At 53.3% G+C, this 115343-nt stretch carries 101 protein-coding genes and 1 tRNA gene (1 of these 102 running past the window's edge); 57 read left to right on the forward strand and 45 right to left on the reverse strand.

Features of this window, described 5'->3' with window-relative positions; all coding sequences use genetic code 11:
• Both OES20_07985 and OES20_07990 read right to left on the reverse strand, forming a co-directional pair.
• A partial coding sequence (locus OES20_07985; GenBank protein MDH3634631.1) for an aromatic ring-hydroxylating dioxygenase subunit alpha occupies positions 1-193 on the reverse strand: 193 nt, incomplete at its 3' end.
• Between the two features lie 18 nt (positions 194-211).
• Entirely contained in the window at positions 212-1243 is a 1032-nt protein-coding gene (locus OES20_07990; GenBank protein ID MDH3634632.1) for a glycine betaine/L-proline ABC transporter ATP-binding protein, read from the reverse strand.
• Between the two features lie 134 nt (positions 1244-1377).
• Here OES20_07990 and OES20_07995 point away from each other — a divergent pair, with 134 nt between their 5' ends.
• The 3 genes from OES20_07995 (at position 1378) to OES20_08005 (ending at position 6065) form a co-directional block, all read left to right on the forward strand.
• The gene (locus OES20_07995; protein ID MDH3634633.1) at positions 1378-3510 is read left to right on the forward strand and encodes an ABC transporter permease subunit; all 2133 of its coding nucleotides are present in this window, start codon (positions 1378-1380) and stop codon (positions 3508-3510) included.
• A gap of 112 nt (positions 3511-3622) precedes the next feature.
• Complete coding sequence (locus tag OES20_08000; GenBank protein ID MDH3634634.1) at positions 3623-4552, forward strand: hypothetical protein; 930 nt, start codon at positions 3623-3625, stop codon at positions 4550-4552.
• A gap of 82 nt (positions 4553-4634) precedes the next feature.
• The gene (locus OES20_08005) at positions 4635-6065 is read left to right on the forward strand and encodes a sulfatase-like hydrolase/transferase (protein MDH3634635.1); all 1431 of its coding nucleotides are present in this window, start codon (positions 4635-4637) and stop codon (positions 6063-6065) included.
• A gap of 2 nt (positions 6066-6067) precedes the next feature.
• On the opposite strand, the gene OES20_08010 is transcribed toward OES20_08005, so the two are convergent.
• The 10 genes from OES20_08010 to OES20_08055 form a co-directional block, all read right to left on the reverse strand.
• On the reverse strand, positions 6068-7006 hold the full coding sequence (locus OES20_08010) for a hypothetical protein (protein ID MDH3634636.1): 939 nt from the start codon (positions 7004-7006) through the stop codon (positions 6068-6070).
• Between the two features lie 15 nt (positions 7007-7021).
• Complete coding sequence (locus OES20_08015; GenBank protein MDH3634637.1) at positions 7022-8665, reverse strand: ABC transporter ATP-binding protein; 1644 nt, start codon at positions 8663-8665, stop codon at positions 7022-7024.
• 23 nt (positions 8666-8688) lie between these two features.
• Positions 8689-9678, reverse strand: coding sequence for an ABC transporter permease (locus OES20_08020; GenBank protein MDH3634638.1), 990 nt, complete (start codon positions 9676-9678; stop codon positions 8689-8691).
• On the reverse strand, positions 9675-10658 hold the full coding sequence (locus OES20_08025; GenBank protein MDH3634639.1) for an ABC transporter permease: 984 nt from the start codon (positions 10656-10658) through the stop codon (positions 9675-9677). Before OES20_08025 ends, OES20_08020 begins: the two co-directional genes overlap by 4 nt.
• A gap of 110 nt (positions 10659-10768) precedes the next feature.
• Positions 10769-12373 carry an ABC transporter substrate-binding protein gene (locus OES20_08030; GenBank protein ID MDH3634640.1) on the reverse strand — a complete coding sequence of 535 codons (1605 nt, stop codon included), beginning with the start codon at positions 12371-12373 and terminating at the stop codon, positions 10769-10771.
• Between the two features lie 217 nt (positions 12374-12590).
• A complete protein-coding gene (locus OES20_08035; GenBank protein ID MDH3634641.1) occupies positions 12591-12974 on the reverse strand; it encodes a DUF3461 family protein in 384 nt (127 codons plus the stop codon).
• 21 nt (positions 12975-12995) lie between these two features.
• Complete coding sequence (locus OES20_08040; protein ID MDH3634642.1) at positions 12996-14891, reverse strand: ABC transporter ATP-binding protein; 1896 nt, start codon at positions 14889-14891, stop codon at positions 12996-12998.
• A 21-nt stretch (positions 14892-14912) separates the two neighbouring features.
• Complete coding sequence (locus tag OES20_08045; protein MDH3634643.1) at positions 14913-15836, reverse strand: ABC transporter permease; 924 nt, start codon at positions 15834-15836, stop codon at positions 14913-14915.
• Between the two features lie 15 nt (positions 15837-15851).
• Complete coding sequence (locus OES20_08050) at positions 15852-16802, reverse strand: ABC transporter permease (protein MDH3634644.1); 951 nt, start codon at positions 16800-16802, stop codon at positions 15852-15854.
• 92 nt (positions 16803-16894) lie between these two features.
• A complete protein-coding gene (locus OES20_08055; protein ID MDH3634645.1) occupies positions 16895-18523 on the reverse strand; it encodes an ABC transporter substrate-binding protein in 1629 nt (542 codons plus the stop codon).
• 268 nt (positions 18524-18791) lie between these two features.
• On the opposite strand from OES20_08055, the gene OES20_08060 reads away from it, so the two are divergent.
• The 3 genes from OES20_08060 to OES20_08070 are packed head-to-tail and all read left to right on the forward strand — an operon-like array spanning position 18792 to position 22696.
• Positions 18792-20081 carry an MFS transporter gene (locus tag OES20_08060; protein ID MDH3634646.1) on the forward strand — a complete coding sequence of 430 codons (1290 nt, stop codon included), beginning with the start codon at positions 18792-18794 and terminating at the stop codon, positions 20079-20081.
• Positions 20074-21417 carry an MATE family efflux transporter gene (locus OES20_08065; protein ID MDH3634647.1) on the forward strand — a complete coding sequence of 448 codons (1344 nt, stop codon included), beginning with the start codon at positions 20074-20076 and terminating at the stop codon, positions 21415-21417. Before OES20_08060 ends, OES20_08065 begins: the two co-directional genes overlap by 8 nt.
• A gap of 49 nt (positions 21418-21466) precedes the next feature.
• Entirely contained in the window at positions 21467-22696 is a 1230-nt protein-coding gene (locus tag OES20_08070) for an MFS transporter (GenBank protein ID MDH3634648.1), read from the forward strand.
• Here the strand turns inward: OES20_08070 and OES20_08075 are convergent.
• Positions 22662-23240: a phosphoribosyltransferase family protein gene (locus OES20_08075; protein ID MDH3634649.1), complete on the reverse strand. Its 579-nt coding sequence runs from the start codon at positions 23238-23240 to the stop codon at positions 22662-22664. The genes OES20_08070 and OES20_08075 overlap by 35 nt on opposite strands.
• Before the next feature lie 74 nt (positions 23241-23314).
• On the opposite strand from OES20_08075, the gene OES20_08080 reads away from it, so the two are divergent.
• Genes OES20_08080 through OES20_08095 form a run of 4 tightly spaced genes read left to right on the forward strand, consistent with a single transcriptional unit; the run spans position 23315 to position 26475 of the window.
• A complete protein-coding gene (locus tag OES20_08080; protein ID MDH3634650.1) occupies positions 23315-23899 on the forward strand; it encodes a phosphoribosyltransferase family protein in 585 nt (194 codons plus the stop codon).
• Between the two features lie 2 nt (positions 23900-23901).
• A complete protein-coding gene (locus tag OES20_08085) occupies positions 23902-25071 on the forward strand; it encodes an aminotransferase class I/II-fold pyridoxal phosphate-dependent enzyme (GenBank protein ID MDH3634651.1) in 1170 nt (389 codons plus the stop codon).
• The gene (locus tag OES20_08090) at positions 25071-25652 is read left to right on the forward strand and encodes a DNA-3-methyladenine glycosylase I (GenBank protein MDH3634652.1); all 582 of its coding nucleotides are present in this window, start codon (positions 25071-25073) and stop codon (positions 25650-25652) included. The genes OES20_08085 and OES20_08090 overlap by 1 nt, the downstream gene beginning before the upstream one ends.
• Before the next feature lies 1 nt (position 25653).
• Positions 25654-26475, forward strand: a complete 822-nt coding sequence (locus OES20_08095) for a methyltransferase (GenBank protein MDH3634653.1) — start codon at positions 25654-25656, stop codon at positions 26473-26475.
• A gap of 8 nt (positions 26476-26483) precedes the next feature.
• On the opposite strand, the gene OES20_08100 is transcribed toward OES20_08095, so the two are convergent.
• The gene (locus OES20_08100; GenBank protein MDH3634654.1) at positions 26484-27008 is read right to left on the reverse strand and encodes an OsmC family protein; all 525 of its coding nucleotides are present in this window, start codon (positions 27006-27008) and stop codon (positions 26484-26486) included.
• Between the two features lie 158 nt (positions 27009-27166).
• Here OES20_08100 and OES20_08105 point away from each other — a divergent pair, with 158 nt between their 5' ends.
• A complete protein-coding gene (locus OES20_08105) occupies positions 27167-28294 on the forward strand; it encodes a DUF4147 domain-containing protein (protein ID MDH3634655.1) in 1128 nt (375 codons plus the stop codon).
• A 74-nt stretch (positions 28295-28368) separates the two neighbouring features.
• On the opposite strand, the gene dnaJ is transcribed toward OES20_08105, so the two are convergent.
• From dnaJ to OES20_08125, 4 genes are all read right to left on the reverse strand, one after another.
• Positions 28369-29499: a molecular chaperone DnaJ gene (dnaJ, locus tag OES20_08110; GenBank protein MDH3634656.1), complete on the reverse strand. Its 1131-nt coding sequence runs from the start codon at positions 29497-29499 to the stop codon at positions 28369-28371.
• A gap of 8 nt (positions 29500-29507) precedes the next feature.
• Positions 29508-31385: a molecular chaperone DnaK gene (gene dnaK / locus OES20_08115; GenBank protein MDH3634657.1), complete on the reverse strand. Its 1878-nt coding sequence runs from the start codon at positions 31383-31385 to the stop codon at positions 29508-29510.
• 244 nt (positions 31386-31629) lie between these two features.
• Entirely contained in the window at positions 31630-33498 is a 1869-nt protein-coding gene (locus OES20_08120) for a propionyl-CoA synthetase (protein MDH3634658.1), read from the reverse strand.
• A 159-nt stretch (positions 33499-33657) separates the two neighbouring features.
• Positions 33658-34581, reverse strand: coding sequence for a LysR family transcriptional regulator (locus OES20_08125; protein MDH3634659.1), 924 nt, complete (start codon positions 34579-34581; stop codon positions 33658-33660).
• 339 nt (positions 34582-34920) lie between these two features.
• Between OES20_08125 and aceA the strand changes: the two genes are divergently transcribed.
• The gene (aceA, locus tag OES20_08130) at positions 34921-36225 is read left to right on the forward strand and encodes an isocitrate lyase (protein ID MDH3634660.1); all 1305 of its coding nucleotides are present in this window, start codon (positions 34921-34923) and stop codon (positions 36223-36225) included.
• A gap of 74 nt (positions 36226-36299) precedes the next feature.
• Entirely contained in the window at positions 36300-36785 is a 486-nt protein-coding gene (gene rraA / locus OES20_08135) for a ribonuclease E activity regulator RraA (protein ID MDH3634661.1), read from the forward strand.
• Here rraA and aceK read toward each other — a convergent pair.
• Genes aceK through OES20_08155 form a run of 4 tightly spaced genes read right to left on the reverse strand, consistent with a single transcriptional unit; the run spans position 36777 to position 43004 of the window.
• Positions 36777-38525: a bifunctional isocitrate dehydrogenase kinase/phosphatase gene (aceK, locus tag OES20_08140; protein ID MDH3634662.1), complete on the reverse strand. Its 1749-nt coding sequence runs from the start codon at positions 38523-38525 to the stop codon at positions 36777-36779. The genes rraA and aceK overlap by 9 nt on opposite strands.
• Positions 38526-38543: 18 nt before the next feature.
• A complete protein-coding gene (locus OES20_08145; protein MDH3634663.1) occupies positions 38544-39881 on the reverse strand; it encodes a sigma-54 dependent transcriptional regulator in 1338 nt (445 codons plus the stop codon).
• Positions 39878-42814, reverse strand: coding sequence for an ATP-binding protein (locus tag OES20_08150; GenBank protein MDH3634664.1), 2937 nt, complete (start codon positions 42812-42814; stop codon positions 39878-39880). Before OES20_08150 ends, OES20_08145 begins: the two co-directional genes overlap by 4 nt.
• Positions 42804-43004: a hypothetical protein gene (locus OES20_08155; GenBank protein ID MDH3634665.1), complete on the reverse strand. Its 201-nt coding sequence runs from the start codon at positions 43002-43004 to the stop codon at positions 42804-42806. The genes OES20_08150 and OES20_08155 overlap by 11 nt, the downstream gene beginning before the upstream one ends.
• A 211-nt stretch (positions 43005-43215) precedes the next feature.
• Here OES20_08155 and acs point away from each other — a divergent pair, with 211 nt between their 5' ends.
• The 3 genes from acs to lexA all read left to right on the forward strand — a co-directional run bounded on the left by acs (position 43216) and on the right by lexA (position 47404).
• On the forward strand, positions 43216-45162 hold the full coding sequence (gene acs, locus OES20_08160; GenBank protein MDH3634666.1) for an acetate--CoA ligase: 1947 nt from the start codon (positions 43216-43218) through the stop codon (positions 45160-45162).
• Positions 45163-45261: 99 nt separating this feature from the next.
• The gene (locus tag OES20_08165; protein MDH3634667.1) at positions 45262-46740 is read left to right on the forward strand and encodes a YdiU family protein; all 1479 of its coding nucleotides are present in this window, start codon (positions 45262-45264) and stop codon (positions 46738-46740) included.
• Positions 46741-46804: 64 nt separating this feature from the next.
• On the forward strand, positions 46805-47404 hold the full coding sequence (lexA, locus tag OES20_08170) for a transcriptional repressor LexA (GenBank protein ID MDH3634668.1): 600 nt from the start codon (positions 46805-46807) through the stop codon (positions 47402-47404).
• Positions 47405-47508: 104 nt separating this feature from the next.
• Here the strand turns inward: lexA and OES20_08175 are convergent, their stop codons facing one another.
• Positions 47509-48297 carry an inositol monophosphatase gene (locus tag OES20_08175; GenBank protein ID MDH3634669.1) on the reverse strand — a complete coding sequence of 263 codons (789 nt, stop codon included), beginning with the start codon at positions 48295-48297 and terminating at the stop codon, positions 47509-47511.
• A gap of 91 nt (positions 48298-48388) precedes the next feature.
• On the opposite strand from OES20_08175, the gene OES20_08180 reads away from it, so the two are divergent.
• The 12 genes from OES20_08180 (at position 48389) to OES20_08235 (ending at position 57972) form a co-directional block, all read left to right on the forward strand.
• Positions 48389-49114 (forward strand): RNA methyltransferase, encoded by a 726-nt coding sequence (locus tag OES20_08180; GenBank protein MDH3634670.1) that lies wholly within the window; start codon positions 48389-48391, stop codon positions 49112-49114.
• A gap of 99 nt (positions 49115-49213) precedes the next feature.
• Positions 49214-49675: a hypothetical protein gene (locus tag OES20_08185; protein ID MDH3634671.1), complete on the forward strand. Its 462-nt coding sequence runs from the start codon at positions 49214-49216 to the stop codon at positions 49673-49675.
• Positions 49676-49757: 82 nt separating this feature from the next.
• Positions 49758-50423: a response regulator transcription factor gene (locus OES20_08190; GenBank protein ID MDH3634672.1), complete on the forward strand. Its 666-nt coding sequence runs from the start codon at positions 49758-49760 to the stop codon at positions 50421-50423.
• A complete protein-coding gene (locus OES20_08195; GenBank protein ID MDH3634673.1) occupies positions 50423-51727 on the forward strand; it encodes a HAMP domain-containing histidine kinase in 1305 nt (434 codons plus the stop codon). Before OES20_08190 ends, OES20_08195 begins: the two co-directional genes overlap by 1 nt.
• A 53-nt stretch (positions 51728-51780) precedes the next feature.
• Entirely contained in the window at positions 51781-52239 is a 459-nt protein-coding gene (locus OES20_08200; GenBank protein ID MDH3634674.1) for an Rrf2 family transcriptional regulator, read from the forward strand.
• Positions 52240-52243: 4 nt separating this feature from the next.
• Positions 52244-53392, forward strand: a complete 1149-nt coding sequence (locus OES20_08205) for a cysteine desulfurase (GenBank protein MDH3634675.1) — start codon at positions 52244-52246, stop codon at positions 53390-53392.
• Positions 53393-53402: 10 nt separating this feature from the next.
• Positions 53403-53726, forward strand: a complete 324-nt coding sequence (iscA, locus tag OES20_08210; protein ID MDH3634676.1) for an iron-sulfur cluster assembly protein IscA — start codon at positions 53403-53405, stop codon at positions 53724-53726.
• 17 nt (positions 53727-53743) lie between these two features.
• The gene (gene hscB, locus OES20_08215) at positions 53744-54283 is read left to right on the forward strand and encodes a Fe-S protein assembly co-chaperone HscB (GenBank protein ID MDH3634677.1); all 540 of its coding nucleotides are present in this window, start codon (positions 53744-53746) and stop codon (positions 54281-54283) included.
• Positions 54283-56154, forward strand: a complete 1872-nt coding sequence (gene hscA, locus OES20_08220; GenBank protein MDH3634678.1) for a Fe-S protein assembly chaperone HscA — start codon at positions 54283-54285, stop codon at positions 56152-56154. Before hscB ends, hscA begins: the two co-directional genes overlap by 1 nt.
• Entirely contained in the window at positions 56154-56492 is a 339-nt protein-coding gene (gene fdx, locus OES20_08225) for an ISC system 2Fe-2S type ferredoxin (GenBank protein MDH3634679.1), read from the forward strand. The genes hscA and fdx overlap by 1 nt, the downstream gene beginning before the upstream one ends.
• Before the next feature lie 9 nt (positions 56493-56501).
• Positions 56502-56702, forward strand: a complete 201-nt coding sequence (gene iscX, locus OES20_08230) for a Fe-S cluster assembly protein IscX (GenBank protein MDH3634680.1) — start codon at positions 56502-56504, stop codon at positions 56700-56702.
• A gap of 391 nt (positions 56703-57093) precedes the next feature.
• The gene (locus tag OES20_08235; protein MDH3634681.1) at positions 57094-57972 is read left to right on the forward strand and encodes a crotonase/enoyl-CoA hydratase family protein; all 879 of its coding nucleotides are present in this window, start codon (positions 57094-57096) and stop codon (positions 57970-57972) included.
• Positions 57973-57976: 4 nt separating this feature from the next.
• Here OES20_08235 and OES20_08240 read toward each other — a convergent pair whose 3' ends face one another.
• Positions 57977-60544, reverse strand: a complete 2568-nt coding sequence (locus tag OES20_08240; protein MDH3634682.1) for an ATP-binding protein — start codon at positions 60542-60544, stop codon at positions 57977-57979.
• A gap of 21 nt (positions 60545-60565) precedes the next feature.
• Positions 60566-61699, reverse strand: coding sequence for a response regulator (locus tag OES20_08245; GenBank protein MDH3634683.1), 1134 nt, complete (start codon positions 61697-61699; stop codon positions 60566-60568).
• A gap of 196 nt (positions 61700-61895) precedes the next feature.
• Here OES20_08245 and OES20_08250 point away from each other — a divergent pair, with 196 nt between their 5' ends.
• Positions 61896-62357, forward strand: coding sequence for a DUF192 domain-containing protein (locus OES20_08250; GenBank protein ID MDH3634684.1), 462 nt, complete (start codon positions 61896-61898; stop codon positions 62355-62357).
• On the opposite strand, the gene OES20_08255 is transcribed toward OES20_08250, so the two are convergent.
• From OES20_08255 to OES20_08280, 6 genes are all read right to left on the reverse strand, one after another.
• A complete protein-coding gene (locus tag OES20_08255) occupies positions 62344-63522 on the reverse strand; it encodes an MFS transporter (GenBank protein MDH3634685.1) in 1179 nt (392 codons plus the stop codon). The two genes, OES20_08250 and OES20_08255, sit on opposite strands and share 14 nt — an antisense overlap.
• Entirely contained in the window at positions 63519-64409 is an 891-nt protein-coding gene (locus OES20_08260) for an AEC family transporter (GenBank protein MDH3634686.1), read from the reverse strand. The genes OES20_08255 and OES20_08260 overlap by 4 nt, the downstream gene beginning before the upstream one ends.
• A 6-nt stretch (positions 64410-64415) precedes the next feature.
• On the reverse strand, positions 64416-67079 hold the full coding sequence (locus tag OES20_08265) for a TRAP transporter large permease subunit (GenBank protein ID MDH3634687.1): 2664 nt from the start codon (positions 67077-67079) through the stop codon (positions 64416-64418).
• A gap of 2 nt (positions 67080-67081) precedes the next feature.
• The gene (locus OES20_08270) at positions 67082-68128 is read right to left on the reverse strand and encodes a TRAP transporter small permease subunit (GenBank protein ID MDH3634688.1); all 1047 of its coding nucleotides are present in this window, start codon (positions 68126-68128) and stop codon (positions 67082-67084) included.
• A gap of 72 nt (positions 68129-68200) precedes the next feature.
• The gene (locus tag OES20_08275; GenBank protein ID MDH3634689.1) at positions 68201-69292 is read right to left on the reverse strand and encodes a TRAP transporter substrate-binding protein; all 1092 of its coding nucleotides are present in this window, start codon (positions 69290-69292) and stop codon (positions 68201-68203) included.
• 118 nt (positions 69293-69410) lie between these two features.
• On the reverse strand, positions 69411-70025 hold the full coding sequence (locus OES20_08280) for an NERD domain-containing protein (GenBank protein ID MDH3634690.1): 615 nt from the start codon (positions 70023-70025) through the stop codon (positions 69411-69413).
• A 102-nt stretch (positions 70026-70127) separates the two neighbouring features.
• Here OES20_08280 and OES20_08285 point away from each other — a divergent pair, with 102 nt between their 5' ends.
• On the forward strand, positions 70128-71165 hold the full coding sequence (locus OES20_08285) for an MBL fold metallo-hydrolase (protein MDH3634691.1): 1038 nt from the start codon (positions 70128-70130) through the stop codon (positions 71163-71165).
• A 247-nt stretch (positions 71166-71412) separates the two neighbouring features.
• On the opposite strand, the gene OES20_08290 is transcribed toward OES20_08285, so the two are convergent.
• The 4 genes from OES20_08290 to OES20_08305 are packed head-to-tail and all read right to left on the reverse strand — an operon-like array spanning position 71413 to position 75745.
• A complete protein-coding gene (locus OES20_08290) occupies positions 71413-72519 on the reverse strand; it encodes a class I SAM-dependent methyltransferase (GenBank protein MDH3634692.1) in 1107 nt (368 codons plus the stop codon).
• Between the two features lie 27 nt (positions 72520-72546).
• The gene (gene lpxB / locus OES20_08295) at positions 72547-73686 is read right to left on the reverse strand and encodes a lipid-A-disaccharide synthase (GenBank protein MDH3634693.1); all 1140 of its coding nucleotides are present in this window, start codon (positions 73684-73686) and stop codon (positions 72547-72549) included.
• Positions 73686-74774, reverse strand: a complete 1089-nt coding sequence (locus OES20_08300; protein MDH3634694.1) for a DegT/DnrJ/EryC1/StrS family aminotransferase — start codon at positions 74772-74774, stop codon at positions 73686-73688. Before OES20_08300 ends, lpxB begins: the two co-directional genes overlap by 1 nt.
• Entirely contained in the window at positions 74771-75745 is a 975-nt protein-coding gene (locus OES20_08305) for a Gfo/Idh/MocA family oxidoreductase (GenBank protein ID MDH3634695.1), read from the reverse strand. The genes OES20_08300 and OES20_08305 overlap by 4 nt, the downstream gene beginning before the upstream one ends.
• 5 nt (positions 75746-75750) lie before the next feature.
• On the opposite strand from OES20_08305, the gene rnhB reads away from it, so the two are divergent.
• The 4 genes from rnhB to OES20_08325 all read left to right on the forward strand — a co-directional run bounded on the left by rnhB (position 75751) and on the right by OES20_08325 (position 82881).
• On the forward strand, positions 75751-76332 hold the full coding sequence (gene rnhB / locus OES20_08310) for a ribonuclease HII (protein ID MDH3634696.1): 582 nt from the start codon (positions 75751-75753) through the stop codon (positions 76330-76332).
• Positions 76333-79812 (forward strand): DNA polymerase III subunit alpha, encoded by a 3480-nt coding sequence (gene dnaE / locus OES20_08315; GenBank protein MDH3634697.1) that lies wholly within the window; start codon positions 76333-76335, stop codon positions 79810-79812.
• 265 nt (positions 79813-80077) lie between these two features.
• Positions 80078-81046, forward strand: a complete 969-nt coding sequence (locus tag OES20_08320; protein ID MDH3634698.1) for a TAXI family TRAP transporter solute-binding subunit — start codon at positions 80078-80080, stop codon at positions 81044-81046.
• A gap of 116 nt (positions 81047-81162) precedes the next feature.
• Entirely contained in the window at positions 81163-82881 is a 1719-nt protein-coding gene (locus tag OES20_08325; protein MDH3634699.1) for a TRAP transporter fused permease subunit, read from the forward strand.
• A 12-nt stretch (positions 82882-82893) separates the two neighbouring features.
• On the opposite strand, the gene OES20_08330 is transcribed toward OES20_08325, so the two are convergent.
• From OES20_08330 to OES20_08345, 4 genes are read right to left on the reverse strand one after another with little or no spacing between them, the layout of a single operon-like run.
• Positions 82894-83634, reverse strand: a complete 741-nt coding sequence (locus tag OES20_08330; protein ID MDH3634700.1) for an SDR family NAD(P)-dependent oxidoreductase — start codon at positions 83632-83634, stop codon at positions 82894-82896.
• Positions 83631-84293 (reverse strand): phosphoglycolate phosphatase, encoded by a 663-nt coding sequence (gph, locus tag OES20_08335; GenBank protein MDH3634701.1) that lies wholly within the window; start codon positions 84291-84293, stop codon positions 83631-83633. Before gph ends, OES20_08330 begins: the two co-directional genes overlap by 4 nt.
• Positions 84286-84996: a bifunctional 2-polyprenyl-6-hydroxyphenol methylase/3-demethylubiquinol 3-O-methyltransferase UbiG gene (gene ubiG, locus OES20_08340; GenBank protein ID MDH3634702.1), complete on the reverse strand. Its 711-nt coding sequence runs from the start codon at positions 84994-84996 to the stop codon at positions 84286-84288. The genes gph and ubiG overlap by 8 nt, the downstream gene beginning before the upstream one ends.
• A gap of 2 nt (positions 84997-84998) precedes the next feature.
• Positions 84999-86318 carry a TRZ/ATZ family hydrolase gene (locus tag OES20_08345; protein ID MDH3634703.1) on the reverse strand — a complete coding sequence of 440 codons (1320 nt, stop codon included), beginning with the start codon at positions 86316-86318 and terminating at the stop codon, positions 84999-85001.
• 283 nt (positions 86319-86601) lie between these two features.
• Here OES20_08345 and gyrA point away from each other — a divergent pair, with 283 nt between their 5' ends.
• From gyrA to cmoB, 14 genes are all read left to right on the forward strand, one after another.
• Positions 86602-89157 carry a DNA gyrase subunit A gene (gyrA, locus tag OES20_08350; protein MDH3634704.1) on the forward strand — a complete coding sequence of 852 codons (2556 nt, stop codon included), beginning with the start codon at positions 86602-86604 and terminating at the stop codon, positions 89155-89157.
• Between the two features lie 5 nt (positions 89158-89162).
• A complete protein-coding gene (gene pheA, locus OES20_08355) occupies positions 89163-90257 on the forward strand; it encodes a prephenate dehydratase (protein ID MDH3634705.1) in 1095 nt (364 codons plus the stop codon).
• Complete coding sequence (gene hisC, locus OES20_08360; GenBank protein MDH3634706.1) at positions 90257-91366, forward strand: histidinol-phosphate transaminase; 1110 nt, start codon at positions 90257-90259, stop codon at positions 91364-91366. Before pheA ends, hisC begins: the two co-directional genes overlap by 1 nt.
• Complete coding sequence (locus tag OES20_08365) at positions 91363-92226, forward strand: prephenate dehydrogenase/arogenate dehydrogenase family protein (GenBank protein ID MDH3634707.1); 864 nt, start codon at positions 91363-91365, stop codon at positions 92224-92226. Before hisC ends, OES20_08365 begins: the two co-directional genes overlap by 4 nt.
• Positions 92227-92294: 68 nt before the next feature.
• Positions 92295-93527 (forward strand): 3-phosphoshikimate 1-carboxyvinyltransferase, encoded by a 1233-nt coding sequence (aroA, locus tag OES20_08370; protein ID MDH3634708.1) that lies wholly within the window; start codon positions 92295-92297, stop codon positions 93525-93527.
• Entirely contained in the window at positions 93520-94197 is a 678-nt protein-coding gene (gene cmk / locus OES20_08375; protein MDH3634709.1) for a (d)CMP kinase, read from the forward strand. The genes aroA and cmk overlap by 8 nt, the downstream gene beginning before the upstream one ends.
• A 113-nt stretch (positions 94198-94310) precedes the next feature.
• A complete protein-coding gene (gene rpsA / locus OES20_08380) occupies positions 94311-95984 on the forward strand; it encodes a 30S ribosomal protein S1 (GenBank protein ID MDH3634710.1) in 1674 nt (557 codons plus the stop codon).
• 84 nt (positions 95985-96068) lie between these two features.
• On the forward strand, positions 96069-96347 hold the full coding sequence (locus OES20_08385) for an integration host factor subunit beta (GenBank protein ID MDH3634711.1): 279 nt from the start codon (positions 96069-96071) through the stop codon (positions 96345-96347).
• A 42-nt stretch (positions 96348-96389) separates the two neighbouring features.
• Positions 96390-97544, forward strand: coding sequence for a lipopolysaccharide assembly protein LapB (gene lapB, locus OES20_08390; GenBank protein MDH3634712.1), 1155 nt, complete (start codon positions 96390-96392; stop codon positions 97542-97544).
• Positions 97541-98242: an orotidine-5'-phosphate decarboxylase gene (gene pyrF / locus OES20_08395; protein MDH3634713.1), complete on the forward strand. Its 702-nt coding sequence runs from the start codon at positions 97541-97543 to the stop codon at positions 98240-98242. Before lapB ends, pyrF begins: the two co-directional genes overlap by 4 nt.
• Positions 98243-98312: 70 nt before the next feature.
• Positions 98313-99272, forward strand: coding sequence for an acetyl-CoA carboxylase carboxyltransferase subunit alpha (locus OES20_08400; GenBank protein MDH3634714.1), 960 nt, complete (start codon positions 98313-98315; stop codon positions 99270-99272).
• 33 nt (positions 99273-99305) lie between these two features.
• The gene (gene tilS, locus OES20_08405; protein MDH3634715.1) at positions 99306-100523 is read left to right on the forward strand and encodes a tRNA lysidine(34) synthetase TilS; all 1218 of its coding nucleotides are present in this window, start codon (positions 99306-99308) and stop codon (positions 100521-100523) included.
• On the forward strand, positions 100520-101251 hold the full coding sequence (gene cmoA / locus OES20_08410) for a carboxy-S-adenosyl-L-methionine synthase CmoA (protein ID MDH3634716.1): 732 nt from the start codon (positions 100520-100522) through the stop codon (positions 101249-101251). The genes tilS and cmoA overlap by 4 nt, the downstream gene beginning before the upstream one ends.
• A complete protein-coding gene (gene cmoB / locus OES20_08415; protein MDH3634717.1) occupies positions 101248-102204 on the forward strand; it encodes a tRNA 5-methoxyuridine(34)/uridine 5-oxyacetic acid(34) synthase CmoB in 957 nt (318 codons plus the stop codon). The genes cmoA and cmoB overlap by 4 nt, the downstream gene beginning before the upstream one ends.
• Here cmoB and OES20_08420 read toward each other — a convergent pair.
• Complete coding sequence (locus OES20_08420; protein MDH3634718.1) at positions 102201-103505, reverse strand: diguanylate cyclase; 1305 nt, start codon at positions 103503-103505, stop codon at positions 102201-102203. The genes cmoB and OES20_08420 overlap by 4 nt on opposite strands.
• Positions 103506-103690: 185 nt before the next feature.
• Here OES20_08420 and OES20_08425 point away from each other — a divergent pair, with 185 nt between their 5' ends.
• From OES20_08425 to ispD, 5 genes are read left to right on the forward strand one after another with little or no spacing between them, the layout of a single operon-like run.
• The gene (locus tag OES20_08425) at positions 103691-105322 is read left to right on the forward strand and encodes a CTP synthase (protein MDH3634719.1); all 1632 of its coding nucleotides are present in this window, start codon (positions 103691-103693) and stop codon (positions 105320-105322) included.
• On the forward strand, positions 105323-106168 hold the full coding sequence (gene kdsA / locus OES20_08430; GenBank protein ID MDH3634720.1) for a 3-deoxy-8-phosphooctulonate synthase: 846 nt from the start codon (positions 105323-105325) through the stop codon (positions 106166-106168).
• Between the two features lie 20 nt (positions 106169-106188).
• A complete protein-coding gene (gene eno, locus OES20_08435) occupies positions 106189-107469 on the forward strand; it encodes a phosphopyruvate hydratase (protein ID MDH3634721.1) in 1281 nt (426 codons plus the stop codon).
• Between the two features lie 18 nt (positions 107470-107487).
• Positions 107488-107784, forward strand: coding sequence for a cell division protein FtsB (gene ftsB, locus OES20_08440; GenBank protein ID MDH3634722.1), 297 nt, complete (start codon positions 107488-107490; stop codon positions 107782-107784).
• Positions 107774-108493: a 2-C-methyl-D-erythritol 4-phosphate cytidylyltransferase gene (gene ispD, locus OES20_08445; protein ID MDH3634723.1), complete on the forward strand. Its 720-nt coding sequence runs from the start codon at positions 107774-107776 to the stop codon at positions 108491-108493. The genes ftsB and ispD overlap by 11 nt, the downstream gene beginning before the upstream one ends.
• Here ispD and OES20_08450 read toward each other — a convergent pair.
• Together OES20_08450 and OES20_08455 are read right to left on the reverse strand one after the other, a co-directional pair.
• Positions 108461-108640, reverse strand: coding sequence for a hypothetical protein (locus OES20_08450; GenBank protein ID MDH3634724.1), 180 nt, complete (start codon positions 108638-108640; stop codon positions 108461-108463). The two genes, ispD and OES20_08450, sit on opposite strands and share 33 nt — an antisense overlap.
• A gap of 64 nt (positions 108641-108704) precedes the next feature.
• Positions 108705-109367, reverse strand: coding sequence for a Bax inhibitor-1/YccA family protein (locus OES20_08455; protein MDH3634725.1), 663 nt, complete (start codon positions 109365-109367; stop codon positions 108705-108707).
• Positions 109368-109645: 278 nt separating this feature from the next.
• On the opposite strand from OES20_08455, the gene OES20_08460 reads away from it, so the two are divergent.
• Positions 109646-109733, forward strand: a tRNA-Ser gene (locus OES20_08460).
• Positions 109734-110099: 366 nt separating this feature from the next.
• Here the strand turns inward: OES20_08460 and OES20_08465 are convergent.
• A complete protein-coding gene (locus OES20_08465; GenBank protein MDH3634726.1) occupies positions 110100-110738 on the reverse strand; it encodes a PEP-CTERM sorting domain-containing protein in 639 nt (212 codons plus the stop codon).
• 488 nt (positions 110739-111226) lie between these two features.
• On the opposite strand from OES20_08465, the gene OES20_08470 reads away from it, so the two are divergent.
• The 3 genes from OES20_08470 (at position 111227) to OES20_08480 (ending at position 114631) form a co-directional block, all read left to right on the forward strand.
• Positions 111227-112411, forward strand: coding sequence for an NnrS family protein (locus OES20_08470; protein ID MDH3634727.1), 1185 nt, complete (start codon positions 111227-111229; stop codon positions 112409-112411).
• Positions 112412-112468: 57 nt separating this feature from the next.
• On the forward strand, positions 112469-112804 hold the full coding sequence (locus OES20_08475) for a TusE/DsrC/DsvC family sulfur relay protein (protein MDH3634728.1): 336 nt from the start codon (positions 112469-112471) through the stop codon (positions 112802-112804).
• Positions 112805-113032: 228 nt separating this feature from the next.
• Positions 113033-114631 (forward strand): cation:proton antiporter, encoded by a 1599-nt coding sequence (locus OES20_08480; protein ID MDH3634729.1) that lies wholly within the window; start codon positions 113033-113035, stop codon positions 114629-114631.
• A 256-nt stretch (positions 114632-114887) separates the two neighbouring features.
• Here the strand turns inward: OES20_08480 and OES20_08485 are convergent, their stop codons facing one another.
• Together OES20_08485 and OES20_08490 are read right to left on the reverse strand one after the other, a co-directional pair.
• Entirely contained in the window at positions 114888-115307 is a 420-nt protein-coding gene (locus tag OES20_08485) for a CBS domain-containing protein (protein MDH3634730.1), read from the reverse strand.
• Positions 115308-115311: 4 nt separating this feature from the next.
• A protein-coding gene (locus OES20_08490) for a cation:proton antiporter (protein ID MDH3634731.1) crosses the window boundary here: on the reverse strand, positions 115312-115343 show its 3' portion. 1192 nt of this gene lie beyond the right edge of the window; only the last 32 of its 1224 coding nucleotides appear in the window; its start codon lies off the right edge, out of view; its stop codon occupies positions 115312-115314.

A 115343-nucleotide genomic window follows, 5' to 3' on the forward strand; every position in this document is an offset into this window, starting at 1 on the left:
AGATACTAAGCGTTATATAGTCTCCCGAATTCGGCAAGCTGCTCTGGTGAGCAACATATTGCCAGGTTCGGTAGAATATCTTTTGTTTCTCGAGTTCGAAGATTTCTGCGGAAAGATAGTACTCGGAGGGTAGGGTAAATGATGTCTCGGCATCTTGCGTTAACGGTTTATGCAGGGGAGGTAATGCCGACATTCTGCTTTAGCCCGGTGCTCAGGAACGACTGTCCATCGCTTTCAGAATCATCGCCTGGTCGATTTCACCGACGATCCTGTCTTCGTCATTAACCACCGCGAGTGGGCCTTCGGTCTGGATGATAAGGTCGATTAATGAGTCGAGCTTGGCGCCCTCGTTGACACGTTGCGCGCCATTGTTCCTGATCGCATCGGAGGCATCACGCATGATCTTGCCGACGCTCAATACCTTGTAGCGTGGCACATCCTCGGTGAATTCGCGCACATAGTCATCGACCGGGTTAGCGACGATTTCTTCAGGTGTGCCGATTTGCACCACGACGCCGTCTTTCATGATCGCGATGTGATCTCCCATTTTAATCGCTTCGAGAAAATCATGCGTGATGAAGATCATGGTCTTGCGCACTTCGGCCTGGATTTTGATGAGCTCGTCCTGCATTTCGCGACGTATCAACGGATCAAGTGCGCTGAAGGGTTCGTCAAAGATCAGGATCTCGGGATCTACTGCCATCGCACGGGCCAGCCCGACTCGTTGTTGCATCCCGCCGGAGAGTTCACGCGGGTAATGATCGGCCCAACCGTGAAGGCCGACCTTTTCCAGCACTTCCAGCGCTTTGGCTTTGCGTTCCTTTTTATCCATGCCGCGAATTTCGAGGCCGAAGGAAATATTGTCGATAACCTTGCGATGCGGGAACAGGCCGAAATGCTGGAACACCATGCTCATGCGAAAGCGGCGTAGTTCGGTGAGCTGGGTGCCGTTATAACCCATGATGTCTTCGCCGTCGATGATCATTTCCCCGGCGGTGGGTTCGATTAATCTTGAAATACAGCGCACTAAAGTCGACTTGCCGCTGCCCGACAAGCCCATGACGACGAAGGTTTCGCCTTTGTTGATTTCAAAAGAAACGTCATTAACGCCGATCACATGTCCGGTTTGCTCCTGTACCTCGGCGCGCGACAAAGATCGGTCGAGGTTCTCCAGTGTCCGTTCGGGGTAGGTTCCGAATATCTTCCAGATATTTTTACAGACGATTTGAGGTGCTTCGGACATTGTAATACTCGTTATCAGCCGATATTTCCGGCTATCTTAGCCTAACGCCGAACGAGCTGTAAACCAGCCGTACCGCTATTGCAGGTGTCGTTGATCGAGGATAAGCTAACACGAATCTGACGGGACGGGGATGTATGGGCGCGGTATTAGAAGAACGGGCACGCTCGGGCTGGTGGAGCGATATCTGGGAAGAACACCGCAGCTGGGTAGTCACTTTTGCGCTGCTTACGGTTTCTCTGGTGATCTGGAAAATTCACGGTGGCGAAACCATATTCCCGAAGAGCTGGATCGAGTCATTTCCGTTCGCCCAACAAACTGACGCCTTCAAAGACAAGTTTTTTCCTGTTATTCAACCATCGACGCGCGTGGTCGCCGCCGGTGTCGTCTGGTTTTACGAGTTGATGGTCGATTTTCTGACCTTTACCCAGTGGCAGGTAGTATTCGTTATCCTGGTGTTACCGGCATTTGCCTATGGTGGTTTGCGCCTGGGCCTGCTCGGTATCATCGCAGTCGGATCATGGTTGGTGCTGGACTTCTGGGACGAATCGATGGAAACCCTGAGCCTGATGTGTATTTCGATCCTGATAGCGATCGTCAGCGGAGTGCTGCTGGGTGTTATGGCGTCGCAAAGCGATCGTTTCGAGGCATTCATCAAACCGATTCTCGATACCATGCAGACGCTACCCGCCTTTGTCTACCTGATCCCGGCATTTTACCTGTTCGGTATCGGCGCGCCCGGCGCGATTCTCGCAACCGTAATTTACGCACTGCCGCCGGTCGTTCGCCTGACCAATCTGGGTATTCGCCAGGTCCCGGCCGGGATCGACGAAGCCGCGACATCTTTCGGTGCGACCCGGGTGCAATCGCTTATCAAGGTCAAGATTCCACTCGCGATGCCGTCAATTAAACTGGGTGTCAACCAGACCGTGATGATGGCACTGGCGCTGGTTGTACTGGCGACTTTCATCGGTTCGCCGGGGCTGGGAGATATCGTGTTCCAGGGGCTGCAACGTCTCAATGTCGGCAAGGCGCTCGAAGGGGGACTCGCGATCGTGCTGATGGCGATCATCCTCGATCGCGTGACCTACGCGATGGGACACATCGAACAAACCAGGGGCAGCCAGCACGATCATGTATTTCGGTTGTTTCCACAGGGACTGGAGAATATCAAGCCGATACTGTACATCGAATACGGCATCGACTGGATATGGCATCGAATAGCCCAGGTTGGGAATTTGGTCGCGCTGACCATTACCTCGCTGGTATGCAGGCTGGTTGCAATCTACGATTCGGATTTTGCCGGCAAGGTACGTGACATCATGCTGGCGCGCAGTTTCCTGATCGCGAGCCTGGTGTTGATCGCGGTTTTGATGCTGCTCGACGCCTACACCGACCTGTTTGGTAAATTCCCGCGCGAGTGGGAATATCGTTTCCGCACCCCGGTCAACCAGTACATGGATGAATTGATCACCAACGATCTGTTTTACGCGATTACGCAGGGAATCAAGGAAACGCTGTGGTATGGATTGATCAATCCGCTGAATAGCTTTTTGAAAGGTTTGCCCTGGTGGTACACCAGCCTGGTGTTCGTCGTGGGCGCCTACTTATTCAGCGGCCGCGGACTGGCTATCGCGACTTTGCTGGGACTGCTGTTTATCGGTGCCACCGACCTGTGGTTGTTCGGCATGATAACGCTGTCAACCGTTCTCGTCTCGGTACTGATTTGTTTTATATTTGGCGTGCCGCTGGGAATTTTATCGGCTTACAGTAAAACCACCGATACCATTCTCAAACCGATACTCGATACGATGCAAACGATGCCGGTGTTCGTCTACCTGGTACCGGTCGTCATGTTTTTCCAGGGTGGGCAGGTGTCGGCGGTGATCGCTACCGTGATCTATGCGCTACCGCCTATTGTACGCTGCACCACGCTGGGTATTCGCGAGTTGCCCGAGCAGATCGACGAGGTTTCGAATTCGTTCGGTGCCTCGACGGTACAGACCCTGGTCAAGGTCAAGATTCCAATGGCGATTCCGGCGGTTATGCTCGGTATCAACCAGGGCATCATGATGGCGCTGGCGATGGAGGTCGTTACCCCGTTGATCGGCGGCAAGGGGCTTGGCCTGGCCGTGTTCGACGGTATGAACATGGCGAGCATAGGCCTTTCGCTGCAGGCCGGTATCGGGATTGTACTGCTCGCGATTATTCTCGACCGTATGTCACAGGCCTGGACCAAAACCCAGCGCGAGGCAATGGGATTGACCTGATTAATGGCAAGAATTTAGCGACTCGACAACTGCATTGACAGTCAGTATTATCGATCCAACCCGTCCTAACTGGCGGAAAAAATTACAATATCCGAAGAGAGGAGAAGTTAAAATGTCAATAAAACTAAAAGCCGCGTTGGCGTCTGTAATACTGATGCTTGGCGTCGGTTCGATTCCTTCCGTGGAGGCAGCCAAGCGCCTTACCGTACCCGATCCGGACTGGACTGGTGGTGTAATCACCTGTCGCACCATTCAATATGTGTTGGAAAACGAGTTGGATTACAAGGTCAAGACTGTAGCCATTCCTCAAGGACCTGGCGTTTGGGAGGGGATTCGCGCAGGGGACCTGTTTTACAACTGTGAAACCTGGCCTTCCTACAATCCCACCAAGGAAAAGTACCTCAGTGAATATGGTGGTGATGGATCGGTAACTATCATTGCAGATACTGGCATCATCGGCGAGACGGCCTATTGGGTACCGCGTTACATGATCGAAGGAGATAGTGCACGCGGGATTCCCGCATCGGCTCCGGATCTAAAATCGTTCAAGAACCTGAACAAGTATAAGCACATGTTCAAGAGCCTGGAATCAGGCGACCGGGGTAACCTGATCGGCTGCCCGGTCTCCGCCTGGGCCTGTGAAGATCAAAAACGAATGGATGATCTGGGTGTTGATTTTTACGCGCAGGCGCTCGGCTCGGAAACAGCCCACTGGGCCGAAATGCTTGCCAAGTACAAGCGCGGTGAACCCTTCATAGCCTATGCCTGGGCGCCCCATTGGATACATGCGGCCCTGGACCTGGTTGAAGTGGAGCTGCCGCCGGAAGCTGCCTGGCCAGATGATATTACCTTTAAATACGCCAATCCGGATCTGATGAAAGAACATCCCGAAGCAGTTGAAGTAATCAAAAAGCATCGCCTGACCAATGCTCAGCAGGCGGGCATGATTTATGAAATCGATGTCAAGAAACGCGATGTTGACGAAGTTGTCGAAGAGTGGATGGAAGCCAACGAAGCCATCTGGCGTAAGTGGCTGCCGTAGGCTGGTTCTCAATCGAGTGCAATCAGGCTCCCGCGGGAGCCTGATTTGTTTGTGGCCTGGTTAATTTAATCCACGAAACGAAATGAGTGGCAGCAATGTAATCGTTTTTATGTCGGATGAGCATACCTGTTCGGTCATGGGTGCCTATGGGAACCAGCTCGTGCATACCCCGACACTAGATAAACTCGCTAAAGGCGGAGCGCGTTTCGACAACGCCTATACACCGTCGCCGATCTGTATCTCGGCGCGCGCCAGCTTCGCCACGGGAACCCAGGTGTTCGAGCATCGCTGCTGGTCATCGGCCGAACCCTATTACGGTCAGCAGCAAAGCTGGATGCATCGTTTGCGCGATCGAGGGCACGAGGTTGTCTCGATTGGCAAGCTACATTATCGTTCCGCGGCTGACGACGTTGGTTTCAGCGCGCAAATTTTGCCGATGTACCTGGCCAACAACGGTGCCGGTTGGCCACAGGGTTTACAACGTAAACCGATGGGAAGTTTCCCGGATTCAGTCGAAATGGCCGCGATTCTGGGGCCTGGCGAAACCAGTTATACGAAGTATGATCGCGACATCACCGCAGCCGCGGTTAACTGGCTTGAACAGCGCCGGGATTCTGATTCCAGGCCGTGGGTACTGTTCGTGTCCTTCATCTGTCCGCATTTTCCACTGTCAGCGCCACGGGAATTCTATGATCTGTACCAGGATGTAGACTTGCCGCAACCCTATGATCGCAACCCGTCTACACAATTGAAGCACCCGGTAATCGACCAGATGCGCTGCTTCTGGGATTATGCTGACCACTTTGATCGTGACAGTGAAAAAATTGGGCTTAAGAATTACTATGCGCTGTGTAGTTTTCTTGACGATAATATCGCACAGGTATTGTCCGCGCTGGACAGTTCAGGGCAGGCTGCCAACACGCAGATAATTTATACCAGCGACCATGGTGACATGACTGGCAATCATGGTATCTGGGGCAAATGCTACATGTACGAGGATTCGGTTGGCATTCCGATGACATTAAGTGGACCCGGTATCGAGTCCTCGGTAAACCCGACGCCAGTTTCGTTAACCGATCTGGCGGCAACAATCGAACATGCGGTTCATGGAGAGGTGCATGCTGCGGAAAATAGCTGGTGCAGCAGGCCCTTGCAGGGGTTTGTCAATCATCCGGAACCCGAGCGTCCGATTCTGAGTGAATATCACGATGGTGGCAGCCCCTGCGGCATTTTCATGCTGCGGCAAGGGCGCTGGAAGTACGTGTATTTTTCCGAGGGATATCCATCACTGCTATTCGATATGGAAAATGATCCCCGCGAATTGGTTAACCTCGCCGACGATGTGACACTTACCGGCAAGCTTGCCAAATTGGATCAGTTGCTATTTCAGATTCTCGACCCGGAGGAGGTTAATCGGCAAGCCTTTGCCGATCAGGAAATAATGATCGAGACACTTGGCGGTATGGATGCAATTCTGGCGTTGCCGAGTTTTAATCACACGCCGATCGGTTGAGGCTACAATCTTTTTAGCTCGCCGATTGCAATACCCTGTTCACCGGCGATCGCATAAAGCAGGTATATTTTACCATCTTCCTCAAAGATCGCTGGATCACGAAGTTGATTAACACGTTGTTTGACGGCTCCATATTCAGATGCGCGCGGTATCATGTCGGCTCCTTCCCAGGACTTTTGTGCGCGATGGATTTCACAGGTCTCACTTAATTTCCACTGTTGCCAGTCGGCTTCCATATCCAGCCTGGACAGCAGTATGCGTTCGGGGGAGTCGCCAACCCGGCTCCAGAGTACATACCAGTCATTTCCGTGTTGCAGCAATGCGTGATGGCGAATGGATTCCTGCGTCAATCGGGGACCTGTTTCAAACTCACCCAACCCGTCGCGCGAACGATAGAGTTGTCCGGGCATGGCAATCGCGTAGAACCAGTCAGCATGAAAGAAGATCCTGAAATAGGGTGAACCTATTATTTCCATTCGGGCTGCAAAATTAAGCCCGTCCCGAGACAGCGCGACCCGGCTGCGTTGTCTGCCATCCTCCAGGCGACCATGGTAGTAGAGTCGAATTTGCTCGGTCTGGTGATCAACCCAGACATCGGGCGAGGCGATGTGGGGATAGTTGCCATCGGTGCCGCGTGCCATGTAATCACGCGCTTCCTGGTGCAGTTGTGCATCAGCAGGGGTCTGGCTTGCAAACAGGCTACGTTCGATCTCGAGAGGCGCTGGCGTTATCATTTGCCAGGGACCGACGAGGTCATCGCTGGCGGCAAGCCGAATCGAGCGGCCCTCGTGGTGGGCAAAGTAGAGCAGGTATTTAGCCGGCGGATCGGGTAACCATTCGGGTGCCGCGATCAACGAGGGTCCGTTAACGTTGCCTTCGAGCTCGGGATGATCGTCGACACTGATAATCGGACCATCATGGAGGTAATCGAAGTAAAACATTACCAGGGCGTAATGTTACGCAGTGGCGGAGCCCTCGCGCGCACGCTCATCGAGCAGGCCGGTCAGCCAGTCCGGATCCATTTCCGGTACCGAGGATAACAGCAGCTTGGTGTAATCAGGGTAGGGCGGCGACAGGATTTCACTTTTCATACCCTGCTCGACGACGCGACCTTCAAGCATGACGACGATTTGGTCCGAGATCGCCTTAACCGTCGCAATGTCGTGAGTTATAAAGATATAGGTCAGATTGAGCTCTTTCTGCAGGCGCAGTAACAATTCGAGAATACCCTTTTGCACGATCTGGTCGAGTGCCGAGGTTACCTCGTCGCAAATGATGAGTTCCGGATCGGCTGCGAGTGCCCGCGCGATACAGATGCGTTGTTTCTGTCCCCCGGAAAGTTCGGCCGGCAGGCGCTCGATAAAGGTTTCGTCGAGTTCAATCATTTCGATCAGTTCAAGCAGGCGTCGGTCACGTTCCTTACCGCGCAATCCCAGGTAAAACTCGAGCGGTCTACCGATGATATCGCGTACCGTATGGCGTGGATTCATCGCGGTATCGGCCATCTGGTAGATCATCTGGATTTTCTGTAACTGGTCGACACTACGTTCCTTGAGTGTGGGCGGCAAGGCTTTGCCATTGAACAGGATCTGGCCTTTTGACGGTGGTAGTAATCCGGTGATCGCGCGCGCCGCCGTTGACTTGCCGGAACCGGACTCGCCCACGATAGCGACCGTATGTCCACGAGGCACTTCGATGGTTACATCATCGAGTACCTTGGCACTTCCAGTGTAGCTGGCATCGACGTGATCAACCTTTAGAATAACGTCTGCCGATTCTTCTTCAGGCTTTTCGATCGAACGTACCGACCACAGTGATTTCGTGTATTCTTTTTTGGGCTGGGACAGCATTGTGCGGGTATCGGAATCCTCGATCGTTTCGCCATAACGTAACACCTTGATGACGTCGGCCATTTGCGCAACCACGGCAAGGTCATGGGTGATGTAAATTGCCGCGGTATTGTATTGCTCGACAATTCTGCGCATCGAAGCCAGTACCTCAACCTGCGTGGTTACGTCTAGCGCAGTCGTCGGCTCATCAAATATTATGAGATCAGGACGAGGAGACATCGCCATCGCAGTCATGACACGCTGCAGCTGGCCACCGGATACCTGGTGCGGGTAACGATCGCCAATAGAATCTGGATTCGGTAACTGCAGATCGCGATAAAGCTGGCGGGCATCCCTTTTAGCCTCGTCCTCCGGTTTTATTCCCTTGCGCACTGTAGATTCGACGGTTTGTTCAATCAGTTGGTGGGCCGGATTGAACGACGCTGCCGCGGATTGTGCGACATAGGCAATCCGGGAACCCCGCAATGCGCGCCTCTCTTCTGCCGTGGCTTTCATCAGGTCGATATCGTCGAACATTATGCTGCCACTGGTAATGCGACAACCCGGTCGCGCAAAACCCATCGCCGCCAGTCCCAGGGTAGATTTTCCGGCACCGGATTCACCGATTAAACCCATGACTTCACCGCGCCGCAGGGTGATGTCGACGCCCTTGATGATTTCATGCCAGCGATCGTCGCTGTAGCCATCGATAACGATATCCTTCATTTCCAGCAGGATATCGCCTTTCTTTCCCCTTGATTGATCACTCATAGCTGTTTTCTCTACGTGACGGCTCAGTCCTTCAGACCACTGGATTTATGCAGGAACCAGTCGACCACGAAGTTGACTGCGACGGTCAGCAGGGCAATCGCGGCGGCCGGTAACATCGGGGTCATCGCGGCGGTTATGTCGTACTCCGCAAACTGGATCAGGCCCGCGGTTTCACGCACCATCGAACCCCAGTCGGCTGTGGGTGGTTGAATACCCACACCGAGAAAAGATAGCGCCGCGATCGTCAGGAACACGAAACAGAAGCGCAAGCCGAATTCAGCCACCAGTGGCGGCATGATATTGGGCAGGATTTCCCGGTACAGGATCCAGAACAACTTTTCGCCGCGAAGCCTGGCGGCTTCGACGTAATCCATGACCACCACGTTCAGCGACACCGCGCGCGCGATGCGGAAAACCCGGGTGGAGTCGAGAACCGCGATAATAATAATCAGGTTAAGCGTGTTAGCGCCAAACATCGACAGCAGGATCAATGCGAAAATCAGGCTCGGAATCGCCATCAGGACATCGACCGAGCGGCTCAGCAGGTTATCGAGCCAGCCATTATTATTGATTGCCGCGGTAATCCCGAGACCGCCGCCGATGATGAAGGCAAACAGTGTTGTTACAAATGCGATCCCGACCGTGTTACGTGCTCCATAAATCAGGCGGGATAGAATGTCGCGACCGAGTTGATCGGTGCCGAACATGAATTCTTCACCCCACGGGGCATACGACAAATCGAAGATTTCGGCTTCGCCATGGGGCGCCAGCAACGGCGCAAACAGCGCGAAGAATACGTAGATCGTAATTACCGACAGGCCAAACAATGCCGTGGGTGGTGCGGATTTCAGGCCTCGCCAGACGTTTTCAAGAAATGTGCGCCGCGCCTTGATCAGGCCGACTTCACCGGCGGCAGAATATCCCTGGTCGGCCAGTTCCGCGGGGGCGTGTCCCAATCCCTGGTCGGCAAGTTCGGCCTCGTTACTGGGGGTGATATCGTCGTCGGTTTTCATCGTGGGTGTAACAGCCGCGGATTGGTTATGATTGAAATAATGTCAGCGAACAGGTTGAGCAGGATGTAAGTCGCGGCGAAGATCATTGCGCAGCCCTGAACCACCGGTACGTCGCGTGTCGTCACCGCATCGACCATGAGCTGACCAACGCCGGGATAAACGAAAACCACTTCGACAACGACCACGCCAACCACGAGGTAAGCCAGGTTGAATGCGATGACCGTGACAATTGGCGCCCAGGCATTGGGTAAGGCGTGGCGCAGGATTATCTCAGATTTACTGGCGCCCTTGAGATCGGCCATTTCAATGTAGGGACTCGCCATCAGGTTGATGATCGCGGCGCGCGTCATGCGCATCATGTGCGCCACGATAACCAGGGTCAAGGTTAATGCCGGGAGAAAGGTCAGGTAAACCCGTTCCCAGAATTCTGCCTCGGCGCCAATATTGGCTAGCGATGGGAACAGCTTGGTAAATGATGACAAGAACAAAATCAGCAAATATGCCACGAAAAATTCCGGAAATGATATAGTGGTCAACGTCATCGCGTTAACCATGCGATCGTAAATTGAATTGCGGTAAAGCGCCGCGGTTATGCCGAGGAACAGGGCCAGGGGTACCGAAATTATTGCCGCCATTGAGGCAAGAAACAGCGTGTTGGCGAGCCGCGGTGCCAGTAACTCGATAACCGGGCGGGAGCGGTCGGCGCCTCCCGAAGAACCCCGGCCGGAGAACGAATTGCCCATGTCGCCAGTCAATATTCCACCCAGCCAGTCGAAATAACGTTCATGTATGGGTAGGTCAAGCCCCAGTTCCTTGCGAAATGCGGCAACGGTTTCAGGCAGTGCCGCCTGTCCGAGCACGGCTTCGCCGAAATCGCCGGGTAAAAATTCGATGGAACTGAACAGAATCAGCGACACCACAAAAAGCGTGACCAGGCCCAGGCCAAGTCGTTGCAGTATGGTGCGAATTACTGGATGCACGGTGATTCCCCTCCAACGAACCAGTCTATTCAATTCCCCGTGAATAGCGGCCAAAATCTAATTATTGTAAAAAGGTAATGGGCCGCAGCCCATTACCCTTGTCTTTACTTTTAGACGAACCACCAACGTTCGGCGTTCTTGTTGCCATCGAATTCCCAGTTACCTGCAACCTTATCGGGATGACCGATCTTCTTGCTGACCGCGTGGATATTGTTGGCAAACATCGGCACCAGGGAGCCGCCGTCGTCGTTAACAATGACCTGGCATTCGTAGTACATTGCGCGACGCTTGCTGGTATCGAGTTCGGAGCGAGCCGCTACTACCAGTTTGTTGAACTTGTCAGCCGCAGGAGTGTCTTTCCATGCGGTGTCGTTCCATTTACTTTCCGCGACATACGCTGCGGTAAACATCCAGTCCTCGGTCGGCCGACCACCCCAGTAGCAGGCGCACCAGGCTTTCTTGTTCCAGACATTGGACCAGTAGCCGTCCTTGGGTTCACGCACGACATTGACATCTATTCCAGAGGCGGCAGCTGAGTCCTTGATCAACAGAGCGGCATCAACCGCACCGGAGAAAGCAGCCTCCGAGGTGCTGAGATCGAGTTTGACGCCTTCCATACCGGCTTTCTTCAGGTGAAATTTGGCCTTGTCGGGATTGTACATGCGCTGTGGCATTTCGCTGTTGTGATATGGATTTGCAGTCGAGATCGGGTGATCGTTACCCATGGCGCCATGCCCGAGCAGTATTTTCTTCACCAGTGCCTCGCGATCGACCGACAGTTTTACTGCCATGCGTAGGTCATAGTTGTCAAACGGTGGCTGGTCGAGGCGCATCGGAAAGGTGTAATGCAGGGTGCCCGTAACTTCGAGGATCTTGAGGCTGGGGTTGCGGCCGAGCAAGTGTACGGTCTTGGGATCGACCCGGTTAATAGCGTGGACTTCCTGGTTCATCACCGCACTTTGACGCGAGGTAGTATCGATCAGTGCAATGGTTTCGACCTCGTCGAAATGGGCACGACCCGTCTTGAAGTAATTGGGATTGCGCTTGAAGGTTGCGCGCACACCCGGCTCGAAGCGATCGATGATGTAGCCGCCGGTTCCAAAACCGGCCTGCCAGTCCATTTCGCCCTTGAAATCGGGGAATATTGCGAAGTGGTAGTCGCTGAGAATAAACGGAAAATCGGCATTGCCGGCGCTGAGCTTAAAGGTGATTTCCATCGGTCCGGTTTTCTTCATATCCACCACTGGCTCTAGCAGTGACTTACCCGCTGATTTCGTATCCTCGCCACGGTGATGATTCATTGACGCAATTACGTCTTCCGGCGTTAATGATTTCCCGTTATGGAACTCGACACCCTGACGCAGCTTGATGATCCAGGTTTTAGCATCCGTGCTGGCTTCGAAGCTTTCTGCCAGTTCGGGTGCGATCTGTCCTTCGTTATCGACTTCGAACAGATGATTGGCGTAGGTGTAAACCACATTTTGCATGAAGCCGTTTTCATGGGTACCGGGATCCAGCGTATCGGTGGTTGATCCATGTGCTGTACCCTGGACAAATCTTCCGCCTTTCTTCGGCATGGCTGCGTGCACGGATTGTGATAGCAGCGTCGCAGCAAACGGTGCGGCCAGACCCAGGGCGCTCGCGCGCTTGATAAATTCGCGCCGATCGAGTTTTCCCTCTTTCGCCGCTTTTTCGAGATCTTTGATGTCCGCCATTGGTCTATTTCCTCAAGATTTAATTGTGATAATTACCAGGTAATATTTTTTGTCCTGATATGACGCCTGTTACTTGCTTATATGTAGAGCGCCGTCGTGAGGTTGTTTTAACATGAATCAGGTAACAATATCAATTTTTAACCAGCAGTTGAGCCTGCCAGAAACGGTGATATCCCCTTACCGTGCAAAGGTTTCCGGGGTTTAACGGCAATCGGGTCTAGAGCTTGTCGAGCAGCGAATTGATGTATTGCGTGCGCAACGCGATATCTTCCTCCAGGTGCTTGATTTCTTCCCTGATCATCGCCGCCAGGTCCACTCCCTTGCCCCGGGCAGTCTTCAACGCTTCGAGCTCATGCAGGGCTTCCCGAAACGCCGGCGAGCTTTCAAACAGCGTTTCGGTCTGCCGGGTACCGCTATCGACCAGCACCGATTTCTTGATCTGCGGAAACTTGTAGCGTCGACTGACCGGCAGCAACGAACCCTTCTTGCGGTCGTAGGTAACATGCAGGATATCGGTGCGTCCCACCGTGTAAATCGCAAATTTTTCGATTTCCTCAGGATGTTTAATTCCCATTTCGGTCAGTTTTGGATAGTCACTCATGTCATGTTAATCCTGTGTTGGTTATGGGACGTGGACCTGCGGATCTTCCTGGCCCAGCTTTTCGTAACCCAGCAGTATTTTCTGCGCTTCGGCTTCGGCCTCCTGCAACTGTTCGAGTGTCAGGTGGCAGGAAATCTGGTGACCTTTTTCAAGCTCCAGCGTTGGCGGCGTCTTCACTTCACAGGTACCGTCGATGGCGAGTGGACAGCGATTGTAGAATGGACAACCTTTCGCGGTAATTTCGACGCCCCGTGCTATACCCACCGCCATCTCCCGTTTCTTCATCGTGTCCTCGAGCCAGCCGATGCGCAGTTCCGGTACCGAGCTGATCAGCAGGCGCGTATACGGGTGGAACGGTGGTTCCAGCACTTCGTCGGTGGGCCCTTGTTCGACCACCCGTCCGGCATAGAGTACGACTATTTCATCGGCAAACGAGGCCACCGTGGATAGGTCGTGACTGATAAAAACAAAGGATACCCCGGTCTTGTCACGCAGCGCCGTCAGTAACTTGATGACATTGGCGCCAACGATGCTATCGAGTGCCGATGTCACTTCGTCACAGAGCATGACTTCAGGATTTGCCGCGAGTGAGCGTGCCATGTTGATACGCTGTTTCTGGCCGCCGGAGAGTTCCATCGGGTAGCGGCTTGCGAATGCTGCCGGTAATTCGACCATTTCCAGGATCTCGGCAACCTTGGCATGTTTTTCCTTGCCTTTGAGCCCATGATAGAACTCGAGTGGTCGACCGATAATATTACCGATCAGCTGTTTTGGATTGAGCGCGGTATCGGCCATCTGGAACACGAATTGAACTTTCTGCAATTCAGATAACTTGCGATCGTGCAAATCACCTTCGAGTTTTTTACCGTCGAGAATGATGTCGCCGCGGGCTGGCGGTAACATTCCGGCCATGACACGGGCCAGAGTTGATTTACCACAGCCCGACTCGCCGATGACGCCGACCACGTGGCCATTCCTGACGCTGACATTGATATCCTTCAGGATCGGAATCACGGGCTCGCCATCGACGATACCGCCATAGCCTGCGGTCATATCCTTGACCTCGATATTGTCGATATCGCGGTGGTGCTCATGCGTTAATTCGACGCCCATACCAGCCTCCGGTTTGGGTCGCACCGCTTCCATCAGGCGCTTGGTATAGGCGTGTGTCGGATGGTTAATAATTTGATCAGCAGATCCCTGTTCCATGATTTCGCCGCTGTAGAGCACGACGATGTGGTCCGCAACCTGGGCTACGACCGCCAGGTCGTGGGTAACGTAAACCGCGGCCGAGTTTTCTTCGCGAATTACTTTCTTGAAGGCTTTCAGGACTTCGATTTGCGTGGTTACATCGAGCGCCGTGGTGGGTTCGTCGAGCACCATCAGGTCGGGTTTGCCGCACAGCGCCATGGCCGCCATCAAGCGTTGCAATTGACCACCGGACACCTGGTGCGGATAACGGAATCCAATGCGGTCGGCATCGGGCAGTTCCAGTGCATGGTACAACTCGATTGCACGATCGTTAGCCTGTGCCTGGGTCAGGCGACCATGCAATACCGCCGCCTCGGTGACCTGTTCGTTGATCGTGATTGCCGGGTTGAAGGTTGCCGCCGCGCTTTGTGCGAGGTAGGCAACGTTACCGCCGCGCAATTCGCGTTGTGCCAGCGGCGGCATGGTCAAGACATCTTTGCCGAACAACTGGCATTCGCCCCCGGCAAAATGCAGCCCAGGTTTGGTATAGGCCAGCGTCGCTAACGATATTGTTGTCTTGCCCGAACCGGATTCGCCGATCAGGGCAACCACTTCACCCTTGTGGATATCGAAACTGACACCCTTGACGATCGGAACTTCCTCGCCATCATCATTGGTGGCGCTGATCCTGAGGTTTTTTACTTCGAATAGTTTTTCCCGGTTCATATTAAATTTTGCTCCATCGTGCTACACCATTTTCTTCGCGAGGCTGCCACCGGACTTGGCGGAAATGTCATCGACGATCAGGTTGATCGCGATGGTGAAGGACGCGATTGCGACCGCTGGCCAGATTGCCGCGTAGGAGCCGTAGGTCAGGCCCTGCAGGTTTTCGCGCACCATGCTGCCCCAGTCGGAAGCCGGTGGCTGCACGCCCAGCCCGAGGAAACTCAGGCTCGAAATGAACAGCACCACGAATACGAGGCGTAAGCCGAAATCAGTCGCCAATGGCATTGCCGCATTCGGTAATACTTCGGCCCTGATAATCCACCAGATACCTTCGCCGCGGGTGGCCGCGGCTTCGACATAATCCTGCACCATGATGTCCTGCCCGAGCGCACGTGCAATACGGAATACGCTGGTGGCATAAATCACCGCCGCGGTGCCGATTAGAATGGGGATCGACGAGCCGAGCGCGGCGATTACGATCAAGCCCAGCATGATCGTCGGCAACGCGAGTATCGCATCGTTCACCCGGCTGATCCCCATGTCGATCCAGCCGCCCTTGACCGCGGCGAGGATGCCGAGCGTTATCCCCATCAGGTAAGCGAGCAGGGTCGCCGCCAGCGAAATGCCGATGGTGTTGCGCGCACCGAAAAGTATGCGTGACAGGGTGTCGCGGCTGAGATAATCGGTACCCAGGTAGAAGTAACCGTACTCGCCCTGGCCGGCCGGCAGGAAGCTGTCATCGCCGTCCATGTCCATTTCATGAAAGGGTGCAATACTCGGTCCGATAACACAGATCACCAGCCAGAATACAACTACCCCGACCGAGACCCATCCAACCCATGACAGCCTGAATTTACGTTTTGGCGGCGCATCGGGTAATTCGGCAAACGAGTCCAGTTCCGCGAGAACTTCTTCTTCTTTTTTGCTAGCTGTTTGTTCAGTCATTTTTATGTCCCCCAACTATTTCGGGTTGCGCAAGCGCGGATTGGAAAGTATCGATCCGACATCGGCAATCAGGATCAACACTACGTAGGTGGCGCAGAAAATCATCGCGCAGGCCTGCACCAGCGGCAGATCGCGCGTCTGCACCCCATCGATCATTAATTTCGCGAGACCGGGATAGGCGAAGATGGTTTCGACGATGACCACGCCACTCACCAAGTAGGCCAGATTCAACGCAATGACGTTTATGATCGGTCCGATCGCATTAAAGAAAGCGTGGCGCAGGATAATGCGGCCACGCGGTACACCCTTGAGGATGGCCATTTCGATATAGGGGGAACTCATGACATTGAGAATACCGGCGCGGGTCATGCGGATCATTTGCGCGGAGACCACGATCACGAGGGTGATCAGTGGCATCGCCAGCGCCTTCATCAGCTCGAGGAAGCTTTCTTCGCCGGTCATGTAGGCAGTGGAGGGCAGCCAGTGCAATTCGACCGCGAGGACTAATACCGCTACCGTGGCGATGAAAAACTCGGGTACCGAGATCAGGCTCAGGGTGCCAAAGGTGACGATGCGGTCGAGCCAGGTACCCGGATGCATCGCGGCCCACAGGCCGAGTGCGATCGAGATAGGGATCGATATTACCGCTACCCATCCGGCCATCATCATGGTATTGCCCAGACGCCCGCCGATCAGGCTTGATATGGTTGCGCCCCCGGCCTTGGAGATGCCCAGGTCGCCGGTCATCATGTTGCCAAGCCAGGAAAAGTAACGCACGTAGCCGGGTTGATCAAGACCGAGTTGGGCGCGCAGTGCTGCCAGTGTTTCCGGCGTCGCACTTTGCCCGAGAACGATTTGTGCTACGTCCCCGGGTAATATGCTGGTGGCAATAAATACGATAATGGAAACCACGATTAAGGTAGCGAAACCGATGCCAATTCGCTGCATGACCATTCGCGTCATCATTGGATACTTCCCCCGTTATAATTCTTTTACAACGAAAAAGGCCTGTATAAATTCATTTATACAGGCCCTGTTCGTACTGTTTTGACTACTACTTACGCGAGCCAGATAAATTCAGGCCATTCGCAGGCACCTAATTGCCCCAGCGGTACCGTGGGCATTCCCATGACGTTATCAGCGATACCGTCGTTGATGTTGGAGAATGCAGGAATAACCATACCGCTACCTTCGTGGATCAGGGTTTGCATTTCACAGTACAAGTCGTGACGTTTGACCGGATCCGTTTCCGCTAGAGACAGGGCTAATAGCTCGCCCATGCGCTCATTGTTCCAGAAGGTGTCGTTCCAGGCAGCACCCGGGCCAAACTGAATCCCCATTTGCGAATTCGCGGTTGGACGCATGTTCCAGGATACTACGTTGAGCGGTTCTTTCATCCAGACTGCACCCCAATAGCCGTCGGTCGGCACTTTTTTCAGTTTCAGATCGAAGCCGATCTTGGCGCAGTTGGCCTGCGCAGTCAGGCAGGCATCTTCGATACCGCCCATCACCGGGGCCACGAAGAGTTCGGCAGAGCTATATCCGGACTTCTTGAAATGAAACTTGGCTTTATCGGGATCGTATTGGCGTTGTGGCAATTCATGGCAAAAATCCTTACCGTGCGCAATCGAAACTGGTGTGTCATTACCGAGCGTTCCCTTGCCCTTGAGAATACGTTTGACGATGCGCTCGCGATCCTGGATGTACTTCATGCCCAGGACAAAATCATCGTTGCTACCGGGTTCGGTATTCTTCAGGCAACAGATTCCCATTTGCAACGCAGCTGGAGTCGACAGCAGGGTGACGTTTTTCGCGCTTTCTACCTGGCGGAATGCATTGGGTTCAATCTGGGTGACTAACTGCATATCGCCCGAAATCAGTGCGTTGACGCGTGCCACCGGATCGGTGATCGCGGTAATTTCACAGGCATCGAGATGCGCGCCCTCACGCCAGTAATTTTTGTTGCGGACATGCACCGATTTCACACCGGGCTGGAATGATTCCATGACAAAAGGCCCGGTACCGATACCGTCGCCGGTGCTGCCATTCTGCACGATCTTGGTCTGGAACAGGCCGAGCAGGGTCGGCAGGTCGGCATTGGGTGATTCAAGGATCGCCTTGACTTCCATCGGCCCGGTTTTCTTCCATTCCTTAACCGATGCCAGCACCGCCTTGATGACCGAGGTCGAATCTTCACCCTGGTGGCGCTTCATCGTGTAGACGACATCATCGGCGGTCAGTTTTTTGCCATCGTGGAATGTAACGCCGCTACGAATCTTGAAGGTCCACTCGGTCGCATTGCCGTTCGGCTCGAACGATTCCGCCAGTTCGGGCTGCGGGCTAAGGTCATTTGCATGCTGGATCAGGCTGTTATAGGTTGCGCGACCACGGGTGTAATCGATGGTCGAGGTAAACAGCGTGGGATCGAGTTGATCGTCGGGTCCGTGCAGATTGGACGACATGCGCACCGAGCCGCCTTTTTTCGGGGTTGCTGCAATTGCTGCTTTGCCGTCGAATAACAGATGCTCGGCTGCAACCAGCGAGACGCCGGTAACCATGGCCAACTTCATTGCGTCGCGTCGGGTAACGGTACCGCTACCACCCTTCACCATTTTATCGACTAGATCCTGATCGGCCTGGGTCAAATCTCTGAAATTCAGTTCAGATTTGGGTTTATCGTCTTTCATTTTTACTCCTCGGGTTGGGTATCTCTCTTTATATTGCTGTTGTCTTAATGAACGCAACCTTAATTCAGATAGATTATGATTTTCTACCCGAGTTGAGGCGAGACTGCGAATAAGCCAGCTTTATCGAACCATAGAGTAATGGCTGTCAAAACCATTGTCAAAACCCGGAATCGTGAGTTTTATTGCAGGTTTCATTCAGTGCGTGATATCGGGTAACTATTTCGTTAGAGTAAGCGAATACCTGGCATCGGCAACGGCCGAAGAATAATTGCTCAAAACGCTCCCCACCATTGCTTCGATCCTGCTGAGTTACGGTCTGCTGTTGCTCGCCAACGGTCTGTTCGCAACCTTGCTTGGCGTGCGCACTCAGATCGAGGGTTTTTCGCCCAGTCTGGTCGGCTTTATCGTCGCTGCCTATTTTACCGGGCTGCTGCTGGGGGGACTGTTCGCCGCCAGGGTTGTGACGCGCGTCGGTCACATACGTTCGTTTGCCGTATTTGCGTCGTTGATGTCGGCCTCGGCGCTGATGCACCCGATACTCGTCGATGGCTACGCATGGATGGGATTTCGCCTCGTCGCTGGATTTTGCATGGCAGGCATGATCATGGTCACCGAAAGCTGGCTCAATGAAACCGCCACCAACAACACGCGGGGCAAGATCCTGTCGATGTACATGATTACCAATTACTTCGCAGCCGGCTGCGGTAATTTTTTGCTGACGGTTGGCGATCCTTCCGATTTCCTGCTGTTCAGCCTGGCGTCGATCATTTTTTCACTGGCGCTGGTACCGGTGTTGCTGACCCGCGCCAAGGCCCCCGTGCCGGTGCATGCTGAACGCATGCATGTCTGGGAACTTTACCGTATTGCACCGCTAGGTGTAGTGGGCGTTTTCTGCTGCGGGCTGGTGAACGCCAGTATCAACGGCCTGGGTTCGGTGTTTGCGACCAATATCGGTTTTGACCAACAGGAACTAGCTACCTTTATGGCGGTCATGATCATGAGCGGCCTGCTGTTGCAGGTGCCGATGGGGCTGCTGTCAGATCGTATCGGGCGTGGGCCGTTACTGGTCTACATTCCAATAGTCGTGGCATTGGCCGCAATCTGGCAACTGTATGCCGAGGGCTTCTTGCCGGTGCTCGTGGGGGCCGGATTTCTCGGTGCATTCGTGTTCACGCTTTATTCACTGTCGGCGGCAACGGCGAATGACATGGTGACTTCGGCCCAGCGGGTACAGGTCGCGGGCGCTTTGCTGATTACCTATGGTGCGGGTGCCGTTACCGGCCCGATCATTGCCGGACAATTCATGGGTCTGCTCGGTCCCCAGGGCCTGTTTTTTTACATCGCGCTGATTGAACTCGTGCTCTGTGCTTTCGCCATTATTACGCGGCGTCGACGGGCCGGTAGTCCCAGCAAACGCAAGCCGTTTGTCGTGGTGCCTTCGTCACAGGCGACGTCGAACCAGCTCTACGTTGCGGTGCATCGGGAGAAACCCGAACACGTCGAAGACAGTACTGATAGCGACGATGTAAAGTGGGAAAATCCCTCCCACGATGAGTAACGCGCGGGCCGCTCTCGAGGTCTCGCATCGCAAGGTCTGGCTGCTGGCCGGCCCCATTATCCTCTCCAATATTTCGGTACCCCTGGTCGGTGCAGTCGATACTGCCGTGGTTGGACATCTGCCCGAACCGACAGCAATCGGTGCAGTTGCGCTCGGCGCGCTGATTTTCAGTTTCCTGTACTGGAGTTTCGGCTTTCTGCGCATGGGTACCACGGGTTTTGTCGCCCAGGCCTTTGGCGTCGGCGACTGGAAGAGCCTCTCCGACACGTTACTCCGGGTCCTGATCCTCGCAGCCGTACTTGGTTTATTTACGGTCGCTGTCGGTTCACCGATTATCGATCTGGCGCTTGATCTGATCGACAGCAGTGCCGACGTTGAGGGGCTCGCCGCTGACTATGCACGGATCAGGATCTGGAGCGCGCCTGCTGTGCTATGTGTTTACGCGTTTACCGGAATTTTTATCGGTATGCACAACACCCGGGGCGCTTTCGTGTTGCAGCTGGTAATGAATGTCAGCAATATGCTACTCGATGTTTTATTCGTATTTGGCTTCGACTGGGGTGTTGAAGGCGTGGCCGTGGCCTCGGTCCTGGCCGAGTACCTGGCCATGCTGCTCGGCTTTTACCTGTTGCGTAGCCCGATCGGGAATGCTTTCAAGCATTACAACCGTGTGCGTTTGCTTGAACGCAGCGCTTTGCTAAGGCTTTTTACGGCGAATACCAATATTTTTATTCGCACTTTATGCCTGTTATTTGCGTTCAGTTATTTTACCGCAAAAAGCGCGAACCAGGGCGATGTCATCCTCGCCGCGAACGCGATTTTATTGCACTTGCAAACCATCATGGCCTATGGACTCGATGGTTTTGCCCATGCCGTGGAAGCAATGGCTGGCAGCGCCTATGGTGCCCGCAGGCGCGATGTTTTTCGTCGCGCGGTCATGTTAACCAGTTTCTGGGGTGCGGTTATCGCAGTACTGGCGGGACTGGTTTATTTTCTTTTAGGCGCGCCGATCATCAACCTGTTTACTAGTATCCAGACGGTTGCCGATACCGCACTGCGCTACCTGCCATGGATGATTGTGGCACCGATTTTGTCGGTATGGAGCTTTCAACTCGATGGCGTATTTATTGGTACCGGGCATACCCGCGAAATGCGCAACGCCATGATTTTCTCACTACTCACTTATCTCGCACTGTTACAGTTCGTAATTCCGCTGCTGGGTAACCATGGGCTCTACCTCGGGCTCGCATTTTTCATGGTGATCCGGGCGTTGTCGCTGTTATTCTATTTCCCCGGAATCGAAGCCGCGATCCAGACGGCCGGCGAGCCTAATTAATGCATCTTTATCATGAACGTTTCCGCGCGCGAGCCTAACCGCGATAAAAATGACAGCTGAACCCGTCCAACGGCATCGCTTCCTGCTGGGTGCCTTGTTTATGGGTCATTTGGCGAACGACTGGGTTGCGGGAACCCTGTGGCTGCTGGCGCCGGCGATCGCGGCAAGCATGAACCTCGGGCCGACCGAAGTCGGCTTGATCCTGACCATCAATGGCATTGGCGCGGGACTGGCCTATATTCCGGCCGGAGTCATTGCCGATCGTTCGACCCGTCCCGGGTTCCTGATGCTGCTCAGTTTCTGGTGGGTTGCTATTGGCTACCTGAGTGCAACCCTGGTACCGGGATTCTGGGCAATCACACTGTTACTCGCCTTTGGCGTCATGGGTGACGCTTTCTGGCATCCAATCGCAACCGGGGTTCTGGTCAAGGAGATGCCGCAACGGCGAGCGCAGGCACTCGGCATTCACGCGGTTGGTGGCAGCATCGGTGCCGAGGTGCTCGGGCCGCTTAGTACCGGTTTCCTACTCGGTTTCTTTGACTGGCAGGCCACACTGCAAATACTGGTGCTGCCAGCTGTAATTATGGGAACGCTGTTTATCCCGGTGGCAGCGCGAATTAGCCGCGACAATCCAGGAGAGGTTGCCCATATCGATTTTCGGGCGCTAGCGAAGCAGTGGTTAAAACCCGCTGGCATTGCACTGATGCTGGTTATGATTCTTTACAACATGGCGTTAATGGCGCAACTCGCGATGGCTCCACTTTATTTTCAAAGCGAACACGGTTTATCGCCATTTCACGCCGGGATGATTTTTGCGGCAATCCTGATGATTGGCTCAGTTTTCCAGCCGTTTTTTGGTAAGTACACCGATAGCCGGGGCCGTAAACCTTTGATATTAATAGCTCTGTTCGGTGCCAGTTTCTTTGCGCTGTTTGCGGGTCTGAGTAATAGCCTCTACTGGGCGATTCTCGGTTTGTTGCCGGCAGTTGTCGTTCTAACCGCGGTGCGCCCGGTGATTCTCGCGGCCGCGGTCGAATATACCGGCAAATCAGAAGCCACTACACTCGGCATCGTGTTTACCGTGCTCGATGGTGTCGGCATGTTCGGCGCGCTTTTGGCTGGACTGGTGGGCGAATTTGAACTTCGTTACGCGTTTATCATGGCTGCGCTGCTGGCCCTGGTCTCCGGCTTGATCTGCCTGTTTTTAAGTTTCAGCAAAACGGTTATCAGCGAGGATCAGCCTGCTATTTCCCCGGTAGCGAGTCCAGGTGATCTTTGATGATGGCGTAGAGTTCGGGGCGATTGGCGGCGACTTCATCAATACTGAGGCCTTCCAGCGAATGCGGGTATTTCAGCCACTGCGCGGTTTCATTGAGGTAATAATCCGGTATGCGGTCGGTCTGGTTGCGTGACGGTTTGTAGTAGGGCACCGCGACCCGGATATCATGCGGCGTGTTAAGCCGCGCCTTTTCGTGTAAGTAGGCGATCACCGCTTCGATGGTCAAACCGGTGTCGAATACATCGTCGACGATCAGCAGGCTGTCCTCGCGGCGGCAGTTCTTGACCAGATAATTCATACCGTGGATTCGGATCTCAGGCGAATGTCCGTCTATCCCGCTATAGGACGACGTGCGGATCGCAATATGGTCGGTTTCGATGCCATACCAGGCCAGCAGTTCCTGTATCGCGATTCCCATCGGCACACCACCGCGCCAGATCGCGATCATGATGCTGGGGCGAAATCCGTCCCTGATAATTTCGGCGCCGAGACGGAATGAATCCTCGAGCAATTGTTGCGCGGACAGGTACAGTTTTTCGCTCATGCTGCGTGCATTAATCCGAGTCACTTGATAGGCTTCGCAAGAATATCACAGGGCTTTGAATGGGCGCAGTTTTGATGAAAAAACGCTTTATCGGGGAACAGGAATTGCTCGAGGATTCCTATCGTCTGGCGGTACAAATTTACCAGAGCGGCTTTCGCCCTGATTTTATTGTCGGGTTGTGGCGAGGCGGTTCCACGGTCGGAATTTACGTGCAGGAATGCTTACAGTATCTCGGTGTCGAAACCGACCATATTGCTATCCGTACTTCGTACCAGGGTCGTGATGATTACTTCAGGCAGCTGGAGCAGGGCAATGAAATACGTGCGCACGGTCTGCAGTACCTGTTCGAAAATCTGGATGCCGACGATTCGCTGCTGATCGTTGACGACGTTTACAGTACCGGACGCAACACCCGTGCCGTGGTTGAGCGTCTGCAGCAGAAAGCCAAGCGCAACATGGCCAAATACGTTCGCATCGCGGCGCCTTATTATCGTGCAAGTGCCGGTAACTCCGTCGCGGCACCGGATTATTTCCTGCAACAAACCGACCACTGGCTGGTGTTACCCTATGAGCTGACCGGAAACAGTCGCTCCGAGCTCGCAGCGCACAAACCCTGGATCGTGCCTTTACTCGATGACTTGAAGCCCGGCTGGCAGTAATCATGAAATACTCCTTACTAACCGACAGGGTAAAGGGCGGCGCCGCCGACGCATGGAACCTGCACTCGATCGCCAAGCAGGCGCGTAGCCGCGGCGATGACGTCATCGTTTTAAGCGTCGGCGATCCCGATTTTGCTACCCCGAAACCGATAATCAACAGGGCGCTGCAGGCGATGCTAGAGGGTGACACGCACTACACCCAGATTAGCGGGCATGACGATCTGCGCGAATGCATTGCCGAAAATCACCAGGCCAGCAGCGGTCAGAGGGTCAGTGGCGCAAACGTAATTGTGACCTCGGGTGCGCAGAATGCACTGTTCGCAACGTCGTTGTGCCTGTTGGAGGACGGCGATGAAGCCATCGTGCTGCAGCCCATGTACGTCACCTACGAGGCGACGGTGCAGGCACCGGGTGCGAAACTGGTTCCGGTTGTGCTCGATGCCGACACCGATTTTCGCCTTAATCCCGATTTGTTACGGGGCGCGATCAGCGAGCGCACACGCGCGATATTCTACGCCTCGCCAAGCAATCCTACCGGGATTGCGTTGAATCATGAAGAAGTGCAATTGATTGCCGAACTGGCGCGTGAACAGGATCTCTGGGTTGTCGCGGACGAGGTTTATTCCAATTTCGTATTCAATGGCGATTTTCACCATATTGCCTCCGAGCCTGGCATGGCCGACCGTACTGTGACCATCGGCAGCATGTCCAAGTCTTATGCGATGTCGGGATGGCGCCTTGGCTGGGCAATTGCGCCGACTGAAATGATTGATAACATGGAAAAACTCGCGCTTTGCATGCTTTATGGCCTACCCGGATTTATAATGCAAGCTGGTCGTTACGCACTACAACATTGCACTACCGAGCGAGATTGCATGCGCGATATCTACCGCGAACGACTCAAATTCCTGTTCGACGAATTTTCAGCCATGTCGGGACTGAAGCCACACCGACCGGACGCGGGCATGTTTATGCTGGTCGATGTAAGCGGCACCGGTGTTGAGGTACCAGAGTTTTGCCAGCGCCTTTATGACACCACCGGAGTCTCGGTGCTCGATGCGACGGCTTTCGGCGCGAGTGCTGCGGGTCACGTGCGCGTTTCCTGTACTGTCAGCGACGATGAGTTGCGCGAGGCCTGCGTGCGTATCGGCGATTTTCTCGAGACGTTGTGATGGCCACAGGCGAAATCAAGCGCTGCTGGTGGTGTGGGGACGATGAACTTTACCAGCAATACCACGACCAGGAATGGGGTATGCCGGTGCACGACGATCGCGACCTGTTCGAATTCCTGTGCCTCGAGGGCGCACAGGCTGGGTTGAGCTGGATCACGATTCTACGCAAGCGTGAAAATTATCGCCGCGCTTTCGATAACTTCGACGCACACAAAATCGCGCGCTATGCGGACAAAAAAATCCAGGCACTGTTGCAGGACCCCGGCATCGTGCGCAACCGGCTCAAGGTCAACGGTTTCGTCAAGAATGCGCGCGCCTATCTCGAGCTGCTTGAGCAGGACAGTACGCTCGACGAATACCTGTGGAATTTCGTCGATGGCAGGCCGCTGCAAAACCAGCGCAAAACAATGAAGCAGGTACCGTCCACGACTGTGATATCCGATGCGATGTCTAAAGATCTGAAGAAGCGGGGCTTTACATTTGTCGGCAGCACCATATGTTATGCCTTCATGCAGGCCGCGGGACTTGTTAATGACCATGTTGTTGACTGTTTCCGTCACGATGAATTGAAACGAGGTTGATATGTCAGCACAGGCAAAAGTTGAATTCCTCTCCAAAAGAACCGAGCGTCCAATCTATTACGCCTCGAGCGCCGGTCGTAACGCGAGACATGAAATCGATCAGCCGATGAACATTGTCTCGGTCGAGGTCGCCGATGCACGTGAACGCGGCGATAACGACGAGCGCGATGAATTCGGCATGCACAGGTCGGGATTCGAACTGCTCAAGTTCCCGACGCGGGTAGAAAATTTTCTGGACCAGGGACAGGTCGCGTCGGTTTATGAAGCCGAAATTGATAGTTTTCTCAAATCGGTGACCGGCTGTTACCGAGTGCATATCTTCGATCACACGGTGCGCGCCTCCGATCCGGATTTGCGCGAACAAAAGCAGGTGCGCGAACCCGCGACGCTGGTGCACAACGACTACACGTCGAAGTCCGGATTTGTTTGTCTGCACGAAAACCTCGGCGATGATGCCGAAGCGCTTGCCGGGGACCGTTTCCAGATTGTCAACGTCTGGCGGCCGCTGACCGATCCCGTCGAGGATTACCCGCTGGCGCTGGTAGACGCCCGTAGCCTGAAGGCAGACAACCTCGTGGATACCGAGCGCCGCGCTCCCAATCATGTCGGCGAAATCCAGCTCGCGCTGCACGATCCCGATCAGCGCTGGTATTATTACTCGGCGATGCGTCCTGACGAAGTACTGTTGTTTAAAACTTTTGATTCAGTCGATGGCGGCACCCATCCCTGCAGCATCCACACCGCGATCCACTTGTTCGATGCGCCGGCCGACGCGAAACCGCGCGAAAGCGTCGAAACCCGCGCGTTCGTTTTTTACCGCTGAGGGCCTACTCAGACCAGATCGATTTTAACCGGAACTTCCCGGCTCAGGGTATGCCCGACCGGTGAGGTCCCAACGACTTTTTCATGCAGCGCCTTGATGTCTTCCTCGGATCCATCACAGTCGATATGTACCTTGACTGAGATATTGTCGTAGCCGGCATTGCCCTGCGGCGCCAGGCCGAGGAAGGTGTGTAGATCCAGATCACCTGCCAGCTCGATATTTAAATCCTTGAGCTCGATACCCATGGCGGTCGCGTTTGCCGCGTAGCCGACCGCGAGGCAATTGCCGAGTGCCGCGAGCACCTGTTCGACCGGGTTGGGCCCGGTATCGGTGCCACCGAGTGCACCGGGTTCGTCGGACACCATCGGCCCGAAGTTGCGGATCTTTGCCTCGGAGCGAAATCCGCCTTTCCAGTTAACGTTGGCATTCCACTGGGTGCCGGCAACCTCGGGTTCCTGCTGGATTTTGCCGGCGAGACCGGCGACCGCGTCAATATTGACGTCGTTAAGCGTGGTGGTGACGGATGCAGTCATGTCGTGTCCTCCCTCTGGAAGCATTTGATCGGATACATCATCATACGCGCATTGGCACGGGCTGGACAATTCTGATGTAAAGACTCAGGATTGCGACGCAACCGAAGATTTCCCGAGCGCTATCGCGGGGTAAGGACAATACATTAGTGAGTTTGACGATGACGGAAAAAGGAACGCGCCGACAAGCGATCATCGAAATCTGGCAGGCCGCAATCGATGCAGTCTCGGGTCGACAGGCGGTGCTGAATGCACTTGACGCAGATCCCGCGTTCAAGCCCGATCTGATCATGGCCGTTGGCAAGGCTGCATCCGGCATGTGCGTAGGCGCGCTCGAGCGCTTCCCTGGCTGCGATGCGCTCGTGGTGACCAAGTATGATCATGCGGATCAGTCCCTGCGCGAGCGGGCCAGCGTCGAGGTAATCGAGTCTGGACACCCGATTCCGGATCAGAATTCGCTGCTTGCGGGCCGTACCTTATTGTCTCGCATGCGCTCGATGCCCGCGGGCAGCCGGGTTTTATTGCTGGTGTCGGGTGGTGCGTCGGCGCTTGCCGAGGCTCTGCCGGAGGATATGACGCTGGCCGATTTGCAGGCAGTTACCGATGACATGATAGCCGGCGGTAAAACGATCGCCGAGATTAACAGCCGGCGCAAGCAGGCATCGCTGATCAAGGACGGTAAGCTGGTCGAAGCTTTCGGTGGCGCCGAGCTAAGGGTCTACGCCATTTCGGATGTCGAGGGGGACAGTATTTCTACTGTCGGTTCGGGAATCGGGGACTGTTATCGAGCGACAGCTGACGCACATTCGAGCATTATCGCCTCGAACCGGATTGCCCGCGAACAGGCTGCAAGCAAGGCCCATGAACTCGGGTTTAGCGTTTGCCTGAATGAGGAATCGCTCTATGGCGACGTGTTTGATCTGGCTCTCGTTATCGGCGAGCGGCTGCGTCTGGCAAACCCCGGGATCTATATATGGGGAGGTGAACCCACCGTGGTATTGCCGGATAATCCGGGCAGAGGCGGGCGTAATCAGAGCCTCGCACTGGCCGCCTCGGAATGGTTTTCAGGCAGGGATAACGTTCTGCTGCTGGTAGCCGGAACCGATGGCACCGACGGGCCGACGACAGCCGCAGGCGGCCTCGTTGACGGAAAGACCTGGCACGAGGATGCGCTTCAGTTCCTGCAAAACGCCGATGCCGGCCGTTACCTCGAGCAACACGATAGCCTGTTCGAAACCGGACCGACTAACACCAACGTGATGGATCTGGTCATTGCCATCGTCAGCTGAATGACAAGCGTTAAAATAATCATATTCATATCTGAAATAATTGCGTTAATAGAGAACGGTCAAAGCGACACTGACTATTGCCAGAAGTGTTTTTTACTTTTTTCGCCGGCTTCGCGCAACTGTCGATAAAGGTCCTTTTCGGCCTTGCTCAGCTTCTCCGGGATGTGTATCTGCAGGCGGATGTTCATATCGCCGCGCATCGGTGCTCCAAAAACCGGTAAGCCTTTACCCTTTAGTCGCAACACCTCATCCGGCTGCGAACCAGCGGGTACTTTGACCTGAACCTTTCCGTCCAGCGTCGGAACGCTGATCTTGGTACCGAGCACAGCATCGGGTATTGCAATTATTTCCCGGCGCCATAAATCGGCGCCGTGGCGTTCGAAGCGCGGGTCACGCTGGCTGTGGACGATGACGAACAGATCACCTGTAGGGCCGCCAGCGGTCGGGCTGGGTAAGCCGTGTCCGGGTATACGTAGCGCCGTGCCTTCGTCAATACCGGCTGGTATCGTCACCTTGAGATTATCATCCTGGTTGACTTCGCCGCGCCCGCCACAGGTCTTGCAGGGTTTATCGATAAAGGTCCCCTGGCCGTGGCATACCGGGCAGACCATAATCTGCTGAAAACTGATCGAGCCCTTGTCCTTGGTTTCTTGTCGGCTGGTTACCTGCTTGCCGCTGCCGTTGCAATGACTGCAGGGGCGTGGTTCACTGCCTTTCTCGGCGCCGGTGCCGTTACAATCCCGGCAAGATACCGGACGGTTGAAGTGCACCGTTTCTTCACCACCGGAATTGACTTTTTCCAACGGGATAGTAAGCCTGACCTCGAGATCACTGCCTTTGGCGGGACCCCGTGGGTGGCGATGTCGTCCAAAAAAATCCCCGAATAAACCACCACCGCCAAGATCGAAACCGAATCCCATATCGCCGAAAATGTCGCCAAAATCGATACCGGAAAACAGGTCTTCGGCGGAAAAATCGGCCACTCCCGCGAAACCACGTGAATCGTAGTTTGCGCGTTTTTTCGGGTCTGAAAGTATGGCGTAGGCCTCGGCGATTTCCTTAAAATGCGCCTCGGCATCTGGTGACTTGTTGCGATCCGGGTGGTATTTCAACGCTAGTTCGCGGAACCTGTCTTTTATCGTTTTCGCATCTGCGTCACGCGCTACGCCAAGAACCTCGTAATAGTCACGCTGTTCGCCGGCCATGAGACGATTTAACGGGTTTCTGTGTAATCGGCATCGACTACTTTGCCGCGGGGACCCGCACCGGAGGGTTTGGCTTCACCACCGGCGCCACTCATGTCGGGTGCCGCCTGGTGTGCGTAGGGGCCCGACTTGGGTGCTTCCGAACTTTGCGAATAAATCACGGTACCGGCTTCCTTGATAACTTCTTCGAGTTCCTGTGCGCGCTGGCTGGCTTGTACGGCGTCTTTTTTATCGATCGCTTCTCGTGTTTGATGCATGCCGCTTTGCAGGCGATTTTTCATTTCGTCGGTCAACTTGTCGCTGAACTCGGCCAGTATCTTTTCAGCCTGGTAGCAAATATTGTCCGCATTGTTAAGTTTGTCGACCTGTTCGCGTCGTATTTTGTCTTCGTCGGCATATTTTTCGGCTTCATCGATCTGACGTTGTTTTTCTTCATCGCTTAATCGAGTGGAGCCGGTGATGCGGATCGATTGCGATTTTCCGGTGGCCTGATCCTTGGCGGTAACATTTAAAATACCGTTGGCGTCAATATCGAAGGTGACGTCGACTTTCGGAATACCCCGGGGTGCCGGCGGTAAACCATCGAGGTTGAATTCGCCGAGGCTGGTATTGTCACGCGCCATCGGTCTTTCACCCTGGTAAATGTGGACCGTGACTGCTGTCTGCATGTCTGCCGCGGTAGTAAAGGTTTCGGTATGCTTTACCGGAATCGGCGAATTACGCGAAATCAGGGCAGTCGCGACACCGCCCAGGGTTTCTACGCCGAGGGTCAGCGGTGTGACGTCGACCAGCACGATGTCGCTAACTTCGCCGCTCAAAACACCGGCCTGTATTGCGGCTCCGCTGGCGACGCATTCCATCGGATCGACGCCCATTTCGGCTTTACGTCCAAACAGGTCTTCAAAATACTTGTGCACTACCGGCATACGTGTCGGTCCACCGACGAATACAATTCGGTCAATTTCCTGGGCGCTAACGCCGGCATCGTGCAGCGCCTGTTCGATTGGACCTCGGCACTTCTCTACGACGTCATTAACCTGCCGTTCCAACTCGGTACGGTTTAAATCCAGTTCGAGATGCTTCGGTTCTCCCGCTACGGCGGTCAGATAAGGCAGGCTGATATGGGTGGTAGTGCTGGTTGAGAGTTCTATTTTCGCGATTTCAGCGGCTTCCCTGATACGTGCCATCGCTTTTACGTCTGATCTTATATCGTTCCCGGTTTCCTGGTTAAATTTATCGGTAATGTAATTGACCAGGTTTTGATCCATGTCCGTACCGCCGAGTTGGGTATCTCCGCTGGTCGCTTTGACTTCAAATACGCCCTTACCAAACTCCATGATGGTGACATCCAGGGTGCCACCACCAAAGTCGATGACGGCGATACGCAATTCTTCACCTGCACGATCAAGTCCGTAGGCCAGCGACGCGGCGGTGGGTTCGTTGACCAGGCGCTCGACTTCGAGACCCGCGATACGGCAAGCATCCTTAGTTGCGCTGCGCTGGTTATCGTCAAAATAGGCGGGCACCGTGACGACCGCCTTGGTAACTGGCTCACCGAGAAAGGCTTCCGCGTCATCCTTGATTTTTTTCAACAGGAAGGCGGATAACTGTTCAGGAGAGAATTTTTTGTCACGTAAAGTAATTTCTTCGCGTTGCCCCATACGCCGTTTGAAAGCTGACGTCGTGCCTTCCGGGTTGGCAGCCTGCTGGCGCCGTGCCGGCTCTCCGACCAGCGTTTGTCCATCTGCTGTTATTGCCACGTAGCTGGGAAATGCTTTACCCCCGAGACTGATGCCTTCTGCGCTTGGAATGATGACTGGCCGGCCACCCCGGAGTACGGCGGCAGCTGAATTTGACGTGCCCAGATCTATACCGATGATTGCCATGACTTACCCCGTTCTTGTTATCAGCCGGATCTCAATGTCGACTGAATTAGCCAATTACCTGATAAAAATCAATTATGACATTAAATCAACTCCTCGATACTTATCAAATCTATTAAGTATCAGTAGTTGATTTACATCAAACAGGTTAACGGCTTTAGAGCCTGCGTTGGTCCCTTAGCAAGAAGATTGCAGATAATCTGCACGGAGAGGGGTGATCATGGCCAGACGGGCAGCGGATTCTGGCCTAAAGCAGCACCTTGATTTCGTCCAGTGCTGCCGGATCTTCGATGGTCGACGGAACAACATACTCGTCGCCATCCACCATCGCACGCAGGGTCTTGCGCAGTATCTTGCCAGAACGGGTTTTGGGTAAACGTCCTACGACAAGGGCTTCCTTGAAGGCGGCGACCGCTCCAATATCCTGTCGCACCAACTGCACCAGCTCCTCGACAATTTGATCGGGTTTTGCGCCCTCGGCGTTTTTCAACACGACGAACCCCATCGGCATCTGGCCCTTGAGTTCATCCCGCCGACCGATGACCGCACACTCGGCCACCATCGGGTGCTTGCCGACGACTTCTTCCATTTCACCGGTGGACAGGCGATGACCCGCGACATTGATGACGTCGTCGACGCGGCCCATGATGTAAAGGTAGCCATCCTCATCGAAGTAGCCACCGTCACCGGTGGTGAAAAAACCGGGGTAGGTTTCCAGGTAATTCGACTTGAAGCGTTCGACATCACCCCAGATCGTGGTCAGGCAGCTCGGCGGCAACGGCAGCTTGATCGCTATGAAACCCTGTTCATTGGCAGGGAGTTCGTTACCCGCTTCATCGAGTATCCTGACGTTGAATCCTGGCACCGGCATCGTCGACGAACCTGATTTGACCGGCATCGATTCGAGACCATGCAGGTTGGCGGCGATAGCCCAGCCGGTCTCGGTCTGCCACCAGTGGTCGAGCACTGGAACTTTGAAAGTCTCTGCCAGCCATTCGTAGGTTGGTGGGTCGAGTCGTTCGCCGGCGGCAAAAATGGTTTTCAGGCAAGACAGGTCGTACTGGTGCGCCAGCTTCGCCTCAGGATCTTCCTTCTTGATGGCTCGAAACGCGGTCGGCGCGGTAAACAATGCTTTTACGCCGTGCTCAGAGATAACTCGCCAGAAGGCTCCCGCATCCGGGGTCATGATTGGTTTGCCCTCGTACAGTATCGTGGTACAGCCGTGAATCAGGGGTCCATAGACAATGTAGGAATGACCGACGACCCAGCCGACATCCGACGCGGCCCAGTAAACGTCGCCGGGTTCAATATCGTAAATCGCGGTCATACTGTATTTCATGGCAACGGCATGGCCCCCGTTTTCGCGTACCACGCCCTTGGGCTTGCCGGTAGTACCCGAGGTGTAAAGTATGTATAGGGGATCGGTGCCTTTAACCGGCACACAGGCTGCCGGGTTCGCAGCGGCCAGCGCCTGTTGCCAGTCAACGTCACGCCCGGCCTGCATCGTGGCACTGGCCTCGGGACGTTGCAGCACCACGCAGGTTGCGGGTTTGTGTTGCGCCATTTCGATCGCGGTGTCGACGATAGGCTTGTATTCGATGACCCGGTTGATCTCGATACCGCAGGATGCAGTCAACAGGACTTTCGGGGTCGCGTCATCGAGGCGCACCGAGAGTTCAGGTGGTGCAAACCCTCCGAACACGACCGAGTGCACCGCGCCGAGACGCGCGCAGGCGAGCATTGATATCACCGCTTCGGGGATCATCGGCAGATAGATAACGACGCGGTCGCCTTTTTCGACGCCGTGGTTTTTAAGCATGCCCGCGCACAGGGCCACCGCGTCTCGAAGCTCGCGGTAACTGTATTTTTTTTGCTGGTGGGTTACCGGGGAATCATAGATCAATGCCGTTTGATCACCGCGACCGTTTTCAACATGGTAATCGACGGCGAGGTGACAGGTATTTAGTTCGCCGTCGGCGAACCAGCGCTGGACACCATGTTCGTCCGTGCTGAGGACCTTCTCGGCCGGTTTATACCAGTCCAGTTGGCGTGCCTTCTCTGCCCAGAATGCCTCTGGATTTTCGATTGATGCCTGGTATTCATCCCGATATGACATTAACTACCCCCTCAAGCAGGACTTAGAATAGCGCTTAGCGACGTTCGCAGCATCATATTACGCGCAGGAATTACAGACAATACGGTTTCTCGACGCCTGGAATATTTAAAAAATCACTAACCGGGACGATTGTAAAATAGTCGATCGCGGCAATATGGGTCACGAATTTGCTTCGATACCGAAGCATTCATGCATGATTTCGATAAAGCGTTTCGAAGGCGCCGACAGAAATTTTCCCTTGCGCGTAACAATACCGTAACTTCGCTTTGGAAAGTACTGGTCAACCGGAATCACGTTCATTTTATTGCGGTCCTGCTCGGTAATACAGACATCGGTGACGATGGAAATGCCCTGTCCGAGGCTGACGTAGCGCTTGATGACTTCCCATCCACCCGCCTCGAGCGTGACCCGAAAATTAACATTATGTTGTGCAAATACCATTTTCACGATATGCCAGGTACTGAGGTGGCGGGGGGGCAGAATCAGTCCGTACTCCCCGATGTCGGCCAGGGTAATCTTTTCCATTTGCGCTAGTGGATGATCGAGTGGTGTAATCACGACCGGGTTGTAGGTGACGATCGGGGCATAAACCAGGTCATCGGGCACTTCCAGCATTGAGCCGACGGCAAAATCCACCGAGTCGGTACGCAACATTTCCATACCGTTGCGGCCCGTTTCGTTGGCGAGACGTAGCTTGATTGCCGGGTACTGAAGCGAGAACTTGCCGACCGGCTCTGGCAGTACGTAAAGGATGGTCGATTCGCCGGCAGCAATATTGAGTTCGCCTGAAGTCAGGTTGCCGCAGTGCGCATCGAAGGTTTCCTTGAGGCGGTCGATACCCTGGACGTGTGGCAAACACAGTTCGTAAAGAATACTGCCTTCGGTGGTGAGGCTTAACCTGGGACCACTGCGTTCGAACAGGATGGTGTCCATCTCTTCTTCGAGCGCATGTATTTGCAGCGAAATGGTCGGTTGACTGGCAAATAGTGATTCGGCTGCCTTGGTCATACTGCCCAACTTTGCAGTCTGGCAGAATGCGCGCAGCTTCTTTAAATGATTTTGCTTGTAATAGGAATTTGACATCGACTCACTCGCGAAATCACATTATTGAGTAATTCAATGCGAATATCAAACAAGATGTATTTATTCAATCATTACCCCAGCAATCGACTTGCTTCAACCTGGTGATTTCGGTCCAGATCGAAGAGTCGCCGTAAGCGAGTGAAATGTCGTGGCTTCGCTAGTTTCTGCCCGGTTCAAAAGGCAAGATTGGTGTTATTCCGCATGAATGGTTCTATTGTGATATCCAATAGACAAAATTGAGTAAATTTACTTTTTAAATAATAAAACAAGCGTATATTTAACGGTTTACGGGTATTGAGCCTAATTTAAATCAATCTGTATTTTGAGAGATACGACGAGATGACAAGAGACGAACAAATCGCTGCTCTGGAGCAAGAGTGGCAGGAAAATCCACGTTGGAAAAATGTAACGCGCGGCTATAGCGCGGCAGACGTGGTGCGCTTACGTGGTTCCATACAACCTGAAAATACGTTGGCGCGTATGGGTTCCGAGAAACTCTGGCAGCAGGTAAACGGCGGCGCGAAGAAAGGCTATGTCAACAGTATGGGCGCGATCACCGGTGGCCAGGCAATGCAGCAGGCAAAAGCAGGGATCGAGGCGATTTACCTGTCGGGGTGGCAGGTTGCCGCTGACGGCAATACTTCAGAAACAATGTACCCGGACCAGTCGCTGTATGCCTACGATTCGGTTCCGGCGATGGTGCGTCGTATCAACAACAGCTTTCGCCGTGCCGATGAAATTCAATGGAGTCGCGGCGCTAATCCCGGGGACGCCGGCTACGTCGATTATTTCCTGCCCATCGTTGCCGATGCCGAGGCCGGGTTTGGCGGCGTACTGAATGCATTCGAGTTGATGAAAAACATGATATCCGCAGGTGCCGGCGGCGTTCACTTTGAAGATCAACTGGCCGCGGTCAAGAAATGCGGGCACATGGGTGGCAAGGTCCTGATACCCACCCAGGAAGCGGTACAAAAGCTTATTGCGGCGCGCCTGGCGGCTGATGTCATGGGGGTACCAACCGTGCTGTTGGCCCGCACCGACGCCGAGGCAGCCAACCTGCTGACTTCGGACGTTGACGATAATGACAAACCCTTTGTTACCGGTGAGCGTACCGATGAAGGTTTTTACTGTGTTAAAAATGGTCTCGAGCAGGCGATTTCGCGCGGCGTGTCCTATGCGAAATACGCCGACATGGTATGGTGTGAAACCGGGACCCCGGATCTTGGCTTCGCGCGGGAGTGGGCCGAGGCCGTGCGTGCGGTTCATCCTGGAAAACTACTCGCCTACAACTGTTCACCGTCCTTTAACTGGAAAAAAAACCTCGATGACAAAACCATTGCCGAGTTCCAGGACAAGCTGGCCGAGATGGGCTACAAGTACCAGTTCATAACGCTCGCCGGTATCCACAACATGTGGTACAACATGTTCGATCTGGCCTACGATTACGCGCGCGGCGAAGGCATGAAACACTACGTCGAAAAGGTTCAGGAACCTGAATTTGCCGCTGCCGACAAGGGCTACAGTTTTGTATCGCACCAACAGGAAGTGGGTGCCGGTTATTTTGACGATGTGACTACTACCATCCAGGGCGGAGCTTCATCGGTAACCGCGATGTCAGGTTCGACCGAGGAAGATCAGTTCTAACCGGTAAATTCACTGGACAACAAAAGCGCCCACGGTTTTACTGTGGGCGTTTTTTTTGGCAACGAGTAATCTTAATGACTTTCAAAACAGCAGATTTAAGCGACGCGTACGAGGGTAAAGTTCAAATCGTGTCTCCCGGGCTCTTGAATTTCGGGGGCAAGAAACGTTTTCACGGTGAAATCGTGACCATCCGCTCACTGGATGATAATTCGCGCGTGCGCGAACAGATTCGGACTGCCGGCGACAACAGGGTGCTGGTCATCGACAATGATGCCTCGATGCGCTGTGCGATGCTCGGTGACATGATGGCAGCCGCGCTGATAGAGAACGGCTGGAGCGGTGTCGTCATCAATGGCTGCCTTCGCGATTCGGTCGACATCAATGACATGGATATCGGCGTTAAGGCATTGTCGACCAACCCGTTGCGCAGCGTCAAGGAAGACCGGGGCGAGGTCAACGTCGAGCTCAATTTTCTCGGCGCAACCTTTCGTCCCGGAGATTATCTCTACAGCGATGAAGATGGAATTTTACTCAGCGCCACGGTCCTGGAGTTAAGCTGATTCGCGCGTAAACCGGATTTTCTGAGGGTAGGGGAATACATCCTCGTAGATTCCGGCCTCGATGTTTTTCTGCTTTTGAATCCAGAAATCGGCGTCGAGCAGATCGCGATGGTACTTTAAAAAAGCCTGACGCACGCGGTTGTCAGCAAACAGGAAAGTCACGAACTGCTCCGGGAAAACGTCATTCGCCGCGATGCTGTACCATGGCTCCGCTGCCATTTCGTCTTCCGGGTAAAGTGCCTCCGGGATGCGACGGAAATTACATTCGGTCAGGTAACAGATTTCATCGTAATCATAGAACACGATGCGGCCCTGGCCCTGGCCGGTAACGCCGAAGTTTTTCATTAGCAGGTCACCTGGAAAGATATTGGCCGCTGCTAGTTCCTTGATTGCTTCACCATAGCCTTTCATCAGTCGCACAAGGTACTGATCATCCGCCTGCTGCACGGCGATGTTCAGGGGTGTCATGCGACGCTCGATATAAATGTGCTTGATAATAATCTGGTCGCCTTCATCGGAAATACTGTTGGCGCAGGTTTCGTAGAGCTCCTCGAGCAGATCCTCGGCAAAACGTGCCCGCGGCAACGCGACATGAGAGTACTCGAGAATATCGGACATGCGTCCGACCCGATCGTGCATCTTGACCAGTCGATAGGTGTTAAGTACCTCCTGCCGGGTCGTCTTTTTCGGTGGCGGGAAGCGATCCCGGATTACCTTGAAAACGTAAGGATAGGATGGCAGCGTAAACACGGCCATGACCATGCCCTTGATTCCGGGCGCGAATATCAATTCGTCCTCTGAGTGTTTCAGATGATGCAGAAAGTCACGGTAAAAAACAGTTTTGCCCTGCTTGTGAAAACCGATCGCGGAGTAAAACGATTCCTTGCTTCGATTTGGCATCAGGCGACGCAGGAAGGTCACGATCGACGAGGGCACCGGGTGATCGACCATGAAGTAGACGTAAGAAAACTCGAACAGCCGGTTAAGTCCCTGGGTGCCGATAATGATGGCGTCGGCATAAATTGAGCCGTTTCCGCTGTGCAGCAGAGGAATCGCAAACGGAATATCCTTGTTTGAATTGATTGCCCTGCCGACAATATAGGCAGCCTTGTTGCGGTAAAACACGGTACTAATCACCTGGAACTGGAAATTCAGGTGTGCGCGCCGTGGCCGCGCAAAGGTATGCCTGATCAAGGCATGAATGATGTTGCGCAGGTCGCGATTGATATCTTCAAACGGCAGGTTGAATCCGCTGTCGAGCAGTACCTGTTTAATCGATGCCCGAAATCCGCGCTTGGCCGGGTAGTAAACGTGATACGAAGGTTTTTCCGAATCAATAAACTCGGTCGAAACAGCGCTGCGTACAAAGATATAATCGTTGCCGAAATAATCTCGATGGAACAGGGCGCAAAATACGGAATTGTAAAATGTCTCGGCCAGTTCCGGTTGCAGGTGGTTACTGATCAGCAACACGTAATCGCGCTTGACGTCAAACCAGAGCTGGCTGTCGAATGGTTCGAGATCAAACAGTTCCTGCAGGTCACGGATCGAATCCTTGACCCGGATGTCGTAATAAAGAATTCGTTCGCGCGAAGCCTTGCGTTCGGCCTCCCAGTCCGCACTCTCGAAGCGTTCTCTGGCACCCCTGGTGATTTCACTGAAAATCGTGAAATGCCGGTCAAATCCGTTCAGGATCGTGGTCGCTATTCGTATCGATAAACCGATGGAGGAATTATCCATCAAGAGGCCCGATCTGGATTATTGCTTGCGGGACGGAATCTCAAGACGCTGTCTCCTTTCCCATAGGTTTTTACGGCTAATCCCCAGCATACGCGCGAGCTCGGTTTCATTGTAACGGGCCTGGTATTTTTTTACGAAGCTGACGAAGTAATCATCCATCGACAATCGATTCTCCAGTTCGTACAGCGGCAGTCTCTGTCCGGCCTCGGTATTATTCAATGCCAGGTCGTCGGCTTCGATACTACCATTTTGTTTTAGTAATACCGCGCGTTCGATAACATTTTCAAGTTCACGCACATTCCCCGGCCATGGGTAGTTCAACAGTTGCTGGTAGGCTTCTTCGTCAAAGGTCACAGACTTTCTATGGGTGCGCTGGGCCATCCGGGTCAGAACTGTATCAGCCAGCAACTTGATGTCACTGCCACGTTCCCGCAGTGGTGGCAGATTTATTTCGAAAACGTTGAGTCGATAGTAAAGGTCTTCACGAAAGGTTTTTTCGGCAACCATTTGCGCAAGGTTCTTGTGCGTGGCGGCCAGCACGCGGACATCGACCTTTATGATCTTGTTGGAACCAATCCGTCTGATTTCGTTATCCTGCAAAACAGCCAGCAGGCGTGCCTGGGCATCCAGTGACAGTTCACCGATTTCATCGAGAAACAGGGTAGCGTGGTTTGCGACTTCGAGCAGGCCTTTTTTGGTTTGCAATGCCCCGCTAAAGGCCCCCCGTTCATGACCGAATAATTCTGATTCGATCTGGGTCTCCGCAAATGCGGCACAGTTGACGGTGACAAGTGAATGTTTTCGCCGCTCGCTTTGCGAATGTATTGCACGCGCTGCCAGTTCCTTGCCGGTGCCGGTTTCTCCGACAATCAGTACCGTGGTATTGGTTGCCGCTACCCGCTTGATTCGGTCCACAACCTCCAGCATCGGTTCACAGTGTGCAACCATGCCATCGATAGGATAATTCTTCGCCAGCTCGTTTTGCAGAATCGTGTTTTGCTGTTCGACCATTGCCTTGTCCAGAATCCGTTTCACGGTCATGATCATTTCATCATGATTGAATGGTTTGGAAATGTAGTCCACGGCGCCCTGTTTCATCGCCTCGACTGCCGATTGCACGGTGGAGTAACTGGTCATAATCAGCACCGGGGTAGGTGCCGCGCGCGATATGAGCTCGGTGCCGGGTTCGCCGGGCAGGCGCAGGTCCGAGATAATCAGGTCATAGGTGTTGATAGAGTTTTCTTCCGCTTCGGCAACCGAGGCGACACCGGTTGCATCGTGGCCCTGGCGCTGGAGCAGGCGCAGCAGGCTCTCCTGGATAATCGGTTCATCCTCGACGACCAGGATATTACTCATGCCTCTGCCGCCATCGCTGTATCAATACCCGGAAGGTAGATGTCGAATCGACAGCCAGCCATGGACCTGCTGGATACCGAAATCGAACCCCCGTGTTCCTTGACAATATTATAGGTCAGCGATAGCCCGAGGCCGGTACCTTCACCAACGGTTTTAGTGGTAAAGAAAGGTTCGAAAATTTTAGACAGGTGTTCCTCGGGAATGCCCTTGCCCTGGTCTTCGACCGATATCAGGACCTGGCTTCCGTAAACTGCTGAACCGATGGTTACGGTCTGGCCGGGTTTCGAAGCGTCGGTCGCATTGGAGAGCAGGTTAACAAATACCTGCACCAGTTTTTGCGCGAATCCCTTGACCATGAGGCCTGTTTCACATTGGTTCCGGTAATGCATTTGCTTGCCGGCCTCACTCAGCGAGACCAGGTTAATCGCTTCATGAATAACCTGGTGCAGATCGATAATTTCCGAGGGATATTCGTCGGGGGCCCCGGCACGACTGTAATTGGAAAGCGATCCGACAATGCGCGCAATGCGCTCGGTCTGGGTCAGGATCCGATCGAGATCCTGTGTCGCCCGCGGTGTATCTTCAAGTACCGAACGCAAATCCTGAGCGAGGCAGGCGATGCCGGTCACCGGGTTACCGATTTCATGCGCAACGCCCGAGGCAAGCTGACCGATTGACGCAAGACGTTCGCTATGGGCAAGTTTTTCCTCCAGCAGGTGACGTTCACTATGGTCTTCAATGAGGATAGCAATTCCACTGTTGTCTTCCCTTTCCCGGCTTACAACGGCCTTGAACAGATTAAGCACCCGTACCTGGTCTTTAACCGTAACCTTGAGCTTGCTGATTAAAAACTCGTCGCTGGATTTAAATCTCGCCAGCAGATCTCGCCACGGCTCCTCGAGTTGATCGATGGAATTGCCAATTGCGTCGCCGAGCCTGATACCGGTCAACTTGCTGAGCTCCTTGTTCCAGCTCAGAATAATTCCCGCGTTATCGATCGATACGACCCCGAGCGGCAGATCCTGCAGTACCTGGAAGTGAAAACGCCGCAAAGCATCCAGTTCGCTTGACACACCGCGCAATTCGCTGCGTGATTTCTCCTGGCTGTTTTCAACGAACTGGATGGTATCGGCGAGCGCCGACTGGGTCGCACGATCTATCTGCAGGTGCTCATTGACGATCATGCGTGACAGTACGGGACCAACCAGGCCCGAAAGATTCCGATCGATCTGGGCGCGCAGGCGGGTAAGGTCAGCCTGGTTAATCTCGCCCGGGGTCAGGCCAAGATCGGCAAGGGCGCGATCGACCTCGTTGTGCGCAATGTCATGGCCGACGATGCTGCCCAGCTGCTGTTCGAACTCCGCGATCGAGGTCGCTTTTACCGAACCTTTAGGCATCAGGAAGCTCTCGCGACTGCAGGCTTCGGCCACCTCCCGTTCATCCGCGGACTGCCGACTCATTAGCGATACGATAACAAAAGTTAGACTGTTCAACAGCAGCGACCAGAGTGCCGCATCGGTAGTGCTCATCGCGAGTTCCGGAATCGTAAAAAAGGGTGTTTCAATAATTCCGGCGCGTTCAAACAGCGGGACAAATAACGTGAATACCCAGATAGTTGCGCCGACAATCAAGCCACTGACAAAACCGGTCCTGTTGGCGCGCGGCCAGTAAAGCAACCCGATTACCCCGGGGAGGCATTGCGCCACTGCAACGAACGAGATCAGGCCTAGCCCGGCCAGCCCCGGATTATGGGTTTGCACCAGGTAGAATATGTATCCAATGGCAACGATCGACATGATGACGAAGCGACGACCCCACAACAGCCATTCGTACATGCTGGTGCCGGAGGACAGCTTGGGTGGAAAGCTTGCAGGAAGTACGAAATTATTCATGCACATGGATGCCAGTGCCAAAGTGGTCACGATGATCATCGCACTGGCCGCGGAAAGGCCGCCCATAAAGGTTAATATCGGCAAAATCGAAGACCCGCTTTCGAGTGTAATTCCGAGTACGAAAAAATCAGCCGGTATATCGAGCTGCAGTGATTGACCCGCCCAGAGAATTGGCGGAATCGACAGGTTCAACAGTAGCAGGAAAAGGGGAAATGCCCAGCTCGCGGTTTCGATATTCTTGTGCTTGATGCTCTCGACGAAAATCATGTGGAACTGGCGCGGCAACAGAAACGCGGCAGCAAAGGAGAGCAGCATTAATGTCGCCCAGGGACCCTCCTGTACCGGCGTAAACAACGCTGCATTAATTTCTGGATGCTGGTCCAGGTAGCGGTTGAGTTCGCCGAATCCGCCAAAAATTCCAAATACCGCAAATATTCCCACGCTTAGCAGCGTGACTAACTTGACCAGCGACTCAAACGCGATTGCGACCACCAGGCCCCGGTGCTTTTCTCGCAGAGAGATGTGCCGGGTACCAAACAGGATTGAAAACAGGCCGACCGTGATGCAAAACATCAACGCGATCAAATGCTGTTCGGTTTCATTGGTCATGATTTGCAGTGTGTTCGTGACCGCCTGTATCTGCAGTGACATGTAGGGCAGGGTGCCGGCCAGCACCAGCAGTGTCACCAGCACCCCGGCAAGCTGGCTGTGGTAGCGAAAAGCGAACAGGTCAGCGAGCGACGCCAAGCGATAGGTCTCGGTGATTTTCAGTATCGGCCTGAGCAGGATGGGTGAAGCGACGAAAGCCAGCGTGGTTCCCAGGTATATGGTCAGGAAGTTAAACCCCTGTTTTTCAGCAAAACCGACGCTGCCGTAAAAGCTCCAGGATGTTGCGTATACGCCGATGGAGAGTGAATAAATCAACGGGTGGCTGGCCAGGGATTCCGGAATCCAGCCACGATCGGTAGCGGTTGCGATCAGGAATAACAATCCCAGGTAGAGCACCCCGACCAGGAATAACTGCCACAGTTCAAACTGCATTTTTGCGCAGCACGCGTTGCAACCAGGCCGACAGCAGAATAATGCCAAACCAGACCAGGTAGGGCAGGTACCAGGGTAAATCGACGTCGATCCACAGCGTAAACAAGGGGGGCAGCAATACCAGCAGCGAGATCAGTACCACGATGACGGTGATCTCGGTAGGGCGCACATCGGACGATAACAGCGACAAAAAGTGTTACCCCTGGTTACTTATTATTTAGGCGAGTGTTACTTATCGTGACGCACAGGTCAATAAGTGTGGAAAATATGTCGGTAAATTGCCTATTTCAACCTGGAGGGGATATCGACCCGGGATCAGCATCTTGTCGATGGCTGATGTTTGTGTAAGCATATCTGGCGCCACCAATAAAACCAGTCAAAGCAACCGTGAGGAAGGCGCCATGTCAGAAAGCAAGCTTTACCCCGTTCCCGCCGATTTTGCCGCGCAGGCAAATATTAATGCAGCGCAATACGATGAAATGTACCAGCAATCCGTTGACGATCCCGAGGGTTTCTGGTCGGAACAGGCGGAAAACTATCTCTCGTGGTTTAAACCCTGGGACTCGGTCTGCGACTGGAGTTTCGACGAGGATGATTTGCATATCAACTGGTTTGCGGGCGCCGAACTGAATGTCTCCTACAATTGTCTCGATCGCCACCTGAACTCGCGCGCAGACCAGGTTGCCATTATCTGGGAGGCCGATGATCCAGGCGAAGACCGCAAGATCACCTACGCCGAACTGCACGAGGAAGTCTGCAAGTTTTCCAACGTGCTCAAGGCGCAAGGTGTCAAACGCGGTGACCGGGTATCGATCTACATGCCCATGGTTCCAGAGGCCGCGGTTGCGATGCTGGCTTGCACCCGCATTGGTGCGATGCATTCTGTAGTGTTCGGCGGTTTTTCACCGGACGCGTTGCGTGATCGTATCCAGGATTCGGATTGCCAGGTGGTCATAACCGCGGATCAGTCGGTACGTGGCGGTAAACGAGTTCCATTAAAAGCAAATGCCGATAAGGCCGTGAGCGAGTGCCCCAATGTTAAAAGCGTGATCGTGGTGCAGCGTGGCGGTGAGCCGGTCGAATGGACTGACGGTCGCGATGTCTGGTATCACGAGGCGATGGCACAGGCATCAACGGACTGCGAACCGGAAATGATGGATGCCGAGGATCCATTGTTTATTCTCTATACCTCGGGCTCAACCGGCAAACCCAAGGGCGTTCTGCACACCACCGGCGGTTACTTACTGCAGGCTGCAATGACCCACAAGCTCGTGTTTGACTACAAGGATGGTGAAATTTACTGGTGTACCGCTGACGTCGGCTGGGTTACCGGCCATACCTACATCGTTTACGGACCGCTCGCCAACGGCGCAACCACCCTGATGTTTGAAGGTATTCCGACCTATCCCGACATCTCCCGGTTCTGGCAGGTTTGCGACAAGCATAAGGTTTCGATTTTCTATACCGCTCCGACGGCAATCAGGGCCTTGATGGGTGCCGGCGACGAACCGGTCAAGAAGACCTCGCGCAAGTCGCTGCGCCTGCTCGGCACCGTGGGTGAGCCCATCAATCCCGAAGCCTGGCTGTGGTACTACAATGTCATTGGTGACGGTCGTTGCCCGATCGTCGATACCTGGTGGCAAACCGAAACCGGGGCGCATCTGTTGACGCCGTTACCCGGCGCGACTCCCACCAAGCCGGGATCCGCGACCATTCCGTTTTTTGGTGCTCAACCGTTAATTCTGGATGACCAGGGTAACGAAATCGAGGGTAACCCGGCCGAGGGCAACCTGGCAATGCGGGCACCGTGGCCATCGATGATGCGTTCGGTATACGGCGACCACAAGCGTTTTTATGAAACCTACTTCGCGATGTTCAAGGGTTATTACTTCACCGGCGACGGTGCGCGTCGCGACGAGGATGGATATTACTGGATTACCGGCCGGGTAGACGACGTACTCAATGTCTCCGGTCACCGGCTTGGAACCGCGGAGATCGAGTCCGCGCTGGTCAAGCACGAAAAGGTTGCCGAGTCAGCCGTGGTGGGTTATCCGCACGACATCACCGGGCAGGGCATTTACGCCTATGTCACGCTGATGGCAGGCGAGGAAGGCAGCGATGAATTGAAGCAGGAACTCGTCAACCTGGTGCGCTCCGAAATCGGACCCATCGCCAAGGTCAATATCATTCAGTGGGCACCGGGTTTACCGAAAACCCGTTCCGGCAAGATCATGCGCCGCATACTGCGCAAGGTTGCCGCGAATGAACTCGATAACCTCGGAGATACCTCGACATTGGCTGACCCGGGCGTGGTCGATAACCTGATCGATAATCGACTCAATCGGTAACAGCAACAGCTGGACTGGAATAAAAGCCCCGCTTAGTGCGGGGCTTTTTTCTGAAAAAGTTACTTATAATTCTCTTTTTAAGTGTAACTACATCAACCCGTGTCGATCCTGTCGCAGCTGAATACCGAGACCCGCCTTGGCCGCCTACCCGAACATTTTTACCGGCGTGTCAGTCCGCAGGCGCTGAACAATCCTTACCTGGTCGCTTTCAGCCCGGCAGTTGCGGAATTGCTTGATATCGATCCCGCGTTGTTCCAGCAGCAACAGCTGATTGATTTGCTGACGGGCAATACGCTCGTGCCTGACAGTGATCCGATCGCGATGCTCTACGCGGGCCACCAGTTCGGTCATTACGTGCCGCAGCTCGGTGACGGGCGCGCCCTGATGATCGGTGAAATTGCTGACGTCACCGGCAGCAACTGGGAGATACAGCTTAAGGGTTCGGGACTGACTCCGTTTTCGCGCATGGGTGATGGTCGCGCCGTGTTACGTTCGACCATTCGTGAATTTCTCTGCAGCGAGGCGATTGCCGCGCTGGGAATTCCGACCACGCGGGCGCTGTGCGTGACCGGAAGCAACGATCCGGTATACCGGGAGCGACCTGAAACCGCCGCGGTATTGACCCGCGTCGCGCCGAGTCACATGCGCTTCGGCAATTTCGAGGTCTTTTTCTATCGCCAGCAATATGCTGAACTGAAAATCCTGGCCGACCATATCATCGAGCACTTTTATCCCGATTGTGATGGCGCCGAAAATCCCTACCTCGAGTTGTTGCGCCAGGTCATCGAACGCACCGCCAGTCTCATCGCGCAGTGGCAGTTGATCGGTTTCACTCACGGTGTGCTGAATTCCGACAACATGTCGATGCTCGGCCTGACCATCGATTATGGTCCCTACGGATTTCTCGATACCTACGAATCCGGTTTTGTCTGTAATCATTCCGACGAACAGGGACGTTATGCCTACGATCAACAACCCCGCATCGGCCTGTTCAACCTGTCCTGCCTGGCACAGGCAATGCTGCCGCTGATCGACGCTGACAGCGGCGAAGCGGCGGCCGAAAAGGCCAAACAGTTACTGGCCGACTATCAACCAGCCTACCTGACTCACTTCAACCGGGGTATGGCGTCAAAGCTTGGATTGCAGGCGTTTCGCGACGGAGATGAGGAATTGTTTCACGGCCTGTTCGACGTCATGGAAGGGCAGGTTGATTTTACCAATTTTTTCCGCGCGCTCAGTGATGCCGCTGGCGATAACAACGACCACTCGTTGCGCGACCGGTTCGTCGAGCGCGAGAAATTTGATCATTGGTACCACGATTACCAGGCACGAATAAAAACCGAAACGATCGAAGCCGGATTCCGTCGGCGCCAGATGCGCGCTACCAACCCGAGGTTCATCCTGCGAAACTACCTTGCGCAGCAGGCTATCGCGCGCGCCGAGGATGGAGATTACGGTGAGGTTGAAACCCTGCATCAACTGCTGCAAAAACCTTTCGATGAACAGCATGAGCTCGCCGAATACGCGGCAGAACCCCCGGACTGGGCACGCCATATCGATCTCAGCTGTTCTTCGTGAGACTTGCAAGTTCTCATTCTTTTCTCTAAACTGGGTGAGAATAAAGTGAGAAGAGTTACCAGAAATGCTGACTTCACAGGAACAAAAGACACTCCAGTTTATCCGCAATTACCTCGCGCAATACGGCTATGCCCCAAAATTCAAGGAAATTGGAATCGCCATCGGCGTAACATCGCATGGCACCATACACCGCTACGTGCAGTCGCTGGAAGACAAGGGTTACATCAACCGGGTCAAGGGCAATTCTCGCGGCATGAGCCTTGTCGATTTGCCGCTGGTAAGTCCGCCCACGATACCCCTGGCCGGGAAAATCGCGGCCGGATCCCCGATTGAAGCGATCGAAGACCAGCAGGAACTGAACCTGGCCGAAATGTTCATGGGTCCCGAGTTATTCGCGCTGCGCGTTACCGGCGATTCGATGATTGATGCCGGTATTCTCGATGACGATTACGTGATCATAAAGAAACAACCGGTCGCCAATGACGGGGACATCGTGGTTGCTATGATCGACAAGGCGGAGGCCACGTTAAAACGTTTTAAACGCAAGAGTGAAAGGCTGGTGGCGCTAATCCCCGCGAACGTCGAGATGGAGCCGATGATATACGCGGCCGAACGCGTCAGTATCCATGGCGTGCTGGTGGGCCAGTTAAGACACTACAGGTAAAAACTATCTCATTCCAACTGGGCGTCGTAATCCATACCCGGGAGTTTGATTAAGTGTATAAACCCGTCTTACTGGATCTCAGGGTTATGCATTTGAGAGTGCGATCAAGCTTTCTGCTGTTGCTGAATTTTGCGTAGCATTTCGGCAATTATCTTCGCGTTGCCGGCAACGATCTGGCCGTTTTCGAGAAAATTACCGTCACCGCTGTAGTCGGTAACCAGGCCGCCGGCTTCGCGAACGATTAGCGCGCCGGCAGCGAGATCCCAGGCACTGAGTCCGGATTCCCAGAAGCCATCGAGGCGTCCTGCCGCCACATAGGCGAGATCGAGTGCTGCCGAGCCCGCACGCCGGATGTCGCTGGCGGAGGTAAAAAAGGCGCTAAAAAGTTTGAGGAACTCATCAAGTTGACCTGGATTTTTAAACGGGAATCCGGTTGCAAGTAAAGCCCCCTCAATTGTTTTCAGGTGAGCGACCCGGATACGGCGATTATTGAGGGTGGCGCCATCGCCGCGACTGGCGGCAAACAGTTCCTGTTTGTAAGGGTCGTAAATCACGCCATGCGCGAGGCGACCTCGATGTTCGCAGGCTATCGAGACGGCATAATGGGGAAAGCCATGCAGGTAATTGGTAGTGCCATCGAGCGGGTCGATAATCCAGCGGTACTCGTCCTTGCCTTCGATGCTTCCGGACTCTTCGGCGAGAATACCGTGAGCGGGGAAGGCCTTTAGCAATTCCTCGATTATCCGTGATTCCGCTTCGCGGTCGACTTCGCTGACGTAATCGTTAACGGCTTTTACTTCGACCTTTAAGTCGGGTAGCTTGTTGATTTTGCGAACGATAAAATCACCAGCGTGATGAGCCGCCCGAACCGCGATATTGAGCATTGGTTGCATCGATGGAGCCTGGTGATACCGGAAAAGGCGCGCAGTCTAGCAAAGGGTCCGAAAATAGACCAGAAGTAAACCCAACGGTGAGTAGCACAAAATGAAACTGCATAACATCAAGATCGTCATGGTCGGTACGACCCATCCTGGAAACATCGGTGCCGCTGCCAGGGCCATGAACAACATGTGCTTCAGTCACCTCAGCCTGGTAGATCCGCAGTGCCCGATCGGGGAGACGGCTTATGCCAGGGCCTCGGGTGCCAACGGCATACTCGACAAACGCGAAACCTGCAGCGATCTGTCCCAGGCGATTGAGGATTGTAGCCTCGTGGTTGCGGCCAGTGCTCGTCGACGCTCGCTTCCGTGGCCCGAGCTTAGCCCGGCGGAACTGGCGGTTAAGCTGGATTCAATGGCTGATTCAAACCACGCAGCGCTGGTGTTCGGACGCGAACATTCAGGCCTGACCAACGAGGAAATCCAGGTATGTAATCAGATGGTCTGCATTCCAGCGAATCCGGAATTCAGCTCACTTAATCTGGCTTCGGCGATCCAGATTCTGTGTTACGAGATCTATGCTCGCCTGGGCAATACAATGCCGCCCGCAAAAGCGCCGGATGCCCATGATTTACCGGCGCCAAATGCCGAGGTCGAAGGTTACATCCAGCATTTGGAGAAAACTTTGAAAGGCTGCGGGTATCTCGATCCTGGCCAACCGGGCATGATTATGCAGCGCCTGCGACGCCTTTATCTGCGTAGCGAACTGACCCGCAACGAGATAAATATCTTACGCGGCATGCTGACGGCAATAGAAAAACAGCAAATCTGAATGTTACAAATCGTTACAAAACGTTACCCGGCTGAAAAGCTTTGTAACAGGCGATTCCCTAGAATTTTCTCCGTCACTAATCAACTACGGAGACAATCCATGAAACTTTCTACAAAAATTATTACTGCAGTATTGCTTATCGCCGGCAGTTCGGGCGTGGTTTACGCATTCAGTAAACATGGCGACTGGGGCATGTCCCCCGAAGAAAAGGTCGAGTTCCTGACCGATCGCGTCACCAAAAAGCTGGAACTCGACCGCGGGCAACAGGAAAACTTCACCCGGCTGGCACAGATGGTGGCTCAACTGATGATGGATGCCAGGGCTACCAGGGCACAGCATGTTAGCGAAATCGAAGCGCTGCTGGAGGAACCCAGTTTTAATCAGGCAAGGGCGCTTGAACTGGTGCAGCAAAAAATACTGATGGTCAACGAAAAAGCGCCCCTCGTTATTGCTTCGCTGGCGGTATTCCTGGATTCCCTGAGCGCTGAACAAAAACAGGAGTTGCAGGGCTTTCTCGAACACCGTCACAAGCACCATCACCGGTATGGGGGCGATGAGTAATCCTGCCCCTAGATCGCGACGCGGCTGCTCGAAGAGTAGCCGCGTTGTACAATGACTGCCTGCTAGCAACCCGGGCCTGTAGATGCGTAAATTATTACTGATCGATGACGACGAAGGACTGGCTGAGCCGTTGCAAAAGTATCTTGCGAAATTCGATATGTCGTTAGATAACGAAATCCAGCCGTTAAAGGCGATCGAACGTATCAGGCAGCAACCCTATGACCTGGTGGTACTGGATGTCATGTTGCCGCAGATCGACGGATTCGAAACCTGCCGTCGCATACGCCATTTCAGCGATATTCCAATCTTGATGCTGACCGCGCGTGGCGAAGTAATGGACCGGGTTGTCGGACTGGAACTGGGGGCCGATGACTACCTGCCGAAGCCGTTTGAACCGCGTGAACTGGTGGCGAGAATTCAGAATATCTTCAAGCGCGGTAAAGCAACGGCATCCGGGACTGTTTACACGGTCGGCGAATTTCGTATCGATCTGGACAAGAAACACCTCACGCGTAATGGCGAAGCGGTGGCGATCACGGCGACCGAATTCGGTTTACTGAGCTTGCTCGCGGAGAACCAGGACCGTGTCTTGTCCCGCGATGAAATCATGCAGGTACTGCGCGGTCTTGATGCCGACATATACAGTCGTGCCATCGATGTCCTGGTGAGCCGGCTCAGGCAGAAGCTGCAGCGTCCTGAATTGATACGCACGGTGCGTGGACAGGGCTATCAACTCGTGAATCGCTAATGTGGTCCTATTTACAGGCTCGATGGCAAAGCCTGATTTTCAGGCTTTTATTTTATTTCCTGGTTTCAATGCTGGCACTTGCCGTTATTCTGGGGATCAGTTTCGCCCAGCGGATTAAGCCCCACGTGCAGAATGAAATCCTTCCCAACGTGGAGCGTTATATCGAGTACCTCATTGAGGATATTGGAAATCCGCCTGACCTGGCAACTGCTCAGCAGCTCGCCGAGCAGTTGCCATTCGAAATCCGTATCGAAGGGCAGGGGATCGACTGGAGTTCGAGCCCGGGACTGAAAGCCATTGCTGTCTATGAATTCGAGCCGGCCCCACGGCCCTACGACAACGTGTATCTGAGCCATCATCGGCGCGACCAGTTCCTGTTGATTCAAAAGCAGGACTATCGATACCTGTTTTCTGTCGACAACGGCTTTCGACGTGGGTCTGAACGACGACACTGGGTACTGTTCCTGTTGCTCGGCTCGATTCTGCTGTTCCTGTATTTTGTCATTCGACGCATGTTCAGGCCGATAGAAGCGATGTCACGACAGGTCAAAAAAATTGGCGAGGGTGACCTCGAACAGAGAATCGAAACCGGGGGAAAGGGTGAGCTCGAACTGCTGGCAGCAGGGATTAACGATATGTCGGAACAGATCAAGGCGATGCTCGAGGGTAAATCGGCCCTGTTGCTCGCCATCAGTCACGAACTGCGCTCACCCATTACCCGTATGCGTGTCAACCTCGAGCTGCTCGAACCCGACGAGGTTCAGCAAAAATTAATCGATGATCTGCGTGAAATGGAAACACTGATTGCGTCAATACTCGAATCAGAAAAGCTGAATTCCGGGCATGCTCCACTAGCACTGGAACGCTGCGATATGTCGAGCCTGATCGAAGAAGTGATAAAGGATCATCCCTGTCGGGAGCGCATTAGAACCCGTATGAATCCGATCGAGGTCAGGGTAGATCCGATGCGGATAAAGCTGTTGATCAAGAACCTGGTTGACAACGCCTGTCAACACGCAGGCGAAGACCGGGCAGATATCAATATAAACCTGTCCCTGGAGCAGGGGATGGTAAGACTGGAGGTGCAAGACCATGGCCCTGGCCTGGACCCAGGGGATATTCCAAGGCTTACCGAGGCGTTTTACCGTCCCGACAGCTCGAGGCAAAGAAATACCGGGGGTTACGGCCTGGGGCTATATCTTTGCAAGCTTATTGTCGATGCGCATGCGGGGCAGATTACGATTGAAAGCGAGCCCGGAAATGGTACCGGAGTAATAGTCATACTACCCATTGATAATAGTTGACCATTTTAGTCAGGATTGTATACTGAACGCGTTTGATACCAACTTCTTACGCCATGCGACTATCCACTAAAAGCCGATATGCGGTGACATCACTGCTCGACCTGGTTATGCATTCCGACCAGGGTCCGGTTTCGCTTGCCGACATATCGGTTCGACAGGGTATTTCCCTCTCTTACCTCGAACAACTGTTCGCCAAGATGCGCCGTAATAAACTGGTTGTCAGTACCCGCGGACCCGGTGGCGGTTACAGCTTGGGTAGTTCTCCGGACCAGGTTTGTATTGCTGATGTCATCAGTGCGGTTGACGAGGAAGTGCAGGTTGTCGACAAAGGTGTTACCGGGGGTTCGGCAAGTTACGAACCCTGTCTGACCGAACAACTGTGGGAAGAGCTCAGTGCCGAAATCGAAAATTACCTGACCAAGATCTCGCTGGCTGACATGATGCAGAATGACGAGGTGCAGGCGCTGTCTCGCGCCCACGATCTGCGACAGAAGCGACATAACCTGATCTAAAGCCATGGCCATCTACCTCGACCATAATGCAACGTCGCCTATGCATCCAGAAGTGGCCGATGCGATGATGCCTTTCCTGCGTAACCCGACTGGAAATCCGTCGAGCCTGCATAGTTTCGGGCGTATGGCGCGCTCGGCCGTCGAATCCGCGCGTGCTGAAGTAGCAAATTTACTGGGTTGCTCGAGTGATGCCGTCATTTTCACGTCCGGTGGCACCGAAGCCAACAACATGTTGCTCAAAGGTTATGTAGACCGGACCAGTGAACGTCCTGTCGTCAGCAGTGAAATAGAACACCCGAGTATCCTCGAACCCCTCAGACAGTTGCAGGCCGACGGCCAGGCAGTGGTGCTGTTAAAACCGGATTACGATGGATTGATCGATCTTGCCGCAGCTGACAAGGCGTTATCTGATGCAAATGCACAGTTACTTACGATCATATACGCTAACAATGAAACCGGGGTTATTCAGCCAGTCAAGGAATTGGCCGCGATGGTCGATCGTGATTCCTGCCTGGTACATAGCGATGCAACCCAGGCCGTCGGCAAGATTCCCATCGATATGGCACAGATCGATATCGATGCAATCAGCTTTTCCGCACATAAGCTGCGCGGACCGCAGGGCGTGGGAGCCCTGGTGGTAAATCGCAAACCGAGGAACGTGCTGATCAGCGGCGGTTACCAGGAAAACAGGTTGCGCGGTGGTACCGAAAATGTCGCCGGCATTGTCGGCCTGGGCAAGGCAGCCCAGGTTGCCAGGCTTGAAATGGCGCACAAGAAGCACCATCTTGAACAGCTGAGGGATGTTTTTGAAGCAAAGCTGGAAATCATCCCGGGTAGCGTGGTTTTTGGACAGCAGGAGCCACGGTTACCGAATACGACTTTTTTCGCGTTGCCTTACTATCACGGAGAGACTCTGCTGATGGAACTGGATCGAGCCGGTTTTGCCCTTTCCAGCGGGTCTGCCTGCCACAGTGCGGTGACTAAACCCAGTCACGTTCTGACCGCCATGGGCGTCGATGACGGCCTGGCTCTGAATGCGATCAGGGTGAGTTTCGGCATGGACAACAGCCTGCAGGATGTTGAAATGTTAGTGACTAAACTCCAGGAACTGGTAAACCAGTTGCCTGCTGTTATCCGCCAGGTAGCGGTGTAGAGAGATTTTAATGGCGATTCATATTAGCGATATAGCAGCCTCACGAGTGCAGCATTTTCTTGCTAACCGCGGCAAGGGTATCGGCTTGCGACTCGGTGTCAAAACGACAGGTTGCTCGGGTCTCGCCTATGTCATCGAATTTGTCGATGAGCTCCAGGATGACGATGAAGTCTTCGAAACCAAGGGCGTTAAGGTAGTCGTGGATAAAAAGAGCCTTGTTTTTCTTGATGGCACGGAAGTTGATTTTGCCAAAGTGGGTCTCAACGAGGGATTCCAGTTTAAAAATCCTAACGCCAAGAATGCCTGTGGTTGTGGTGAGAGCTTTACCGTTTAAACTAAGCCGCCGCTTCCATGCAGTCCCCTGATTTTAGCCAGACCTACTTCGAGCTATTCGGCCTCGAACCTGCGTTCGATCTCGATGCCAGGGATTTACAGGCTGAACAACAGCGTCTGCAAGCGACCTACCACCCGGATAGATTTATCGGTGCCGATGACCGGGATAAGCGGTTGTCGACGCAAATAGCATCCTGGGTAAACCAGGCCTATGAAACGCTGCAGGACCCGGTCAAACGTTCGCGCTATCTGCTCGAAATCAGCGGCGCCACTATCCCCGACGACTCGAGTACCACGTCGGATACCGAGTTTTTGATGGAGCAGATCGAATTGCGAGAAGAAGTTGAATCCTGTCGGCATGGCGATGATCCATTACAGCAGTGCCAGCAGATTGAGTCGAAGCTGGCACACAGGGCCAGCGAACTCGCAACCGAGTTCGTCACGCATTTCGAATCGCGCGATCTCGATGCGGCATTGTTAAGCAGCCGCAAGATGCAGTTTATTCAGCGGATTCAGCACCAGTTGTCCGAACTCCAGTTCGAGTTGGAGGATCACTGATGGCCTTGCTGCAGATATCCGAACCCGGTGGATCCAGCGCACCACATCAGCACCGTAACTCGGTCGGCATCGATCTGGGCACCACGAATTCACTGGTGGCGACCGTGCGCAGCGGAGAGGCGGTATGCCTGGCCGATGGAGAGGAACGCAGCCTGCTGCCGTCGGTCGTCCATTTTGGCGACCAGGAAATCCTCACTGGCCACCAGGCATTGTCCTTGCAGACCCTTGATCCGCTAAATACCGTTTCCTCGATAAAAAGAATGATGGGTAGAGGACGGGAAGACGTCAGCCAGCTCGGTAGTTCCGTGCCTTATCAATTCGTGGTCAGCGAAGAAAGTAATGTTCCGAGGATCCGAACCCGAAGCGGCGATTTCAGTGCGGTCGAAATTTCGAGCGAAATTCTAAAAACATTGTCCCGTCGCGCGGTTCAGAGCACGGGTGGAGATCTCGATGGCGTCGTTATCACCGTGCCTGCTTATTTCGATGATGCCCAGCGTCAGGCGACGCGCGATGCGGCGAAACTAGCCGGCCTGAACCTGTTCCGGTTATTAAACGAACCGACCGCAGCGGCGGTGGCCTACGGACTGGATCAGCAAAACGATGGATTGATCGCGGTTTATGATCTCGGTGGTGGCACCTTCGATATATCGATATTGCGACTTAACAAGGGTGTATTCGAGGTTCTTGCTACCGGGGGTGATTCATCGCTCGGCGGAGACGATATGGATCATGCGCTGGGTGAGTGGATAATCGAGCAGGGCGGCTTCACCGGTATCGATGCAGGTCTCGCCCGGAGAATCCTGTTCGCGGCGCGCACTGCGAAAGAGGCACTTTCGGGCGCCGACTCCGCTGAAATTGTCATCGACCATGAGGGACAGCATTGGAGCGGTGTTGTCGATCGAGACTTGTTCGAAACCCTGATTGATCCCCTGGTAAAAAGAACACTGAGCGCTTGCCGACGTGCGGTGCGAGATGCCGGAATTTCGAAACACGATATCGGTGAAGTTGTCATGGTCGGCGGATCTACCCGGGTGCCATTGGTGCAGTTAATGGTAGGCGATTATTTTGAACGCAAGCCGATGTGTGATCTCGATCCTGACCAGGTGGTTGCGCTCGGTGCCGCAATTCAGGCGGATATACTGGCAGGCAATAAGCCTGGCAGCGATATGCTGTTACTTGATGTACTACCGCTGTCCCTGGGGATAGAGACCATGGGTGGCCTGAGCGAAAAGATAATCCATCGTAATTCACCGATTCCGGTGACCCGGGCACAGGAGTTCACAACCTTCAAGGATGGTCAGACCGCGATGTCAATTCACGTGGTCCAGGGTGAACGCGAACTGGTTTCTGACTGTCGGTCATTGGCGCATTTCGAGTTACGTGGATTTCCACCGATGAATGCTGGTGCCGCCCGCATCCGTGTGACCTACCAGGTAGATGCCGATGGCCTGATGTCTGTGACGGCCGAGGAACTCACCAGCGGAGTTGCCGCAGATATCGTGGTCAAACCTTCTTATGGCTTGACCGACACTGAGATCGAATCGATGCTGCGGGACTCGATGGATCATGCCCGTGAGGATATCATGCAACGTATGCTCAGGGAGGAACAGGTCGAAGCCAGAAGGGTGATTGAAGCGATTGATGCCGCGTTGGCACAGGACGGGGAGATCCTGCTGAGCGAAGCCGAAATCGCGCAAATCCGGCAGCACAGGGACGCACTCGATACGGTTATCGATACGGCACCGGCAGACGAACTGAAGCAATTGATCAAGGCGATAGAGGATGCGAGTGAATCTTTTGTTGCGAAACGCATGAACGCGAGCGTAAAACAGGTGCTCACCGGTAAACAAATTGACGAGGTTGATGTTTGATGACCAAGGTCACCATACTACCCCATGAGGAAATTTGCCCCGAGGGTGCAGATATAGAGGTGGAACCCGGTATCAGCTTATGCGATGCGATGTTGAGCAACGGTATCGAGATTGAGCATGCCTGTGAAAAATCCTGCGCCTGCACAACTTGCCATGTATACGTGCGCGAGGGTTTTAATTCGCTCGAAGAATCCAGTGAAGATGAAGATGACTATCTCGACAAGGCCTGGGGGCTGGACATGGATTCGCGCCTGAGTTGCCAGGCAATCGTCGCAGATGAACCATTGACTATCGAGATACCGAAATACACCATCAACATGGTGTCCGAAAATCACTAGGAGCAAATCATGAGTCTTAAGTGGACCGATACACTGGATATAGCCATTGAACTGGCCGAGACACATACCGATGTTGATCCGCAGTATGTACGTTTTACCGACCTCCACGCATGGGTCTGCGCGCTTGAAGATTTTGATGATGATCCCAATCATTCGAATGAAAAGATCCTTGAGGCCATCCAGATGGCCTGGATCGAAGAGGCTGATTGATGGATTAGATTCAAGCGCCATCCCTCATTTCAGGTTGATGACGCCATTCTCTCTGGTAATCAACTACTTTCAGTGTGTTTTTAACGTGATTTAGATGCTTTTTTCAACAATGTGAATTATTTTTTTTAGTTAGTTTTTTTTCGATTAAGCCCTAACTTACAGTATTTTAAGAATTAAACTTAAAGTGCTTTCTCACTAAAGAGCTGTGAAGAGCGTCACAGTTCGCTTGCAATCATCTCCGGTTTCGGTAAATTACAACTCATAATCCATGGATTAAATAAAGTGGATAAGGCGCTGAAATTAAAGAAATTTCGTTATCAGCGCAAATTACCAAAGCTATTCTCGAACGCAATGTTCGGGCGGAAGACATCGATAATAGGAGAGAAGCACCATGAGTAACGTAGCATACATCAGTGAAGTTGCGGCTGAACGGCAAACCTACGCTAGGGAATCCCAGTTAAAAACCTACTACGATACCAGAAACCGGATTATCTGGCTTCTGATGAAGGGCGCACCACGCCCGGCGTTCACGTTAAAGCTGCTGAACGAAATTACTAGTCAAATCAAGACCGTTCAGCAGGACATGGCGGAAAGCGATGGCGAAAAATACGATTTTCTCGTCCTCGGTTCCGACATCGAAGGCGTATTCAATCTGGGCGGCGATCTCGACCAGTTCTGCCAGTATATCCGTAATCGCGACAGGGACGGGCTGCTCAGATATGCGAAGCTTAGTATCGATCTCGTGTATCAAAACCTGGTCCATTTTGGCGCGGATATGAAGAGCATTTCGCTGATACAGGGCGATGCGCTGGGCGGCGGTTTCGAAGCGGCGTTTTCCGCCAACATCGTGGTAGCCGAGCGCGGCACCAAATGTGGATTGCCCGAGGTTCTTTTCAATATGTTCCCCGGCATGGGCGCCTTTTCGATTCTGTCGAGAAAGATCGGTTTCGCCGCGGCGGAAAAGATGATCATGAGCGGCGGCGTCTACAGCGCGGAAAAACTCTACGATATGGGTCTGGTTGACATACTGGCGGAAAAAGGCGAGGGCGAGGTCGCGATATACCAGTATATCAAGTCCACCCAACGATCGAATAACGCCTATCGCTCGATGCAGCAGGTCAAGGATATCTGTAACCAGGTAAGCTATCAGGAATTGATAGATATCGGGACAGTATGGGCCGATGCGGCGCTTAAACTCAGCGAGAAGGATCTACGCATGATGCAGCGCCTGGTCCGCCGGCAGAACAACCGCATGCAGGAAAGCGTCTAGCAGGCTAGCGCTCAGGTAATTTCTTCGAATATATGTTGTCTTCTTCGACCGTCGCTGCATTGTTCAATGCAGCGACGGTCCTTTCAAAAACTTCCGCGATCTGCTCGCTCATCTGCTTGATCTTTTTGCTGCCCATATCGTAGGGCTTTAATGCTTCCCCTCCCAGGCATACCTCTACCAGCCGGTTGGCACCCAGTTCGGTCGCCGAGCCCTTGAGCGCATGCAGATGTTCGCGGTACTCGAGGTAGTCGTCATACATGGATTTCTTGATGTCCAGCACGTGCTGCGCGCCTTCCTTCTCGAAATTATTTAGCAGCGTTTTGATGAAATCAGGATCATCGCCGAGTACGTCGAGTTCGTGCAAAATGATATTGTCGAACCATTCGGACTCGTTGTAGTTGCTGCGTAACTGGGTCCTGGATTCCCGAGGCGCGGGTTTTTCCATTGTCTTGGCTTTGCGGGTATTTTTCGACAGCGAAGCAATACACTCGAGAAGTCCGCGGGCGTCGATCGGCTTGGTGAGGAACCGGTTCGCACCGGCAGCCAGTGACTTCTCGCGGGCATCGGGCGTGGCGTCGGCGGTCAGCATGATGACCGGTAACTGACCGCCGGTATCCATGAAGCGCAGCGACTGCACCACCTCGACACCCGAGACTTCGGGCATGTTCATGTCGAGGATGAGCATGTCGATCTGGTCCAGTTCATCGGACAGTATATCCAGAGCTTTTTCACCAGTATCGGCGATGCGCACGTTATGGCCCGCGTTGCGCAGGATGCCGTTGATGACCTGCTGGTTCACCTGGTTGTCTTCCGCGACCAGGATATTCAACGTCGATACACCGGCCTGCTTGGCGTAATGCTCGGCCATAGTGACGATCTTGCTGTCGTTCAAGTTCACGCTCTGCGCCGCGTGCAATGCGTTGAACAGGAGTCGTTTCTCTTCGGGATTAGCGATTGTCGATATGTAGTAATGGTTCGAACGGTTGGCGTCGATCATGGTATCGGACGAATTGATCAACACCATGGAAGTATTTTCCAGTAAACCCTCGGACTTCACCATTTGCGCGAACTGCACTGCGTTGATATCGATCAGGCAGTCCTGGTCGACCACAATCGTCTCGTAGGGATTGTCGTCATCGTCCGCCTGGATCATCTGCGACAGGGCGCGGCTCGAGGTGCGTACCCAGTCGAAATTGGCTTGCCATTGTTTGAGCGCAGGTCTGATCACGCTGGCGGTATCCTCACCTGACAGCAGCAATACGTGGTTTTCGGAAATACTGATTTCCGGGTTGGTGCTCGCCAGGAACGGAAGTTCGAACCAGAAAGTGGAACCCTTTCCGACCTCGCTGACGACGCCGACTTCACCGTGCATCAACTCGACCAGTTCCTTCGATATCGTTGTTCCGAGCCCGGTGCCGTCGAATGTTCGACTGGTGCCGGCGTCGGCCTGGGTGAAATCGTCGAAGATCTTGCCGAGGTCCTCCTCGGCGATGCCGATGCCGGTATCGACGATTTCGAAACGAATCCGCGGTGCCGACACAGTGCCCCCGATTAACCCCACCGACAGGATCACCGAACCCCTCTCGGTAAACTTGATCGCGTTATTAACCAGGTTGATGAGCACCTGGCGCAGATGTTGCTGATCGCCCTTGAGCGCGAACGGGGTTTCCGGATCGAAATTACAGGACACCGTTAAATTCTTTTTTTCGCCCATCGGCGCAAGCATGAAAATCACCGAGTTGACAAGCCCGTGCAGGTCGAAATCCCTGGATTCGATGATGATCTTGCCGGCCTCGATCTTGGCTATATCGAGCACGTTCTCGATCAGTTCCAGCAACGTGTTGGCCGAATTGTGCATCGTGTTGACGAGTTCCTGCTGTTCGTTGTTCAGCTTGGTTTCGCGCAGCAGATCACCCATGCCGATGACGCCGTTCAGCGGTGTTCTGAGTTCGTGTGACATGTTGGCGAGAAAGCGGCTCTTGGCCTCGTTGGCCTGCTTGGCCATGTCCACCGCGGCGTGCAGTTTCTTGATCAGGAAACTGGCGTAAATCGGCAACAGGCAAATTGTCAGTAGCAGGCTGACACCGAAGATGTGGTGTTGTTGCCAATAGTCGCCCCAGATGACGACCGCGGAAAAGCCGAGAATGGCGATGGCCTGTGAAATGTAGAGATTGGTGAGGCCGTAGCGAAAGCCGTTGCCGAGGATAACCCAGGGATAAATCACGAAAAATAGCACAGTTTCGGCACCAGAGTGGTACATCAGCCACGACAGCAGACCCATGTCCAGCACTGCGCCGCAAATCCGTCTGAACTGCGATGGCACTGGCTTAATGACAATTGCGGTAAAAATCGCCAGAGCAGACGTGTAATAGATAATGCACATCAGCCCCACCAGCGAAGTGAGCGTATTGACGAAGGTTTCGCCCTGGTTCCAGGGGATAAAGACGTAACCAATTACGATGAAACTGATCGCGAGTCTCAGCTTGGCCTGTTCTGGTTCAGAGTCGCCGGTGCCTTTTAGTCTTCTGTTTAATCGACCAAAAAAACTGGAATTTATTTCAGTGGAGGCCATCAGGAAAAGTGGCGACAGCTACTAACCGTCGCTGAAAGTATCATGGATTTTAGTAATCGTGTCTAAACGTTCGAAAAAGGCTTCAACACAAATCGGGTCGAACTGGGTGCCCGCATGCTTGTGCAGGTAATCCTGGGCATCCTTGGCATCCCAGGCGCGTTTATAGGGTCTGGCTGAAACCAGCGCATCATATACATCCGCCACTGTGACGATACGTGCCACCAGCGGAATGTCTTTACCCGAAATACCGTTTGGATAGCCGCTGCCATCAAAACGCTCGTGGTGATTGAGCGCAATAATCGAGCCTGTCTGGATATAGCGCGACTGGCTGTGCGATAAAATCGAGTGGCCGATAATGGTATGCTGCTGCATGGTCATCCACTCGGTCGGTTCGAATTTGCCGGGTTTGAGCAGGATCCTGTCCTGGATCCCAATCTTACCGATGTCGTGCATCGGCGCGGCATACTCGATTTCGTCACACTCTTTTTCGCTGAGGCCAAGGGCTTCGGCGATCTCGCGTGAATACCTGGCCATGCGCACAACATGATTCCCGGTCACCTCGTCGCGGTATTCCCCCGCCTTGGCGAGGCGCAGCAGGGTTTCATGTTCTCGCGAGACGATCTGCTGGGTCGCAACTTCAACCTGACGTGCCAACCAGTCGGCGCGATCCTGGATGATGGATTGCTGTTCATGCAGTTTGAGTAGATTACGACAGCTGGTGCGGCATTCGATCTGATCGATTGGACGAGTCAGAAATGCCGTTGCCCCGGCTTCCAGGGCATCGTAACGGACCGATTTCTCGCTCACCACGGTAATCATCATGATCGGGATATCCTGGCAGGCCGACCTGGTACGAATTTGCTTGATCAGCTCGACGCCATTAATATCGGGCATGCGATAGTCTGTAATGATTAAATCTGGATGGTTGTGATCTAACCAGTGCAGTGCTTCGAGCGGGTTGGCAAATGATTCGATACTGACATCGTCTTCGGCTTGCTGAATTATCTTTGCGAGGATGGTTCGACCGGTTGATTCATCGTCGACGATTAACACCTTACGCTGGCGCCGAAGAATGCTGAGTCGACGGGCGTTTTCATAAGGTTCGATATTTGAGCCCTTTGGAATATCGGTTTTTTTATCTGTGCTCGAAATCAATTCTCTCACCCCATATCGATCCAGAGAGGATCGCGCATAGTAGCAATATCAATGACTTATGTCGCTTTTTTAAACGTTGCTTTATGAGCTTGGTTATAAACTGCAGCTTATCTGTTAAGTAATGTTATTCAATAAAATCAAACTGCTGTGAGACATACATCTCAAACTGGATGAAAATCCAGTAATATCGGTAAATATGTCACATTCATATATTTGTAGCACAAATTCCAAAATCCGCCTGCTCGCGGTGCTATTTTTTTTGATCGCGAGTCATGCTCCTGGCGTACTCGCCGGGCCTGATACGATTGATATAAAGATTGGTCAAGGCAGTTACCGGGTCGAGCTTGCGCTGACATCAGCGCAGCGTCGTCAGGGTTTAATGCATCGCGAGCGACTTGCCCATAACGGTGGTATGTTGTTGGTCTATCCGCGGCCCGGTGACCATCGTATCTGGATGAAGAATATGAAAATTCCGTTAAGGGTGCTCTGGATCGACGAGCAATTCAAGGTGTTGCAAATCCGGCGCCTTGTTCCCTGTGAGGCATCTCCGTGCCCGGTATTTTCAGCACCATTACCGGCACGGTATATCCTCGAGTTAAGCGATGATGAACACGATGTCAAACCGGGCGACGAGATCGTAGGGCTCAATGCCCTGTAGATAACAGGCGACGCCTGTTGTTAAATTTTAACCAGATGTTTGCCAGCACCACGATGGCGATCAGCGGTGTGACCGCGTAGTTGACGAAGCGCCACCCCCATTCATATTGCAGGGCCCCCGCGCTGAAAGACGATGCCGCCGCCACAGTAAATACGGTGAAATCATTGAAAGCCTGCGCCTTGGCGCTTTCGTCACCGCGATAGGTTTCCGTCAGCAGACTGGTGCCACCGATAAACATGAAATTCCAGCCGACGCCCAGGGTCAGAAGCGCCGCCCAGAAATGTGAAACGGAACTGCCATGAAAACTCATCAAAATGCATAGCACCATCAGCAAGGTGCCGGTCATGATAATCCGCTGTGCGCCAAAGCGATTGATCAAATGCCCGGTAAAAAACGATGGCACGAACATCCCGAGTACATGCCACTGGATAACGAAGGCGACCTCGCTGAATTCATGATGTTGATGCGTCATCTCGAGGGGAGTGGCTGTCATCAGCAAGACCATAATGCCATAGCCAATGGCTGCGCTCGCAACGGCCACGATAAACGCAGGTTGTGCCGCTATCTGCAGCATCGGCCGGGTGGTTTGCCTGAAGTCCCGGATTAGAGGTTTTGGCAGTTGCATGAACATAAAATTAATCCCGTTCAGGCTGTATAGAATTATCACTGATATCAATGTGCCGACGTAAGTGACAGCAAACACGTCTTTACTGAGATTGGCCAGATTCGGTCCGATGACTGCAGCAAGCACACCACCGGCGAGAACGTAACTGATCGCCGTGTTCTTTTTTTCCGCTGGTGCAACCTCGGTCGCGGCAAACCTGAAGTAGTTGCCGAAGCCGGTATAAACGCCGATTGCAATCGTGCCGATACAAAACAGCGGGAACAGGCCTTGATAAATTCCGACGGCACCGCAGCCGCCACCGATAATACCGATCAGGGTCGCGAGCAAAAATCCGCGCTTGCGACCGATCACGCCCATTAACAGCGAGGCCGGGATACTGGTCAGCATGACAGCCACAAAATAGAGTGCGAGTGGCAGGGTAGCCAGCGCCTTGTTGGTGGCCAGATGACTACCGATAATGGCCGCGGCAGTTACCATCAGGGAATTTACCGACATCATGCTGGCCTGTGCCAGGGCCAGCTGGATAACGTTACGATTCATAGTATGAACCAGAGTAAGGCGGGGATGACCAGCACGCTTGCCAGGTTGCCGACCAGTACGATAGAAGCAACCCGATGGGGTTCCTGGTCGAATCTTTCGGCCACGATGAAATTCAGGATCGCGGGCGGCAGGATGCTAAACAATAACAGCAAGGATGCCTGCTCCTGCGGTAACGGCAACAGTTTAACAAATAGCACCGCGATTATCAGACCACTGATCGGGCATAGCAATGCACCGATGGTGCTGATTTCCCAGTCACGAAAATCGATTGCTATCATACGAACGCCAAGCGAGAACAGCATCAACGGAATAGCGATCAGTCCGAGCATATGGATCGGCAGTCGCAGGGTTTCTGGAAGCTGTATTTCGAGAATTGATACCGCGATACCGAGAAAAGTGGCCACGATCATCGGATTCGTCAGCACCGTCCTGATAGACCAGCGCTGGGTGATCAGTTGTTGACCGACGAGGAAGTGTAGAAAGTTTGATATCGCCAGCAGCAAGATAGCGGCTGGCAGCATCGCTTCACCAAAGGTCAGTACCACCAGCGGCAGACCCATGTTGCCGCAATTATTGAACATCATTGGCGGAACCAGTGTTTTCCACTGGTAACCCATAAACCGGGCGACCGGCCAGGCAATGATCCCGGAGCCGAGCACGACGGCCAAGCACCCCAATGACAGGTGGAGGTAATCTGCCAGCACGTAATTGCTTCCGGACATGGAATCGAAAATGAGGGCCGGGGTGAATATGTCCATGTTGATCCGATTACCGGAGGACATATCGGTATCGTGGCGCTGACGCGCATAGAAGTAACCAAGCGCCACGATACTGAACACCGGGAAAATAATCGCAACAATGCGATAGATTAAATCCACCTCTGGCATCTGGGATTAGAAGTGAAGTGAGAGGTCTTTATGAACGGCAAGACAGCTTGCGATCGATTCCGCCTGCTCGGAAGTCAGGCGTTCCTGCATGCGCATACCGATGGTGCTAGCAATAGCCTGGTCGTATTCGTCGAGGTCGTCTGCGAGCTCGTCGGCTGCACGCTGGTGCCATTCAACTTCGGATTGTAGAATCTCTGCGGCAAGCATTACCTGGCCGATCGCCTTGTCCTTGTCGGGGGTGGTGCCGCGCAGTGCCCGCTTGGCGCGTGACAGCTTGGACTTGATGCGGTGGGTCTCGGTGAGCTTGTCGACTTCGAGTTCCAGTATCTTTATCGCCTCCAGGCCGTCTTCGGGCGCCTGCTCCCGGATTAACGACAGCAGTGGATCAAACTCCTGCTGCAGGACCGCGAGTTTATCGGTTTCACCGATCATTTTCCGCATTGTGACAATCATGTCATAGCTTTCATCGACGTTTTGTCGATAGGTTCGGCGGGCCTTTGTTTCCGCTTTGGCCAGCGCGTCAAACCTGGCGCGTGCATCCTGCCAATTGTCAGGAATGCTTGCCTGCAGCGTTTTACTTTCGGACTCAATCCTTGCGATATCCGCAAGGATTTTTTTAATGCGCTTTTCGTCGACCGGTTCGGTAAATGCAACACGCTGTCGCTGCTGCTCTAGTTCATCGATTTCCTTTTTCAACTTGCGAACCTCTCTCTGAATCTGCCGAACCTCGACGTGCAAAGGCCTGTAGCCAGGTGAATAATCCTCGAGTGCTTTTTTGGTGGCGCGGATCTCTTCGATCATTGCAAACGCGGCACCCGCCTGTTTATAGCTTTCATTCAATCGCTCCTGGTACTCATCGGGCAGGTAAGACAGGCTGGCCGTGCTGATCCGTTCGATGCTCGATTCAATGGTACTGCGGTTATTGTCATACTCGACAAACAGGTAATTCTCAAGGCATTCCTGTAGCTTCGGATTACTGGGCGGCGGCGCGGTCTCCGAGACCAGGTGGGTCTTGTTCGGCAGGTAGTTGACCAGGCCCGGGAAGGCACCGGCAATTGCCAGGCCGGCGAGCTGCAATACGATAAACGCAGCTGCACCTTTATAGATTTGCAGGGTACGTACATCCCTGGGCGCAACCCCGCGCAGGTAAAACAGCGAGAACCCGAACGGGGGTGTCAGAAACGACGTCTGGATATTCAATCCCACCATGACACCAAACCAGACCGCAGTGACATTGGCACCGGGGTCGGCCAGCAGAATCGGGGCCACGATCGGTACCACGACTACGGCAATTTCCAGGAAGTCGAGGAAAAATCCGAGAAAAAAGATGACCGCCATAACGACGATAAACTGGGTCCAGAAACCGCCCGGCAGCGCGGTTAAATGCTCCTTAACCAGTTCTTCGCCACCGAATCCGCGAAACGCCGAGGTTAGCATCGCCGCACCGAGCAGGATGATGAACACCATCGACGTTGTCTTCGCGGTATCCATCATGACGCCGTGTAGCGTGTCGTCGATTTTAAAAGCGCGCCAGGTAGCCCAGCCAATGGAACCGATCAGAACCAGGGCGGCAACGGTGGCAAGTGTGACCCCGAAAGCATCGCGTCCGCTTTGAATGTTCTTGATATTCAGATTGAAAAAGTTCAGCAGAATGATGATTACGATCACCGCGCCAATGGCGAGCCCCGCCGGATAATAAGCCCTTTTCTTGCCTTCCATGAGACGGTAACTGCCCATCATCATTGCGCCGATCGCGCCAATCGCGCCGGCCTGGTTGACTGTTGCAACACCAAGGATGATCGAGCCCAGCACGATGAAAATCAACGCCAGTGGTGGTACCAGGGCGAGCAGGACCTTGATGATGAACTTGTGATCATACTTGCCCTCAAAAGGCACGGGCGGTGCGTTATCGGGCTTGACCAGCGCCGATACCAGGATGTACAGCATGTAAAGTCCGACCAGGATCATGCCCGGAATGAATGCGCCCATGAACATGTCGCCGGCGCTTGCGGTTACCACATCGAAGTCGCCCGGCATCGAAAATTCACCGGTGGCCTCTTTATACTCGGACTTACGCGCGGTCGCAGCCTGGTCTGCGGCGCTTGACAACTGGTCGGCAAGGATAATCAATACGATCGATGGCGGAATGATCTGGCCTAGCGTCCCCGAGGCACAGATCGTACCGCAGGCCAGCGACTTGGAATAATTGTTGCGCAACATTGCCGGTAGCGATATCAGGCCCATGGCGATCACCGTGGCACCGACGATTCCGGTTGTCGCGGCAAGCAGGGCACCGACAAACACCACCGAAATTCCGAGTCCCCCCGGGATCGGACCAAACAGCTGCGCCATTGCCACCAGCAAGTCCTCGGCAATGCGCGAACGCTGCAGCATGATGCCCATGAAGATAAACAACGGGATGGCAATCAACGTATCGCGCTCGACCACCCAGTACAGACTTCGGTAATTGGTAACCCCGGCGCTAAGCCACTGGTTGGGCCCGCCGAGTACAAAATAGGCATCGACGCTGCCCTCGAATATCCAGCCGCAAAATGCAGCAATCGCAATCGTCGCGATCGCCGAGCCAGGCAACGCGAACGCCACCGGAAAACCGGAAGTCAGGGCGAATACCATGATCGCAATTAACAGGACGAGGAAGTAGAGTTCCATGATTAGTGGCCATCCCCAGTAACTGCAGTTTTATCGCCCGAGATGAGCTGGTAATAGGTCAGGTACTCTTCATCTTTGCCGCGACCCTGTAACTGGTTGACGTTGTAAAGCAGGTAACTGACGAACTGGATCAGCATCGTAACCGAAAATATAATCAGGAAACCTGCCATGATGTACTTGACGTACATGCCGTAGCCGCTCTGGGATACCTCGAAGCTGAGCAGCGGGCTGTTGATACTGTTACCGCGGCCACCCATGCCCTGCATCAGTATGACCCAGCAAATTGGCATGCCCAGAAACAGGCAGCCAACGGAATCGTATAACGCTTTCTTGCGGCGGGTAAATCCGGTATAGAGCACGTCGACGCGCACGTGACCTTCCTCGACCAGCGTATGGGCGCTGGCGAATAAAAACAACCCGGCGTACCAGAAGCGAACCACGTCACCCATGTAAGCTTGCTCGTAGGAGAATACGAAGCGCGTGATAACTATCAGGAACTCCGCCAGCACGCACATTAGTGCCAGCCAGGTGAAGCTGATGTGACGCAGCCAGGCAGCCACGAAAAGCGAGATCACGATTAACGGATAATGAACATAGGTACCACGAAATATGGGTCGTCCCAACTGCTGGGTAAGCCATTCGCCGACAAGCGGTTCAAGAATGTTTTCAACACGCAGGAGCGAAATTAGCATGTCGACCGAGCCGACCAGCGTAACAGACCAGAATGCGAATCGAACAATGTAGGCGGAAAGTCGGGCAAAGCGGATACTTTCCTGCTCGAGCGTACGCGTCGTGGTTTTAAACACGTAAGCAATACTGGACAGCAATACCAGCGGGTAAACGATCAACTGGGTCCAGCCCTGGCTGATTTTTGATTCATCGAGTTCTTCGACTTCCTGTCCGAACCAGCCATAGTGCAGGGATAGTGCGTAAGGCCCTGGCATTTCCTGCCAGAACACCAGGTAATTGTTTATCAGGTACAGAAATACGCCACTGATCATTGCGTAGGCAAAAGCCCGCGCCATCTGCGGCAGGTTCTGCTTAATCATCGATTGGCAAAATCACGGCAGCAAGTAAACGGAGTCCGGGGACTCCGTTTATATTTTATAAATGAATAGCTGCTACAGGCCGAGTACGCGGTTACGTTGTGCCACATAGGCCTGATCCGATATCTTGGCCCAGGCACCGACCTCGTTACGCGACTTGAGGAAGCTCTGGTGGATTTTCTTTGCCATCGCACTGTGCTGTTCGACCTCGGCAAAGACTTCATCGGCAGCATCACCGAAACTGTCGTAAATGTCGTCGCTGAAGCTTTTCAGTTTGACGCCCTGATCGGAAATGAGGCTGGCGAGCGAGGCGCCATTCTTGGCATTGTACTCGGACATCATGATTGAATTTTCCATTTCGGCAGCAACCGTTACTATCAACTGATCTGTCTTGCTCAAACCGTCCCAGAACTTTTTGTTAATGCCAAGGGAAAGCTGTGCGGCTGGCTCATGCATGCCCGGGTAATAATAGTACTTGGCGGCTTCGTAGAATTTCATGAAGCTATCGTTCCAGGGTCCTACCCATTCGGTTGCATCGATCGCACCGGACACCAGGTTTTCATAAATCTGGCCACCCGGCAAAGATACCGGGGAGGCTCCCAGCTTGGCGAGAACGTCACCACCGAGACCCGGGATACGCATTTTCAGGCCTTTGAAATCAGCGGCAGAGCGCATTTCCTTGCGGAACCAGCCGCCCATTTGCACACCCGTATTGCCGCAGGGCAGGCACTTAAGACCGTAGCCGGCTGCGAGCTCATCCCACAACGCCTGTCCGCCACCCCATTGAATCCAGGAATTAATCTCGGTGTAAGTCATACCGAAGGGTACTGCGGTAAAGTAAGCCCAACCGGGGTGCTTGCCTTTCCAGTAGTAATCGGCAGCGTGGTACATTTGTGCGTTGCCCGAGGCGACCTCGTCGAAAGAGTCGAAAGGTTTTACCCGTTCACCACCGGCAAAGTAGTTGACCTTGATGCGGCCATCGGTCATTGCGGTTAAACGTTCGGCAAATCGTTGCGCACCCGTTCCCAATCCCGGGAAGTCACGTGGCCAGGTTGATACCATGGTTACTTCGATTTGTTTGGCAGCAATTGCAGGTGCTGAGACCGCGGTTGCTCCGGTTGCGATAGCGGCGGCAACGCCACCTTTGAGTACATCACGACGTTTCATTTTAATGCTCTCCGTTGTTTTGGTCTTTGTCTGAAATAATTGTTCTTAGTGGATAGGCAGCTGGGAAGCCGGTTCCATCGCTACAACGCAGTCATTCTGGGACTTCTACCCCGACATTTCAAGTTTTTAGGCTGATATGCACACCGGGGACAGCCTGCTTCTGGTGTGCTTTGAGCAACTCCCAGGCTGCCTTGATCTCGGGATTTACGGTATCGTAGTCAGCGGCATAAAATCGTTCCGGGATATTTCCCTGTTGCAGCACTCGCTCAGGATGATCCTTGGGAAATTCTGCACCCTCATTGAAGAACAGGAATCCTTCCAGAGGCACATTGCCGATGATTAGCCTTAGCGAGGTCAGTTGATTTTCCAGTTCAAACAGCGGATTTGTGAATTTAAAGCTTTTCTGGCCGACTAGCTGGGTCCATTCTGAAATATTTTCGGCGCAATAGATGTTGCCCTCATAAAGCTTGTAAGAGATCAAAAGGATTGAATCATGGATCAACGCCAGGCGATCGATATTGAAGTACCCATCAATCCCGTCGGAACAGAGCAGGTTGCGAATTTGATCGCAGCCGATCTTGCTCAGCCTGCGCTGGATTCGCCATTCCCTGATTTTTGCCAGCAAGCGTTTACGATTGATGAGTAGCACCAGCACGATCGCGAGCCCTGCGATCACCAGGGCGGTGATCTCGGATTCCAGGTTCAGCTGGTTAACAAATTCATCTAGCTTCATGAGCGGGACTAATAAACCGGGCCGCCCACAATGCCATCGCCGATTGCTATCGTCAATTGTAAAAATTACACTAGTCGGAGTTGATTGCCGAGCCTGCCCTGGATGACAGCACCCCACATCACCGTTAAACAGCTGTTCGATCGTGAAAGCTGTACCTACACCTACCTGTTGATCGATTCTGATACACGCGAGGGAGCCATTATCGACGCTGTGCTCGAAACCTTTGATCGCGATATGCAGATTATCAATGAGCTTGGCGTGGAATTACTCTACGCGATCGAGACGCACGCCCATGCGGATCACATTACCTCGGCCGGGAAAATCCGCGAGCTGACGGGTGCAAAACTCGTTTACGGCGAAAGCTCGGGTATCGAGGCGATCGATATTCCCCTCAAGGATGGCGACAGCATAACGCTCGGGCATTACCAGATCACGGCGATCTCGACGCCCGGCCATACCAATGGATGCACCAGCTACTTCTGTGACGGCCTGCTGTTTAGCGGGGACACGCTGTTGATCCGGGGTTGCGGGCGTACCGATTTCCAGTTTGGTGATCCCGGCATGCTCTACGACAGTATCACGCAAAAATTATTCGTCCTTAGCGACGACACTATTGTCTATCCCGCGCATGATTACAATGGTCGAACCGCGTCAACAATCGGCGAGGAAAAAACCTGGAACCCGAGACTTGGCGGCAATCGTCCGCGCCAGGAGTTCGTCGATTTAATGAATAACCTGAACCTGGACATGCCGAAAAGAATCAACGAGGCAGTCCCGGCAAACATGAGCGTCGGTATCAACTTCGACCCCAATCGCTACCTGCTGCGCGATTTCGATATGAACGATTTACACGCGGTCTGGCAGGATTTGCCTGACAAGACACTCGTCATGGACAACCGTACGCCGGAGGAGTTTGCAAAGGGGCATGTACCCGGCAGTCAGAATATTCCGATGGGCACCGAAAATGCTCATGTCGATGAACTCAGGCAATACGATAAGGTTTATCTCTATTGTCGTTCCGGGCGCCGTGCTCAAACAGCGACAACCAACCTGAATTTCCAGGGACTGAATCATATCGTCTGTATCAGCCACAGCGGCATGCCGGACTGGGAAAAGGCGGGCTACCCGGTCGAAACCTGATCCTTCCTGTTGCTGTGCGACCTGGCAAGAAAAACCGCGTTAAAGATAGATATCTCGTAGCGAATATTAAGTCTGTCATACCGCGGCTTGAACGCGGTATCCAGCGCATATGGCATTGTCCGTTTTCAACTGGATCCCGCGATCAAGTCGCGGGATGACAACTACAGCGTCTCCCGGTACGACAACTACCCTGTTGTGCTGGACGACGCGATATCTCGGTGGTGACGTAACACTTCGGGGTCGACATCTAGGACGTTTTGGAAATTACCGTGTAGGCATGGACATAATCCATACCGTGACCGTCCGGACCATCGCGCACGATGTCGTGGTAGGTTCCGTAGTAGTCCTCGATCAGTTGTCGTCGCTCATCGATAGGACGATCCCCGGATAAGCCGTTGAAGAAGATGCTTTCGTTCCAGCTACGAATTGTGGGGATGTACTCTTCGGCAAAGCGAGCAGCATCACCATGTTGCGCGAACGATTCGGCGAAAGGACACTTGACGATGCGGGTATCGATATGCTCGAGTCGCAATCCCGCCTGGTAGACTGGATCATCCTGATTCTGCAGGGGTGCGCTGAATTCCTCGACCGTATTGTAATATTGCGGCAGGGTCATGTTTTCGTATTCCGCGCGCGTTATGCGACCCTGTTCGAGTAAGTCCTGCCAGATACGGTTGAACTGGTTGAACATATTGATCCCGCCGGTATTACCGAGATAGCGCCCCTGTTCGTCCTGCGCAAAGTTGATCAGCACCAGCTTACCACCGGGTTTTAGTTCGCGTGCCCGGTGCAGCAGGATCTGGCGCCAGTCACCGCGGGCCTGGGCACGAAACGCTTCGAGCTCTTCGCCTTTGGCACCGACCGCCTGGACGTGGTTAGAAATATTGCAAACCTTGGCGCTTAACCAGTGCATCGCGGTAGCCGAGAAACCGATATCCAGCGTGCCGGCCGGAATGATCTGTTTATAAAAAGTGGTGCCCGAAATCAGCGGAAAAATGTTATCACGACGATCCAGGTAGGTATCGAAGGGACCCAGGCCATAGACATTGGCAATCAACGCGTTGAAGTCATTACGAGGCTGATCGGAGTAGACGATGGATATCGGAGCGTCCGGAACGCGCGCCGAGACGGCATCGATGACACTCCCGATCATCGACAGGGAAGTACCGGCATCGGCGGTCCCCATGTCGGAGAACGTGAAGCCTGTCGCAATCGATTCCTGTGACAGGCTGTTGATCGCGTCAACCACCATCGGCGTGGCTGCATCGATAACGTGTTTTGCGCCTACGGTAGCAAGTGAATAAATCCCGCCACCGCTCATGGTTATACCTTCTGAATGCCCTCGATTGGCCATTGCTCCTCCTACTGATTGCCAGGTTGTTTACTGATCCAGCAATGATAATGTCAATTGTGCCATATTACGCGCACCATCTCCGGCACCAAGATTTTCGCGCACCCGCTTAAGCCCGGTTTTGACCTGCTCGCGGTATTCCTGGTTTTCGAGAAGCTCAAACAGTTCACGGCTAATCGCTTCGGGAATGGCATCGCGCTGCAAAAATTCTTTGACGACAGCCTCGCCGGCGACAATGTTAGCCAGGCCTATGTGCGGTATCGTGATCAGGCGGTTCATGATCGAGTAAGAAAACCATGACATCTTGTAGAGAATGCACATTGGTACATTAAGTAGCGCTATTTCGAGCGTCACGGTTCCCGAGCAGGTAGCGATGACATCGCAACATGAAATCACATCGTAGATATCGTCCTGGCTGATAATGATATCGAGACCGCTGCCTTCAGATTGGCGCCTGATCTCGTCAATGTCCAGGCCAGATGCCACGGGTAACAGGAACCTGAGTTCGGGGGCACGCTTTTGCATATGTTGCGCAGTCGCCAGCACCAGGGGTAACAGGCGTACAATTTCACTGTGGCGACTACCGGGAAACAGGCCGACAACCCTGTCATCAGGAGAAATTCCGAGCCGTGCGCGAACTTTCTGTACATCGATGTCGTCCTTTACCCGGTCGACCAGCGGGTGACCGACGAAACTGACCGGGATACCGGCCGACTCGTAGTACTGCTGTTCGAACTTGAAGATCACCGCCATGTGATCGATCAGGCTGCCGATCTTGTGGATGCGTTTTGGTCGCCAGGCCCAGACCTGCGGGCTGATATAAAACAAAACCTTGATACCGAGCTCACGTGCATGGCGCGCCATCTTCAGGTTGAACTCGGGATAGTCGACCAGAATCAACAGGTCGGGGCGGGTCTGATCAAGCTGATCCTTGACGATCCGCATTGCGCGCTTGATATCACCCCAGTGGCGCAACACTTCGACCAGCCCAACGACCGCAATGATCGATGAGTCGAAAAACACATCAACCCCGGCCTTGCGCATCGCTTCGCCGCCCATTCCGCTTAGAATCAACCCGGGTTGTTCGAGTTGCAGTTGTTCAGCGAACTCGGCCGCGTGTGCGTCACCGGATGTTTCGCCGGCAAGAATCATGATATGAGCCTGCTTCATCAGGCAGTCAGCAGGGCCTCGCAAACGGTGTCGATCTGCTGCGCGGTCATTTCCGGAAATATCGGAAACGAAAGGCAACGTTCTGCAGTCGCTTCGGTAACTGGTAATTGCGGTCGCTCTGAATCCTGGAAGGCTTGCTGCTGATGTAACGGGATCGGGTAGTAGACCGCACAGGCAATATCCTGCGCCAGGATCGTTTCGCGTAGCGCGTCGCGTCCGTCGCAAAGCAGGGTGTACTGGTGAAAGACATGATCCCGGTCGTCCGGAATCCAGGGCGTCGTGAAACGACTGTCGGCAAGCCGCTGGTTGTAGCTCATGGCCACTTCCAGGCGTCGCTGGTTGTAGTCATCGATATGTTTCAACTTGATTCGTAGAATAACGGCCTGAAGTTCGTCGAGGCGACTGTTGAAGCCGACAACGTCATGATGATACTGCTTGCTGCTGCCATGATTGCGCAGCATTCTAACCCGCGCGGCGATGCCGTCATCATTCGTGGTCACCATGCCGCCGTCGCCATAACAGCCCAGGTTTTTACTGGGAAAAAAACTGAAAGCTCCAGCGGCACCAATACCACCGGTAGTATTGCCCTGGTAGCGGCTGCCGAAGGATTGTGCGCAATCCTCGATTATCTTTAATCCGAATTCATCGGCAAGCGCCTGAATTTCGTTCATATCGGCAGGTTGCCCGAACAGGTGCACGGGCAGGATAGCACTGGTTTTATCGGTTATGGCAGCCCTGATTCGGTCGGGATCGATATTAAGGCTGTGTGGCTGTATATCGACAAAAACGGGTATCGCCCCGATGTAGCGAATAGCTTCCGCGGTCGCGATAAAGGTGAAAGCAGTGGTGATCACTTCATCGCCCGGTTGAATACCGGCGGCAAGCAATGCCAGGTGCAGTGCGTCGGTACCGTTGGCACAGCTAATTGCGTGCTTGACACCAAGGTATTCTGCTGCCTCCTGGTCAAAGGCCTGCACGTTCGGACCCAGGATAAATCGGGTTTCTGCTAGCGCTTGCAGGATTCCGCTGTCGATTTCAGCTTTTAGTGTTTCGTACTGACCCTTCAGGTCGACCATCGGTATGTTCATATTGATCCTGTTATTTGTGAAGTTATCGCAATGGCGGTTTCAAGTGCGCGTTTACCGTCCTCACCGTTGACCTTCGGTCGCCCACCCGTTTTTATCGCCCGGATAAAATCGAGAACTTCGAGGTTGAGCGCGTCATTGTCTTCGAAATGATGTTCGCGATGGGTGATTTCCTTGAAGCCTTCGTCGTTATCGGTTTCTCCCTTGCGGTTCACCGCGAGTAACTTGTCCTGGAAATCTGCTGACAGGTATGCATCTTTCTGAAAAATTCGCAGCTTTCGTTCGCGCTTGCGGCTGATGCGACTGGCGGTTACGTTGGCGACGCAACCATTTTCAAATTCGATGCGTGCGTTGGCAATGTCAATCGTGTCAGATAGCACCGATATCCCGCTCGCCGATATGCGTATGATCGGGGATTCGATAAGATCAAGTATGATATCGATGTCGTGGATCATCAAATCGAGTACGACGCTGACGTCGGTCGCACGCGTGGTAAACGGCGCCAGCCTGGTCGATTCAATAAAGCGGGGTTCATCGAGACGGGTTTCGATTCCGATCATGACGCTATTAAACCGTTCGATGTGCCCGACCTGCAATACCAGATCGTGCTCACGGGCAATTCCGATCAGGGTTTTGGCCTCGTCAACGGTCTCGGTGATCGGTTTTTCGATCAAACAGTGAATTCCTGCTTCCAGAAACTCGCGCGCAATTTTATAATGCAGGCTGGTTGGCACCACCAGGCTGATCGCATCGACCAGCGGAATGATATCGCGATAATTGGAGCAAGCCTCAACACCATGTTTCTGCGCGACTTCCCGGGCATTGGCAACATTGCTATCCACCACTGCAACCAGTTCACAATCGGGTGCCGCGGCGTACTTGTCAGCATGCCATTTGCCGAGGTGGCCAACACCAACCACAGCAACCTTGAGTAATTGAGACATAGTGTCAAAGGTAAATTTCGAACGGCGCATTATATATGCATGAAAATCCAATTGCGACGCTTGTCGCGGGCGTGGACGAAGCGGGACGCGGGCCGTTGGCTGGATCGGTCGTTGCGGCAGCGGTTATACTCGATGCCGGCTTTCCGATAGCCGGTTTAACCGATTCCAAGAAATTATCGGCAACACGTCGCCAGGCTCTCGAAACAGAGATTAAACAGAACGCGAAGGCCTGGTCAGTTGCCGAAGCCAGCCATGATGAAGTCGATGCAATGAATATACTGCAGGCGAGCCTGCTGGCAATGAAGCGAGCGCTGTTAGGCCTGAACCTGGTGCCCGGGCTGGTGCTGGTCGATGGTAATCGTCTACCCAGCCTGGGGAATTACCGGATGCGAGCAATTATCAAAGGTGATCTCTACGAGCCCTGTATTTCTGCTGCATCGATCCTGGCCAAGCAATATCGCGATCGGCAAATGCTGGAACTCGACCGCCTGTATCCCGAGTACAGGTTTGCGCAGCATAAGGGCTATCCGACCGCACTGCATCGAGAGCTGCTAGCACAGCATGGAGTATCTCCGGTGCATCGTCGCAGTTTTAAACCGGTCAGGGATTTGCTCTAGATGAGTAACCGTTTTGTTCACCTGCACCTGCACAGCGAGTACTCGCTTCAGGACAGTACCGTCAGGTTGAAACCACTGATGCAGCAGGTGCGCGACCGCGGCATGGGTGCCGTTGCTTTAACCGATTTGAATAACATGTTTGCGGTCGTAAAACACTTTCGGGCAGCGACTGCGATGGGGGTAAAACCCATATTCGGTGTCGATGTATGGGTGCATCACCCTGAGCACAACGAATCCTTGAGTCGCCTCGTGTTGCTATGTCAGAACGACCAGGGTTATTTGAACCTCAAAAAACTGATCTCACGAGCCTACCTGGAAGGGCAAACTGCTGACCGCGCAACTATCGAGATCGATTGGTTGCGTGCGAATAATGAAGGATTAATAGCGCTGTCGGCTTGCCTGGAGGGTGATATCGGAATGGCCCTCAGGATGCAGAATACCGAATTGGCGGAATCCTGCCTGCAGCAATGGATCGAGGTTTTTGGTAACCGGTTTTTCCTGGAACTGCAGCGTACCGGTCGCGCGCATGAGGAGGTTTATATCAGCCAGGCGGTTGCCTGGTCACACAGGCTGCAGGTACCCGTGGTGGCTACCAACGACGTTCGTTTCATCGACGCGGATGACTTCGAATCACACGAGGTCAGGGTTTGTATCTGCACCGGATTTACGCTGGAGGACGAACGTCGACCGAGGCTTTATTCACCCGGGCAATACCTGCGTTCGGCCGATGAAATGATCGAGCTCTTTGCTGATATACCAGAGGCCATCCAGAATTCCGTGGCGATTGCGAATGCCTGTAACCTGCGGCTCGAGCTCGGCCAGGCGTTCCTGCCCGAATACAAGGTGCCCGAGCAATATACGACGGATAGTTATTTCCGTCATGTCTCCGAGCAGGGCCTCGAGCGCCGACTTCAATTTTTACAGGATCAACTTGCAGCAGGCGAACCGCTCGATCGACAACCTTATGATCAGCGCCTCAAGACCGAACTCGACGTCATCATTGAAATGGGTTACCCGGGTTACTTCCTGATCGTCATGGACTTCATCGACTGGGCCAAGAATCACGCGATACCGGTCGGTCCTGGCCGCGGCTCGGGCGCGGGTTCGCTGGTGGCCTATGCCCTGAATATAACCGACCTGGATCCACTGCAATATGATTTGCTGTTCGAGCGCTTTCTTAATCCGGAACGGGTGTCGATGCCAGACTTTGATATCGATTTCTGCATGGACCGACGCGACGAGGTTATTGAATACGTCGCCGGGCGCTACGGAAAAGACCAGGTTTCACAAATCATCACCTATGGCAGCATGGCGGCGAAAGCAGTGATCAGGGATGTCGGCCGGGTCATGTCGCATCCCTATGGATTCGTCGATCGTATTGCCAAGCTGGTGCCGTTTGAGGTCGGTATCACGCTCGACAAGGCACTGGAGCAGGAAGAGGCATTGCTCGAGCTTTACCGGCAGGATGAAGAAGTCACGATGCTGATCGATATGGCACGTTCGCTCGAAGGGCTTACCCGCAACGTCGGTAAGCATGCCGGTGGTGTCGTGATTTCACCCAGCGAACTGACCGACTTTACCCCGCTTTATTGTGAGTCCGGTGGCTCAGGCCTGGTCTCTCAATATGACAAAGACGATGTCGAGGCGGTGGGTCTGGTCAAGTTTGATTTTCTCGGTTTGCGCACGCTGACCATAATCGACTGGGCAGTGCGTTCCATTAATGAAAAGAATAGCGACGATAAACTCGAAATCGAGCGCATCCCGTTGGACGATCCGGATACTTTCAAATTATTACAGGCATACCAGACCACGGCGGTGTTTCAGCTCGAATCGCGCGGCATGAAAGATTTGATCCGGCGCCTTCAACCCGACAGCTTCGAGGATATTATTGCTTTGGTGGCGCTGTTTAGACCGGGCCCGCTGCAGTCGGGCATGGTCGACGATTTCATCGACCGTAAACATGGCCGTTCCCGGGTCGAGTATCCCCACCCGGCCCTCGAGACCATCCTGAAACCTACCTACGGTGTCATTCTCTACCAGGAACAGGTCATGCAGATTGCCCAGGTGCTTGCCGGTTACACGCTGGGCGGTGCCGATATGTTACGCCGCGCGATGGGCAAGAAGAAACCCGAGGAAATGCAGCAACAGCGCGCCATATTCACCGAGGGCGCGCTCGCCAACGAGGTTAAGGCCTCGACCGCTACCTATATTTTTGACCTGATGGAAAAGTTTGCCGGCTATGGTTTCAACAAGTCTCACTCGGCCGGCTACGCGCTGGTTTCTTATCAAACGGCGTGGTTGAAAACCCATTACCCGGCTGAATTTATGGCCGCGGTACTTTCTGCCGACATGGATAATACCGACAAGATCGTGACCCTGATCGACGATTGCCGCAACCTCGGGCTCGAAATCCGCCCGCCCGATATCAACCGCTCGGTTTATCAGTTTATCTCGGACGAGGCGGGTGCAGTCTATTATGGCCTCGGTGCCATCAAGGGTGTGGGGCGAGCGGCGATCGAAAGTATTATCGAAACCCGCAGCGGCCAGCCATACCGTTCTCTGGATGACTTCTGCAAGCGAGTCGATTCCGCGAGATCTGGCCGCAAGCTGCTGGAGGCGCTGATAAAGGGCGGCGCAATGGATTGTTTCAGCGAAAACCGGGCGGCTTTGATGGCGCATCTTCCCTACGCACTGCAGGCGGCTGAACAACAACAACACAATCTCAATGCCGGTATCAGTGACATGTTTGACAGTATTGCACCGGTGGCTGACGAAGAACCTGTATTGCCGGAATGTGAGGCCTGGGACGAAAAGCAGCGTCTTACCCTGGAAAAAGAAGCGCTCGGCCTGTTTCTGACCGGGCATCCGCTGGAAATGGTCGAGGCCGAAATAAGGCAATTTGCGCCAACCCGGCTGAGTCAGTGGCTGGAGCGCCTCGACAGCGGCGGTAACGGCGAAAGGTTTCGGCACAAAGAGCAGGATGCCAGGGTTTGCGGGCTGGTTGTCGATATCCGCATGCGTAACAGTTTCAGAGGCCGCGAGGCGTTCGTCACGCTGGATGATCGCAGCGGACGCGTCGATGTGCGCGTGGTTCCCGACATGCTGGCACAAATCGAAACGATTGTGCAGAAAGACCTGGTCTGGGTAGTCGATGGCGGTATTGCCTATGACGATTTCAATAACGGTATCAAGCTGCGGGCTTCCCGGATTCAACTGCTTGATGACTTCCGTGCCGAGCATGCGCGCGCCCTGCACATCACGCTCAATGGCCATGGCGAACAGGAGGTCGATGCGATCATCAGCGTGCTGGATAAACACAAATCGGCTGACGCGTTACCGGTCGTATTTCATATGCGTCGCGAAGACTACGCTTACCAGCTGCGTACCAACGGCGGCTGGTCGTTAAAGCCCGATGAGCAGTGCCTGCTCGCGCTGCAGCGATGCCTTGATGCATCGGAATTTTATTTCGAGTACCGCTAGTCCTCAGCCTGTCATCGACCCGCACCCCGGCCGGAGAGCTAGCGATCAAGCCTGATTACAGGTCTTAAAGTAGAAGCGCTGGTCCAGAAAAATCACAAAATTAAAGACATCCGGTTGGCCTGAACGCTAAATCGCGCTCCCAGATTAAGTGCCGAGCCGAAGCAATATTCTTGGTCCCACGATAAAATTTCTTGATCTGGATCATTTTTCCCGCGTTCTGGGGATTTAAGCTGCGAACTTCGAACAAAAATAAATCGAGGGTATTATGAAAAAGCAAACATTCTTAGTTGCAGCGGTTGTAACGCTTCTGACCGCGGGTCTGTCAATGACGGGAACAGCCCTGGCCAAAGAACGAATAGTATTTAGTGGCGGGCCGGCCGGCGGTACTTTCCAGGTCGTCGCAAACGCGATGCAGGTGTACAAGCCGATGAAGGCATCACCGGATTTCAGGGTCAGGGCCCAGTCCTCGGCCGGTTCGGTAGAGAACCTGCGCAAGGTTAATTCAGGCAAGGCGCAGATGGGCGTGGTTTATTCGGGTCATGTGTTTCTGGGCAGAAACGGCCAGATGAAGAATGATGCCAATAAGTACGAGGATGTAATGGCGGTAGCCTGGCTGTATGGCGCCCCTGGTCAACTTATCGTCCAAAAGGATTCTGGAATTAAGAGTGTCAAGGACCTGGTGGGCAAGAAGGTAGGGGTCGGCAATGCCGGGTCCGGCGCATTTGCCAACTGCGAGCTATTTTTTACCCACATGGGTGTCTGGGACAAGATCGAGCGCAATGCGATGGGCTATAACGATGCCGCACAGGCTTTTGGTAACAATCAGCTGGATGCTTTCTGGTTGTTCACCGCGTTTCCAAGCGGTGCCGTCATCATGGCCGCTCAAACCAACGATATCGCGCTGGTGGACCTGGGCGAGGATGCCGAAAGCAGTGGTTTTTATGACAAGTACCCGTATTTCTCAAAGATTTCGGTACCTGCAGGCACCTACCGTGGTGTCGATTATGCAAGCAACTCGTTCCAGGATTCCGCGCTTTGGGTAGCTAACTCGAAGGTGACCGATGACACGGTCTACAAGATGTTGTCGATGATTTACACCGATGAGGGCCTGGCGCACATGAAGGAGCAGAAAAAGACGTTTAAACTCATGAGCCTGGATACCGGCACCCAGGGCGTGGTCACACCCTGGCACCCCGGTGCTGTCAAGTTCTGGAAGGAAAAAGGCATGATGTAAGTGATTGAATGAGCGAGAGGCGGTTAAGCGCCTCTCGCTACAAGGATGTTAATACTAAAGCCGGGCTAACCGGCGATCATAATAAGAATACGGGGGAGATTATGCAGGTCGAAAAAATGAATAAGTTCGAACAGATACTGTTCGACACGACGGCCCTTGGCCTGATTTTGTTTTACTCTTACTCGGCTGTTATTGCCCCGGCCGCGACCCAGTTTCATCGCGGTATCTACGTCATTGCCACCTATTTCCTGGTATTTCTGGTGTATCGCAGCAAGGGCAATATTGGACGCATCTGGGACTACCTGCTGATCCTGGTTTCGGTCGTTACCCTGGGATACTGGATTGTTAATTTTGAGGTCATCAACTATCGCGCGGGCGCAGAGACCGAGCTTGATAAATGGATCGCGATGGCGGGTGTATTGGTTGGCGTCGAGGTGGCGCGCCGGGTGGTTGGTATTGCCTTCGTCATCATTGGCACTATCATGCTGCTCTATGGGGTCTACGGAGAATATGCCCCGGAATTGATCTCGCATGCGGGTGATACCTTTCCCGATTTATGCACCAGCATCTTCTACAAGAGCGATGGTGTATTCGGGATCATGGCAAACGTACTTGCGACTTATATCATCCTGTTTGTTTTTTTTGGCGCGTTTCTGGAAAAATGCGGGGCCCAGCGTTTCTTCATCGATTATCCGCTGGCCGCCGTAGGCCATAAGATTGGCGGCCCGGGTAAGGTTTCGGTGATCGCCAGTGGCCTGTTCGGTTCGATTTCCGGCAGCGCAATCGCGAATACGGTATCGACGGGCGCCTTCACGATCCCGATGATGAAAAAAGCGGGCTTTCAGCCGCACGTCGCGGGTGGTATCGAACCAGCCGCTTCTATCGGGGGTATGTTCATGCCACCGATCATGGGTGCGGGTGGCTTCATCATGGCAGAAATGACAGGGTTGCCGTATTCGCAGATCATGCTGGTCGCGATATTCCCGGCACTGATGTATTTCTTCAGCGTTTTCATGATGGTTCATTACTACGCCAAGAAAAATAATATCGTGGGCGAAAAAAGTGAAAAGAGTGCCGGCGAAATTTTCAAGCAAAACTGGTATTACATACTACCCCTGGTGGCGATTACGATCCTGATGTTGATGGGCTATTCGCCCGGTTTTTCAGCCATTATCGGAATCATCACCTGTATCGCCGTGAGCTGGTTCAGGCAGGAGACCCGCATTGATGTCAGGGGATTTGTCAGTGCCTCGCGCGCGGGAGCGGAGGCCAGCCTGAAGATCGGTGCGACGGTTGGCGTCATCGGCATCATCATCGGCGTTCTGACCTACAGCGGCCTGATCCTGACCTTTGCCGACATTGTCATCGAACTGGCTGCCGGACGCCTCTACCTGACCATCCTGCTGATCGCGGTGGCCTCGCTGATTCTGGGGATGGGCGTTCCGGTAACGGCAGCGTACCTGATCACCGCGGTAGTGGCGGTACCCGCTTTGACGCATCTCGGGGTTAACGAAGTCGCAGCACACATGATTGTTTACTGGCTGTCACAGGATTCCAATATCACACCGCCGGTTTGTATCGCCGCTTTTGCGGGTGCAACCATCGCCAAGGCAAATATGTGGGCAACTGCCTGGGTCGCATTCAAGATGGCCAAGTTTCTATACCTGGCGCCTTTTCTTTTCGGGTATGTTCCGGGCTTTTCGCTTGACGGCAGTGCCTCGGATATCGCAATTACGTTCCTGCTGGTGTTCTTCGGGACCTGGGCCTATAGCTGGTTACTCAGTGGCATCTGGATGAATCGTTTCAAGAAGGGCACCGCTTCAACTGAAAGCTGAACAACAGGGTTATCAGCCTGGGCCAAAGACTTCGCCGTTTTCGATTACCTGGTCGCTGACCAGGTAGAGAAAGGTATTGAGATGGTGTTCGGGCGTCGGCAGGCGATCGTTAATATCGGCGGCCGGGTAGGCGCGTAACTGCAAAGCGGTACGTGTTTTGCCCGGATTGACACAGTTGACGTGCAGATCGCTGCCCTCGTATTCACGCGCCAGCAGGCCCGCCATTTCCCTGAGCCCCTGCTTGCTGACCTGGTAGGCGTCCCAGTAGGCCCCCGGCTTATTATCAACCATGAAGACGATCGAACTGTGAGCAGAGCGAACCAACAGCGGCAGGCAGGCACGCGTCAGCAAGTATGGCGCATGCAGGTTGACCTGGTGTACCTGGTACCAGGTAACAGCATCGCTTTGCGCGAATACCGTCGGTGTGCCCAGGATTGCAGCGCAATGAATGATGCCGTCCAGGCGCCCTAACTGGCTATCGATGCTACTCGCCAGTTCCAGGTAGTCCTGCTCGGTAGCACCTTCGAGGTTGATCGGATAAATCGCGGGTGTCGGGTAACCCGCCTGTTCAATCTCGTCGTAGAGTGATTCGACCAGGCGTAAATTTCGACCAACCAGGATGACCGTTGCGCCATGCGCCGCCAGCGCCATCGAAATGACCTTGCCAAATCCGCCGGTGGCACCGGTAACCAGGACTACCTTATCCTTTAGCAAATCGTCGGCGGCTTTAAAATTTTCCGGTACGGTTTTCATCGATTTACCAGCAGCGGGTGTTGCATCAGATCGGCGGGGCGTTCAATAAACCCGTCTGCGCCCCAGGCGTCGGTGCGGGTTCCAGGTTCGATATAGCCATAGGTGGCAACCAGGGTTTTCATTCCTGCCGCCTTGCCGGCGACAATATCACGTTCGTCATCACCCACGTAAACGCAGCGGCTGCAATCGACCTGCAGGCGTTCGGCCGCAACGGTTAACGGCATGGGATGAGGTTTTCGATGCTCCAGCGTATCACCGCCGATTACGACACTGACGCGCTGTGCGAGATCAAGCTGCTCCAGCAGGGGAAGGGTTAACCACTCGGGCTTGTTGGTGACGATGCCCCACGGCATCGAACGCGCTTCGAGTTCGCCGAGAATCGCCTCGTAGCCGTCGAACAGTCTTGATTGTTCGGCTACGATTGCGCGGTAATGTTGCAGAAATCGCTGCCGCAGCGGTTCGATCTCCGCCTCGGGGACTTTACCTGCAAAGCCCATTCGGGTTAAAACCAGGCCTCCCCGCGACACGTGGGGACGGATCGCGTCGAGCGACAGGGGTTCGAGGCCTTCCTCCCGCATCAGGTTGATCAGCGCGCCACCCATATCAGGCGCGGTATCGATGAGGGTTCCATCGAGATCGAACAATACGGCTTCAATCATCGAAGCAGGCGGTTAACAGGTAATTAACATCGACGTCACGACCAAGTGTGTAGTTTCTCGTGATCGGGTTATAACTCATGCCGGTTATGTCGACTATCCGCAGGCCGGATTCGCGCAGTTGAGCCGCAATTTCCGAGGGTTTAATGAACTTTCGGTACTCGTGGGTACCGCGTGGCAATAATCCGAGCACGTACTCGGCACCGAGAATCGCCAGTGCAAACGACTTCGGATTACGGTTGATGGTGGACAAAAATAGCAGGCCATCGGGTTTCAGCAGGCGGGTTGCCGCGCTAATGACAGAGTCGGGGTCGGGAACATGCTCGAGCATTTCAAGGCAGGTTACAATGTCGAACCGGGTTTCGTTCTGCTCGGCAAAGGCTTCTACTGTCGACAGTTGATAGTCGATATCGAGCCCCGATTCATGCAGGTGCATCCTGGCTACCTCGAGGGATAAATCGGCCATGTCGATACCGGTTACACTGGCGCCTTTCGATGCCAGCGATTCAGCCAGGATACCGCCACCGCAACCAACGTCGAGAATGTTCTTGCCGTTGAGATTGCTCGCCTGTTGTTCGATATAGGATACTCTTAGCGGATTTATCTCGTGCAGTGGTTTGAACTCGCTTTCGGGATCCCACCAACGGCTTGCTAGCGACTGGAATTTGTCGATTTCGACCCGATCCACATTTGCTTCAGTTGACATAGCTAACTCTTGATTTTTCGCGCCCAGGATGCGGCCCTGGAAATTATTTCATTGCCGTCGAGGTTGCAGAGTTCGAATTCCCTGAGCTGGGCAATCCCGTCGATCCAGACGTGCGAGACTTGCCGACTGGACGCGGCATATACGATCTGGACGACCGGCTCGTAGAGTGGCTGGGTATTGAACTCTGCCAGGTTGATGGCAATCAGATCGGCATACTTTCCCACCTCGATACTACCGATTCGGTCCGCCATGCCCAATGCCCTGGCTCCGTTAACCGTGGCCATCTCGATCGCCTGGCGCGCATTGCAGGCACTTGCGTTGCCGCTGCTGCCCTTGGCCAGCATCGCTGCGGTGCGCATTTCCCCCAGCAGGTCCAGATCGTTGTTACTGGCCGCACCATCCGTGCCCAGGCAAACATTGATCCCTTTGTCGAGCAAGGCAGCAACCGGGCATATTCCGCTGCCCAGCTTGAGATTTGATTCGGGGCAGTGTGCCACGTTGACACCGGCTTCGGCGATCCGCTCGATCTCGAATTCATTCAGTTCGGTCATGTGTACCGCAACCAGGTTGGAGTTCAGCAGGTTTAGCTGGTCGAGACGCTCCAGCGGTCGCTGGCCGTTTTTTTGCTGGGCCTCGGCCACTTCTGCCGCGGTCTCGTGCACGTGCATGTGCACTGGAACATCGAGTTCGTTACTGTACATCGCGATCTGGCGCAACGGTTCGTCTGAAACCGTGTAGGGTGCATGGGGTGCCAGGGCACTGCTGACCAGCGGCAATTCCCGAATTTCATCATGTACTGCAAGCGCCTTGTGTAGATATTCATCGGCGTTCTTCGCCCACGGGCTGGGGAAGTCGAGTACGATAAGGCCAATGACACTGCGCATACCGATTTGCTGTGCGCAGCGTGCAATTTCGTCTGGAAAGTAAAACATGTCGCTGAGGCATGTGGTTCCAGATCGGATCATTTCTGCCGCAGCCAGTTTGTAGCCGTCAACGGCGAACTCCGGGTTTACCCAGCGCGCCTCGGCCGGCCAGATATGCTCGTGCAACCATTCCATCAGTGGTAGATCGTCGGCCATTCCGCGAAACAGGCTCATCGACGCATGGGTGTGGCTATTCACCAGGCCGGGCAGTAGTGCACAATCGGGCAACTTGACGAGTTCGGCCTCAGGGTAACAGGGCAGTTCGGTAATTTCGTCAACACTGACCAGTTCCTGGATCCGGTTGTCTTCGATGACAACAGCGTAATCCTGCAGTACCTCGAAGCCCGGGTTTACCGTGACAATCCAGTCGGGCTGGATTATTTGATAGTGATGTTGCATAAACGAACCTTACAAGATTAATTAACCCGGCGACAATACATATCGTATTCAGGACTTCGAGAAAGCGTCAGATCAAGGCGCGGCTTGCAACCAGGGCCCAATGCATTCGCTACGCTCATGGGGCCGGCTCTGGTTGTTCCATTGGTAAACGCTTAAATCCGCTTATTTCCACGCTGACGAGGCGATCTTACCGGTAGTGTTAACCCTTGGGTTTGTGATAAAATCCCGCAGATTCAAAATAAATCATTCCTACGACATTTCTAAGTACTGAGTAACGATTTTTATGGCTAATATTGCCAAGGAAGTTTTTCCTGTAAATCTGGAAGACGAGATGCGTCAATCGTATCTCGAATATGCGATGAGCGTCATCGTCGGGCGTGCCCTGCCAGACGTGCGTGATGGTCTCAAGCCGGTGCATCGGCGCGTGTTGTACGCGATGAGCGTGCTCGGCAACGATTTTAACAAACCTTACAAGAAATCAGCCCGGGTGGTCGGTGATGTCATCGGTAAATATCACCCGCATGGCGATACCGCGGTTTACGACACCATTGTCAGGATGGCGCAGCCTTTTGCGATGCGTCACATGCTGGTCGACGGGCAGGGTAATTTTGGTTCAGTCGATGGCGATTCTCCGGCAGCGATGCGTTATACCGAGGTGCGAATGTCGAAAATTGCGCACCAGTTATTGGCCGATCTCGATAAGGAAACGGTCGACTACCTGCCCAACTACGACGAATCGGAACACGAGCCCGTGGTGTTGCCGACCCGCGTCCCGAACCTGCTGATCAATGGTTCCTCGGGCATAGCCGTCGGTATGGCGACCAATATTCCGCCGCATAACCTTACCGAGGTCGTCGACGCCTGTATCTACCTGATCGACGAGCCGGACGCCGATATCGAACGTTTAATGGAGATTATACCGGGACCCGATTTTCCAACCGCGGGCCACATCAACGGCGCCCGGGGAATCCGAGAAGCTTATCGCAGCGGCAAAGGCAAGATATACCTGCGCGCGAAAACCCATTACGAGGAAGACAAATCGGGGCGACAAAGCATTATCGTTACCGAGCTACCCTACCAGGTAAACAAGGCACGCTTGCTCGAGAAAATTGCCGAACTGGTCAAGGAAAAACGACTCGAGGGAATTACCGGCCTGCGTGACGAATCGGACAAGGACGGCATGCGCATGGTCATCGAATTGCGCCGCGGTGAACTTGCCGACGTGGTACTGAATAACCTGTATAAGCAGACCCAGATGCAGAACGTGTTCGGCATCAACATGGTTGCACTGGTTAACGGGCAACCGCGGCTGCTCGACTTGAGACAAATTCTGGAAGCCTTCTTGGTACATCGCCGCGAGGTTGTCACCCGGCGTACCGTATTTGACCTCGGTAAAGCGCGTGATCGCGCGCATATCCTCGAAGGCCTTGCAGTTGCGCTGTCGAATATCGATGAAATTATCGAGATGATCAAACGCTCCTCGAGTCCGGCGGTTGCCAAGGCCGGCCTGCTCGACAAGCCCTGGGCACCGGGCGTGGTCATGGAAATGCTGCAGCGTACCGGCGCAGAATCCTCGAAGCCCGAAGGCGTCGGTGATAAATATGGACTGGTCGGTGGAAATTACCAACTCACCGAGAAACAGGCACAGGCTATTCTCGATTTGCGACTGCACAAGTTAACCGGCCTGGAACAGGACAAGATTATTACCGAGTACCGGGAAATTCTCGAAAAAATCGAGGATTTACTGGACATTCTGAATCGGGATGATCGACTCAAGCAGGAAATCAGGCGCGAACTCGAGGAAATCAAGAATGAGTTTGCCGATCCCCGGCGTACCGAAATCATTATTGATCATTCAGACCTGACGGTCGAAGACCTGATCAGCGAAGAAGACGTGGTGGTCACGATTTCGCATCTCGGCTACGCCAAGGCGCAACCACTGGAATCTTATTCGGCGCAGCGGCGCGGTGGCAGGGGTAAGGCCGCTACCCGCGTTAAAGACGAGGATTTTGTCGAACAGATGTTCTCGGCCTCTACCCACGATACGCTGTTGTGCTTTTCGACGCGCGGCAAGGTCTACTGGCAAAAGGTTTATCAATTGCCGATTGGAAGCCGCACGGCACGTGGTCGGCCCATGGTCAACCTGTTACCACTTGAAGAGAATGAACGCATCACCGCCATCCTGCCGGTACGGGAATACCCCGAAGACCGTTTCATTTTCTTCGCCACGGCCAGCGGTAAAGTCAAACGTACGTCATTGTCTAATTTTTCGCGCCCACGGGCGAACGGCATCATTGCCCTTGATCTACGCGACGAGGATAGCCTGATCGGTGTTCAACTAACCGACGGCAAGTCTGACCTGATGCTGTTCACCAGTGCCGGTAAAGGTATTCGGATTGGTGAAACCGACGTCAGGGCCATGGGCAGAACTGCGGCCGGGGTCAGGGGTATCAAAATCAAGCCCGGCGACGAGGTCATATCATTGATCGCGGTAGATACCAACGACGGGCAGATCCTGTTTGCAACCGAGAACGGCTATGGGAAACGCACTCGAGTCGGAGACTTTTCTGTGCAGGGCAGGGGTGGGCAAGGCGTGATTTCGATCCAAACAACGCCACGTAACGGACCTGTCGTCGGGGCCATAAAAACCACCGGTGACGAGGAAGTCATGCTGATCAGCAACAGTGGTACGCTGGTACGCACGCCAACGGATGACATCTCCGTCATGGGTCGTAATACCCAGGGCGTGACCTTGATCAGGCTGGGTGAAAGTGAACAACTGGTACAGATAGAACCGGTGGCAGCCAGTGTTGATGATATCCAGGACACCGACGACTAAGTTTCATGAGTGATGCCACGCTGGAAGAGTTACGCAAGCGCATCGATGCAATCGACGAGCGGCTGCTTGAATTAATCAACGAACGCGCAAGCTGCGCGGTGGATGTCGCTGCCGTCAAACGTGAACTAAGCGAAGCGATTGACGAAGGCGTCGATTTCTTCCGACCCGATCGTGAAGCCCAGGTGATCAATCGTCTCAAATCCTTAAACCAGGGACCACTCAGTGACGACGAGGTCGGCCGATTGATACGGGAGATCATGTCAGCCTGCCTTGCTCTGGAACAACCGCTGAAAATCGCCTACCTGGGGCCCGAAGGTACGTTCACGCAGAGCGCGGCACTTAAACACTTCGGACATTCCGTGTCGACGGTAGCGATGAGTAGCATTCCCGACGTGTTTAACTCGATCGAGTCGGGGCATGCCAACTATGGCCTCGTGCCGGTGGAAAATTCGACCGAGGGTGTGATCAGCCACACGCTCGATATGTTCATGGATTCGAAGCTCAAGATCTGTGGCGAGGTCGAAATTAGAGTCCATCATCACCTGGCGTCCGGTTCGCAGAATGTATCGCAGATCAAGCGGATTTACTCGCATCAACAGTCGTTCGCGCAGTGTCGCCGCTGGCTTGATCAGAATTTCCCTGCAATCGAACGCATCCCGGTCAGCAGCAATGCAGAAGCAGCCCGCCTGGCCAGTATCGAGGCAGACGCCGGGGCCATTTGCGGTCTTCCGGCCGTCGAGATCTTCGGTTTGAAGATCTGCTTCGAAAACATAGAAGACCTGTCTGACAATACCACGCGTTTCGTCATCATCGGTGCCCAGGATGTCGGCCCCAGTGGTAACGACAAGACCTCGCTGTTAATATCAACCAAGAATGTACCCGGGGCCCTGCTGGGATTGCTGCAACCGCTCGCTGATCACGGCATCAGCATGAACAAGATTGAGTCCCGCCCGGCACAGGGGCACAAGTGGGCATACGTCTTCTTTATTGATATCGATGGCCACCAGGAAGATCAAAACGTTATCGAAGCCTTAAATGAGCTGCAGCAACAGGCCGCGTTGTTTAAAATACTGGGCTCCTATCCGAAAGCCTCTCTCTGATGTCTGTAATTGATTCTGCGCTGGTGCAAATCAGGCGATTGCACCCTTATTTACCCGGCAAGCCGGTCGAGGAGCTGGAACGCGAACTCGGTATCGCCAGCGCCATAAAACTCGCCTCGAATGAAAATCCGTTGGGATGTTCGCCGCGGGTGCGGGATGTTTTGGCCCGTGCGAGCGATCACCTGGAGCTTTACCCGGACGCAAATGCTTTTTACCTGAAGCAGAGGCTCGCGCAAAAACTCGGTGTCGAAGAAAACCAGATCACCATCGGTAACGGATCCAACGATGTTCTCGACCTGATTGCACGCAGCTTTCTCAATAGCGAGACCGAGGCCATCTATTCAAAGTATGCCTTCATGGTTTATGCGATGGTCACCCAGGCTTGTGGTGCGCGCGCAAGCGTCGCTGTTGCTCGTGCTCCCGACTCGAACCAGCCTTACGGACATGATCTCGATGCGATGCTGGCGCTGATAGGAGACGACACCAGGCTTATATTTATCGCTAATCCGAACAATCCGACCGGCACCTGGCTTAAGCGCAATGAACTTGAAACATTTATCGAGCAGGTTCCGGATCATATTGCGATCGTCGTCGACGAAGCCTATTTCGAGTATGTTGAACTGGAAGAATACCCCGATTCGATACAGTGGCTGGACCGTTATCCGAACCTCATCGTAACTCGCACTTTTTCCAAGATTTACGGGATCGCGGGACTGCGAATCGGCTACTCGATATCGAGTCCCGAACTCTGTGATTTATTCAACCGCGTCAGGCAGCCTTTCAATGGCAACACGCTGGCCTTAGCTGCTGCCCGTACTGCGCTGGATGACGATTCCTTTGTCGATGAAAGTCGGCGTGCCAATGCTCAGGGTTTAAAGCTCATGCGCAACTGGTTTGATAACCGGGAAATCGATTACATTCCCTCGGCCGGTAATTTTTTAAGCCTGCGATTTGGCGACAACAGTGACCAGGTCTACCAGGCGTTACTGCAGCGTGGTGTTATCGTCAGGCCGATTGCAAATTATGAAATGCCGGATTTTCTGCGTATCAGCGTTGGTACCAAATCCCAGCTTGAACAGCTGTTCAGCGCACTGGACGATATCCTGTGATCGATAAACTCGCGATTATCGGGACCGGGCTCATCGGCGGTTCGCTGTCGCTGGCATTAAAACAGGCCGGTGCCGTCGGGCAGGTAATTGGTTATGGCCGTAACCGGAGCAACCTGGAAAAAGGTCTTGAGCTCGGGGTCATCGATCGCTATGAATCGTCGATCGAGGCCAGCGTGCGCGACGCCGACATTGTCGTTGTCGCGGTGCCCCTGGGTGCAATGCAACCGGTATTTGCCGAGCTCAAATCCGCGCTTAAAAGTACGGCCGTTATTACCGATGTCGGTAGCGCCAAGGGCTCGGTGGTGACCGCGGCGGCTGCCGAGCTAGGGGAATTATTTCCCCGCTTTGTACCCGGTCACCCGATCGCCGGTACCGAGAAAAGTGGAGTCGAGGCCGGATTTGCCAGTCTGTATCAGAATCGTCGCGTTATTTTGACGCCGGGGCAACAAACGGACCCCGATGCTATTGCCGCGATCGAGGCAATGTGGCTTGAATGCGGTGCCATTATCGAGTTCCTGAACGTCGAACATCACGACAAGGTGCTCGCGGCGACTTCGCATTTACCGCATATGCTGGCCTATGCCCTCGTGCATTACCTATCCGGTTTAAACGATCACGACGAGATATTCCGATTCGCCGCCGGGGGATTTCGTGACTTCACACGCATAGCCTCCAGTGATCCAGTTATGTGGCGTGATGTCTGCATTGCTAACGGTGACGCGCTGGTTGGCCTGATCCAGCAATACCAGCAGGAACTGGACCGGGTCGCAGCAGCCATTAGCGCCGGGGATGCCGAAGAATTACTGAAATTGTTCGGAAAAGCCAAGTCCGAGCGCGATTCATTGATCGGAAACTGTTGATGACCCGATTCGTTTGCCGGCCCGGGGGCAACCTCAGCGGAAATATCCGTGTACCGGGTGATAAATCGATGTCCCATCGATCAATTATCCTGTCCTCCATCGCCGAGGGCAGCAGCCATATTTCGGGATTTTTACAGGGCGAAGACAGCCTTAATACTATCAGGGCGTTCGAGCAACTGGGTGTCAAGATTGAACGCGATCAAGACCAGGTTCGGGTTGTCGGTACAGGGTTGCACGGCCTCAGAAAACCGGATACTGATCTCGACATGGGTAATTCCGGGACTGCAATGCGACTGCTGCTGGGATTACTTGCCGGCCAGGATTTCGATTCGCGGCTGATCGGCGACAGATCGCTTTCTTCAAGGCCAATGGGACGAGTCATCGAACCACTGCAGCTAATGGGCGCAATCATCGAGAGTGAGCCCGGCAATCGTGCACCGTTGCAGATCAGAGGAACTAACGCGCTGAAGGCGATCGAGTACGATATGCCGGTGGCCTCGGCACAGGTCAAGTCATGCCTGCTGCTCGCCGGTCTCTACGCGCAAGGTACCACTGTTGTGCGTGAACCGGCTCCCACACGAGATCATAGCGAGCGAATGCTGTGCGGTTTCGGCTGCGACGTGCACAGGGACGATTCGGGGATCAGCATTCAGGGTAACCAATCGTTATCAGCTTGCGATCTGGAAATTCCTGCCGACATTTCTTCAGCCGCATTTTTCATGGTCGCAGCCTCGATTGCCGAAAATAGTGAAATTACACTTCAACATGTCGGCGTCAATCCAACCCGAACCGGGGTTATCGAAATACTCAAGTTGATGGGTGCCGAAATCGATTTGTTAAATCCGCGGGTCATTAGCGGCGAGCCAGTAGCCGATATCAGGGTGGGTTATGCCGAACTCAAAGGAATCGATATACCATTACACCTGGTGCCGTTGGCAATCGACGAATTTCCGGTGCTGTTTATTGCCGCGGCCTGTGCAGACGGTACAACCCGTTTAAGCGGAGCCGAAGAGCTGCGCGTCAAGGAGAGTGACCGTATACAGGTAATGGCCGATGGTCTTGTCGCGATGGGTATTAATGCACAGGTGCAAGCTGACGGAATTATTATTCAGGGTGGCGAAATTACAGGTGGCGAGGTTGATTCCCATGGTGACCATCGTATTGCAATGGCGTTTAGCGTCGCATCCCTGCGTGCCACGGATGATATCCGGATCGACGATTGCGCCAACGTGGATACCTCGTTTCCCGGATTTGTTAATTTAGCGCGGGAAGCAGGGATTAGAGTCAGTATCCATGAGTGATGACGACGCCTTTGTGGTAGCCATAGACGGCCCCAGTGGATCAGGGAAAGGATCACTTGCCCTCCAGGTAGCGCGCGAACTGAACTTTCATTTGCTCGATAGCGGCGCAATTTACCGTTTGCTGGCCTTGAAATCGATTCAGCAAGATGTGGACCTGGACCAGGAAAACGATGTAATCGCGGTACTCGATGATTTTAACATCGACTTCGAACCGGGTGATGAACTACCAGTCCCGTTCCTGGATGGTCAGGATGTTGCGGCCGAACTGCGCCAGGAAACGATGGGCGAGGCGGCTTCCAGGGTAGCCCGCCACGCGGGAGTCCGCCGCAGCTTACTGGATCTGCAACGCTCCTTTTTCAGGCCTCCGGGCCTGGTCGCAGACGGGCGGGATATGGGAACGGTGGTGTTCCCGGAGGCCAGATTTAAGTTCTTTTTAAACGCAAGTATCGAAATTCGTGCGCAGAGACGATATAAGCAGTTGATAAATATGGGTTTATCCGCTAATATCCCGCAGCTTCAAGCGGACATAGCCGAACGCGACGAACGCGACCAGAGTCGCAGCACCTCACCGCTCAGGCCCGCAGAAGATGCTTTAGTCGTGGATTCGAGTTTACTCGACCTGACACAGGTTACCGAACTGGTCCTGAGTCACATAAGAGAAAACAGCTAAAGTAGGAGAACCAGGCCCCTGCAGACGCACTGTCTTCAGGGTTTTTTTAACTAAACGAGACGGCTGATTGTATCCAGGTTAGCTGTCGAACGACTCTTTATTAGGATTTTTCCATGACTGAAAACTTTGCAGAAATGTTTGAGCAAAGCATCACCCAAATGAATATGCGTGTGGGTGAAATCATTACCGGCGAAGTCGTCGATATCAATCGCGACGTTGTCATTGTTAACGCGGGCCTCAAGTCCGAAGGCGTTATCCCGGTCGAACAATTTTACGATGAAAACGGTGAACTTGACGTCAAGATTGGCGATACCGTCGAGGTTTCACTCGATTCATTCGAAGACGGCTACGGCGAATCACGCCTGTCACGCGAGAAAGCCAAGCGCGCACGCGCCTGGACACGACTTGAACAGGCCCAGCAAAATGACGAAATCGTTACCGGCCGATTCACCGGCAAGGTTAAAGGCGGTTTCACGGTAGACATCGGGGAAATCCGTGCCTTTCTGCCGGGCTCACTGGTAGATGTTCGCCCGGTCCGTGATACTGCCTATCTTGAGGAAAAGGAACTTGAATTCAAGATCATCAAGCTCGATCAAAAGCGTAACAATGTGGTGGTATCTCGCCGTGCGGTGGTGGAGAAGGAATTCAGCGAAGAGCGCGAAAAACTGCTGGGTACGCTGAAGGAAGGCGAGCGCGTGCGTGGCATTGTCAAGAATCTGACCGATTACGGTGCCTTTCTCGATCTCGGTGGTATCGACGGTTTGCTGCACATTACCGATATGGCGTGGAAACGCGTCAAGCATCCATCTGAAGTGGTAGAAATTGGCCAGGAAATCGATGTTGTTGTACTCAAGTTTGACCGTGACAAGAACCGCGTTTCACTCGGCCTCAAGCAAATGGGTGATGATCCCTGGGAGAACCTCATGCGCCGTTACCCGGAAGGCCAACGCCTGTTCGGGCATGTCAGTAATATCACTGATTATGGCTGCTTCGTTGAAATCGAAGACGGGGTAGAGGGTCTCGTGCACGTTTCTGAAATGGACTGGACCAACAAGAATGTTAATCCCAACAAGGTGGTCAACCTCGGCGATGAAGTCGAAGTTGTGATTCTCGAAATCGACGAAGAACGCCGCCGGATATCGCTCGGTATGAAACAGTGCAAGCCCAATCCCTGGGAGGAATTTGGCGCAACTTGCAACAAGGGTGATATCATCTCCGGAAAGATCAAGTCGATCACTGATTTCGGTATTTTTATCGGACTTGAAGGCAATATAGATGGCTTGATCCATCTAACCGATTTGTCCTGGAATAAACCGGGCGAAGAGGCGGTACGCGAATACCAGAAGGGACAGGAAGTCGAAGCCATGGTATTGTCCATTGATCCCGAGCGTGAGCGAATCTCGTTGGGAATCAAGCAGATCGAAAAAGATCCGTTTGCGAACTTTATCGCGGAAAGACCGAAGGGTAGTATTGTATCCGGTACCGTAATTTCGGTTGATGCAAAGGCCGCGGTTGTTGATCTTGGGGACGGAATTGAAGGACTGATAAGGGCTTCCGAAATGGCGAAAGATCGTGTTGAAGATGCACGTTCATTTCTAAATGAAGGTGATCAGATCGAAGCCAAGATTACCGGGATGGACCGCAAGGGACGCAGTATCTACCTTTCGATCAAGGCCAAGGATACCGATGAAGAGCAGGAAGCTTTGAAAGATTATGCCGCGAGCAGTGATGTCAAAGGAACCACTACCAGTTTTGGTGATTTACTTAAGGAAAAAATGGATTCCTGATTTACAATTAGGAGGCGGGTGTAAACCCGCCATCCAACTAGATTATCGGACCATGAGATGAAAGATACAGAATTTGTACCCTCGATGACGAAATCGGACCTGATCGATAATTTATCGAAAAATCAGGGGCATCTGGCATACAAGGATGTGGAGTTAGCGGTAAAAAGTCTGATCGAAATGATGAGCAGTGCGTTATCCAACGGTGAACGCATCGAAATCAGGGGTTTCGGAAGTTTCAGCTTGCATTACCGACCCCCCAGAATCGGGCGTAATCCGAAATCTGGTGACAAGGTAGACTTGCCCGGTAAATACGTACCGCACTTCAAACCCGGCAAAGAGTTGCGTGATCGCGCCAACAACTAACGACAGGCATTATTTAACCCATCTCAAGCCGGTTAACAATTTATGGATATCTGGCTTTTTCTGCTAGTCCTCGCTGCGATTCTAATCGGCTGGATACTGGGTCGCTGGCAACCGTTTAAAAACAGAAATAACAAGCCCGGTCCTGATTTCTTTTCTGAACGTTATGCCAGGGGTCTGAACTACCTGCTTGCCGATGACCCGGATAACGCAATCAAAATCTTCACCGACCTGATCGAAGTTAATAAAGATACGATTGAAATCCATATATCCCTGGGCAACCTTTTTCGTTCAAAAGGACAAGTCGACCGGGCAATAAAGGTGCACCAGAATTTACTGGCCCGGCCCAATCTCACCCGCAAGCAACGCCACATGGCAATCGCCGAACTGGCCAGTGACTATCTCAAGGCCGGGTTGCTGGACCGTGCCGAAAAGCTGTACCGCGAAATGATCGAGCTGAATGCCGAACCCAACCTGGCCTATCGACGATTACTGGATTTGTATATAACCGAGAAATCCTGGGGGGAGGCCGCGGAGTGCGCGCAAGTCCTGCATAAAAATGGTGAGCCGGAGGCCAGCCTGATTTACAGTCAGTGCCTGTGCGAAATTGCGCAGGATGCGATTAAAACCGGCAATCATCGCCTGGCGCGCAAGCATCTTGATCGTGCGCTTGAAGTCGATGCTAATTGTGTGCGGGCAGCCCTGTTATTGATCGACTTGCATTTAAAAACGGATAACTTGACGGCCGCCAAGGGAATTTTTAAGCGACTGGTCCGGCAGAGTCCTGAGTACATGGGATTGTACATCGAGCCGGCAAGGCTTATTTATAGACAAAAAGAGGACCGGGTTTACCGGGAGTTTCTGCAAAAGCAATACAAAAAGCATCCGTCTACCCGTCTCGCGATGGCGCTGCTTGAAAATTACGCACGTCACGACGAAATCGAAAAAGCCCGCGAGTTTTTATCGGACATACTAAATCAGTCACCTTCTTTTGAAGCATTTGAATTCGCGTTGCGCTTTCTAAAGTCAAACCCCGATCAGCTGGGTGAAACCTGGGAAACCCTGTCGAGCTTCCTCAAATCCCTGCAGAAGAAGAAGAACGAGTATAACTGCTCGCGTTGCGGCTACGAGAGTCACGCCATACAGTGGCTGTGTCCGAGCTGCCGAAACTGGGATTCGATGAAGCCGATCAAGCTATGAAAGATCCGAAAATTATTGTTGCACTCGATTTTGCCAGCCACGATCAGGCCATCGAATTCGCCAAAAAAGTTACCCCCGATCAGTGTCGGCTAAAGGTGGGCAAGGAGCTATTTACCAGTTCGGGCCCAGCCCTGGTCGAATCATTGATCGATATCGGTTTCGACGTTTTTCTCGATTTGAAATATCACGATATCCCCAGCACGGTAAAAAAAGCGACCAGCGCGGCGGCAAAGTTGGGGGTCTGGATGCTCAACGTCCATGCCCTGGGGGGCGTTACCATGATGCAGGCTGCACGCGAGGGTATTGAGGTTGTTCCACGTCGTCCTTTCCTGATCGCGGTTACCATATTAACCAGTTCCAGCTCGTCTGATTTAGAGGCATTGGGAATTGAAAAGCCAGTGCCGCAAATGGTCACTCAGCTTGCCAGAAATGCAATTGACAGTGGCCTCGATGGTGTCGTGTGTTCGGCCCAGGAAGCGGCAGCCTTGCGCAAGAGTCTGGGCGATGCCGTGTTGCTGGTAACGCCCGGTATTCGACCCGAATGGGCCGCCGCAGATGATCAGCAACGGATTATGACGCCTCAACAGGCACTCGCAAGCGGGGCAAGCTACCTCGTTATTGGCAGGCCTATCACCCAACATCAGGAACCGGCTCATGCGCTAGGCCTGATTTCCGAATCGATTTCCGGATTTGCGTGAAACTGCATGGATGACATCGATTTATCGAATCGTTACACTAGGTTCAGTCCTGATTAAATGACAGTCTTAGATGGATCCAAACTTTCTAGATTTTGAACAACCGATTGCTGAGCTTCAGGCAAAGATTTCAGAGCTGCGCTATGTCACCGACGATTCGGAAATTAACATCAGCCAGGAAATCCAGACGCTCGAACGCAAGGCTGAATCTCTAACCAGCACGATATTTGGCAAGCTCACAGCCTGGCAGATCTCGCAACTGTCGCGACATCCGAATCGCCCTTACTCTATCGACTATATCGAACGCATCTTTACCGACTTTGAGTACCTTCATGGTGATCGCACCTTTGCCGATGATTATCCCATGGTGGGTGGAATAGGGCGACTCGAGGGCAAGCCGGTCATGGTGATAGGACAGCAGAAAGGACGCGATACCAAGGAAAAAATCAAGCGTAACTTTGGCATGCCCCGGCCGGAGGGTTATCGCAAGGCATTGCGCCTGATGAAAATGGCAGAAAAGTTCAAGATGCCGCTGTTAACCCTGGTGGATACGCCCGGGGCTTATCCTGGCATCGGTGCCGAAGAGAGAGGGCAGAGCGAAGCTATCGCCAGGAATCTGTTCGCGTTGGCCCACTTGAGAGCACCGATTGTTTGCACAGTAATAGGCGAGGGAGGTTCGGGTGGCGCGTTGGCAATTTGTATTGGTGATCGTATCAATATGTTGCAGTACGCTACCTACTCGGTGATATCACCCGAGGGCTGTGCCTCGATTCTGTGGAAGAGTGCAGACAAGGCCGCACAGGCTGCGGAAGCCATGGGAATCACCGCGGAGCGGCTGCTATCTCTTAACCTGATCGACAACATTATTGCGGAACCCCTCGGGGGGGCGCATCGTGACTATGACGAAGTAGCCACCTCGTTAAAGCAGAACCTGATCGAAACGCTCGATCTGCTCGATTCAATTCCGATCGATAAGTTGCTCGATCAACGTTACCAGAAGCTCATCGCTTTTGGCCGCTATCGGGAAGCCTGATAGGATAACGGCTTTTAGTATTCTGCCAGTCTCATGCATTCATGTCTGGACCTGATTCCCGATCATGTCAACAGGGTGTTCATCGCTTTTAGCGGGGGCCTCGACTCGTCGGTATTACTCCATTTACTGGTTTCGGAATCCCGGGATTTCCAGGTTATTCCCTGGCATTTTAATCACGGGTTGCTCGAAGTCGCCCCCAGGATGGAGGCATTCTGTATTGAACAGGCAAAGCGCTACGGCCTTGAAATCAGAATAGACCAACTCGACCTGGACAGTATCGATAGCAATATTGAAGCCGAAGCCCGCCGGCAACGTTATGATTTGTTCAGGCAGCATACCGATGCGGGTGACTGTATTGTGACCGCGCATCATGCTGATGACCAGGCAGAGACATTCCTGTTGAATGCACTGCGTGGATCGGGAAGTGCGGGACTGCGTGGTATAGCAAGGCAGCGCATATTGGGCGATACGCTGTTGTTGCGACCACTGTTGCAGTTCAGCCGTGAGCGGCTGGAAGAATATGCCGCGCATCATGAAATTCCCTGGTTCAATGATCCCAGCAACCAGACCAATCGGTTCGATCGCAATTATTTACGCAACCAGGTCATACCTGTGATCAAGACACGCTGGCCGCATTTCCAGGACGCGCTGTCTATGGCGAGTGAAATACAGTCGGAGACGCAGGAATTACTGGATGAAATTGCCGGGCTTGATTATACCATTCTGCAAGCACCGGCCTCAGGCGGATTTGCGACGCTCGATGTTGCCGGGCTTTTGCAACTATCGCCTGCTCGTCGCAAAAATCTGGTGCGTTACTGGATAGCCGGCGCCGGGCTACCGAGCCTGCCGCAGGCGCGCCTGCAGGAATTGATGAACCAGCTGCATGCGAAGCCCGGAACAATGCCGGAGATTGCCATGCCCGATTACGCCATCAGGCTTTACGATCGGCGTCTTTTCCTGGTTCGTGAAGACAGCACCCGGTGTGCGACAGGGGAATTCGAATTTGAATTGAAACCCGAAATCGAAATTGAGCGGCTGGGACTGCAATTCCAGCGCCAGGAAATTTTCGAACAGTTAGAGCTTGTCGATAAGGGACAGGCGTTAACGCTCAGGTTTCGCGATAAAGGACAACAGAACAGCGATCGTCACCGGCTTAAGCGCCTGTTTCAGAAGCACCGTGTACCACCCTGGGAGCGCTCTGCAATCGCACAGGTCTACCTCGACGGCAAGCTCGCAGGATTGCTGCTGTGAGCCGTGAAACGGATAAAGACCGGGTATTTTCCCGTCGTTTAAGTCAGGTCAAGCCTTTCGAGTTCAACGAAACCGTGGCCAACGTGTTTCAGGACATGATTTCGCGGTCGGTACCCGGCTATGACTTGTTACATCGCATGATTGGCCTTTACACCAATCTTTTTATCCAGCCGGGTAGCCGGATTTATGACCTGGGATGTTCCCTCGGCGAGGCAAGCCTGGTGATCGCCGATCAGCCTCAGGCAGGCAAATGTCAAATTGTTGCGGTTGATAATTCAGCCGCGATGATCGCCAAATGCAGGCAACACGAATCGCTACCCGAAAACATCGAATGGCGATGCGAAGATATCAGGCAAACCGTGATTGCCAATGCCTCGCTGGTCGTGTTGAACCTGACGTTGCAATTCCTGCCCCCTGAAGAACGGCTCGAGCTGTTGGAGCGAATTTTTGAAGGACTGAATCCCGGGGGCGCCCTGGTGCTGTCTGAAAAGGTCGTGTTTGCAAACGAGGCCGAAAACGAGCGCATGGTCCAGTTTTACCAGGGCTTTAAAAAATCCATGGGTTACAGCGACCTGGAAATTAGCCAGAAACGCAACGCGCTTGAGAAAGTGTTGATTCCCGACAGCGATTCTGATCACCTGCAGCGACTCGAAGCCGTAGGCTTCTATGAAATCTACCAGTGCTTCAGAAGTTTTAACTTCATTTCGTTTCTGGCAATCAAAAAGTGAACTGGCAAGTCCTGTTCGACTATTTCCGCCGTCATGGCCTCAATGACTGGGCACAACAACTCGAAGCAGAGGCCGGTAGCTGGCTGGTAAATCACGGCGATTATGCGCGCTGGTCGAGTGCCCTCGATACCATGCCCGAAATGACCAATATCGGGGGAACTTTCAATCTGCCAGCGGTCACCGTGACGGGAAATTGCGTCGACCCGGCAGCACTGCGCCAGGCGTTCCAGGGTTTAATGCCATGGCGCAAGGGGCCCTACCGTATCAACGATGTTTTCATCGATACTGAATGGCGCTCCGACTTTAAGTGGGACCGGATCCTGCCACACCTGTCATCACTCGAAAGCCGGCGAATTCTTGATATCGGCTGTGGCAATGGTTATCACTGCTGGCGCATGCTCGCACATTCGCCTGAAGTCGTAGTCGGGATCGAACCCTCGGTTTTGTTCAATTTCCAGTTTCAGGCGCTGCAGAAATACCTGAAACGGTCGGATATCGGTCTGCTGCCAATCGGCGTGGAACAATTGCCAAAAGATTTAAACTGTTTTGATACCGTATTTTCGATGGGGGTGTTGTACCACCGCAGAAGCCCGCTCGATCATCTTTATCAACTCAAAAATTTCCTTGTTGACGGCGGTGAGCTTTGCCTGGAAACCCTCGTCATTGAAGGCAGCGAGGGCAGGGTATTACTGCCGCCGGATCGTTATGCACGCATGCGAAACGTCTGGTTCATACCGTCATCGGCCGAGTTGAAACTGTGGCTGGAACGCTGTGGGTTTACCCATGTCCGGGTTGTCGATGAATCAGTGACCAGCATCCAGGAACAGCGAGTCACCGATTGGATGCAGTTCGAATCACTGGCGCAAAGCCTGAGTAAGGACGATCCGACACTAACCGTGGAAGGATTACCGGCACCCCGGCGAGCAGTGATCCTGGCGCATAAACCAGGCTAGTCGACGGCAACAAAAACAACCTGGTTGCGACCATTCTCCTTGGCCTTATACACGCCCTGGTCCCCGGCGTGAAACATGGCTTCAAAGTCCCCCGTCGCACCCGGTTCGAGCGTAGTGACACCAATACTGGTGGTAAGCTCGAGGCCATTCGGTTTTAATTTTTCGATATCGAGTCGAAGACTCTCTGCCTTGGCGCGTGCGTTTTCCCGCTCGCAATAATTCATCAGCACTACGAATTCTTCGCCACCGTAACGCGCGACCATATCGCTTTCTCGAAAGCTTTTATTAAGCAGCTCACCGGTCAGTTCAAGCACCAGGTCACCGACAGCATGCCCATGGTTATCATTGACTGCTTTAAAATGATCAAGATCAACCACCAGCAAACTGATCGGGTACTCGTGCCGACGTGCCTGAGAGACGAACTTGCTGGAATAATCCATCAGGCTATGACGGTTCTGACATCCTGTGAGCTTGTCAGTTGTTGCGAGCGAGAATAATTCCCGGCGTATGTCGTGAACCTTATCGAGCAGACGCTTATTGATAATCAGGTTGCCGATACGAACCAGCAATTCTTCATGCAGTATTGGTTTTGGCAGAAAATCATTGACCCCGGCCCGGTAAAGCGCAATGCGTCGCTGATCGTTATTCTGGTCGGGTATCGCAAGTATGGGGATAAACCCGCGGCCATCCTCGTAGGAACGTATCCGGGCGACCAATTCATCACCTTGAATCCCGGTTTTGAAAATTATCTTGGTTATGACCAGGTCGTAGGCGTCGGCGTGCGAACCATAGACCGTGACCGCGTCGAATTCCGCACTCGCTTCTTCGGCAGATTTGAAATAAGAAACTCGGTAACCGGTTTTTTTCAATTGCCCAAGGATATCCATCGCAACCTCGTCATCGTCTTCGACGAACAGTATGCGACCCTCGTAAAATAACGGGTCCAGCTGCTGCTCTATAAAGCGGACAATCTGGTCTTCGATCTGGCTTTCATTGAGCTCGTGGATTACGCCGTCCACCCTGACGTTTAACTCCTCTGCCACCAGGCCGTCCTTCTCGGTCAATAACAGTAGCGGGGTATCTTTCAGGCGTTCATGGGTATTACAGTAATCGACAAACACTTCACCGGCCCCGTCTTTAAGCCGCTGGTTGACGCAGATGATGTCGTATTGCTCGGTATCGGCAAATATGCGCGCGGACTCGACACTGTTGCCAGTGTCACTTTCAAATCCCTGCTCAGCGAAAGTACGGGTTAACATATCGCGGTAAATCGCATTGTTCTCTATTATCAAAGCGCGCATAAGCGGGAGTATAGGACAGCAATCTGGCTTTGCTTCCGATTTGGGGCACTTTGCCTGACCGCTGCAAATCGAACATTTCAGCCCAATACAACCTTTATTTCCTGTCCGTCGATTGTCTTCAAAATGCGATTCTGCTATCGTTTCCGTCCAACCTACGTACTTTACGTGCATTCAATTCTGGGTCTATGAGCCGATTCATTTTTATCACTGGTGGTGTCGTATCATCTCTGGGCAAGGGTATTGCATCTGCCTCCCTGGGCGCATTACTCCAGTCACGCGGGCTAAGTATCAACATGATCAAGCTCGACCCTTATATCAACGTCGATCCTGGGACGATGAGCCCCTTCCAGCACGGTGAAGTCTATGTGACCGATGATGGTGCAGAAACGGATCTGGACCTGGGACACTATGAACGCTTCGTTGGCATTCACTGTTCCAAGAACAGTAACTACACGACGGGTCGAATCTACGAAAACGTCATTGCCAAGGAGCGTCGTGGCGACTACCTGGGTGCGACGGTACAGGTCATTCCGCACATCACAGATGAAATCAAGAACTCGGTGCTGAACAGTACCAATGGTGCCGATATCGTACTGGTCGAGATTGGCGGTACCGTTGGTGACATCGAATCCCTGCCATACCTGGAGGCCATCCGGCAAATGGGTTTTGAACTCGGTCACGAAAACGTGCTCTATGTGCATTTGACCCTGATTCCCTATTTGCCGGCTGCTGGCGAAATCAAAACCAAGCCGACGCAACACTCGGTGAAGGAACTGCGATCGATCGGAATTCAGCCTGATATCCTGTTATGTCGTGCCGATCGGCCGATTCCCGTCGAGGAACGCAGAAAGATTGCGCTGTTTACCAACGTTGCCGAGGAGGCCGTTATTTCGGCGGTCGACGTTGACCATATCTACAAGTTGCCACGAGAACTCAGCGAGCAGGGTCTTGACGATATTGTTGCCAAGCATTTTTCGTTGAACCTGTCGCCTGCGGACCTGTCTGGATGGGACCGGGTGGTAGAAGCCATGGATAATCCGGAACATGACGTATCCATTGGCTTCGTCGGTAAGTATGTAGATCACACCGATGCCTATAAATCATTAAACGAATCACTGGCACATGCCGGGCTTCACACACGGACCCGGGTTAATATCGTCAAGATCGATTCCGATTTAATCGAAAGCGATGGAACCGATGTGTTAAAAGATCTGGATGCCATTCTGGTACCCGGTGGATTTGGTAGCCGCGGTATCGAAGGCAAGATCGCGGCGGTCAATTACGCTCGCACCAATAATGTGCCTTATCTTGGTATTTGCCTCGGGATGCAGGTTGCCGTAATCGAGTATGCTCGCAATGTTTTGGGCCTGAGCAAGGCCCACAGTTCGGAATTTAACCCGAAGACACCGGACCCGGTTATCGCCCTGGTGACCGAATGGACCGATCGTGATGGCTCTGTAGAAACCCGGGATGAAACGACAGACCTCGGCGGCACCATGCGACTGGGCGCGCAAACCTGCAAACTGGTACCGGGAACCAAAACGCGACGTGCCTATGGCCAGGAAGAAATTAGTGAGCGACACCGGCATCGATACGAGTTCAACAATAACTACCTGCAGAGACTGCAGGATGCCGGCCTCGTTATATCGGGGCTTTCTGTCGACAACGAACTGGTCGAAATGATTGAATTGTCTGATCACCCCTGGTTTATTGGTTGCCAGTTTCACCCGGAGTTTACTTCGCAACCGCGCGAGGGACATCCGCTTTTCAGTAGCTTCATTAACGCGGCGATCGAGTTTCACAAGGCCAGGTTATAAATGAAACTCTGTAATTTCGAGGTTGGGTTGGATCAACCCCTGTTCCTGATGGCCGGTCCCTGCGTGGTTGAATCGGAACAGCTGGCAATGGATACCGCGGGAGAATTACAGCAGATCTGCCTGGATTTAAAACTCCCTTTTATTTTCAAATCGTCTTTTGACAAGGCCAATCGTTCCAGCAGCCAAAGTTTTCGTGGCCTCGGCCTTGAAAAAGGGCTCGCGATTCTTGAAAAGGTGCGCACCAACCTGGGTGTACCGATCGTCACCGACGTGCATGAAGATACACCCCTCGACGACGTTGCCAGCGTGGTCGATGTGTTGCAGACACCGGCTTTCCTGTGTCGGCAAACCAATTTTATTCAAAATGTCTCGTCCCAAGGAAAACCGGTCAACATCAAAAAGGGCCAGTTTCTTTCACCCTGGGATATGCAGCAGGTCGTCAACAAGGCGCGCGAAACCGGAAACCAGCAGGTCATGGTTTGTGAGCGCGGCGCGAGTTTCGGTTACAACAACCTGGTATCGGACATGCGTTCGCTCGCAGTTATGCGCGAAACTCGTTGTCCGGTTGTTTTCGATGCCACGCATTCAGTGCAATTGCCCGGTGGACAGGGCAGTTCATCCGGCGGACAGCGCGAGTTTGTGCCGGTACTGGCGCGAGCCGCGGTGGCGGCGGGTATCTCGGGACTGTTCATGGAAACTCATCCCGACCCCGCAAAGGCCCTGAGCGACGGCCCGAATGCATGGCCACTGTCAGAAATGCGGTCGCTGCTCGAGCTGCTTGTGCAACTCGACCGGACCATCAAGACTTCGACCCTACATGAAAACCAGCTACTGCAACTCGATTAGGAAATATACGTGGAGTTTATATGACCAAGATTAGCAAGGTCATTGGCCGGGAAATTCTGGATTCCCGCGGCAATCCAACCGTTGAAGCCGATGTGATACTGGAAAGCGGGAACATGGGCAGGGCAGCGGTGCCTTCCGGAGCATCCACGGGTGAACGCGAGGCTATCGAGTTGCGTGACGGTGACAACAACCGTTACCTCGGTAAAGGCGTCACCAGGGCGGTATCTCATATCAATCACGAGCTGGCCGGAATCGCCATTGGGCGTGATTGCAATGATCAGCGTGGTCTCGACCAGGCGATGATCGAACTCGATGGTAGCGATAACAAGAGTAAACTCGGTGCCAATGCTTTACTGGCAGTATCGCTGGCAAACGCGCAGGCAGCGGCGTGCGAGGCCGGGCAGCCACTCTACCGCTTCCTGGGTGGCGAAAGAGGTAACCTGTTACCCGTGCCGATGATGAATATTATCAACGGCGGGGCCCATGCCGATAACAGTGTCGACATGCAGGAGTTCATGATCCTGCCGGTGGGTGCTCCTAGTTTCAGCGAGGCGTTACGCTATGGCGTGGAAGTATTCCACGCGCTCAAATCGGTGCTGGCAGCAAAGGGAATGAATACCGCGGTCGGAGACGAAGGCGGCTTTGCACCTGATTTATCCTCCAACGAAGAGGCAATCGAGGTGATATTAACCGCTATTGACAAGACCGGGTACCAGGCTGGCAAAGACATCTGCCTGGGCCTTGATGTGGCCAGTTCCGAGTTTTACGAATCCGGTAATTACAACCTGGCCTCGGAAAGCCGCTCATTCGACGCCGCAGGATTTGCCGACTACCTGTCAAGCTGGGTTGATCAATACCCGATAATCAGTATCGAAGACGGCATGGACGAAGGTGATTGGGAAGGCTGGGCGATCCTGACCGAACAACTGGGCAGTAAAATTCAGCTCGTGGGTGACGACCTGTTCGTAACCAATACCCGTATCCTCGCGCGCGGGATTGAACAGGGGATTGCCAATTCAATCCTGATCAAGTTTAATCAGATCGGAACCTTGAGTGAGACCCTGGACGCTATTTCCATGGCCCATGAGGCCGGCTATTCTACCATTATTTCACATCGTTCAGGCGAAACCGAGGACGTTACCATCGCCGATCTCGCGGTTGCAACCTGTGCCGGCCAGATCAAAACCGGCTCGCTGTCGCGTTCGGATCGGGTTGCCAAATACAACCAGTTGCTGCGCATCGAATCGATGCTCGGCGAGGCCGCAAGATTCCCGGGAAAGTCGGCTTTCAAAAACCTTTAGCGCGGCTCCCGTGAATCCATGAAGATCCTGATTACCATACTGATCCTGGTACTCGTCGGTCTACAGTATAAATTATGGTTTGGTGACGGAAGCCTGTCGGAAGTTGTACAGCTAACGCACGAACTGGAACTTCAAAAGCAGCGATTGCAGGAACTAGAAGCACGCAATCGAATACTCGAAGCACAGGTACTGGACTTGCAGAACGGTCTCGATGCCTTTGAGGAGAAAGCCCGTAACGATCTCGGCATGATCAAGCAGGGCGAAACCTTCATCCAGCTAATTCCGAAACAGGAGGATGATGCCGATGGGGAGTAGTGTTCCCGTCTGGGCAATCATTCCGGCTGCCGGCACTGGCCTGCGTATGCAGAGCGAGATCCCCAAGCAATATCTGTCTTTCCAGGGTAAAACGGTGATCGAGCATTGTCTCGATCGATTGTTGTCACATCCTGATATCGATGGGGTCGTCGTTGTATTGCGGGATGACGATCAACACTGGGATGCGATTGCCTATGCCGCGGAGAAACCCCTGTTTACGACCACGGGCGGGCGCCAACGCCACGACTCGGTGTATAGCGGACTCACGACGCTGCAATATCGATTTGGCAACGACGCGATTGCGCTGGTGCACGACGCGGTGCGGCCACTGGTCAGTCACCGGGACCTGAGCAACGTCATTGAAGCTGCGAGGCAACATACCGCGGGTGCGATCCTGGCGGCGCCGGTGACCGACACCCTGAAACGACAGGGCAACGATATGGAAATTTCCGCGACGCTGTCCCGTGACGGGCTGTGGCGTGCGCTCACACCCCAGGTATTTCATTTGCAACCGTTACTCAATGCCCTCAAACAGGTAATCGATAAAAACCTGTCAATAACCGACGACGCCGAGGCGGTTGAGCTAGTGGGTCTTGCGCCGCGACTGGTGGCCGGGGAGGCTGATAACTTCAAGATTACCTCGCCAGGGGACCTGTCGCTGGCGGAGAAAATCTGGTTAAACCAGCGTGATCAGCAAAATGATGAATAGAATCACTGCGAGCATCGGCACGATATAGCCCATCCAGTCTTTCATACTTCCCTTGGGCGTATTCTCGATCACCTGCTTCGCGCGCGGAAACAGGAAAATAATCATCGCGACCAGGAACAGCGCAGAACCTATTTTCAGCCAGTCCACTTTTATCTCCCGTAAAAAATAAGCCCCGCGAACGGGGCTTATTTACTAAACGTAATGGCGACGGTTAATCGTTGCCTCCAAAAGCCCCCAGCAGGTGCAGCAGGGCCTGGAACAGGTTCAGGATCGACAGGAACAGGCCGGCTGTTGTCATGATGTAATTAGTCTCCCCTTTATGGATCAGCGAAGAAGTCTCCCACAGGATGAAAGCACTCATAATCAACACGACGGCGGCATTAACCGCGAGGAACAGTGCCGGGATTCCCAGGAATATATTCAGTACAGCGGCGCCGAGTACCACCAGCATACCGACCATGACGAAACCGCCCAGAAAGCTGAAATCCTTGCGCGTGGTCAGGGCATAGCCCGAAAGGCCAAGGAAGATTGTTCCGGTGCCACCAAGGGCGGTCATGACGATACTGGGATTAACCGAAAGGTAGTAGTTCAGTACCGGGCCTAATCCGAAGCCTAGCAGGCCGGTAATGGCAAATAGTACTGGAATACCGGTGGCAGAATTTGCAGTTCTCGGTAAAACAAACCACAGCATCGCGATGGCCACGATACTAGCGACCAGTGCCGTACCGTGCCCAATTCCCGAGATGACACCCAGGTAAGCGGCAAAAGCACTAAATAGCAATGTTCCCGACAACAGGATATAGGTATTCTTGATAACCTTGTTGGTTGACAGGATCGCTTCTTGAGAGCGTGTTACAGCAGTATTCATTTGCATTACTATCTCCGTTTCTTAACAAATCTATTATAGACCAATGCGCTGCATTCTAAGTTCATGGTCTGCCTATAGCAAGCCCTAAAAAAGTAGGGTTAAAGGCTGAAAACCGCATTGGGTAACGATTTGTTAAATTGGGTCATCCGATCAAAATTCAAGCCGAAATAGGCTCAATTTGCTAATGACTAGTTGCCCCAAATGATTATAATACGCCAGCGCCAGGCCGACCGGACGCCCCATCAATAGGTGCGCGCAGGCCCGGTTTGGGCATATACATATCAGGAGAGCTGGCAGAGTGGTCGAATGCGGCGGTCTTGAAAACCGTTGACCCGAAAGGGTCCGGGGGTTCGAATCCCTCGCTCTCCGCCAATTATGAGCCTTAATTAATTGATAATTAAGGCTTTTTTTTGATAAAAACTCAATATGTGTACGGATTAGTGTACGGGTTGTTTGCTAGACAATTGGAACTTCTTGCACCCTCGGCGAAAACGACAAAAGCACCACACAAATAAAATATTACTCCAAGGTTAACCTAGTCAAATAAATGGGGGGAGGGGGCCTGTGAGATTTCAGAGATTTTTATTGATCCCTCATTCTCACATCAGAGGTGAATTTTAGCTCTAAGCGGACGCTCAGAGATTTGCGATGAGCGGCAGAAAACGACCCGAAGCGGACGCCCATAAAAAAAGCCACCTCGAATGAGATGGCTTAATAATTACCTTATTTAGCTAGGTTTTAGCTACGCATTCTGCGACGAGCGAAACCTACACCGAACAGACCCGCTGCAAATAGGGCGATGATTGACGGCTCAGGAACCGAAGTGCTAGGCGTGTAGGACACGAGAAAGCCGTTACCGTTGTTGCTCAAGTTGCCCACGCCGTCGAAGGCCAGGTTTGATAAGGTCGCGTCGGTTGTGCTCAGGCTGAAGCCAAGCGTATTCCCCAGGTTTGTGTTGCCGGAGACGACGTTGAAGTTGATCGTCCAAAGCGACCAGCCCCCTGAGGCCGGTGTCAGAGTCGTCGAGGCGGACGCGTCGCCGAGCGTGAGGCCAGCAAAATTTATCTGGACGGCGGGGAACGGAAAGTTACTGTAATTGCCGAGCGCAAACTCTAGCGTGTACATGCCCTGCTGAAGCGTCAAAGAGCTGAATGTGGTCGAAATCGAATCGTTATTCTGGAAAACGGCAGCGACCTTCCCTTCTTGATGACCTGGCGACAGGAAGCCGAAACCATCGGCGTTCCACGGTGTAGAGAAAAGATTCCCGCTCCAGTCGCCGTCGTCTTCGACATCTTGGTCGATGATGAGGGCGCCCTGCGCGCTGAGCGACACGACCAGAAGCGTCATCGCTGCCATTAGTTTGGCTTTGTATTTCATGTGCTCTCCTAAAGAGTCCCTAATTGAAACAGCAATTCTGTCCAATCTGTAAAAAGTGCAATAAGGGGGCCAACCTATTAATCTTGAAAAAAATCATTATGTTGAGGAAAAGCAATAATTGCGTCATTGTTAAAGTGTAAAAATTTTTTACACTTTCCCCTTCTTAATGTAAAGAATCTTTACAGTGTCCGTTCCTGGCCGAAGATTGCCTCCTGCCTGGGCTCGCTGGGGGTCCGCTTACGAGAAAGCCGCCGCTCAGATTCGATCACCCAGCGTCGATCAATTGAAACCACAATCCAACTCAGACACTAGGACTTTCGAGACGCAGTCAATGTTAGTACCGTCCCATATGTATTAGATATATTTGTTAACTGATTTATCAAAGACATGTTTTTTGGCACCTAACATAAATCAAGGCTTAATGCGCGACATTCCTGAGAAAATCGGATCTTGAAAATAAATCTACCGATAGGGATGCCTCTTCTGCAATGCCAACAGAACACAGTATTTCACCATCGTGGCCGGCAGTGCTGGGTTACGGCTTTCGTCCCTTCTTTCTGCTCGCCGGAATACACGCAGTCCTGGCAATTCCGGTTTGGTTATTTTTATTGCAGGGTGTTGCCTCGTTTGCGTCACCACTACCACCTTTGGCCTGGCATGCGCACGAGATGCTGTTTGGCTTTATCTCGGCAGCTGTAGCAGGTTTTCTACTCACTGCGGTGCCAAGCTGGACCGCAAGTCGGGGATATGCCGGTGCCCCTTTACTTGGTTTGACGCTTTTATGGATAGCGGGACGCCTTGTAACAACCTTCCCGTTAGGCTTCACAGCACTGATGGTTGCGTTTGTCGACCTTGCTTTTATTCCTGTACTTGTGCTGACAATACTTCCTTCATTGATCCGTTCAGGAAATAAACGCAACCTGGTTTTCATCGGCATGCTTGCTGCATTGTTTGCGGCAAACCTCCATTTTCATCTTGCGGGTGCTACGAAGGTTGACCCTTTACTGCTCGGCATAAACGTCATACTGCTAATGGTGGCAATGGTTGGAGGGCGAATTCTGCCCGCATTTACCTCCTCGGGTCTCAAGGAGCGTGGTATCGATATCAGGATACGCCGTTATCCCCCGCTCGACATTGCCGCTTTGATGGCAATCCTTGCAGTGTTAATAGTCGATGTATTTTCTCCCGGAACCATTTTTGCCGCTGTGACGGCCACCGTGGCCGCGGCCTTGCTGGCCTTGCGACTGGCTCGCTGGCAAGGCCACCGTACACTGCGCGATCCGATTATTTGGGTGCTCCACGTAGCCTACGCCTGGCTACCCATCGGTCTTGCACTCAAGGCAGCATGGTTGTTCGGGGCTCCAATTCCAGACACAAGCTGGTTACACGCGCTGACCACAGGAGCATTTTCGACAATGATTCTCGCGGTCATGAGTCGCGCTGCATTGGGACATACCGGGCGCGAGTTAGTCGTACCAGGTCTTATCGTGATCGCGTACTGCGTGATTGGGATTGCAACGCTAATGAGGGTGTTCGGGCCAATGCTACTTGCTGAGGCGTGGCGATTCTGGATGATCGGGAGCGGATCGCTCTGGAGCCTTGCTTTTTTTCTATTCGTTGTGGTCTATGCACCTATCCTCTGCAGACCCCGTGTTGATGGACGGGCGGGTTGAGCTGAGTGGTGGCAATACTTCGAAATTTTAAGCGATTCTCAGCAGGAGAAGATCGTCATGTCCGCTGATAAAATCATCGTGCCACGAGATGAAGAAGGTTATCTGATTGATCCCGACGATTGGTCGCCAGAGCTGGCGCTGACGCTCGCAGCCGAGGAAGGATTAGCCTTAACCGATGAACACTGGATAATCCTGACGTTTGTGCGGGAATACTTTGCCGAGCACCTGATTACGCCGGATATCCGGCATGTCGCCAAACGTTTCGCCGAACGCACCGGCTGTGACAAGAAGGCAGGAAAGGCGCGAATTTTCGAGCTGTTTCCCTATGGTTACGTCAAGCAAACTTGCAAGGTAGCGGGTATGAAACGACCCAGGGCCTGGAGTACTGGTTAACAGCCCGTAGCAACCTGGCGCGTGATAATCATTGCATGAGCAACTCATCAGGCGATAATCGGGACTAGGGTAACTAAAATGCCAGGTAATCTTCGGCCAATTCCAGTCATTGGTAGATTGAAAGTCCACAGCCAGAGGTTGCAATTACACATTAATGTTTTCATCCTGTAACCTGGCCAATAAAATCACGATCACGACTAAATAATATCCAATAAGGTCGAATAACCTGTGGATTCAATATTACTTTCCATTCATCCTAGCGATCCACTTTGGATCGCTATAGCATTTTTCTTTGGTCTTCTGATGAGGATGGTGGGTCTGCCGCCGCTGATAGGATTTCTGCTGGCAGGCTTCCTGTTGAATGCCCTTGGCGCTGAAGCTGACAAGTTTTTAAACACGATAGCAGACATGGGTATTACCATATTGTTGTTTTCTATCGGTTTGAAACTAAGGCCCCAGGCATTGGCCCGGGCGGAAGTCTGGGGTGTCGCCAGTATTCATATGGGGCTAGTTACTCTAATGTTTGCGGCCCTGGTGATGTTGTTCACTCAACTTGGATTGCCACTGTTCGTTCACCTCGACCTGAAAACATCCCTGTTGATCGGTTTTGTGTTGTCTTTTTCCAGTACCGTATTCGCAATTAAGATACTGGAGGAACTAGGCGCCATGAGTTCCAAGCATGGACAGGTAGCAATTGGCGTGCTGGTCATTCAGGATATTGTCGCTGTTTTATTTCTAGCGGTTTCGATCGGTAAGGTTCCCTCTTTATGGGCCATTTCGCTATTGTTGTTGTTCCCGCTACGGGCATTATTTTATAAGGTTCTGGATAAGACCGGGCACGGTGAGCTACTTGTGCTTTTTGGAATTGTACTGGCCCTGGGTGGCGCAGACGTCTTTGAACTGGTAGGCATGAAGGGTGATGTTGGTGCTTTGGTCCTTGGAATGTTATTGGCCAGTCACAATAAGTCTGGCGAACTGGCCGAGGCTCTGCTGAGCCTCAAGGATTTGTTCCTGGTTGGTTTTTTCCTGAGTATCGGTATGACGGCGCTGCCGGGTTGGGAAGAACTTCTGGTCGCATTGATATTCATCGTTTTCCTGCCGCTTAAAGTAGCATTATATTATGGCCTGTTTAGCACCTTTTACCTGCGAGCCAGTACGTCCTGGCGTACCTCGCTGAATCTGGCCAATTATAGTGAGTTTGGCCTTATTGTTGGTGCGCTGGCGGCATCGTCAGGTTGGCTGCCAAAAGAATGGCTTGCGGTTTTTGCTATTGCCCTGTCGGTCTCCTTCCTTCTATCTGCACCGTTGGTTAATGCGCGCGATGATCTATATCAGAACTGGCGTGACTGGTTGAGGATTTTTGAACGTGAAAAACGCTTGTCAGATGAGCAGGACCTGGATCTTTCTCATGTCAAAATTGTGATTTTCGGTATGGGACGTATGGGAACTGCCGCTTACACGGTGATGGAAAATGATTTTCCCGATCAAATAGCCGGTGTTGAAGTCAACCGGGAAAAAACAAAAAATCACCAGAATCTCGGCCGTCGTGTGGTTAGCGGTGATGCGACCAATCCGGACTTTTGGACCCGCGCTAAAGGTTTAATGGATAATCTCGAATGGGTGATGCTTACCCTGCCTTCACACGCCGCTAACATGGCAGCGGCTGAACGCCTGCAGCAAATGGGCTATAACGGCAGAATTGCCGCTACTTCGAAATTTCCAGATGAGGAACAGGCACTGAAAGACATCGGAGTTGATCTAGCCTTCAATATTTATTCTGAAGCAGGGCTTGGATTTGCCAGTGATTTGAACCAAATGGTCGATTAAAGTCAAATAACTTTAAGGGTCCACTTTGGGTCGGTTATTGCCGCTGATGCATTGAGTTTGAGCGTCTGTTTTCTCCAAAGGAGACACTGAAAATCCATTCCCGAGATTCCGAGAACGGCCAACACCGGTCATTCGCGGGGTGGTGCATGAACGACTCTGAAGTGCCCTTACCGGTCATTAACGTTTAAACTCAGCCGCGCCGCTTTTTAGCGCCGGCTGGAGTGCCTGGTTCGGTAGTCCTTTTGTCAGTTTATAATTAACTATACTTAAGAAGGTCATTTGCGGTAATGTCAGCCAAAATTCGACCTCCACTGTCTACCACCGCTATTTCTTTTGCGCCGGTGCTGGCCATACGTCTGAGAACGATATCAACTGTTTCTTCTGGCAAAGCGTTTACATTTCCGCGGCTCATGAGATGTGAGGCTTTGTCTACGGCAACGTTACGCAATATATCTCGGGGATGTATCTTTTCTTTATAATGATAAGGATATAGATGCCGCATTAGTGACCCGATCGTAATTACACCAAGCAACAATTTTTGATCGTCTATAACATAGACAAGTCGTGTATGCGGGAAACGGACAGCTACCCTGATAACTTCGCTGATGTCGCTGTTCTCCAAGACATAAGGAAAATCCCGGTGCCCGATGTATTGCATTACTTCCTTTATTTTCATCAGCTCACCTATCAGGATTGTTCTCGCCTACCCTCG

It is taken from the genome of Gammaproteobacteria bacterium (assembly GCA_029862005.1).
Lineage (GTDB): Bacteria > Pseudomonadota > Gammaproteobacteria.

What these genes read in the sequence shown, in the direction of transcription:
- OES20_07990 (MDH3634632.1), bottom strand. Translation starts at nt 1,243, where the DNA reads ATGTCCGAAGCACCTCAAATCGTCTGTAAAAATATCTGGAAGATATTC.
- OES20_07995 (MDH3634633.1), top strand. Translation starts at nt 1,378, where the DNA reads ATGGGCGCGGTATTAGAAGAACGGGCACGCTCGGGCTGGTGGAGCGAT.
- OES20_08000 (MDH3634634.1), top strand. Translation starts at nt 3,623, where the DNA reads ATGTCAATAAAACTAAAAGCCGCGTTGGCGTCTGTAATACTGATGCTT.
- OES20_08005 (MDH3634635.1), top strand. Translation starts at nt 4,635, where the DNA reads ATGAGTGGCAGCAATGTAATCGTTTTTATGTCGGATGAGCATACCTGT.
- OES20_08010 (MDH3634636.1), bottom strand. Translation starts at nt 7,006, where the DNA reads ATGTTTTACTTCGATTACCTCCATGATGGTCCGATTATCAGTGTCGAC.
- OES20_08015 (MDH3634637.1), bottom strand. Translation starts at nt 8,665, where the DNA reads ATGAGTGATCAATCAAGGGGAAAGAAAGGCGATATCCTGCTGGAAATG.
- OES20_08020 (MDH3634638.1), bottom strand. Translation starts at nt 9,678, where the DNA reads ATGAAAACCGACGACGATATCACCCCCAGTAACGAGGCCGAACTTGCC.
- OES20_08030 (MDH3634640.1), bottom strand. Translation starts at nt 12,373, where the DNA reads ATGGCGGACATCAAAGATCTCGAAAAAGCGGCGAAAGAGGGAAAACTC.
- OES20_08035 (MDH3634641.1), bottom strand. Translation starts at nt 12,974, where the DNA reads ATGAGTGACTATCCAAAACTGACCGAAATGGGAATTAAACATCCTGAG.
- OES20_08040 (MDH3634642.1), bottom strand. Translation starts at nt 14,891, where the DNA reads ATGAACCGGGAAAAACTATTCGAAGTAAAAAACCTCAGGATCAGCGCC.
- OES20_08045 (MDH3634643.1), bottom strand. Translation starts at nt 15,836, where the DNA reads ATGACTGAACAAACAGCTAGCAAAAAAGAAGAAGAAGTTCTCGCGGAA.
- OES20_08050 (MDH3634644.1), bottom strand. Translation starts at nt 16,802, where the DNA reads ATGATGACGCGAATGGTCATGCAGCGAATTGGCATCGGTTTCGCTACC.
- OES20_08055 (MDH3634645.1), bottom strand. Translation starts at nt 18,523, where the DNA reads ATGAAAGACGATAAACCCAAATCTGAACTGAATTTCAGAGATTTGACC.
- OES20_08065 (MDH3634647.1), top strand. Translation starts at nt 20,074, where the DNA reads ATGAGTAACGCGCGGGCCGCTCTCGAGGTCTCGCATCGCAAGGTCTGG.
- OES20_08070 (MDH3634648.1), top strand. Translation starts at nt 21,467, where the DNA reads ATGACAGCTGAACCCGTCCAACGGCATCGCTTCCTGCTGGGTGCCTTG.
- OES20_08075 (MDH3634649.1), bottom strand. Translation starts at nt 23,240, where the DNA reads ATGAGCGAAAAACTGTACCTGTCCGCGCAACAATTGCTCGAGGATTCA.
- OES20_08080 (MDH3634650.1), top strand. Translation starts at nt 23,315, where the DNA reads ATGAAAAAACGCTTTATCGGGGAACAGGAATTGCTCGAGGATTCCTAT.
- OES20_08085 (MDH3634651.1), top strand. Translation starts at nt 23,902, where the DNA reads ATGAAATACTCCTTACTAACCGACAGGGTAAAGGGCGGCGCCGCCGAC.
- OES20_08090 (MDH3634652.1), top strand. Translation starts at nt 25,071, where the DNA reads ATGGCCACAGGCGAAATCAAGCGCTGCTGGTGGTGTGGGGACGATGAA.
- OES20_08095 (MDH3634653.1), top strand. Translation starts at nt 25,654, where the DNA reads ATGTCAGCACAGGCAAAAGTTGAATTCCTCTCCAAAAGAACCGAGCGT.
- OES20_08100 (MDH3634654.1), bottom strand. Translation starts at nt 27,008, where the DNA reads ATGACTGCATCCGTCACCACCACGCTTAACGACGTCAATATTGACGCG.
- OES20_08105 (MDH3634655.1), top strand. Translation starts at nt 27,167, where the DNA reads ATGACGGAAAAAGGAACGCGCCGACAAGCGATCATCGAAATCTGGCAG.
- dnaJ (MDH3634656.1), bottom strand. Translation starts at nt 29,499, where the DNA reads ATGGCCGGCGAACAGCGTGACTATTACGAGGTTCTTGGCGTAGCGCGT.
- dnaK (MDH3634657.1), bottom strand. Translation starts at nt 31,385, where the DNA reads ATGGCAATCATCGGTATAGATCTGGGCACGTCAAATTCAGCTGCCGCC.
- OES20_08120 (MDH3634658.1), bottom strand. Translation starts at nt 33,498, where the DNA reads ATGTCATATCGGGATGAATACCAGGCATCAATCGAAAATCCAGAGGCA.
- OES20_08125 (MDH3634659.1), bottom strand. Translation starts at nt 34,581, where the DNA reads ATGTCAAATTCCTATTACAAGCAAAATCATTTAAAGAAGCTGCGCGCA.
- aceA (MDH3634660.1), top strand. Translation starts at nt 34,921, where the DNA reads ATGACAAGAGACGAACAAATCGCTGCTCTGGAGCAAGAGTGGCAGGAA.
- rraA (MDH3634661.1), top strand. Translation starts at nt 36,300, where the DNA reads ATGACTTTCAAAACAGCAGATTTAAGCGACGCGTACGAGGGTAAAGTT.
- aceK (MDH3634662.1), bottom strand. Translation starts at nt 38,525, where the DNA reads ATGGATAATTCCTCCATCGGTTTATCGATACGAATAGCGACCACGATC.
- OES20_08145 (MDH3634663.1), bottom strand. Translation starts at nt 39,881, where the DNA reads ATGAGTAATATCCTGGTCGTCGAGGATGAACCGATTATCCAGGAGAGC.
- OES20_08150 (MDH3634664.1), bottom strand. Translation starts at nt 42,814, where the DNA reads ATGCAGTTTGAACTGTGGCAGTTATTCCTGGTCGGGGTGCTCTACCTG.
- acs (MDH3634666.1), top strand. Translation starts at nt 43,216, where the DNA reads ATGTCAGAAAGCAAGCTTTACCCCGTTCCCGCCGATTTTGCCGCGCAG.
- lexA (MDH3634668.1), top strand. Translation starts at nt 46,805, where the DNA reads ATGCTGACTTCACAGGAACAAAAGACACTCCAGTTTATCCGCAATTAC.
- OES20_08175 (MDH3634669.1), bottom strand. Translation starts at nt 48,297, where the DNA reads ATGCAACCAATGCTCAATATCGCGGTTCGGGCGGCTCATCACGCTGGT.
- OES20_08180 (MDH3634670.1), top strand. Translation starts at nt 48,389, where the DNA reads ATGAAACTGCATAACATCAAGATCGTCATGGTCGGTACGACCCATCCT.
- OES20_08185 (MDH3634671.1), top strand. Translation starts at nt 49,214, where the DNA reads ATGAAACTTTCTACAAAAATTATTACTGCAGTATTGCTTATCGCCGGC.
- OES20_08190 (MDH3634672.1), top strand. Translation starts at nt 49,758, where the DNA reads ATGCGTAAATTATTACTGATCGATGACGACGAAGGACTGGCTGAGCCG.
- OES20_08195 (MDH3634673.1), top strand. Translation starts at nt 50,423, where the DNA reads ATGTGGTCCTATTTACAGGCTCGATGGCAAAGCCTGATTTTCAGGCTT.
- OES20_08200 (MDH3634674.1), top strand. Translation starts at nt 51,781, where the DNA reads ATGCGACTATCCACTAAAAGCCGATATGCGGTGACATCACTGCTCGAC.
- OES20_08205 (MDH3634675.1), top strand. Translation starts at nt 52,244, where the DNA reads ATGGCCATCTACCTCGACCATAATGCAACGTCGCCTATGCATCCAGAA.
- iscA (MDH3634676.1), top strand. Translation starts at nt 53,403, where the DNA reads ATGGCGATTCATATTAGCGATATAGCAGCCTCACGAGTGCAGCATTTT.
- hscB (MDH3634677.1), top strand. Translation starts at nt 53,744, where the DNA reads ATGCAGTCCCCTGATTTTAGCCAGACCTACTTCGAGCTATTCGGCCTC.
- hscA (MDH3634678.1), top strand. Translation starts at nt 54,283, where the DNA reads ATGGCCTTGCTGCAGATATCCGAACCCGGTGGATCCAGCGCACCACAT.
- fdx (MDH3634679.1), top strand. Translation starts at nt 56,154, where the DNA reads ATGACCAAGGTCACCATACTACCCCATGAGGAAATTTGCCCCGAGGGT.
- iscX (MDH3634680.1), top strand. Translation starts at nt 56,502, where the DNA reads ATGAGTCTTAAGTGGACCGATACACTGGATATAGCCATTGAACTGGCC.
- OES20_08235 (MDH3634681.1), top strand. Translation starts at nt 57,094, where the DNA reads ATGAGTAACGTAGCATACATCAGTGAAGTTGCGGCTGAACGGCAAACC.
- OES20_08240 (MDH3634682.1), bottom strand. Translation starts at nt 60,544, where the DNA reads ATGGCCTCCACTGAAATAAATTCCAGTTTTTTTGGTCGATTAAACAGA.
- OES20_08250 (MDH3634684.1), top strand. Translation starts at nt 61,896, where the DNA reads ATGTCACATTCATATATTTGTAGCACAAATTCCAAAATCCGCCTGCTC.
- OES20_08255 (MDH3634685.1), bottom strand. Translation starts at nt 63,522, where the DNA reads ATGAATCGTAACGTTATCCAGCTGGCCCTGGCACAGGCCAGCATGATG.
- OES20_08260 (MDH3634686.1), bottom strand. Translation starts at nt 64,409, where the DNA reads ATGCCAGAGGTGGATTTAATCTATCGCATTGTTGCGATTATTTTCCCG.
- OES20_08265 (MDH3634687.1), bottom strand. Translation starts at nt 67,079, where the DNA reads ATGGAACTCTACTTCCTCGTCCTGTTAATTGCGATCATGGTATTCGCC.
- OES20_08270 (MDH3634688.1), bottom strand. Translation starts at nt 68,128, where the DNA reads ATGATTAAGCAGAACCTGCCGCAGATGGCGCGGGCTTTTGCCTACGCA.
- OES20_08275 (MDH3634689.1), bottom strand. Translation starts at nt 69,292, where the DNA reads ATGAAACGTCGTGATGTACTCAAAGGTGGCGTTGCCGCCGCTATCGCA.
- OES20_08280 (MDH3634690.1), bottom strand. Translation starts at nt 70,025, where the DNA reads ATGAAGCTAGATGAATTTGTTAACCAGCTGAACCTGGAATCCGAGATC.
- OES20_08285 (MDH3634691.1), top strand. Translation starts at nt 70,128, where the DNA reads ATGACAGCACCCCACATCACCGTTAAACAGCTGTTCGATCGTGAAAGC.
- OES20_08290 (MDH3634692.1), bottom strand. Translation starts at nt 72,519, where the DNA reads ATGGCCAATCGAGGGCATTCAGAAGGTATAACCATGAGCGGTGGCGGG.
- lpxB (MDH3634693.1), bottom strand. Translation starts at nt 73,686, where the DNA reads ATGAAGCAGGCTCATATCATGATTCTTGCCGGCGAAACATCCGGTGAC.
- OES20_08300 (MDH3634694.1), bottom strand. Translation starts at nt 74,774, where the DNA reads ATGAACATACCGATGGTCGACCTGAAGGGTCAGTACGAAACACTAAAA.
- OES20_08305 (MDH3634695.1), bottom strand. Translation starts at nt 75,745, where the DNA reads ATGCGCCGTTCGAAATTTACCTTTGACACTATGTCTCAATTACTCAAG.
- rnhB (MDH3634696.1), top strand. Translation starts at nt 75,751, where the DNA reads ATGCATGAAAATCCAATTGCGACGCTTGTCGCGGGCGTGGACGAAGCG.
- dnaE (MDH3634697.1), top strand. Translation starts at nt 76,333, where the DNA reads ATGAGTAACCGTTTTGTTCACCTGCACCTGCACAGCGAGTACTCGCTT.
- OES20_08320 (MDH3634698.1), top strand. Translation starts at nt 80,078, where the DNA reads ATGAAAAAGCAAACATTCTTAGTTGCAGCGGTTGTAACGCTTCTGACC.
- OES20_08325 (MDH3634699.1), top strand. Translation starts at nt 81,163, where the DNA reads ATGAATAAGTTCGAACAGATACTGTTCGACACGACGGCCCTTGGCCTG.
- OES20_08330 (MDH3634700.1), bottom strand. Translation starts at nt 83,634, where the DNA reads ATGAAAACCGTACCGGAAAATTTTAAAGCCGCCGACGATTTGCTAAAG.
- gph (MDH3634701.1), bottom strand. Translation starts at nt 84,293, where the DNA reads ATGATTGAAGCCGTATTGTTCGATCTCGATGGAACCCTCATCGATACC.
- ubiG (MDH3634702.1), bottom strand. Translation starts at nt 84,996, where the DNA reads ATGTCAACTGAAGCAAATGTGGATCGGGTCGAAATCGACAAATTCCAG.
- OES20_08345 (MDH3634703.1), bottom strand. Translation starts at nt 86,318, where the DNA reads ATGCAACATCACTATCAAATAATCCAGCCCGACTGGATTGTCACGGTA.
- gyrA (MDH3634704.1), top strand. Translation starts at nt 86,602, where the DNA reads ATGGCTAATATTGCCAAGGAAGTTTTTCCTGTAAATCTGGAAGACGAG.
- pheA (MDH3634705.1), top strand. Translation starts at nt 89,163, where the DNA reads ATGAGTGATGCCACGCTGGAAGAGTTACGCAAGCGCATCGATGCAATC.
- hisC (MDH3634706.1), top strand. Translation starts at nt 90,257, where the DNA reads ATGTCTGTAATTGATTCTGCGCTGGTGCAAATCAGGCGATTGCACCCT.
- aroA (MDH3634708.1), top strand. Translation starts at nt 92,295, where the DNA reads ATGTCCCATCGATCAATTATCCTGTCCTCCATCGCCGAGGGCAGCAGC.
- cmk (MDH3634709.1), top strand. Translation starts at nt 93,520, where the DNA reads ATGAGTGATGACGACGCCTTTGTGGTAGCCATAGACGGCCCCAGTGGA.
- rpsA (MDH3634710.1), top strand. Translation starts at nt 94,311, where the DNA reads ATGACTGAAAACTTTGCAGAAATGTTTGAGCAAAGCATCACCCAAATG.
- OES20_08385 (MDH3634711.1), top strand. Translation starts at nt 96,069, where the DNA reads ATGACGAAATCGGACCTGATCGATAATTTATCGAAAAATCAGGGGCAT.
- lapB (MDH3634712.1), top strand. Translation starts at nt 96,390, where the DNA reads ATGGATATCTGGCTTTTTCTGCTAGTCCTCGCTGCGATTCTAATCGGC.
- pyrF (MDH3634713.1), top strand. Translation starts at nt 97,541, where the DNA reads ATGAAAGATCCGAAAATTATTGTTGCACTCGATTTTGCCAGCCACGAT.
- OES20_08400 (MDH3634714.1), top strand. Translation starts at nt 98,313, where the DNA reads ATGGATCCAAACTTTCTAGATTTTGAACAACCGATTGCTGAGCTTCAG.
- tilS (MDH3634715.1), top strand. Translation starts at nt 99,306, where the DNA reads ATGCATTCATGTCTGGACCTGATTCCCGATCATGTCAACAGGGTGTTC.
- OES20_08420 (MDH3634718.1), bottom strand. Translation starts at nt 103,505, where the DNA reads ATGCGCGCTTTGATAATAGAGAACAATGCGATTTACCGCGATATGTTA.
- OES20_08425 (MDH3634719.1), top strand. Translation starts at nt 103,691, where the DNA reads ATGAGCCGATTCATTTTTATCACTGGTGGTGTCGTATCATCTCTGGGC.
- kdsA (MDH3634720.1), top strand. Translation starts at nt 105,323, where the DNA reads ATGAAACTCTGTAATTTCGAGGTTGGGTTGGATCAACCCCTGTTCCTG.
- eno (MDH3634721.1), top strand. Translation starts at nt 106,189, where the DNA reads ATGACCAAGATTAGCAAGGTCATTGGCCGGGAAATTCTGGATTCCCGC.
- ftsB (MDH3634722.1), top strand. Translation starts at nt 107,488, where the DNA reads ATGAAGATCCTGATTACCATACTGATCCTGGTACTCGTCGGTCTACAG.
- ispD (MDH3634723.1), top strand. Translation starts at nt 107,774, where the DNA reads ATGGGGAGTAGTGTTCCCGTCTGGGCAATCATTCCGGCTGCCGGCACT.
- OES20_08455 (MDH3634725.1), bottom strand. Translation starts at nt 109,367, where the DNA reads ATGCAAATGAATACTGCTGTAACACGCTCTCAAGAAGCGATCCTGTCA.
- OES20_08465 (MDH3634726.1), bottom strand. Translation starts at nt 110,738, where the DNA reads ATGAAATACAAAGCCAAACTAATGGCAGCGATGACGCTTCTGGTCGTG.
- OES20_08470 (MDH3634727.1), top strand. Translation starts at nt 111,227, where the DNA reads ATGCCAACAGAACACAGTATTTCACCATCGTGGCCGGCAGTGCTGGGT.
- OES20_08475 (MDH3634728.1), top strand. Translation starts at nt 112,469, where the DNA reads ATGTCCGCTGATAAAATCATCGTGCCACGAGATGAAGAAGGTTATCTG.
- OES20_08485 (MDH3634730.1), bottom strand. Translation starts at nt 115,307, where the DNA reads ATGAAAATAAAGGAAGTAATGCAATACATCGGGCACCGGGATTTTCCT.